Annotated in this window: 107 protein-coding genes and 2 pseudogenes (1 of these 109 only partly in view); 53 read left to right on the forward strand and 56 right to left on the reverse strand. The window is 72.6% G+C overall.

Going from position 1 to position 112,017, the window contains the following annotated elements; genetic code table 11:
* The 4 genes from ADK64_RS14105 to tgmA all read right to left on the reverse strand — a co-directional run.
* The coding region (locus ADK64_RS14105) for a PP2C family protein-serine/threonine phosphatase (RefSeq protein WP_053658957.1) at positions 1-1,086 on the reverse strand (1,086 nt) is incomplete at its 3' end.
* A gap of 450 nt (positions 1,087-1,536) precedes the next feature.
* A complete protein-coding gene (locus tag ADK64_RS14110; RefSeq protein WP_053658740.1) occupies positions 1,537-2,424 on the reverse strand; it encodes a Gfo/Idh/MocA family protein in 888 nt (295 codons plus the stop codon).
* A gap of 35 nt (positions 2,425-2,459) precedes the next feature.
* On the reverse strand, positions 2,460-3,443 hold the full coding sequence (gene tgmB / locus ADK64_RS14115) for an ATP-grasp ribosomal peptide maturase (protein WP_053658742.1): 984 nt from the start codon (positions 3,441-3,443) through the stop codon (positions 2,460-2,462).
* 17 nt (positions 3,444-3,460) lie between these two features.
* Positions 3,461-3,652, reverse strand: coding sequence for a putative ATP-grasp-modified RiPP (gene tgmA, locus ADK64_RS14120; protein ID WP_053658744.1), 192 nt, complete (start codon positions 3,650-3,652; stop codon positions 3,461-3,463).
* Between the two features lie 160 nt (positions 3,653-3,812).
* Here tgmA and ADK64_RS14125 point away from each other — a divergent pair, with 160 nt between their 5' ends.
* Together ADK64_RS14125 and tap are read left to right on the forward strand one after the other, a co-directional pair.
* A complete protein-coding gene (locus ADK64_RS14125; RefSeq protein WP_053658746.1) occupies positions 3,813-4,202 on the forward strand; it encodes a hypothetical protein in 390 nt (129 codons plus the stop codon).
* Positions 4,203-4,218: 16 nt separating this feature from the next.
* Entirely contained in the window at positions 4,219-6,777 is a 2,559-nt protein-coding gene (gene tap, locus ADK64_RS14130; protein ID WP_053658749.1) for a telomere-associated protein Tap, read from the forward strand.
* A 40-nt stretch (positions 6,778-6,817) separates the two neighbouring features.
* Here tap and ADK64_RS14135 read toward each other — a convergent pair whose 3' ends face one another.
* Positions 6,818-7,684, reverse strand: a complete 867-nt coding sequence (locus ADK64_RS14135; protein WP_053658750.1) for a fructosamine kinase family protein — start codon at positions 7,682-7,684, stop codon at positions 6,818-6,820.
* Between the two features lie 199 nt (positions 7,685-7,883).
* Here ADK64_RS14135 and ADK64_RS14140 point away from each other — a divergent pair, with 199 nt between their 5' ends.
* Positions 7,884-8,594, forward strand: coding sequence for a tRNA-dependent cyclodipeptide synthase (locus ADK64_RS14140; protein ID WP_234384559.1), 711 nt, complete (start codon positions 7,884-7,886; stop codon positions 8,592-8,594).
* Complete coding sequence (locus ADK64_RS14145) at positions 8,591-9,802, forward strand: cytochrome P450 (protein ID WP_053658753.1); 1,212 nt, start codon at positions 8,591-8,593, stop codon at positions 9,800-9,802. Before ADK64_RS14140 ends, ADK64_RS14145 begins: the two co-directional genes overlap by 4 nt.
* Before the next feature lie 120 nt (positions 9,803-9,922).
* Here ADK64_RS14145 and ADK64_RS14150 read toward each other — a convergent pair whose 3' ends face one another.
* The 3 genes from ADK64_RS14150 to ADK64_RS14155 all read right to left on the reverse strand — a co-directional run bounded on the left by ADK64_RS14150 (position 9,923) and on the right by ADK64_RS14155 (position 12,697).
* Positions 9,923-10,801, reverse strand: a complete 879-nt coding sequence (locus ADK64_RS14150) for an SCO6745 family protein (RefSeq protein ID WP_053658756.1) — start codon at positions 10,799-10,801, stop codon at positions 9,923-9,925.
* A 64-nt stretch (positions 10,802-10,865) separates the two neighbouring features.
* Positions 10,866-11,420, reverse strand: a complete 555-nt coding sequence (locus tag ADK64_RS48950) for a virginiamycin B lyase family protein (RefSeq protein WP_420712969.1) — start codon at positions 11,418-11,420, stop codon at positions 10,866-10,868.
* A 452-nt stretch (positions 11,421-11,872) separates the two neighbouring features.
* On the reverse strand, positions 11,873-12,697 hold the full coding sequence (locus tag ADK64_RS14155) for a hypothetical protein (protein WP_159046236.1): 825 nt from the start codon (positions 12,695-12,697) through the stop codon (positions 11,873-11,875).
* A 302-nt stretch (positions 12,698-12,999) separates the two neighbouring features.
* Between ADK64_RS14155 and ADK64_RS14160 the strand changes: the two genes are divergently transcribed.
* Positions 13,000-13,737: a class F sortase gene (locus ADK64_RS14160; protein ID WP_053658761.1), complete on the forward strand. Its 738-nt coding sequence runs from the start codon at positions 13,000-13,002 to the stop codon at positions 13,735-13,737.
* A gap of 15 nt (positions 13,738-13,752) precedes the next feature.
* On the opposite strand, the gene ADK64_RS14165 is transcribed toward ADK64_RS14160, so the two are convergent.
* The 4 genes from ADK64_RS14165 to ADK64_RS14180 form a co-directional block, all read right to left on the reverse strand.
* Positions 13,753-14,919: a GDSL-type esterase/lipase family protein gene (locus ADK64_RS14165; RefSeq protein WP_053658763.1), complete on the reverse strand. Its 1,167-nt coding sequence runs from the start codon at positions 14,917-14,919 to the stop codon at positions 13,753-13,755.
* A gap of 58 nt (positions 14,920-14,977) precedes the next feature.
* The gene (locus ADK64_RS14170; RefSeq protein ID WP_053658765.1) at positions 14,978-15,547 is read right to left on the reverse strand and encodes a TetR/AcrR family transcriptional regulator; all 570 of its coding nucleotides are present in this window, start codon (positions 15,545-15,547) and stop codon (positions 14,978-14,980) included.
* Positions 15,548-15,644: 97 nt separating this feature from the next.
* Positions 15,645-15,956, reverse strand: a complete 312-nt coding sequence (locus tag ADK64_RS44925) for a substrate-binding domain-containing protein (protein WP_199829612.1) — start codon at positions 15,954-15,956, stop codon at positions 15,645-15,647.
* The gene (locus ADK64_RS14180) at positions 15,902-17,266 is read right to left on the reverse strand and encodes a glycoside hydrolase family 27 protein (RefSeq protein ID WP_234384560.1); all 1,365 of its coding nucleotides are present in this window, start codon (positions 17,264-17,266) and stop codon (positions 15,902-15,904) included. The genes ADK64_RS44925 and ADK64_RS14180 overlap by 55 nt, the downstream gene beginning before the upstream one ends.
* Positions 17,267-17,595: 329 nt before the next feature.
* Between ADK64_RS14180 and proS the strand changes: the two genes are divergently transcribed.
* Positions 17,596-19,008 carry a proline--tRNA ligase gene (proS, locus tag ADK64_RS14185; protein ID WP_053658769.1) on the forward strand — a complete coding sequence of 471 codons (1,413 nt, stop codon included), beginning with the start codon at positions 17,596-17,598 and terminating at the stop codon, positions 19,006-19,008.
* 209 nt (positions 19,009-19,217) lie between these two features.
* Here proS and ADK64_RS14190 read toward each other — a convergent pair whose 3' ends face one another.
* Positions 19,218-19,598, reverse strand: coding sequence for a winged helix-turn-helix transcriptional regulator (locus ADK64_RS14190; RefSeq protein WP_053658771.1), 381 nt, complete (start codon positions 19,596-19,598; stop codon positions 19,218-19,220).
* A 64-nt stretch (positions 19,599-19,662) separates the two neighbouring features.
* Between ADK64_RS14190 and ADK64_RS14195 the strand changes: the two genes are divergently transcribed.
* From ADK64_RS14195 to ADK64_RS14205, 3 genes are all read left to right on the forward strand, one after another.
* Positions 19,663-20,550 (forward strand): NAD(P)-dependent oxidoreductase, encoded by an 888-nt coding sequence (locus ADK64_RS14195; protein WP_053658773.1) that lies wholly within the window; start codon positions 19,663-19,665, stop codon positions 20,548-20,550.
* A gap of 654 nt (positions 20,551-21,204) precedes the next feature.
* Complete coding sequence (locus ADK64_RS14200) at positions 21,205-22,158, forward strand: LysR family transcriptional regulator (protein WP_053658962.1); 954 nt, start codon at positions 21,205-21,207, stop codon at positions 22,156-22,158.
* Between the two features lie 147 nt (positions 22,159-22,305).
* On the forward strand, positions 22,306-24,264 hold the full coding sequence (locus ADK64_RS14205; protein ID WP_053658775.1) for a collagenase: 1,959 nt from the start codon (positions 22,306-22,308) through the stop codon (positions 24,262-24,264).
* Positions 24,265-24,336: 72 nt separating this feature from the next.
* Here the strand turns inward: ADK64_RS14205 and ADK64_RS14210 are convergent, their stop codons facing one another.
* A complete protein-coding gene (locus tag ADK64_RS14210; RefSeq protein WP_053658777.1) occupies positions 24,337-25,782 on the reverse strand; it encodes a glyceraldehyde-3-phosphate dehydrogenase in 1,446 nt (481 codons plus the stop codon).
* Positions 25,783-25,994: 212 nt separating this feature from the next.
* On the opposite strand from ADK64_RS14210, the gene ADK64_RS14215 reads away from it, so the two are divergent.
* Positions 25,995-27,203 carry a hypothetical protein gene (locus tag ADK64_RS14215; RefSeq protein WP_234384561.1) on the forward strand — a complete coding sequence of 403 codons (1,209 nt, stop codon included), beginning with the start codon at positions 25,995-25,997 and terminating at the stop codon, positions 27,201-27,203.
* A 14-nt stretch (positions 27,204-27,217) separates the two neighbouring features.
* Here ADK64_RS14215 and ADK64_RS14220 read toward each other — a convergent pair whose 3' ends face one another.
* Both ADK64_RS14220 and ADK64_RS14225 read right to left on the reverse strand, forming a co-directional pair.
* Positions 27,218-28,372: a Cmx/CmrA family chloramphenicol efflux MFS transporter gene (locus ADK64_RS14220; RefSeq protein WP_053658782.1), complete on the reverse strand. Its 1,155-nt coding sequence runs from the start codon at positions 28,370-28,372 to the stop codon at positions 27,218-27,220.
* Between the two features lie 327 nt (positions 28,373-28,699).
* Positions 28,700-29,014, reverse strand: coding sequence for a hypothetical protein (locus ADK64_RS14225; protein WP_053658784.1), 315 nt, complete (start codon positions 29,012-29,014; stop codon positions 28,700-28,702).
* Between the two features lie 264 nt (positions 29,015-29,278).
* Here ADK64_RS14225 and ADK64_RS14230 point away from each other — a divergent pair, with 264 nt between their 5' ends.
* From ADK64_RS14230 to ADK64_RS14245, 4 genes are all read left to right on the forward strand, one after another.
* Positions 29,279-30,109 carry a PP2C family protein-serine/threonine phosphatase gene (locus tag ADK64_RS14230; protein ID WP_053658786.1) on the forward strand — a complete coding sequence of 277 codons (831 nt, stop codon included), beginning with the start codon at positions 29,279-29,281 and terminating at the stop codon, positions 30,107-30,109.
* A 159-nt stretch (positions 30,110-30,268) separates the two neighbouring features.
* On the forward strand, positions 30,269-31,288 hold the full coding sequence (locus ADK64_RS14235) for an MASE1 domain-containing protein (protein WP_053658787.1): 1,020 nt from the start codon (positions 30,269-30,271) through the stop codon (positions 31,286-31,288).
* A gap of 88 nt (positions 31,289-31,376) precedes the next feature.
* Positions 31,377-31,799 carry a MarR family winged helix-turn-helix transcriptional regulator gene (locus ADK64_RS14240; protein WP_053658789.1) on the forward strand — a complete coding sequence of 141 codons (423 nt, stop codon included), beginning with the start codon at positions 31,377-31,379 and terminating at the stop codon, positions 31,797-31,799.
* A gap of 152 nt (positions 31,800-31,951) precedes the next feature.
* Entirely contained in the window at positions 31,952-33,607 is a 1,656-nt protein-coding gene (locus ADK64_RS14245; RefSeq protein WP_234384567.1) for an MFS transporter, read from the forward strand.
* On the opposite strand, the gene ADK64_RS14250 is transcribed toward ADK64_RS14245, so the two are convergent.
* The 5 genes from ADK64_RS14250 to mgrA all read right to left on the reverse strand — a co-directional run bounded on the left by ADK64_RS14250 (position 33,604) and on the right by mgrA (position 37,517).
* Entirely contained in the window at positions 33,604-34,230 is a 627-nt protein-coding gene (locus ADK64_RS14250; protein ID WP_053658791.1) for a DedA family protein, read from the reverse strand. The two genes, ADK64_RS14245 and ADK64_RS14250, sit on opposite strands and share 4 nt — an antisense overlap.
* A 50-nt stretch (positions 34,231-34,280) precedes the next feature.
* On the reverse strand, positions 34,281-35,534 hold the full coding sequence (locus ADK64_RS14255; protein ID WP_053658793.1) for a cation:proton antiporter: 1,254 nt from the start codon (positions 35,532-35,534) through the stop codon (positions 34,281-34,283).
* A gap of 4 nt (positions 35,535-35,538) precedes the next feature.
* On the reverse strand, positions 35,539-36,024 hold the full coding sequence (locus ADK64_RS14260) for a cation:proton antiporter regulatory subunit (protein ID WP_053658796.1): 486 nt from the start codon (positions 36,022-36,024) through the stop codon (positions 35,539-35,541).
* A 108-nt stretch (positions 36,025-36,132) separates the two neighbouring features.
* Entirely contained in the window at positions 36,133-36,315 is a 183-nt protein-coding gene (locus tag ADK64_RS14265; protein ID WP_053658798.1) for a hypothetical protein, read from the reverse strand.
* Between the two features lie 158 nt (positions 36,316-36,473).
* Entirely contained in the window at positions 36,474-37,517 is a 1,044-nt protein-coding gene (gene mgrA, locus ADK64_RS14270; protein ID WP_053658800.1) for an L-glyceraldehyde 3-phosphate reductase, read from the reverse strand.
* Positions 37,518-37,801: 284 nt separating this feature from the next.
* On the opposite strand from mgrA, the gene ADK64_RS14275 reads away from it, so the two are divergent.
* Positions 37,802-38,638, forward strand: coding sequence for a chitosanase (locus ADK64_RS14275; RefSeq protein ID WP_053658803.1), 837 nt, complete (start codon positions 37,802-37,804; stop codon positions 38,636-38,638).
* On the opposite strand, the gene ADK64_RS48415 is transcribed toward ADK64_RS14275, so the two are convergent.
* Positions 38,639-38,761 (reverse strand): hypothetical protein, encoded by a 123-nt coding sequence (locus tag ADK64_RS48415; RefSeq protein ID WP_267888546.1) that lies wholly within the window; start codon positions 38,759-38,761, stop codon positions 38,639-38,641.
* 12 nt (positions 38,762-38,773) lie between these two features.
* Positions 38,774-39,268, reverse strand: coding sequence for a DUF4328 domain-containing protein (locus tag ADK64_RS14280; RefSeq protein ID WP_159046237.1), 495 nt, complete (start codon positions 39,266-39,268; stop codon positions 38,774-38,776).
* A 176-nt stretch (positions 39,269-39,444) separates the two neighbouring features.
* Here ADK64_RS14280 and pgm point away from each other — a divergent pair, with 176 nt between their 5' ends.
* Positions 39,445-41,085, forward strand: a complete 1,641-nt coding sequence (gene pgm / locus ADK64_RS14285; RefSeq protein WP_053658805.1) for a phosphoglucomutase (alpha-D-glucose-1,6-bisphosphate-dependent) — start codon at positions 39,445-39,447, stop codon at positions 41,083-41,085.
* Between the two features lie 61 nt (positions 41,086-41,146).
* Here the strand turns inward: pgm and ADK64_RS14290 are convergent, their stop codons facing one another.
* Positions 41,147-42,064, reverse strand: coding sequence for an SGNH/GDSL hydrolase family protein (locus ADK64_RS14290; protein WP_053658807.1), 918 nt, complete (start codon positions 42,062-42,064; stop codon positions 41,147-41,149).
* Between the two features lie 345 nt (positions 42,065-42,409).
* On the opposite strand from ADK64_RS14290, the gene ADK64_RS14295 reads away from it, so the two are divergent.
* From ADK64_RS14295 to ADK64_RS14350, 12 genes are all read left to right on the forward strand, one after another.
* On the forward strand, positions 42,410-42,937 hold the full coding sequence (locus ADK64_RS14295; protein ID WP_053658809.1) for a hypothetical protein: 528 nt from the start codon (positions 42,410-42,412) through the stop codon (positions 42,935-42,937).
* A 399-nt stretch (positions 42,938-43,336) separates the two neighbouring features.
* A complete protein-coding gene (locus ADK64_RS14300) occupies positions 43,337-45,466 on the forward strand; it encodes a hypothetical protein (RefSeq protein ID WP_053658811.1) in 2,130 nt (709 codons plus the stop codon).
* A gap of 106 nt (positions 45,467-45,572) precedes the next feature.
* A complete protein-coding gene (pelF, locus tag ADK64_RS14305; RefSeq protein WP_053658813.1) occupies positions 45,573-47,069 on the forward strand; it encodes a GT4 family glycosyltransferase PelF in 1,497 nt (498 codons plus the stop codon).
* Positions 47,066-48,436, forward strand: coding sequence for a hypothetical protein (locus ADK64_RS14310; RefSeq protein ID WP_053658815.1), 1,371 nt, complete (start codon positions 47,066-47,068; stop codon positions 48,434-48,436). The genes pelF and ADK64_RS14310 overlap by 4 nt, the downstream gene beginning before the upstream one ends.
* 30 nt (positions 48,437-48,466) lie before the next feature.
* Positions 48,467-49,468: a GDP-mannose 4,6-dehydratase gene (locus tag ADK64_RS14315; protein WP_053658817.1), complete on the forward strand. Its 1,002-nt coding sequence runs from the start codon at positions 48,467-48,469 to the stop codon at positions 49,466-49,468.
* A gap of 39 nt (positions 49,469-49,507) precedes the next feature.
* Positions 49,508-50,221, forward strand: a complete 714-nt coding sequence (locus tag ADK64_RS14320; RefSeq protein WP_053658819.1) for a nucleotidyltransferase family protein — start codon at positions 49,508-49,510, stop codon at positions 50,219-50,221.
* 7 nt (positions 50,222-50,228) lie between these two features.
* A complete protein-coding gene (locus tag ADK64_RS14325; protein WP_053658821.1) occupies positions 50,229-51,134 on the forward strand; it encodes an NAD-dependent epimerase/dehydratase family protein in 906 nt (301 codons plus the stop codon).
* Positions 51,131-51,793, forward strand: a complete 663-nt coding sequence (locus ADK64_RS14330; RefSeq protein WP_053658966.1) for a spherulation-specific family 4 protein — start codon at positions 51,131-51,133, stop codon at positions 51,791-51,793. The genes ADK64_RS14325 and ADK64_RS14330 overlap by 4 nt, the downstream gene beginning before the upstream one ends.
* Before the next feature lie 59 nt (positions 51,794-51,852).
* Positions 51,853-52,509: a maltokinase N-terminal cap-like domain-containing protein gene (locus ADK64_RS14335; RefSeq protein ID WP_053658823.1), complete on the forward strand. Its 657-nt coding sequence runs from the start codon at positions 51,853-51,855 to the stop codon at positions 52,507-52,509.
* Between the two features lie 212 nt (positions 52,510-52,721).
* On the forward strand, positions 52,722-54,581 hold the full coding sequence (locus ADK64_RS14340; protein WP_053658825.1) for a M1 family aminopeptidase: 1,860 nt from the start codon (positions 52,722-52,724) through the stop codon (positions 54,579-54,581).
* A 160-nt stretch (positions 54,582-54,741) separates the two neighbouring features.
* Positions 54,742-55,590, forward strand: a complete 849-nt coding sequence (locus ADK64_RS14345) for a lysozyme (protein ID WP_053658826.1) — start codon at positions 54,742-54,744, stop codon at positions 55,588-55,590.
* The gene (locus tag ADK64_RS14350; protein ID WP_053658828.1) at positions 55,587-55,793 is read left to right on the forward strand and encodes a hypothetical protein; all 207 of its coding nucleotides are present in this window, start codon (positions 55,587-55,589) and stop codon (positions 55,791-55,793) included. The genes ADK64_RS14345 and ADK64_RS14350 overlap by 4 nt, the downstream gene beginning before the upstream one ends.
* Positions 55,794-55,835: 42 nt before the next feature.
* Here ADK64_RS14350 and ADK64_RS14355 read toward each other — a convergent pair whose 3' ends face one another.
* The 3 genes from ADK64_RS14355 to ADK64_RS14365 form a co-directional block, all read right to left on the reverse strand.
* Complete coding sequence (locus tag ADK64_RS14355; protein WP_053658830.1) at positions 55,836-56,183, reverse strand: hypothetical protein; 348 nt, start codon at positions 56,181-56,183, stop codon at positions 55,836-55,838.
* 114 nt (positions 56,184-56,297) lie between these two features.
* The gene (locus ADK64_RS14360; RefSeq protein WP_053658968.1) at positions 56,298-56,729 is read right to left on the reverse strand and encodes a DUF6234 family protein; all 432 of its coding nucleotides are present in this window, start codon (positions 56,727-56,729) and stop codon (positions 56,298-56,300) included.
* Between the two features lie 148 nt (positions 56,730-56,877).
* Complete coding sequence (locus ADK64_RS14365) at positions 56,878-58,134, reverse strand: MFS transporter (RefSeq protein ID WP_053658832.1); 1,257 nt, start codon at positions 58,132-58,134, stop codon at positions 56,878-56,880.
* Positions 58,135-58,376: 242 nt separating this feature from the next.
* Between ADK64_RS14365 and ADK64_RS14370 the strand changes: the two genes are divergently transcribed.
* The gene (locus ADK64_RS14370) at positions 58,377-59,381 is read left to right on the forward strand and encodes a LacI family DNA-binding transcriptional regulator (protein WP_053658833.1); all 1,005 of its coding nucleotides are present in this window, start codon (positions 58,377-58,379) and stop codon (positions 59,379-59,381) included.
* Positions 59,382-59,402: 21 nt separating this feature from the next.
* Here the strand turns inward: ADK64_RS14370 and ADK64_RS14375 are convergent, their stop codons facing one another.
* The 3 genes and pseudogenes from ADK64_RS14375 to ADK64_RS14385 form a co-directional block, all read right to left on the reverse strand.
* On the reverse strand, positions 59,403-60,338 hold the full coding sequence (locus tag ADK64_RS14375; protein WP_053658835.1) for an alpha/beta hydrolase: 936 nt from the start codon (positions 60,336-60,338) through the stop codon (positions 59,403-59,405).
* A gap of 237 nt (positions 60,339-60,575) precedes the next feature.
* Positions 60,576-61,837 (reverse strand): annotated as a pseudogene (locus tag ADK64_RS14380) (cytochrome P450).
* Positions 61,838-62,295: 458 nt separating this feature from the next.
* Positions 62,296-63,036 (reverse strand): SDR family NAD(P)-dependent oxidoreductase, encoded by a 741-nt coding sequence (locus ADK64_RS14385; RefSeq protein ID WP_053658837.1) that lies wholly within the window; start codon positions 63,034-63,036, stop codon positions 62,296-62,298.
* Positions 63,037-63,183: 147 nt separating this feature from the next.
* Here ADK64_RS14385 and ADK64_RS14390 point away from each other — a divergent pair, with 147 nt between their 5' ends.
* From ADK64_RS14390 to ADK64_RS14405, 4 genes are all read left to right on the forward strand, one after another.
* Positions 63,184-63,714: a PadR family transcriptional regulator gene (locus tag ADK64_RS14390; protein ID WP_053658839.1), complete on the forward strand. Its 531-nt coding sequence runs from the start codon at positions 63,184-63,186 to the stop codon at positions 63,712-63,714.
* A 95-nt stretch (positions 63,715-63,809) separates the two neighbouring features.
* Positions 63,810-64,985, forward strand: coding sequence for a DUF2306 domain-containing protein (locus ADK64_RS14395; RefSeq protein ID WP_063789902.1), 1,176 nt, complete (start codon positions 63,810-63,812; stop codon positions 64,983-64,985).
* A 160-nt stretch (positions 64,986-65,145) separates the two neighbouring features.
* Positions 65,146-66,111 (forward strand): hypothetical protein, encoded by a 966-nt coding sequence (locus ADK64_RS14400; protein WP_053658841.1) that lies wholly within the window; start codon positions 65,146-65,148, stop codon positions 66,109-66,111.
* Positions 66,112-66,120: 9 nt separating this feature from the next.
* Complete coding sequence (locus ADK64_RS14405) at positions 66,121-66,651, forward strand: molybdenum cofactor biosysynthesis protein (protein WP_234384562.1); 531 nt, start codon at positions 66,121-66,123, stop codon at positions 66,649-66,651.
* Between the two features lie 133 nt (positions 66,652-66,784).
* Here the strand turns inward: ADK64_RS14405 and ADK64_RS14410 are convergent, their stop codons facing one another.
* Both ADK64_RS14410 and ADK64_RS14415 read right to left on the reverse strand, forming a co-directional pair.
* A complete protein-coding gene (locus ADK64_RS14410) occupies positions 66,785-67,996 on the reverse strand; it encodes an AI-2E family transporter (RefSeq protein WP_053658843.1) in 1,212 nt (403 codons plus the stop codon).
* 202 nt (positions 67,997-68,198) lie between these two features.
* A complete protein-coding gene (locus tag ADK64_RS14415) occupies positions 68,199-68,882 on the reverse strand; it encodes a nitroreductase (protein WP_053658845.1) in 684 nt (227 codons plus the stop codon).
* 344 nt (positions 68,883-69,226) lie between these two features.
* Here ADK64_RS14415 and ADK64_RS14420 point away from each other — a divergent pair, with 344 nt between their 5' ends.
* Both ADK64_RS14420 and ADK64_RS14425 read left to right on the forward strand, forming a co-directional pair.
* Positions 69,227-69,898, forward strand: coding sequence for a glycoside hydrolase family 11 protein (locus ADK64_RS14420; RefSeq protein WP_053658847.1), 672 nt, complete (start codon positions 69,227-69,229; stop codon positions 69,896-69,898).
* 377 nt (positions 69,899-70,275) lie between these two features.
* The gene (locus tag ADK64_RS14425; RefSeq protein ID WP_053658849.1) at positions 70,276-70,479 is read left to right on the forward strand and encodes an antitoxin; all 204 of its coding nucleotides are present in this window, start codon (positions 70,276-70,278) and stop codon (positions 70,477-70,479) included.
* A gap of 19 nt (positions 70,480-70,498) precedes the next feature.
* On the opposite strand, the gene ADK64_RS14430 is transcribed toward ADK64_RS14425, so the two are convergent.
* Complete coding sequence (locus tag ADK64_RS14430) at positions 70,499-71,395, reverse strand: LysR family transcriptional regulator (protein WP_053658851.1); 897 nt, start codon at positions 71,393-71,395, stop codon at positions 70,499-70,501.
* Between the two features lie 61 nt (positions 71,396-71,456).
* On the opposite strand from ADK64_RS14430, the gene ADK64_RS14435 reads away from it, so the two are divergent.
* Positions 71,457-71,807 (forward strand): DoxX family protein, encoded by a 351-nt coding sequence (locus ADK64_RS14435; protein WP_053658854.1) that lies wholly within the window; start codon positions 71,457-71,459, stop codon positions 71,805-71,807.
* Positions 71,808-71,816: 9 nt separating this feature from the next.
* Here the strand turns inward: ADK64_RS14435 and ADK64_RS14440 are convergent, their stop codons facing one another.
* Positions 71,817-73,010 (reverse strand): PP2C family protein-serine/threonine phosphatase, encoded by a 1,194-nt coding sequence (locus tag ADK64_RS14440; RefSeq protein ID WP_053658856.1) that lies wholly within the window; start codon positions 73,008-73,010, stop codon positions 71,817-71,819.
* Positions 73,007-74,116, reverse strand: a complete 1,110-nt coding sequence (locus ADK64_RS14445; RefSeq protein WP_053658858.1) for an FUSC family protein — start codon at positions 74,114-74,116, stop codon at positions 73,007-73,009. The genes ADK64_RS14440 and ADK64_RS14445 overlap by 4 nt, the downstream gene beginning before the upstream one ends.
* Positions 74,117-74,980: 864 nt before the next feature.
* On the opposite strand from ADK64_RS14445, the gene ADK64_RS14450 reads away from it, so the two are divergent.
* Positions 74,981-76,786, forward strand: coding sequence for an alkaline phosphatase family protein (locus tag ADK64_RS14450; RefSeq protein ID WP_053658860.1), 1,806 nt, complete (start codon positions 74,981-74,983; stop codon positions 76,784-76,786).
* Positions 76,787-76,865: 79 nt separating this feature from the next.
* Here ADK64_RS14450 and ADK64_RS14455 read toward each other — a convergent pair whose 3' ends face one another.
* The 3 genes from ADK64_RS14455 to ADK64_RS14465 all read right to left on the reverse strand — a co-directional run bounded on the left by ADK64_RS14455 (position 76,866) and on the right by ADK64_RS14465 (position 79,189).
* Entirely contained in the window at positions 76,866-77,114 is a 249-nt protein-coding gene (locus tag ADK64_RS14455) for a response regulator transcription factor (protein ID WP_053658862.1), read from the reverse strand.
* Positions 77,115-77,252: 138 nt separating this feature from the next.
* Positions 77,253-77,969 (reverse strand): response regulator, encoded by a 717-nt coding sequence (locus ADK64_RS14460; RefSeq protein ID WP_053658864.1) that lies wholly within the window; start codon positions 77,967-77,969, stop codon positions 77,253-77,255.
* Positions 77,966-79,189, reverse strand: a complete 1,224-nt coding sequence (locus ADK64_RS14465) for a sensor histidine kinase (protein WP_053658867.1) — start codon at positions 79,187-79,189, stop codon at positions 77,966-77,968. Before ADK64_RS14465 ends, ADK64_RS14460 begins: the two co-directional genes overlap by 4 nt.
* 137 nt (positions 79,190-79,326) lie before the next feature.
* Between ADK64_RS14465 and ADK64_RS14470 the strand changes: the two genes are divergently transcribed.
* Positions 79,327-80,865 (forward strand): nitrilase-related carbon-nitrogen hydrolase, encoded by a 1,539-nt coding sequence (locus ADK64_RS14470; protein WP_078992646.1) that lies wholly within the window; start codon positions 79,327-79,329, stop codon positions 80,863-80,865.
* A 3-nt stretch (positions 80,866-80,868) separates the two neighbouring features.
* Here ADK64_RS14470 and ADK64_RS14475 read toward each other — a convergent pair whose 3' ends face one another.
* The gene (locus ADK64_RS14475) at positions 80,869-81,684 is read right to left on the reverse strand and encodes a serine hydrolase (protein WP_053658869.1); all 816 of its coding nucleotides are present in this window, start codon (positions 81,682-81,684) and stop codon (positions 80,869-80,871) included.
* A 202-nt stretch (positions 81,685-81,886) separates the two neighbouring features.
* On the opposite strand from ADK64_RS14475, the gene ADK64_RS14480 reads away from it, so the two are divergent.
* Positions 81,887-82,924, forward strand: coding sequence for a permease (locus ADK64_RS14480; RefSeq protein ID WP_199829609.1), 1,038 nt, complete (start codon positions 81,887-81,889; stop codon positions 82,922-82,924).
* A complete protein-coding gene (locus tag ADK64_RS14485; RefSeq protein ID WP_053658871.1) occupies positions 82,921-83,673 on the forward strand; it encodes a TIGR03943 family putative permease subunit in 753 nt (250 codons plus the stop codon). The genes ADK64_RS14480 and ADK64_RS14485 overlap by 4 nt, the downstream gene beginning before the upstream one ends.
* Positions 83,674-83,747: 74 nt before the next feature.
* Here ADK64_RS14485 and ADK64_RS14490 read toward each other — a convergent pair whose 3' ends face one another.
* Entirely contained in the window at positions 83,748-84,266 is a 519-nt protein-coding gene (locus ADK64_RS14490) for a pyridoxamine 5'-phosphate oxidase family protein (protein WP_078992647.1), read from the reverse strand.
* A 344-nt stretch (positions 84,267-84,610) separates the two neighbouring features.
* On the opposite strand from ADK64_RS14490, the gene ADK64_RS14495 reads away from it, so the two are divergent.
* Together ADK64_RS14495 and ADK64_RS14500 are read left to right on the forward strand one after the other, a co-directional pair.
* Complete coding sequence (locus ADK64_RS14495; RefSeq protein ID WP_053658873.1) at positions 84,611-85,213, forward strand: hypothetical protein; 603 nt, start codon at positions 84,611-84,613, stop codon at positions 85,211-85,213.
* Between the two features lie 339 nt (positions 85,214-85,552).
* A complete protein-coding gene (locus tag ADK64_RS14500; protein ID WP_053658875.1) occupies positions 85,553-86,257 on the forward strand; it encodes a family 16 glycosylhydrolase in 705 nt (234 codons plus the stop codon).
* A 24-nt stretch (positions 86,258-86,281) separates the two neighbouring features.
* Here the strand turns inward: ADK64_RS14500 and ADK64_RS14505 are convergent, their stop codons facing one another.
* Positions 86,282-87,976, reverse strand: a complete 1,695-nt coding sequence (locus tag ADK64_RS14505) for an FAD-dependent monooxygenase (RefSeq protein ID WP_234384563.1) — start codon at positions 87,974-87,976, stop codon at positions 86,282-86,284.
* Positions 87,977-88,026: 50 nt separating this feature from the next.
* On the opposite strand from ADK64_RS14505, the gene ADK64_RS14510 reads away from it, so the two are divergent.
* On the forward strand, positions 88,027-88,749 hold the full coding sequence (locus ADK64_RS14510) for a TetR/AcrR family transcriptional regulator (protein ID WP_053658877.1): 723 nt from the start codon (positions 88,027-88,029) through the stop codon (positions 88,747-88,749).
* Positions 88,750-88,917: 168 nt separating this feature from the next.
* Here the strand turns inward: ADK64_RS14510 and ADK64_RS14515 are convergent, their stop codons facing one another.
* Together ADK64_RS14515 and ADK64_RS14520 are read right to left on the reverse strand one after the other, a co-directional pair.
* Entirely contained in the window at positions 88,918-89,850 is a 933-nt protein-coding gene (locus ADK64_RS14515) for a M56 family metallopeptidase (RefSeq protein ID WP_053658879.1), read from the reverse strand.
* 19 nt (positions 89,851-89,869) lie between these two features.
* Positions 89,870-90,253: a BlaI/MecI/CopY family transcriptional regulator gene (locus ADK64_RS14520; RefSeq protein ID WP_053658881.1), complete on the reverse strand. Its 384-nt coding sequence runs from the start codon at positions 90,251-90,253 to the stop codon at positions 89,870-89,872.
* A 209-nt stretch (positions 90,254-90,462) separates the two neighbouring features.
* On the opposite strand from ADK64_RS14520, the gene ADK64_RS14525 reads away from it, so the two are divergent.
* Positions 90,463-91,038: a TerD family protein gene (locus ADK64_RS14525; RefSeq protein ID WP_053658883.1), complete on the forward strand. Its 576-nt coding sequence runs from the start codon at positions 90,463-90,465 to the stop codon at positions 91,036-91,038.
* Between the two features lie 69 nt (positions 91,039-91,107).
* Here ADK64_RS14525 and ADK64_RS14530 read toward each other — a convergent pair whose 3' ends face one another.
* Positions 91,108-91,374, reverse strand: a complete 267-nt coding sequence (locus ADK64_RS14530; protein WP_053658885.1) for a GlsB/YeaQ/YmgE family stress response membrane protein — start codon at positions 91,372-91,374, stop codon at positions 91,108-91,110.
* Positions 91,375-91,575: 201 nt separating this feature from the next.
* Here ADK64_RS14530 and ADK64_RS47180 point away from each other — a divergent pair.
* The 3 genes and pseudogenes from ADK64_RS47180 to ADK64_RS14545 all read left to right on the forward strand — a co-directional run.
* Positions 91,576-92,124: pseudogene (locus ADK64_RS47180) on the forward strand (TerD family protein); the annotation flags it as partial.
* Positions 92,125-92,863: 739 nt separating this feature from the next.
* The gene (locus ADK64_RS14540; protein ID WP_053658890.1) at positions 92,864-93,226 is read left to right on the forward strand and encodes an ArsR/SmtB family transcription factor; all 363 of its coding nucleotides are present in this window, start codon (positions 92,864-92,866) and stop codon (positions 93,224-93,226) included.
* A gap of 380 nt (positions 93,227-93,606) precedes the next feature.
* Positions 93,607-95,313 carry an LCP family protein gene (locus ADK64_RS14545; protein ID WP_199829610.1) on the forward strand — a complete coding sequence of 569 codons (1,707 nt, stop codon included), beginning with the start codon at positions 93,607-93,609 and terminating at the stop codon, positions 95,311-95,313.
* Between the two features lie 36 nt (positions 95,314-95,349).
* On the opposite strand, the gene ADK64_RS14550 is transcribed toward ADK64_RS14545, so the two are convergent.
* From ADK64_RS14550 to ADK64_RS14560, 3 genes are all read right to left on the reverse strand, one after another.
* Positions 95,350-95,547 (reverse strand): hypothetical protein, encoded by a 198-nt coding sequence (locus ADK64_RS14550; protein ID WP_053658892.1) that lies wholly within the window; start codon positions 95,545-95,547, stop codon positions 95,350-95,352.
* Positions 95,544-95,759 carry a hypothetical protein gene (locus ADK64_RS14555; RefSeq protein WP_159046238.1) on the reverse strand — a complete coding sequence of 72 codons (216 nt, stop codon included), beginning with the start codon at positions 95,757-95,759 and terminating at the stop codon, positions 95,544-95,546. The genes ADK64_RS14550 and ADK64_RS14555 overlap by 4 nt, the downstream gene beginning before the upstream one ends.
* Positions 95,760-95,934: 175 nt before the next feature.
* The gene (locus ADK64_RS14560; RefSeq protein ID WP_234384564.1) at positions 95,935-96,168 is read right to left on the reverse strand and encodes a hypothetical protein; all 234 of its coding nucleotides are present in this window, start codon (positions 96,166-96,168) and stop codon (positions 95,935-95,937) included.
* An 82-nt stretch (positions 96,169-96,250) separates the two neighbouring features.
* Here ADK64_RS14560 and ADK64_RS14565 point away from each other — a divergent pair, with 82 nt between their 5' ends.
* The gene (locus ADK64_RS14565; RefSeq protein ID WP_053658898.1) at positions 96,251-96,616 is read left to right on the forward strand and encodes a hypothetical protein; all 366 of its coding nucleotides are present in this window, start codon (positions 96,251-96,253) and stop codon (positions 96,614-96,616) included.
* 189 nt (positions 96,617-96,805) lie between these two features.
* Here the strand turns inward: ADK64_RS14565 and ADK64_RS14570 are convergent, their stop codons facing one another.
* From ADK64_RS14570 to ADK64_RS14590, 5 genes are all read right to left on the reverse strand, one after another.
* Complete coding sequence (locus ADK64_RS14570; protein ID WP_053658900.1) at positions 96,806-97,675, reverse strand: class II glutamine amidotransferase; 870 nt, start codon at positions 97,673-97,675, stop codon at positions 96,806-96,808.
* 112 nt (positions 97,676-97,787) lie between these two features.
* Positions 97,788-98,702 (reverse strand): TIGR01777 family oxidoreductase, encoded by a 915-nt coding sequence (locus ADK64_RS14575; RefSeq protein ID WP_053658902.1) that lies wholly within the window; start codon positions 98,700-98,702, stop codon positions 97,788-97,790.
* Between the two features lie 111 nt (positions 98,703-98,813).
* The gene (locus ADK64_RS14580) at positions 98,814-99,548 is read right to left on the reverse strand and encodes a DUF2071 domain-containing protein (protein WP_053658904.1); all 735 of its coding nucleotides are present in this window, start codon (positions 99,546-99,548) and stop codon (positions 98,814-98,816) included.
* Positions 99,549-99,606: 58 nt separating this feature from the next.
* A complete protein-coding gene (locus tag ADK64_RS45885; RefSeq protein ID WP_159046239.1) occupies positions 99,607-99,897 on the reverse strand; it encodes a hypothetical protein in 291 nt (96 codons plus the stop codon).
* A 106-nt stretch (positions 99,898-100,003) separates the two neighbouring features.
* Positions 100,004-100,966, reverse strand: a complete 963-nt coding sequence (locus ADK64_RS14590; protein ID WP_053658908.1) for a TIGR01777 family oxidoreductase — start codon at positions 100,964-100,966, stop codon at positions 100,004-100,006.
* A gap of 156 nt (positions 100,967-101,122) precedes the next feature.
* Between ADK64_RS14590 and tpg the strand changes: the two genes are divergently transcribed.
* The gene (tpg, locus tag ADK64_RS14595; protein WP_053658910.1) at positions 101,123-101,677 is read left to right on the forward strand and encodes a telomere-protecting terminal protein Tpg; all 555 of its coding nucleotides are present in this window, start codon (positions 101,123-101,125) and stop codon (positions 101,675-101,677) included.
* 100 nt (positions 101,678-101,777) lie between these two features.
* The gene (locus ADK64_RS14600) at positions 101,778-102,338 is read left to right on the forward strand and encodes an NADPH-dependent FMN reductase (RefSeq protein WP_053658912.1); all 561 of its coding nucleotides are present in this window, start codon (positions 101,778-101,780) and stop codon (positions 102,336-102,338) included.
* Positions 102,339-103,257: 919 nt separating this feature from the next.
* Here the strand turns inward: ADK64_RS14600 and ADK64_RS14605 are convergent.
* Positions 103,258-105,786, reverse strand: a complete 2,529-nt coding sequence (locus ADK64_RS14605; protein WP_053658914.1) for a beta-L-arabinofuranosidase domain-containing protein — start codon at positions 105,784-105,786, stop codon at positions 103,258-103,260.
* A 209-nt stretch (positions 105,787-105,995) separates the two neighbouring features.
* Here ADK64_RS14605 and ADK64_RS14610 point away from each other — a divergent pair, with 209 nt between their 5' ends.
* Complete coding sequence (locus tag ADK64_RS14610; protein WP_053658916.1) at positions 105,996-106,772, forward strand: class I SAM-dependent methyltransferase; 777 nt, start codon at positions 105,996-105,998, stop codon at positions 106,770-106,772.
* On the opposite strand, the gene ADK64_RS14615 is transcribed toward ADK64_RS14610, so the two are convergent.
* A complete protein-coding gene (locus tag ADK64_RS14615) occupies positions 106,752-107,918 on the reverse strand; it encodes a PucR family transcriptional regulator (RefSeq protein WP_234384565.1) in 1,167 nt (388 codons plus the stop codon). The two genes, ADK64_RS14610 and ADK64_RS14615, sit on opposite strands and share 21 nt — an antisense overlap.
* A 158-nt stretch (positions 107,919-108,076) precedes the next feature.
* On the opposite strand from ADK64_RS14615, the gene ADK64_RS14620 reads away from it, so the two are divergent.
* Entirely contained in the window at positions 108,077-109,570 is a 1,494-nt protein-coding gene (locus ADK64_RS14620; RefSeq protein ID WP_053658920.1) for a long-chain-fatty-acid--CoA ligase, read from the forward strand.
* A 24-nt stretch (positions 109,571-109,594) separates the two neighbouring features.
* Here ADK64_RS14620 and ADK64_RS14625 read toward each other — a convergent pair whose 3' ends face one another.
* On the reverse strand, positions 109,595-110,206 hold the full coding sequence (locus ADK64_RS14625; protein WP_159046240.1) for a hypothetical protein: 612 nt from the start codon (positions 110,204-110,206) through the stop codon (positions 109,595-109,597).
* A 123-nt stretch (positions 110,207-110,329) separates the two neighbouring features.
* Complete coding sequence (locus tag ADK64_RS14630) at positions 110,330-111,688, reverse strand: hypothetical protein (protein ID WP_053658924.1); 1,359 nt, start codon at positions 111,686-111,688, stop codon at positions 110,330-110,332.
* 113 nt (positions 111,689-111,801) lie between these two features.
* On the opposite strand from ADK64_RS14630, the gene ADK64_RS14635 reads away from it, so the two are divergent.
* Positions 111,802-112,017: the 5' end (the start) of a molybdopterin-dependent oxidoreductase gene (locus ADK64_RS14635; protein ID WP_053658925.1), read on the forward strand. The gene runs 1,017 nt beyond the window's last position; 216 of the gene's 1,233 nt are visible here — the first part of the coding sequence; it begins with the start codon at positions 111,802-111,804; its stop codon lies beyond the right edge, outside the window.

Here is a 112,017-nt window from a genome sequence, read left to right on the forward strand (position 1 = left end):
GGCCAGTACCAGCATGGTGACGTCGTCCCGGACCTCGCACCGGAGCCGCACGAGGTCCTTCCAGACCAGCTCGGGCAGCTCGGCGGACGCCGCGTCGGTCAGGGCGGCCAGCCGGGCCGGCAGCGGATAGAAGACGTCGTCGGAGCCCCGCGCCTCCCACACCCCGTCGGAGGCCAGGAACAGGCGGTCGCCCCGCCCGAGCGCCACGGTGACCTCCTTCGGCGGTTCCACGCCGACCAGCCCCAGCCCCAGCGGCGGTCCCGGCGCGACCGTCACCTCCAGGGCGCGCCCCTCGTGCAGCAGAACCGGCGCCGGATGACCGCAGGTCACCACCCGCACCGCACGCCCGTCGGCGGAGAACTCCAGCAGCACCCCGGTGGCGAACAGCTCTCCGTCCCGCACCCCCGCCGAGTCCACCCCCAGCCTGCGGTCCATCCGCGCCGCCACCGACTCCAGCTCCGGCTGGTCCAGCACCGCCTCCCGGAAGGCACCCAGCAGGGACACCACCGTCGCGACCGCGGACAGCCCGTGCCCCCGGACGTCCCCCATCACCGCACGCACCCCGTACGGCCCCTCCCGCACGTCGAAGAAGTCCCCGCCCACCAGCGTGCCGTCCTGCGCGGCCCGGTAGAAACCCGTACAGCCCACGCTGCCGACCCGCGCCGGCAGCGGTGGCATCACGGCTCGCTGCACGGCCTCGCCGATCGCCCGTTCCGCGTTCAGCTGGGCGTCGCGGTGACTGCGCACGTACGACACGAACACGCTCAGCGCCGCCACGAACACGATGGTGAGCAGATCGGTGTTGCCCGGACGGTTCAGATGCGTGGCCGGGACGTTCAGCGCCGCGACCACCCCGACACCGAGGACGGCGGTGGCCAGCGGGCCGTAGGACAGGACGGCCAGCGGCGGGATCGCCCCCAGCAGGAAGCCGAGGTCGCGTGCGTGGGGCGTGACCATGGTGGCGGCGCTGACGGCCACGAGCAGCAGCACGGGCAGCACCCGCACCCACCACGGCGGAGGCGCACCCCGCAACCAGCCGCGATCCTCCCGGTACCCACGCGACGACCAGCCGCGCACCGATCTCACATCCCCAAGCTACGCCGCCGCCCCCGCCCGGGCCTCCCGCCCCGAGGACCCGGGCCGCTCCTGCTCCCGAAGGTACGCGGAGGCTGCACCGACCTGCGGTTCCGCCGCGTGCGTGCGACCGGCGCCCGGCCCCTTCGCCGTGTGGGCGTGAGCGGCCACCGTGGTGCTGGCCCGCAGCGGGGCGCCGCCGCCCTGGTGGCGGAGGTGCCCCGGGGGGCGCCGACCTGCGGTTCCGCCGCGTGCGTGCGACCGGTGCACCGCCCCTTCGTCGTGTGGGCGTGAGCGGCCACCCTCGCGCTGGCCCGCAGCGGGGCGCCGCCGCCCTGGTGGCGGAGGTGCACCGGGGGGCACCGACCTGCGGCTCCGCCGCGTGAGGGCGACCGGCCACCGCCGCGGCGGCCCGGGACCGGGTGACTGCACCCGGGGCCGGGCGCTCACTCCGCGATGCGCTTACCCGGTGGTGCCGGTCAGGCGCGCCTGCGCCGTCGCCAGGATCTCGGTGACCCGGAGGCCGAACGCGGCGTCGCACGCGTGCGGGCGGCCGCTGCGGGCGGCGGTCACCAGGGCGCCGGCGGCCCGGGCGAGCGCGGGGACCGCCCCCTCGGAGCTGCCGGGCAGCAGCGTCGTCCCCGCCTCGCCCCGCAGCTCCACATCCGCCCCCGCCGCCGCCGGAGGCGCCGTCAGGCTCAGCGTGAGGGTGCTCGAAGCACCGGTGGCGTGGTCGAGGACCAGGTGCACGGTGTCCGCCGGACCGTGCCCGGCGGCCACCACCTGCCGTACGTCGCCGAGGACCGGCAGCAGGACCGACAGGGCGTGCGGGCCGACGTCCCACAGCGCCCCCTTCTCGCGCCGCCACGGCGAGGCCGCGAACGGGCTGTCGGACGTGAACACCGCCCCCAGCCACTGCGCCCGCGCCGTGAACCAGCCCGCCACGGCCGCCTGCTCCTCGATCCAGGCCTCCGGCTCCTTCTGGAACCGCGCGGTGAAGAAGACCACCGACGCCACCCCGGCCCGCTCCACCGCCGCCACGACCGCCCGCCCGTCGGCGACCGACAGCGCCAGCGGCTTGTCCAGCAGCAGATGACGACCCGCCCGCGCCGCACGCACCGCCAACTCGGCCTGCACGGACGGCGGCAGGGCCACCGCCACCGCGTCCACGTCGGCCAGCAGCACGTCCACGTCGTCGTACGCGGCGACGTCGTACTCCGCGGCCAGCGCTCTGGCCGCCTCGGGCCGACGGCCCCACACCCCCGTGAACCGAAGGCCGGTGTGCCCGGCGAGCGCGGGGGCGTAGGCCGCCCGGGCCCACGGGCCCGTCCCCAGCAGTCCGATGCGCATGCAGCGTTCCTTCCTCCGAACCGGTCCCCGCACCCTCAAGAGGCTGCGCTCCCGCCGCCCTGCGCACACCTGCGGTCCGGATCCCCTTCCCCCGCGAGCCAGTTGGCGATGGTCGCGGCAATCGGCTGACCTGTGTCCATCTCCACGAACCCGAACTGGCCCGACTGGTTGCACTCGAGGAACCACCAGATCCCGTCCGCGTCCTCGGCGAAGTCGAACGCGCCGTACGCCAGTTCCGCGCCCCTCATGTACCGCCGCACGCCCTCCGTGACGAGCGGCGGCACCTCCGCGGGAAGCCAGGGGGAGACCGACGGGGCGAAGCGGACGTCCACGTCGTCGGGATCCGCGTCCGGGGCGGCGGGCTTGCGTGCGGCCAGCAGGGTGTCGCCGACGACGGTGAGCCGGATGTCGGCGCGCTTGGCGATCCGCCGCTGGAGCAGCGTCGGACCGAAGGCCACCGCCGTGAAGTCCGCGTCCGGGGCGACCCTGCTGGTCGGCACCGCACGCGGCGGCTCCTGCGGGTGCGCTCCGGAGACGGGCTTGACCACCAGGTCCGGGAAGCGCGCCGCGAACTCCCGCGCCGCCTGCGGGAACGTCGTGATCAGGGTGGCCGGCACCGGCAGTCCGCTGCGCTGGGCGAGATGCAGCTGCCAGGGCTTGTGACGGGCGCGCCGGGCCGCTTCCGGAGGGTTCATCCAGCGGGCGTCACCGCACAGCAGCATGCCGTACAGCGCCTGCGCGGACTCCTCCGTCAGCCAGGCCGAGGGATGGGCGGCGCGGGCCGCCGCGGCACCGGGCCTGCGCACCCAGACGGAGCGCAGGCCGCTCATGCTCACCAGGCGCCCGCCGACGGACAGATGTCCGTGGCGGGCGCCGTGCACGTACTCGCCGGACAGCGCCACCCCGTTGGTCAGATCGGCGGGGTCGAGCCGGACGACGGGCACGCCGGCCTCGCTCAGCCGGAGGACCACCATGTCCGCCGTCACGTCCTCTTCACTGGTCAGGATGAGCACGGTCATCTTCTCTGGTCCACGGTTCAGTCGTCGAAGTGTGTCTTGGAACCGGCGGTGGACGTCGTGGTCCCCAGGGCTCTCATCGTGGCGTGGTCGGTGGCGGCGATCCGCCCGTCCGGGAGGACGTTCAACTGCAGTCCGGAGTCGTACGCATACGGAGTGGTGACGTCCAACTGCACAGCTGGGCGCGCGTAGTTGAGCGTGAACGGTTGCATGGTCTCTCCCTGGTTCGGCCTTCACGTCCTTATACGGTTCGAACGGGTGAATGGTTTCCTTACGCTGCGTAACCGCAGGTCGAAGAAGGTACCGCGAGTGAGTCGTCACAAGAACACAACACAACGTTGTTCCGTTGAGTGGCCGGGATAGCATGCCCGCATGGCACATGACGCCGCCGACGCGGCCCGATCGCGGCTATCCGCCCTCGCGGCCCTCGTGGCCGAGGCCGACGGCGCTCCGGCGCACCGGATGGCCCAGGACGCCGCGCTCCTCGGCCGGCTGCTGACGGCGACCGACAGTCGCCGCACGGACGCCGACGCGGCGCCGGACGTCACGGCCGACGACATCGGGGCCGCCCTCAGCCTCGTCGACGGTCTGCGCCGTCAACTCGACCGGCTGGAGAGCCAGGTGGTGATGGAGGCGCGGCGCCGGGGCATGGACTGGCGGCAGATCGCCGGGCACCAGGGGCTGAACTCCTCCCAGGCCGCCTCGCAGCGCCATCAGCGGCTGACGACCCGGCTCGAAGAGATCCGCCAGGGCGTCAGGTAGAAAGACGGATGTGGAAATGACGGACCAGCCCGACGAGCTGTTCTCAGCGGTGGACTCGCTGCTCGCCGCCGTGGACGGCGGCACCGTGCTCCCCGCCCCGGCGGAGCGGACGCGGCTGCGCGAGGCGGCCGGCCTGACCGAGGCCGCGGTCGCGCAGGCCCTCGGCGTCCGCGTGCCCAGCATCCAGGCCTGGGAGGCGGGCCGCGCCGAGCCCAAGGGCGACCGCCTGGAGGCCTACCGCCGCCTCCTGGACGGCCTGTCCCAGCGCTATCCCGCCACCGCACCGAACACGCCTGCGCCTGCCACCCCGCTCCAGCAACTGGCGCAGACGCCACCGTCCACCCCGACACCTCCGGCCGCCGCCTCAGACGGTCCGGCGGCCTTGACGCCTGCGGCCCCGGGCCCCGTTGACCCGGATTCCGGCGGCCCGGCGCATGCCGTCCCGGCTCCCGCGGCCTCCGACGCGCCGGCGTCCCCGCTGCGGCCGCCCGAGGCGGGACACCGCCCCCCTGTCGCCTCCGCGGCCTCTGACGCGGCAGCGTCCCCGGTACGTCCTCCCGAGGCGGGTCGCCAAGCGCCCGCCGCCTCCACGGCCGCTGACGCGTCGGCGTCCCCTATGCCTCCCGAGTCCGGACACCGTGCGTCCACCACACCCCCCGCTTCTGACGCGCCGCCACCCCCTGTCGGCCCCGCGCCCGGGCACGATGCGTCCATCACCTCCGCCACCCCCGACGCGCCGCCACCCCCCGTCCGCCCGCAACCCGGACACCACACGCCCACCTCCGCCACCCCGCAGCCCCTCGAACCGGCGTCCCGCTCCTCGGCCTCCCGGCCGAAGCGCCGTAACCCTGCGAAGAAGCCCTCCGCAACGGTCTCCTCCGCCCCCGAACCCGTCGACCCCCGCTTCGCGCACGGCCCCCTCGCCGTGGTCGACGTCGATGACGACGGACGGGTGAGTGCGTACTGTGTCGGCGGGCTCGTGCTCGACGTGCCCGCCGGGTCGTTGCCCGCGCTCGTCGAGTGGACCCTCGCCGAGGCCCGGCTCGGGCAGGCCCGGCTGCACCGGTCCGGCAAGGACTCCGACCCGCTCCTCGTGCTCACCGAGTCGGCGTGCGTGCGGTTCGGGCTGCCTGCGCGGCTGAGCGACGAGGAGCGGCTCGCCGGGCGGATCCCCGACGCGCACAAGGCGGTCCGGCAGTTGCAGAAGGCCGACTGGCTGCTCACCCGGCGCGGTTTCGGCCCCTGGGCCTGGGTCTACCGCCCCGCCGAGGGCAGCCGGCGCCACAGTGTCCACTTCTGTCTGCCGTCCTGGCATGCGCTGGACAGCCGGTACTGGGGCGACGCGGCCGGTCTGCCCCCCGCGGAACTCGCCCGTGTCCTCGGCGTGTACGCCACCCGCGTCCTTCCCCCGTGCGGCTCCACGGCCGTGACGGGCCTGGAGCTGATGACCGCCCTGCACCCGCCGACCCGCGCGGCGCGCGACGGGGCAGGCCAGTGGGTGTCCGCGCCGAACCCGGGCGCGCTGACCGGGGCCGTCGACTGCGCGCCCTGCGAGGCCCCGGACGGGCACCCGCTCCTCGCCCATCTGCCCCGCTTCCACGAGCGCACCCCGGGCGAGATGCTCCGCGAGGAGGCCTACGACTGGGCCCGGCCGCTGACCGACGAGGAGTGCATGCAGCCGTATCTCGTCGGCATCGACGTCAACATGGCGTTCGCCGCGGCGGCCAACCGCACCGTCGTCGGCCTCGGCGCCCCGGTGCACGTCCAGAACCCGGCCTTCGACCCCGCGCTGCCCGGATCCTGGCTGGTCGACCTCTCCCACGTCCGCCTCGACCCGCGTCTGCCGAGCCCCTTCACACCGGACGGCGAGCCGCCCGAGGGCGCGGCCTGGTACGCGACGCCGACCGTGGCGTACGCGCTCGAACTCGGTTACCAGGTCGCGCCGTTGGAGGCGTACGTCCGCCCCGAGCACGGCCCCTACCTCGACGCCTGGTACACCCGGCTGCGGGACGCGTACATCGCCACGATGGCCGACCTCGGCGTCACCACCGGCCTGTCGCCCGAGGAGTTCCTCTCGGCGATGGACGGCCACAAGGACCGCGACCCGGACCTCGCGCTCGTGCTTTCGGCGATCAAGGCCACGGTCAAGGGCGGCATCGGCAAGCTCCGCGAGCGGGGCCGCAGCGGCTGGCGGCCGGGGGAGCGGTGGGCGGCGCTGGACCGGCCGACGTGGCGCCCGGACATCCGGGCCGCCGTCATCTCCAAGGCGCGGGTCAACATGCACCGCAAGATGCTCGCCACCGCCCGCGCCACCGGCCAGTACCCGGTCGCGGTCCTCTCCGACTGCGCGGTGTACGCCTCCGCCGGCCCGACCCCGCTGGACTTCCTGCCGTACCGGGACGGCAAGCCCCTGCCCGGCGGCTTCCGGATCGGTGTGAGCCCCGGCATGGTCAAGCACGAGGGCACGCAGAGCGTCCTGTGGGCGGAGGGCCTGCGCGAGGAGCACGGCGACCATCTCAACCTCGCCCGCTACATCAAGTCGGGGCTGCTCACCGCCCCCGACGCGGAGGAGTAACAGCCGGCGGCACGCGGGGGGAGCAGCCTCCGCCCCCCGCTCACGCCCCGAGCGCGCTCCGCGCCACCGTCAGCGCCTGCTCCGCGTACCCGCGCCCGAACAGCACGGCGTGCACCAGCAGCGGGAACAGCTGGTGCACGCCCACCCGGTCCCGCCAGCCGCCGGCCAGCGGCGCCGTCTCCTCGTACCCGGCGAACACCTGTTCCAGCTGGGGGCAGCCGAACAGCCGGAGCATCGCCAGGTCGGTCTCCCGGTGTCCACCGTGCGCGGCCGGGTCGATGAGCCGGACCTCGCCGTCGGCACCCCACAACACGTTCCCGTTCCACAGGTCGCCGTGCAGCCGGGCGGGCGGCTCGGCGGGCCCGGCCAGCTCCGGCAGTCGTGCGCAGACCCGCTCGAACACCGCCGCCTCCTGGGGCTGCAGCGTGCCACCGTCGACCGCGGCGCGCACGTACGGCAGCACGCGGTGCTCGGCGTACCAGCGGGGCCAGTCGGTGCCGGGCGCGTTGCGCATGGGGGCGAGGCCGATGAACGCGTCCTCGGGGCCATCGGGCGGCGCGGCCCCGAAGCGAGGTGCGCCGGCCGTGTGGAGGGCGGCCAGGGACTGGCCGAAACGCCGCGCTGCCGAAGGGTCCGGATGCCCGGTCGGCACCCGCTCCGTCACCATCCAACGCTCGTCGTGTCCGAGCACCGCCGGTACCCGGACCGCGTCCGCCGCGGCCAGCCAGCGCAGTCCGGCCACCTCGGCCCGCACCGCCCCGGGGGCGTCGCCGCGCTTGACCATCACCCGGGTGCCGCCGTCCAGCGTGACCTCGGTGGGCGATCCGGCCACCGCCGGTCCGTCGGTGACCGGGCGCCCGGTGAGCCGGGACGCCGCCCGGCCCGGATCCTCGTCTCGGTTGACCACGGCCCCAGGGTACGGCCCGCGTACGGCTCTCAACAGATGCACAGTGCACGGAACTTCGACTATTGCTACGACTGTTTTCGGTCAAACCCCAGCAGTAACTACCCGTGCTGATCCGGTACGGTTAGCGTGAGGGCGCCGCACAGCCACACCAGGGGCACCGGGCCCCGCAGGGACTAGCGCGCGGCGGAGGATTCCCTCTGTGACCACAGCATCCGTGCTGATGGCCGACGTCTTCGAAGTCCAGCCGTACACCTCCCACTGCAAGGTCATTCTGGGCGAGGGCGCGCACGCCGTGATCGGTGTGTCCCCGGGCAACAGTTACTTCTCGGCCCGCCGCCTGCATGACCTCGCCCGCTGGGGACTGGACCACTTCGACCGGGTCGACTTCGTTTACACCGACCTGTACGTCGCCGAGATGTACGAGGCGTCCGGCTATCCACCGGACGAGGCACGGCGCAAGGCGGTGAAGAACCTGCGCGGAGTGCGCGCCAAGGTCCGGGACGCGGTGACGGAGGCCGACCCGGACGGCGTACGGCTGGACTGGCACCCGATGTCGGAGTTCCGGACCAACCCCGCCTACCAGGAGATACACCGGCAACTGAAGGCGCGGTTGTGCTCCGACGGTGCCTTCCGGGCCGTCTGCGACGCCTTGGTGAATCGTTTCCTCACTGCGCGGGGTGAGGAGCCGACCGAAAACCTGCAGGCCGTGTGCCTGGAGTACGTCTGCGCCGAGGCGCCGCTGTTCCTGGACACCCCCGCGATCCTCAAGGTGCCCTCCTCGCTCAACTGCTACCACCAACTGCTTCCGATGGCCGAGCTGTTGTACTCCCGCGGTGCCGGCCTGCGCGCCTCCCGCAACCAGGGCCACGCCGTCGTCACCCCCGCCGCCCTGGAAGGAACCGTGGCATGACCACCGCCCCCGCCCTGCGCACCGACGCCCCGCCCCTGCTCGGCTTCCCGTTCTCCTGGGACGGCACCCGGGTACCAGCCGAGGTCGGGGAACTGCGCGCAGCCACCCCCGTACGGCGGGTACGGACCATCGCCGGCGACGAGGCCTGGCTGGTCTCCTCCTACGAGCTGTGCCACCAGGTGCTCCACGACGACCGGTTCTCCCTCAAGGACACCTCCGCCCCCGGCGTGCCCCGCCAGTACGCGCTCACGATCCCGCCCGAGGTCGTGAACAACATGGGCAACATCACCGGGGCCGGACTGCGCCGGGCGGTGATGAAGGCGGTCAACCCCAAGACGCCCGGCGTCGTGGAGTGGCTGCGCGCGGAGGCGCACCGGCTGGTGGACCTGATGCTGGCCGAGGGGCCCACGGCGGATCTGCGCGGGGTGTTCTGCGAGCCGTACTCGGCGGGCCTGCACTGCCACATCCTCGGCATCCCGCAGACCGAGGCCCCGGCCTTCCTGCGCAGCCTCGACATCGCCTTCATGAACGCGCCCTGCCCGATCGCCGGCGCGCGGATCAACTGGGACCGGGACATCGCCCGGATGACGGCCCTGCTCGACGACCCCGCGACGCACGGCCTGATGGGCGAACTCGCCTCCCTGCGCGAGGACCCCGACTACGCCCACCTCACCGACGAGATGCTGGCCACCGTCGGCGTCACCCTGTTCGGCGCCGGCACCATCTCCACCTCGGGCTTCCTCGCCATGGCCCTGGTCCATCTGCTGACCCACCCGGTCGCCCGCGACCTGCTGCGGGACCGCCCCGACCTGATCGGCCCCGGAGTGGAGGAACTGCTGCGGGTGAACCTCTCCATCGCCGACGCCCTGCCCCGGCTCGCCCTGGACGACGTCCGGCTCGGCGACACCGAGGTGAAGAAGGGCGAACTCGTCCTCGTGCTGGTCGAGGGCGCCAACCTCGACCCGGACAAGTTCCCCGACCCGCACCGCTTCGACGTCCACCGCGACAACACCGCCGACCACCTCTCCTTCGGCGGCGGCGCCCACTACTGCCCCGCCACCGCGCTCGGCCGCGCCCACGCCCGCATCGCCCTGGAGGTCCTCCTCGACCGCCTGCCCGACCTCGCGCTCGCCGTCCCGCCCGGCCAACTGGTGTGGCGCACCGGCTTCATGAAGCGGATCCCCGAGCGCCTGCCGGTGACCTGGTAGCCCCTGACGACCGCCGCCCGTACGGCGTCCGCGGCCCGGCACCCCGGGAGGACGCCGACGGGTCCCCCCGGCCGGACACCCCGGGCGCGGACCCGTCGTACGGGCGCACCCGCAGCGTCGTCAGCGGCCGACGGGGTACGAGCCGCGGGTCAGTCCGACCGGATTGCCCGGCGGCAGCAGCCCCGAGCCCTCGACGGCGCGGGCCAGCGGCTCCAGCAGTGCGGCCAGGCGCGCGCCGCGGTCGGCGCCGAGCGCGGCCCACGGTCCTTCGGCGGCCGCGTCGGTCAGCGCCTCGACCTCCGCGCGCAGAGCGGCGCCGGCCGGGGTGGGCGACCCGTCCGCCGCGAGCAGGCCCCGCTCGCGCAGCCGGGTCCCGGCCGCCTCCCAGTCCGGCTGCTCCCACTTGCGCGTCTCCCGCAGGAACGCCCCGTCCGACTCGCCCGCCGCGGCCTTGAGAACCATCGCCTCGACCGGTCCGAGTCCCTGACCCACCAGCACCGCGACATGCGAGTCGCCCCGGTGCTCGCGCAGGGTCGTCAGGCCCTGCCACAGCCGCGCGGTGGCGCGCTCCGGGCGCTCCAGCGCCTGGTTGGCGGCGGCCAGCACCCGGCCCGTGGTGTCCGCCGCGGCCGCGGCCTCCCAAGCGAGGTCGGCGGCCTCGGCGAACTCCGCGGAGCCGACGGTGTCCGCTCCGAACAGGCTGGTCATCGCCGCGTCCAGGGCGTCCAGGCGGGCGGCCAGCACCTCGCCGGGTGCTGCGTACCCCCAGGCGTCCGGCAGGGCCCGGGCCACCCGCGCGGGATGGAAGACGTAGAAGCAGCTCGTCACCACGGCCGGGGACGCGGCGCCGAGCGGGGCGGCGCGCAGTGCGAAGTACCCCATCCAGTACCCGCGCATCCCGAGCGCGTCCGCCGCTCGGCGCACCTCCGGCGCGAAGTACACGAGGTCGTGCACCGGCTCGTACCGCTCCCAGAGGGCCCGCGCCATCCCGTCCGCCACTGAATTCCTCCCACCGCGTCGGCCTGCCGTGCTGTCTCGGCACCAGCCTGCTTTATGACTGCGGTCATAACAAGGGGTTTCCGCCGGGCTGATCTCGGCGGAGCGGGCCTTGGACGCGTCCGACGGTATTGCCGATCAGGGTCGTGAACCACACGGCCCCGTCGGGACCCGCCGCCGGCCGGATGGGCACCTTGGCGGCGCCGTCCGGCGCCGGGAAGGTGGTCACCTTTCCCTGCGCGTCCACGCTGCCGGTCCGGTCGGACCGGTCGGCGTACCAGATGCCGCCGTCGGGCCTGCGCGTGATGCCGCCCGGGTCGCTGTCCGGATCGGGCGCCGGAAACCGGGTGACGTGGCCGGTGGGGTCGATCCGGTCGACCGCGTTCGCGCCGGGTGAGGGCGGCCCTGTCCCGGTCCGGCGACGACGCCCTCGGGCAGGCCGGTGACGTCGAGCAGCGGATGCTCCGTCACCTGGCCCGGCGTGGCGATCCGGCCGGCCCTCCCGGCGCCCGTCCCGGTGGACCACAGGGCCCCGTCCGGTCCGGCGGTGGCCGTACGCTCCCGCCGCCGCAGACGGAGTACGACGACCACCCCCGGGACCGGCGGGGCGACCGAAGGGCATCTCGAAACGGTGGCGCGAGGACGGCCGTGCAGGCGGCGCAGGACCGGGCCTGCGGGTGAGGTAAGTGATCCATTGGCCCGTTGATCATTACCGGCAAGGGGTGAGCGGCTCGTGGGCCGCAAGCAACTGCGCCGATCGGGTGGTGAGTTGGCACTACGTCCGCCGTGGCTGACGTCCCTGTCGTACGTGCACCCGGTGCGGGGGGAGTGGATCATGAGGGCGACGCGCCGTGTGACGGTGGAGCCACGCCGGTCGATACACCCGGATGGCGGGTCGCGGGAGGCGATCACTGAGGCAGACGGGTGGCTCGTTGACCCGGCTGGGCGGCTCGGATGGTGCGAGCGCGAACCCTCACTGACGGTGGTTCATGTCGAGGCCGGGTCTATCCAGCTGATGAGGTATCCGCTGCCCGGTCCCGTCGGAAGGACACCGCTATGCGATCTGCCCGCCAGCTACTGGCAACGGCGGCCGTGACTGCCGCCCTCGCCTTCGCCATGCCCGGCGCCGCGCTCGCCGCTGCCCACATGGGCGACGACGGAGGCCGCGACGACTCCTCCCACAGCCGGGACAACGACCGTGGCGGCAACGACCACGGTGACAACGACCGAGGTGGTAACGACCGAGGTGGTAACGACCGCGGTGGCAACGACGAGCACGGCCGCGATCACGACAATGATCACGGCAACGACCACGACCACGGCCGAGGACACGGGGCCCGCGGTGGAATTCACACGGGTGGCGGTGCGCTCGCCGTAGTGCGCGGCAACAACGGTGACCGCGGCGGCGACGACAACGGTGACAACGACCGGGGTGGTAACGACCGGGGTGGTAACGACCGGGGCGGTAACGACCGGGGCGGCGACGACCACGGCCGCGGCGGTGGCAACGAGCACGGCGGTGGCAACGACCGCGGCGGTGACGACGACCACGGGCGTGGCGGTGACCGCGGCGGCGACGACCACGGGCCGCGCGGCGGCGTCCACACCGGTGGTGGCGCGCTGGCCGTAGTGCGCGGCAACGACGGTGACCGCGGCGGCGACGACAACGGTGACAACGACCGGGGTGGTAACGACCGCGGTGGCAACGACCGGGGTGGTAACGACCGCGGTGGGAACGACCGGGGTGGTAACGACCGCGGTGGGAACGACCGGGGTGGCGACGACCACGGGCGTGGCGGTGACGACGAGCACGGCGGTGGCAACGAGCACGGCGGCGGCAACGACCGCGGCGGTGACGACGACCACGGGCGTGGCGGTGACCGCGGCGGCGACGAGCACGGGCCGCGCGGCGGTATGCACACGGGTGGCGGCGGGCTCGCCGGTCCGAGTGTGACCGCGGGTGGTCTCGCGGTGCTGGCCGCGGGCACGGCCGGCATCTACGTGATGCGTCGTCGGAAGGCCGGTCAGGAGTCCTGATCCGACAGCTCGATTCCTGAGGCAGCGGCCGCCGCCGACGCGCCCACCGCGTCGGCGGCCCGCCGCCCGGGACGCTCTCCGCGTCCCTCCCGGTCGCCGGGCCCTCGGTACCGGCGCCCTTGTTCTGATCCTTGTGCTGCCGTGCCCGAGTGAGGTGGTGTCCGATGGCAGCAAGTCCCTCCCCGACGCAGACGGACGGGAAGAGTTCCGGCCGCGGCGGGCGGCTGACACTGTGGGTGGTGGCGATCGTCGTCCTCTTCGTCACCGTGTTCGGCACTCACCACAAGTCGGGTGACGCCACGCAGACCTCCCGTGCCACGGGCCCGGGCCCGGGCGCCGCCACGACCGTCATTCCGCCGCGGATCATTCCGCCGCGGGTCATCCCGAAGAAGGCCAACCCGGAGCGGGTCGGCCCCAAACACGTGGTCCCGAAGCAGGTGGGCCCGGCACTGCCCCGGTCCGCACCGATCCGGCTGATCATCCCGAAGATCGACGTCGACGCCCCCTTCACCACCCTGACCACTGGCTCCGGGGACCAGCTCCAGCCCCCGCCGGCCGACGACACCAACCTGGTCGGCTGGTACTCCAAGGGCGCCGCGCCGGGCGAGTCGGGCACGTCGGTCATCGCCGGGCACGTCGACACGACGACCTCCGCGGCCGTCTTCGCCAACCTGGACGAACTGGAGGCCGGCGACGAGTTCACCGTGGAACGCGCCGACGGACGCAACGCGGACTTCGTCGTGGACAGCGCGAAGACCTTCGCCAAGGACGACTTCCCCAGTGACCGTGTGTACGACGACACGCCACGCGCCGAGGCCCGCCTCATCACCTGCGCGGGGACGTACGACAAATCGGTGAAGGACTACACGGACAACCTGGTGGTCTTCGCCCACCTGGTGTGAGCGGGCCCCTACGGATCAGGCCGCGCGGTCCCCGAGGGGGCCGCCCGGCGTGAACGCCCGCGCCGCGAACCGCTCGCCCATCCGGCGGTGCGCGGCGGCGTCCGGGTGGAGGTCGTCGGGCAGCGGCAGCTCGTCGAAGTCGGCCTCGCCGTACAGGTCACGGCCGTCGAGGTAGTGCAGGTTCGGATCCTCGGCAGCCCGCTCGCGCACGATCCGGGCCAGCTCCTCCCGGATGACACTCAGGGTGAGCTTGCCGCTCGCCGTCTCCGCCGGGTCCCCGGTGGCCCGGAACCGCAGTCGTCCCTCACTCAGGGCGGAGAAGTCCGGGGCGCTGGGACCCGGCGTGTCCTCGTGCACGGGGCACAGGATCGGCGAGACGACCAGCAGCGGAGTGTCGGGGTGGCCGTCGCGGACGGTGTCGAGGAAACCGTGGACGGCCGGGCCGAACGCGCGCAGTCGCATCAGATCCGCGTTGACGAGGTTGATGCCGATCTTGACGCTGATCAGGTCGGCGGGCGTGTCGCGCAGTGTGCGCGCGGTGAACGGGTCGAGCAGGGCGCTGCCGCTCAGCCCCAGATTGATCAGTTCCACCCCGGCCAGGGACGCGGCGAGCGCCGGCCAGGTGGTGGTCGGGCTCGCGGCGTCGGAACCGTGGCTGATCGAGCTGCCGTGGTGCAGCCACACCTTGCGGCCCCGGTCCGGGACCGGCTCGACCGGCGCGTCGGTCCGCAGCGCGACGAGTTCGGTCGTCTCGTTGTGCGGCAGCCAGATCTCCACGTCCTTCGCGCGGTCGGGCAGTCCGGTGAAGCGGAGTGTGCCGACCTCGCCGGGCCGGTGCTCGACGCTGCCGGTCGTCATGTCGATCGTGAGCGTGTTGCCGCCCTCGACCCGGCCGCTGTCGGCGAGCCGCCCGTCGACGAGCAGGTCGTACACCCCGTCCGGGCGGGGCGGCGCACCGACGTAGACCCGCTTGGTCGGCAGGGTGTCCAGCTCGACGACGGTCGCGCGGGTGCGGAAGACCAGCCTTACGCCGGCGGGTTGCGACTCCACCATGGCCAGCTGCGGGTCGGCGCACTGCGCGCGGGCGCGGGCGGGCAACCGGTGCGGGAGCAGTCCGTGGACGGTGGCCTCCAGGTCGAGCGCGCCGCGCAGGAGATCGGGGGTGAGGGGGGTGGTGCGCATGCTGTGGCCTGCGTTTCGAAGAGGTCGGGAAGATTCCGAAGAGGTCGGGAAGGAGCGGTCAGGGGGTGGGCCAGTGGCGCAACAGGGAGTCGAGGGCGTCCAGGATCCGGGTCCAGGACTCCTGCGAGTCGGGCGCGCTGTGGCTGAATCCGCCGGCGTTCTCCAGGCTGACGTAGCCGTGGAAGACGCTGCCGAGGAGGCGGACCGCGTGGGTCTGGTCGGGCTCGGCCAGGTCGTAGCCGCGCAGGATCGCCCGGGTCATCTGCGCGTGCCGGCGGCCCGCGCTCGCCGCCGCCGCTGCGGGGTCGAGCGGATGGCGGGTCGCCGCGTAGCGGCCGGGGTGGGCGCGGGCGTAGTCGCGGTACACGTCGGCGAACGCGGTGAGGGCGTCCTTGCCGGCCCGGCCGGCGAGCGCGTCGGTGGCGCGGTCGGCCAGCTCCTCCAGGGCCAGGAGCGCGATCCGCGTCTTGAGGTCCTGGGAGTTCTTCAGATGCGAGTAGAGGCTCGCGACCTTGACGTCGAACCGCCGGGCCAGTGCGGACACGGTCACCTGGTCGAAGCCGACCTCGTCGGCCAGCTCGGCGCCCGCACGGGCCAGCCGTTCGGCGTTCAGACCTACGCGAACCATAAGCTCGCTCCTCTCTGCCATAAATGATTATGGGTCTGCCTAAACCTTTTAGGCAAATGGGAGTGGACTGTAGTCGCAGAGTGGATCAAGGATTCGGTCAGCGGGCCATGGTCAGCGCCGGCACGCTCCGCACCTGGGCCAGGTGGTCGGCGGGCGGACCGGCGGCCCGCAGTGCCTGCCGGTAGCCGGTGTGACGCAGGCTCGACACGTCGACCTCGTCGCGCGGCCGACCGCACACGACGGCCACGCGCCGGCAGCCCCGCTCGATCAGATGCCGGGTGGCGGCCGCCGACGCCTCGACAGTGGGCATGGCGACATGGCCCACGGACCCGCCGAAGATCCGCTCGCCGAGGATCACCACCGGGTGGTCCACCCCGGCCGCCTTCGCCACGTCCTGGATCGTCGCCACGCCCACTCCCGCCCGGTGTCCGCCGCCCCGGTGTCCTGCGCGAGACGATAGAGGGCGGCGCCGTGGGCGGGCACCTCGACGGTCAGCCGCCGGCCGTCGTGCGCGACCGGCGTACGGCTCCACAGCTCCCGGACCCGGTCGGCCGGCCGGGCACCGAGCGAGCCGAGCGGCACCTCGTACCGGCGGGGCCCGTCGGCGAGGGAGAACACGGCGGCGTAGCGGGTACGGCCATCGGTGTCGCGGGCCGTCCACAACACCAGGTCGCCCTCGCGCAGCACCTCGCGGTTTCCGGTGCTGTGCCACAGGACGGCCAACGCCTCGTCGTTGGTGAGGAGTTCGATGGTCTCGGGCGGGCTGGTCGGCAGGTCGCCGCCCATCATCAGCGGCGAACGGGCGATCAGCCACAGGGTGAGCAGGCTGATCTGCTCGGGCCGGGTGAGCCGGGACAGCCGGTCCTCGCCGCGTTCGGCACGGATGCCGATACGGCCGAGCGGCAGCATGTCGGCGTCGGCCCAGCCGCCCGCGCCCTGCCAGGGCGCCCACCGGGCCATCCGGGCGAACTGGGCCTCGACATCCGCCCAGCGGTCCCACAGGTCGTCGCAGACCCGCCACATCGTGGCGTGCTCCCGCAGATGGTCCAGTCGGGCGAGGGAGACATCGGTGCCGGGGGACAGGCTCAGCCCGATCGGCCGGCCAGAGCGCTCGATGGCCCGCGCGTAGGCGGCGACCTCCCGCTCGTGGTACGGGAAGAGCATGTCGTCGGCCTTGACGAAGTCCACGCCCCAGTCGGCGAATTGGGCGACCTGGGAGTCGTAGTAGGCCTGCGCGCCCGGATGGTCGTGGTTCAGGCCGTAGTTGTCGGAGTTCCAGGGGCAGACCGAATCCGTTTCGGCGACCTCGTCGGCGGTGAACTCCGTGCCGTGTACGGGGAGTCGGGCCGCGACAGCACGACGCGGGATGCCGCGCATGATGTGCAGGGCGAAGCGCAGTCCGAGGCCGTGCACCCGCCGGGCCAGCGGCGCGAAGCCCGCCCCGCTGGCGGCGGAGGGGAACCGGTTCGGTGCCGGGAGCTGGCGGCCGTAGGCGTCGAGGACCAGCGGCGCGTCCGTGTTGTAGCCGTGCGCGCGGGCCGTCGGCTCGTACCACTGGATGTCCACCACCACCGTGTCCCAGCCGTGGGGCAGCAGATGATCGCGCAGGAACACCGCGTTGGCGAGCACCTCGTCCTCAGTGACCGTCGGGCCGTAGCAGTCCCAGCTGTTCCAGCCCATCGGAGGACGCAGCCGGCGCTCGGGCAGAGGCCGTTCCACGGTCGTCACCTCTCAACTCGCCGGGGGGAGGGCCGGGAGCACCGGGGCCCGGACGGTCACGAAGGAGTGCGGGGGCAGGGTCAGCCCCGGACGGTGCCACTGCCCACGTCGGCGCTGATGTACGGCTGCGCGCACAGCAGCCCGCACAGCGCCACGACGTCGAGGCGGACACCGCCCTCGGGTCGGGACCGGTGAGTCCTCGCCGCCCCGGAATCCCGTTCCCTTGCCGTTCCCTTTGTGTCGATGAAAAGTGGCAGTGCTCCACCGCCGGGTCAAGGGGGCGGGAATTGGTTCGCGTACCGGCGGCCGCTCGTCCTAGCCTGCCCGGCATGGCAAAAGCACCCGTGCTCACCCCCCGGGCGGACGACTTCCCGCGCTGGTACCAGGACCTGGTCAACAAGGCGGAGCTGGCCGACAACGGCCCGGTGCGCGGCACCATGGTCATCCGACCGTACGGTTACGGCCTGTGGGAGCGGATGCAGCAGGAGATGGACGCCCGCATCAAGGCGACCGGCACCCAGAACGCGTACTTCCCGCTGCTCATCCCGGAGTCGTTCCTGACGCGGGAGGCCGAGCACGTCGAGGGGTTCGCGCCCGAACTCGCGGTCGTCACCCATGCGGGTGGCAAGGAGCTGGAGGAACCCGTCGTGGTCCGGCCCACCTCCGAGACGATCGTCAACGAGTACTTCGCCAAGTGGGTGCAGAGCTACCGCGATCTGCCCCTGCTGATCAACCAGTGGGCGAACGTGGTGCGTTGGGAACTGCGCCCGCGTCTGTTCCTGCGCACGACGGAGTTCCTGTGGCAGGAGGGCCACACCGCGCACGCCACGTACGAGGAGGCGCGCGCCTTCGCGGCACGCGTCCAGAACGAGGTCTACGGCGACTTCCTGCGCGGCGTCCTGGCCATGGACTTCGTCTCCGGACGCAAGACGGCCAGGGAGCGGTTCGCCGGTGCGATCAACACCCTCACGCTGGAGAGCATGATGGGCGACGGCAAGGCCCTCCAGATGGTCACCAGCCATGAGCTGGGCCAGAACTTCGCCAAGGCCTTCCACACGGAGTACGTGTCGAGGGACGGCCGGCAGGAGCATGTCTGGCAGACCTCCTGGGGCTCCACCACCCGGATGATCGGCGCGCTGGTGATGACACACGGCGACGACGACGGGCTGCGCGTGCCGCCCCGTCTGGCTCCGGTCCAGGTGGTGGTCCTCGCGGTCAAGGGCGACGCGGCGGTACTGGCCGCCGTACGCGCGATCGGCGACCGGCTGACCTCGGCGGGCGTGCGCGTCCACGTCGACGACCGCACGGACGTGCCGTTCGGCCGGCGCGCTGTCGACTGGGAGCTGAAGGGCGTGCCCGTACGGATCGAGGTGGGCCCGCGCGACCTGGAGAACGGCACGGCCGTGCTGGTCCGCCGCATCCCCGGCACCAAGGAGCCGGTCACCGCCGCCGCACTGCCCGCGCTGCTGCCCGGGGCGCTGGAGGACGACCAGGCGCTGCTGCTGGCGCAGTCCCGCCGGCGCCGCGAGGACCGTACGGTCGAGGTGACCACCGTCGAGGAGGCCGTCGAGGCCGCGAGCACCGGCTGGGCCCGCATCCCGTGGGCGACACTGGGCCCCGACGGCGAGGCCCGGCTGGGCGAGCGGGGCGTGTCGGTACGGTGCCTGGTCGCGGCGGACGGCTCGGTGCCCGGGAGCGACGACGAGCCGGGGACGGTCGCGGTCGTGGGACGGGCTTACTGAGAACGGCCTTGCCGAGGGCCCGCCGACAACGGCCTGACCGCAAGCGGCCCCACTGAGGGGCGGCCCGCGCTTCCGCCGGGGGCCGCCCCTCTCGCATACCCACTTTTTTGTGCGTACTTGGCAGCCGCCACCAGGCCGGGAGAGGCTCGTTCCACGAGGTCAGAGGCGCTCGGCGGCACGGACGAAGGGGAGGTGGGGACGACAGCGCGTCACGAAGCCGCCTCGTGCTCGTGCTCGTGCTCGTGTTCGTGATCGTGCTCGCGGAGCTGATCCAGGCGGCGGTGTCCCCAGTCGGCCACCGGCCCCAGCGCCTCGGACAGGTCGCGGCCGAAACCGGTCAGCGAGTAGACGGTCTTCGGCGGCACCACGTCGTGCACCTCCCGGTGCACCAGACCGTCCTCCTCCATCTCGCGCAGCGCCTGCGTCAGCACCTTCTCGCTCAGCCCCGGCAGCCGGCGCCGCAGGGCGGCGGGACGGTGCGGGCCGGACTCCAGCAGCCACAGCAAGGACGTCTTCCATTTGCCGTCGATCACGGCGATCGCGGCGGTCACCCCGCAGACGTTCGGGTCCTGCGCGCGGCTGCGTGTCATCGGCGTCCTCGATTCCTCACCAGGCCGTACGGCCACTTTCCTTTACACGTACAGGAGTTGGAACATGTCCTCGTCCCTTGATCTTCCCGCCGTCACCGTGCTCGGTCTCGGCCCCATGGGCCGATCGCTGGCCACCGCGTTCCTGACGGCGGGGCTGCGTACGACGGTCTGGAACCGCACGCCGGGCAAGGACCGGGAGCTGGTCGAGCGCGGCGCCACCGGTGCCGGCTCGGCCGAGGAGGCCGTCGCCGCCTCCGCCTTGACCGTGGTCTGCGTGGTGAACTACGACGCGGCCGACGCCGTACTGCGGTCCGAGCCGGTCACCCGGGCGCTGAAGGGCCGTACCGTCGTGAACCTGACCGCCGACACCCCGGAGCGCGCCCGGGACACGGCGGACTGGGCGGCCGCCCACGGCATCCGCTACCTGGACGGTGCGATCATGACGCCGGCACCCAGCATCGGAACACCAGAAGCCGTCTTCCTGCACAGCGGTCCGCAGGCCCTCTACGAGGAGCACCTTCCCGTGCTGGAGACGCTGGGCGGGACGCACACCCGTCTCGGCGAGGAGATCGGGCGCGCGGCCACCTTCGACATCGCGCTGCTCGACATCTTCTGGACCGCGATGGCGGGCTACGCGCACGCCGTGGCGATCGCCCGGGCGGAGGGCGTCACCGCCGGGGAACTGGCGCCCTTCGCCCAGGGCATCGGCGCGATCCTGCCACCGCTGTTCGCCGAGTTCGCCCAGGACGCCGACGAGGGCACCTATTCCGGGTCGATCAACCCCCTCACCTCGGCCCTCTCGACCATGGCCCATGTCATCGACGTCTCCGAGTCCCACGGCATCGACGCGGGCGCGATGCGCGCGACGGAGGCCATGGCCCGCCGTGCCGTCGACCTCGGCCATGGGACGGACGGGTTCATCCGGGTCGCGGAGGTACTGAGCCGGCCCTGAGCCGGGGGCGGGGGGTCTCACGGGAGGTCCTGGGCCGGCGCTGAGTGGGCAGCGGCGCGCGGGGACGGGGCGTCTGTCCCCGGACTGTGGTGAGCCCGTGCCGAAAGAGGCCAGGCCGCTCCGGGGCAGGGCGGGTGGGGCGGTGCGGCGTGGTGCGGGGAGGTCCGCCTCCGACGCGAGACGTACCGGGCCGCTCGGGCCGGGTCCCGAGGCGAGGTGGCTCTACGGGCCGGCTCCGGAGCCGGGCCGGTCCGGGTGTCGAGCTCTTGTTCCGAGGCGGGGTGGTCCGTGTGTGTGGTTGGTGCTGAGGTGGGTGATTCCGTAGGGCCGGTCCCTGTCCCAGGTGGGCCGGTCCGGGCGCCCGGCCGGTGGCGGGGGAGGCCGTTCTGTACGCCTGAGTCCGCCCGGAGGCGGGGCGGGCCGGGTGTCGAGCCCTTGTTCCGAGGCGGGGTGGTCCGCGCGCGGCCGGTCCTGAGGTGGGCCAATCCGTTCGCCCGACCCTGTCCCAAGGTCGGCGGACCTGTGCCTTGTGTCGGATGCGGCACAATGGAACGCTTCGGTCCGCCGGCCGCGGCCATCCGCGGCGGCGGGCGTGAGCACCAGGTTTCCCGAGAGGCGGTCGAGCCCCTGCGGGACGAGGCGGGGAGTGGAGCGATGGAGTTGGAGCTGCGGCACCTGCGGGTGCTGTGCGCGATCGCCGACGCCGGCAGCGTGGGGCGCGCGGCGGCACAGCTCGGTTACTCGCAGCCCGCCGTGAGCACCCAGCTGCGCCGCATAGAGCGCCACTTCGGCGAGCCGCTCTTCGAGCGCGGCACGAGCGGAGCGCGGCCGACCTCCTACGGTGCCGAGGTGGTCGCCCAGGCCCGCGACGTGCTGGCCCGCGCCGACGCCATAGGCCACCGCCCCGCCGCCGCACCGCCCCGCCGTACACTGCGCGTGGCCGCGACCAACTCGCCCATGCTGTCCGGCACGGTCTCCCGGGTCCGCACCCGGCTGCCGAACCTGTCCCTCGCGGTCAACAGCGTCTACGCCTCCTCACGGATCGTGGAACTGCTGGAGGAGGGCGCGGTGGATGCCGCGATCGCCGCCGACTACCCGGGCATGGAGCTGCGCCACTCGGCCGCGGTGCGACACCGCGGGATCGTCACCGAGCCGACGTTCGTCGCCCTGCCCTCCCGGCACCGGCTGCGCCAGAGCGCCCAGGTGCAGCTCGCGGACCTGGCCGAGGACGCGTGGTTCGTGACCCCGGACGACGGCGCCGGCTGGCCCGGGGTGTTCTACGAGGCCTGCGCGGCGGCCGGCTTCACCCCGGTCACGGTCCACGAGTTCCTCGGCGACCAGAGCCAGCTGCAGAGCATGATCGCCGACGGTCTCGGCGTGTCCCTGGTGCAGCCGACGCTGCGGCCCATCCCGCACGTCGTGGTCAAGCCGCTGGTCGGCTCACCGCTGTGGTGCCGCTATGTGCTGGCCTGGCGGCCCGACACCGTCGGCGAAGAGGTCCTGGAGGCACTGTCCCAGTCCGCCATGGCCGCGTACCGCGATCTCGTCGCCCAGGCACCGCATCTGCGGGCCTGGGCCTCACGCACCTGGAGCGTCACCGGCGCGTAGGAGCATGTCAAAAGCGTGCCGCGATGTTATGAGTGGTCAGTGCCATGTGCTATGTCACACGGCATTGTTGGGCGAGCGGCCCGCTGAGACAGTGCCTCACACGCCTCAACACCCCACAGAGGCGCATCCCTTCATGGAGGAACCCAGATGCGCTATCGCTTCGCGCTGCCCAGACGCGGACCCGGGCGTACGACCGCCCGCCTGGCCGGTGCCGCCGCCGTCTGTGTCACCGTGGCCGGCCTGCTGTCCGCGCCGGCGCTGGCCGCACCCCAGCCGCACCCCGGTCCCGCCGCACCGTCCCGCCCGCACACCTCGGTACCGTCTCCGGCCGGCGCCGCCGCCGCCGTCACGGAACGCCCCGCGAGCCAGACCCACCGGCTCAGCCCAGCCCAGCTCCCGCCCCAGAAGCCCCTGTTCGGCCAGTCCGCCCGCAGGGCGGCCAAGGCCGCATCCTGTACGCCGGCCGACTTCGGCAGCCGTACCGGCTCCGCTCTCGTCGCCTTCGTGAAGGCCTCGACCACGGACTGTGTGAACACCCTGTTCTCGGTCACCGGCCAGGACGCGCACGCCGTCTTCCGTGAGTCCCAGATGCGCACCGTGGCGGCCGCGTTCACCGGTACGGCCCGGCAGTACCGCGGCGACAACTCCGCCAGCCTGGAGCAACTGGTCCTGTTCCTGCGGGCCGGGTACTACGTGCAGTTCAACGACCCCGCGGACGTGGGCTCGTACACCTCCCGTCTCACCACCGCCGTCACCGGCGGCCTGGACGCCTTCTTCGCCCGCTCGCACGCGTACGACGTGACGGCGGCCAACGGCGACATCCTCGGCGAAACCGTCATCCTCACCGACAGCGCCGATCAGCAGGGTCGTTATCTTCCCGTCTACCAGCGGCTGCTGACCGACTACGACAGCTCGTACGACTCCGTGGCCAGCATGGTCAGCGCGGTCAACGACGTCTACACCCCGCTGTGGCGCGGCAACTGGAATCCGGACTACGTCACGGCGGTCACCGCGGACCCGTCGATCACCGGCACCCTGCACGACTTCGCGCTGGACCACACCGGTCTGCTCGGCACCGATCTGGCCTTCCTGGACTCCAACGCCGGTATGAACCTGGCCCGTTACGTAGAGCATCCCGAACTTCAGGCGACGGTACGGCCGCTGGCCAAGGATCTGCTGGACGAGTCCGGGATCACCGGCCCCACGGCAGCCCTCTGGGTCGCCGTCGCCACCCAGGCAGGCGCGTACGACGGCGGCGACTGCGCGTACTACGACGTCTGCGACCTGCCCGCCAAGCTCACCGCCGCCGCCCTGCCGATCACCCACCAGTGCGACGCGACCCACACGATCCGCGCCGAGTCCCTGACGGCCGACGACCTCGCCGCCGTATGCGCCAGTGTGCTGAACCAGGACGCCTACTTCCGCAACCTGGTCAAGGCCGACGGTCCGATACCCGGCCAGTACGTCTCCAGCATCCAGCTCGTGGTCTTCGCCAGCCGCGCCGACTACCAGACCTACGCGGGCGCGATCTACGGCGTCAGCACCGACAACGGCGGCATCACGCTGGACGGCGACCCGTCCGACCCGGCCAACCAGCCCACGTCGATCATGTACCAGAAGGACTCCGACGACGGTTTCACGGCCCGGATCTGGAACCTCAACCACGAGTACACGCACTTCCTCGACGCCCGCGACGACATGAAGGGCGACTTCGCGCAGCAGACCTCCGTGGCGGACGTGTGGTGGATCGAGGGCCTCGCCGAGTACGTCTCCTACGGCTACCGGGGGATCGCCGACGACCAGGCGATCCAGGAGGCCGGCAAGCACACGTACAGGCTGAGCACGCTCTTCGAGAACACCTACGCCAACAGCGACACGACCCGCACCTACCCGTGGGGCTATCTCGCCGTGCGTTACATGGCGGAGCGGCACCCCGACGACGTCCAGAGCATGCTCGCCCGCTTCCGCGCCGGTGACTACGCGGGCGGATACGCCGTCTACCACGACGGCATCGGCACCCGCTACGACACCGACTTCGACCAGTGGCTCACGGCGTGTGCCACGGGGGCCTGCGCCCCTGCCGCGAAGGCCGGGGGCAAGGCCTGAGCGTACGTACCACAGCACGTCGGCCGCCGACCGGACCTCCGGTCGGCGGCCGAGGCCGTGGGCGGTCAGCCGTCAGACGGCCGTCGCCGGGAACGTCGGGTACTCGACGCCCGAGACGTGCTGGACGACGCGGACCACCTGGCAGGAGTAACCGAACTCGTTGTCGTACCAGAGGTACAGGATCGCGTTGTCGCCGTCGACCTTGAGCGCGCCGGCGTCCACGATCGAGGCGTGGCGCGAGCCGATGAAGTCGCTGGAGACCGCGTCGGGCGCCGTGGTGAAGTCGATCTGGCGGCGCAGCGGCGAGGTCAGCGAGACCTCGCGCAGGTAGTCGTGGACCTCCTCGCGGGTGGTCTCGCGGGCCAGCTGGAGGTTGAGGATCGCGATCGAGACGTCCGGCACGGGGACCCGGATCGAGCTGCCGCTGATCTTCGCCTTGAGGTCGGGCAGCGCCTTGGCGACGGCGGAGGCGGCGCCGGTCTCGGTGATCACCATGTTGAGCGGCGCGGAGCGGCCACGACGCTCGGACTTGTGGTAGTTGTCCAGCAGGTTCTGGTCGTTCGTGAACGAGTGGACGGTCTCCACGTGGCCGCGCAGCACGCCGTACTCGTCGTCCATCGCCTTCAGCGGCGGCACGATCGCGTTGGTGGTGCAGGAGGCGCAGGACAGGATCTGCTCGTCCGGCTTGACGGTGTCGTGGTTGACGCCGTGCACGATGTTCGGGACGTCGCCCTTGCCCGGCGCGGTCAGCACGACCTTCTCGATGCCGGGACGCAGGTGCTTCGACAGTCCCTCGCGGTCGCGCCACTTGCCGGTGTTGTCGATGAGGATGGCGTCCCGGATGCCGTACTCGGTGTAGTCGACGGCCGTCGGGTCGTCGGCGTAGATCACCTTGATGGCGTTGCCGTTGGCGACGATCGTGCTGTTCGCCTCGTCCACCGTGATCGTGCCGTGGAACTGGCCGTGGATGGAGTCCCGGCGCAGCAGCGAGGCACGCTTGACGATGTCCTGATCGCCGCCCCCGCGTACGACGATGGCGCGCAGCCTCAGGCCGTTGCCGGAGCCGGCCTTCTCGATCAGCAGCCGGGCGACGAGCCGGCCGATGCGGCCGAAGCCGTACAGGACGACGTCGCGCGACTCCCGGCGCTCGATCTTGTTGGCGCCGGTCGCGCCGGCGACGGCCTCGGCGGTGAACTCCGCCACGCTCAGGCCGCGCTCGTCGGCCTTGTGCGCGGTGGCCAGCATGCCGAGGTCGATCTGCGAGGGCCCGAGGTCGAGAGCGGTCAGGGCCTGCAGGAACGGCATGGTCTCGGTGACCGACAGCTCGGCGCCGGCGATCTGCCGGGCGAAGCGGTGCGTCTTCAGGATGCTGACCACCGACTTGTTCACCAGGGAGCGGCTGTGCAGCAGGACGGTCACGTCCCGCTCGCGGTGCAGCTTCCCGATGAGCGGGATCATCGACTCCGCGATCTCCTCGCGGATCTTCCAGTTGGTGAACGAGTCGTCGTTGACAGTCACAGATTTATCTTTCGAGCTAGGCAGCGCTCATATGCTAACCGCACCCTACGTTGATCTTTCTGGGGGGCGTCGGCGGGGTGCCTCTCGGGGCGGTTTGCCCGGATTACGCCTGATTCCGAAAGAAGGGGTAATTTCCTGAATCAGGGTGGAAGTGTGTAAGAAACCCGGGTCGTGGATTGCACGTCTTACCAGGCGTGTTCAAGGTCAAGAGAGTGAGTACCTCTTCTGTGCCCCGACCCGAGGCTGCCGCCCCGTCCGGGCCCCTCCGACGCACGGCCCTACCCAGGATCGCCCGCCGCGGGACCCCCGAGGGTGCGCTGGCGGCCCTCGCCCTGTTCGTGGCGGTCCGGTTCGTCGGGGTTCTGGCGATGATCCTCGCCAACGCCCTGCGGGGGCATCCGCTCCTCAAGAGCCTCGCCCACTCCTGGGACTCCCGCTGGTACCTGCACATCGCCGCCCAGGGCTACGGCCACAAGATCTGGATCACCCCGCAAGGCGCCCCCCAGGCCGACTGGGCGTTCTTCCCGCTGTACCCCGGCCTCATCAGGACACTGACCACGGTCCTGCCGCTGACCCCCGGCCAGGCCGCCCTCCTCATCTCCTGGATCGCCGCGGGCGTGGCGGCGTACGGCGTCTACGCCATCGGACACCTGCTCTACGGACGCGGCGTCGCCACCGCACTGGTCGCCCTGTGGGCCGTGATGCCGCACGCCGCCGAACTGACCATCGCGTACACCGAGTCGCTGTTCGCCGCGCTGGCCATCTGGTCCCTGTACCACGTGCTCAAGGGCCGCTGGCTGTGGGCCGGCTCGCTCGCCGCGCTGGCCGGCCTGGCCCGGCCCAGCGGTTTCGCGATCGCGATCGCCGTCTCCCTCGCCGCCGGCTACGAGGCGCTGCGGCAGCGCGGCCGGGTCCCGGTGAGCCTGTGGGCCGGTGCCGTACTCGCCCCCCTCGGCTGGCTCGGCTATGTGCTGTGGGTGGGCCAGCAGACGGGAGACCTGCTCGGCGGCTACTTCAAGGTGCAGAGCGCCTGGGACTCCAAATTCGACTTCGGCATCGGCTCGGCCCGGTTCGTGAAGGGGCTGCTGCTGCACGGCGGAGGCGTCGTGTACCCGATGGCCCTGGTGATCGTCGCCGTGGGCTGCCTGCTCTTCGCGCTGCTGTGCCTGGAGCGCGCCCCGCTGGCGCTGGTGGTCTTCTCGGGGATCCTGATCCTGCTCGTGGTCGGCGGCTCCGGCTCCTTCTCCTCCAAACCGCGCTTCCTGCTGCCGGCCTTCCCGCTGCTCATCCCCATGGCCCGCGCGCTCATGCGCACCTGGCGGGCCCGCCCGGCCCAGGCGGTCCTCGTCTACGGCGCCCTGACCCTGGTCTCCCTGCTGTTCGGCGCCTATGTGACGACGGTGGCCCGCTCCCCGCTGTGAGCCACCGCCGGCTGTCACGCGGGCCGCTGCTCGCGCCGGACCAGGCCCAGGGCGGCGAGCGCCGGTGTCATCAGCAGGGCGCTGACCCAGACCGGTGAGCGGTAGCCCAGGCCGCCCTCGATCGCGGCGGCGCCGAGGACCGGGCCGAGGGCGGCGCCGACGTTCAGCGCCGAGGTCGCGAAGGCGCCCCCGAGCAAGGGGGCGTCAGCCGCCTCGTACAGGACCCGCGTGATCAGCGTCGAACCGACGCCGAACGACAGCATCCCGAGGACCGGAACCAGCAGGACGGCCGCCGCCGGGTGCCCGGCCGACAGAGCCAGCAGTGCCCACCCGGCGAGCAGCGCGGCCCCGCCCGCCCACAGGACCGGCAGGTGCCGCCGGTCCGCCAGCCGCCCCGCCGACGTCACCCCGGCGAACGCGCCGGCACCGAACAGCGCCAGCACACCCGGCACCCACCCCGCGCCGAGCCCGGTCACGTCCGTGGCCAGCGGGGCCAGGTAGGTGAAGGTGCAGAAGGTGGCGCCGTTGACGAGCGCGCCGAGGCCCAGCGTCACCAGCAGCCGGGGCCGGCGCAGTAGCCGTAGCTCCGCGCGTGCCCCGGTGCCGGGCCCGTCCGGCCCGGTCCGCCCGGTCGGCACCGACCGGGCGATCGCGGCCAGCGCGGGCGCGGACAGCAGGGCCACCGCCCAGAACGCCGAGCGCCAGCCCAGCAGTTGACCCAGGGCGGCGCCGACGGGCACGCCCACCACACAGGCGAGCGTGGTGCCGCCGAGCAGGATCGAGGCGGCCCGGCCCTTGGCGTCGGGCGCGACCATGCCGGTCGCCGTCGCCAGCGCCACGGCCAGGAAGCCGGCGTTGGCCAGGGCCGCGAGGACCCGGGTGGCCAGCAGGACACCGAAGTCGGAGGTGAGCGCGCCGACGACATGGGCGAGCAGGAACACGCCCAGGAACACCAGCAGGGCTTGCCGCCTCGGCCGGCGCCGGCCGAGCAGCGCCGTCAGCGGGGCCCCCGCGATCATGCCGACGGCGAAGGCGGACGTGAGCGTGCCCGCGGTGGGGACGGAGACCCCGAGGTCGCGGGCGATGTCCGGCACCAGGCCGGACAGCATGAACTCGGAGGTGCTCTGGGCGAAGACGGCCAGCCCGAGCAGATAGAGGGCGAAAGGCATGAAGACTCCACACACCGGGTCGCGGACGGGTAGCGAGCACGCGGACCCGCGCCGGTCACGACAGGTGGGTGCCGTCGTTCACGACGAGTGAGTGCGGTCGGGATCGGACATCCAGCCGAGCGCGCGGGCGATCGCGTGCGGAACGGCGGTCCGGTGGTGGGGTACGCCTCGTGGCGCTACGGCCTCGAAGGAGGAACTTCAAGGAGAAAGGGAGGCGACGCCACCGGACGGCCGGTGGCTAGCGCCTGGATGCCTCGGGAGTGGACATGGGCGGCACGCTAGCGCCCGGGCGCGGACGCGTGCCACCCGTTTTCCTCGCGGTGCCGGTCAGCGCGGGTTGAACACGATGCTGGCGAAACGCGCGCCACTGGGCGCCGACTTGCCGGGGGCGAGCCGGGTCGCCGCCCCATGGCACTTCTTCTGCGTGAAGGTGACCAGGGGCTTCTTCGTGGCGTTGTGCGCTCCGCGAGCCTCCTGCGCCATGTCGAGGCACTTGTACTGCGGCGGGCTGTCGATGGCGTACGGCTCGCCCTTGGGGCCGACCCACGTGAAGGTGCCGTCCGCGGCGAGCGCGGAGCCGGTGGTGGTCAGGGCGAGGGCGAGTCCGCCGAGAACGGCGACGAGCGGACGGCACAGGCGCATGGTGGTGTCCCTCCGAGGGCGGTGACAGGGGATGGCTGACGAAGCGGCCCGAAGCCGCAGCCGTAATCTCGCATCGCGGCCCGGTGCGGCCTCGGCCCCGACACGGGCATGTCCACCGTCCGGGGGACGGACGGATCAAGGTGCTGACCTCGCACCCGGGCGCCGCCCCGAAGGCGAGATCATCAGATTTCGGTAAAATCTAGACGTTTGCCGAAAGTTCAGGCGCCCGGCCTCCGTGGGCCACCGCCCCGCCGGAAGTGATCGATGCCCCGCAAGCGCTCCATGGACGAAGGCGACGAGCTGCTGGCCCGACTCGGCTCGCTCACCGCCCAGGCACGCGAGCGCGCGGAGGTGCAGCGCAGCCAGGTCGAGCTGGCCATCGCCCTCCAGCGCGGCATGCTGCCGCGGGACCTGCCCACCGCCCCCGGACTGCACCTCGCCGTGCGCTACACCCCGGCCAACCTCGGGCTCAACGTGGGCGGCGACTGGTACGACGCCTTCGACCTGCCCGACGGCCGGGTCGGGCTGTCCATCGGTGACGTCCAGGGACACAACATCGAGGCCGCCGCCTTCATGGGCCAGGTACGGGCCGGACTGCGCGCCCTCGCGTCGGTCACCAGCGACCCCGGCGAACTCCTGGCCCGCACCAACGAACTGCTGCTCTCCCTGGGCACCGACCTGTTCGCGACCTGCACCTTCATGCGCCTCGACCTGGCCACCGGGGTGCTGGAGAGCGCCCGGGCCGGCCACATCCCCTTCGTCTGGGCCACGGCGGACGGCAGGTCCGGCGTCGTCGACGACGAGGGCGGACCACCGCTCGGCATCGAGACGGGCATGGAGTACCCGGTGACCCGGCACCGGCTGACCACGGGCGGGGTGTTCGTCCTGGTCACCGACGGAGTGGTGGAGGGACCGTCACTGACCGTCGAGGACGGCCTCGACCAGGTGGTCCGCCTCGCCGGCATCGCGGCCGTAGCGAGCCTGGAGGCCCACGCGCTGGCCGCGGCCGTGATCAAGGGGGCCGAGAGCGTCGGCCACGAGGACGACGCGGCCGTCCTGGTCGTCGGCCTGGACGGTCCTTGCCTCCGACCGTGAAGACTCGGTTCGCGTGTGCCTTCGCCCGCGTCCGCCCCCGACCGCAACCGCCTCGACCACGCCCCCACCCCCTCGCACCCCCACCGCATTACGCCATAGGGCTGGACGGCAGCCGCTCTCGCCTCGCCGACCCGTCGGCGCCCGTGTGAGATTGCTGCTGTGGTGGGTAACGAGGTTCAGCGCCGGCCGGTCGGCCATGTCGTCCAGGTGCTGGCCGTCGCGGTCTGCTACTTCGCCGCGGGGCGGCTCGGGCTCGTGCGGGAGCTGGTCGTCGAGGGCGCGGTCGTCACGCCCATCTATCCCGCCAGCGGTGTCGCCCTCGCCGCCCTGCTGATCCTCGGCCTGCGCTGCTGGCCCGGTGTCACGATCGGTGCGTTCCTCGTGGTGGCGTCCATCGTCACCCCCCGTCTCGACGTGCTCGGCACCCTCGCCGGCCAGACCGGCGCACCGGTGTGCGCGGCGCTGCTGCTGCGCCGGGCCGGTTTCCGCACCGACCTCCGGCGGTTACGCGACGGCGTCGCCCTGGTGTTCCTGGGAGCGCTCGGCGCCATGCTGATCAGCGCGACCGTGGGTGTCGGCCTCCTCGTGGTCACGGACAAGCTGGCCGCGCACAAATTCTGGCCGGTCTGGCTGGCCTGGTGGGTGGGCGATGCGATGGGCGTCCTGATCGTCACCCCGCTGCTGCTGTTGCTGCACGGCGCCCGCTGGCCGCCGCCCCTGGCCCGCTGGAAGGAGGCGACCGCGCTCACCGTCGTCGCCTGCTTCCTCGTGCCGGTCGCCGTCTACAGCTCGCTCAGCGTGCTCTACCTCGTCTACCCGCTGCTCATCTGGGCCGCTCTGCGCTTCGAGCTGGTGGGCAGCGTGCTGTGCGCGCTGCTGACCTCTGTGCTGGCCACCGACGCCGCGACGGACGGCGTCGGCGCCTTCGCGGGGCTGAGCCGGATCGAGGTCATGGCGAAACTCCAGGCGTTCAACGGATCGATGGCCCTGACCGCACTGCTGCTGTCCGCCGTGATCACCGAGCAGCGCAACACCCGCCGCTCGGTGGAGAAGGCCTGCCAGGAACTGGTCGAGGTCCTGGAACACCTCACCGCGGGGGAGGCCCCACCACCCCTCCCGCCTCCGGACACCGAGGGCCCTGACGACCCCCGTACCCGCCGCCCGAGCCCGTTCTCCTGACCTTCGCCGGGGCGTGCTCGCGGCGGGTCCGTACGATTGCTTACGCTTGGTTGAACAGTTCAGACTGATAAACCTATCGTTAGTAAACATGGACACGAATGGACTCGCCGCCGGGCTCCGGCTGGCCATGGGCCGGATCGTCCGGCGACTGCGACAGGCGCACGCGGTCGGGGACGTGTCGCTCTCCGGCGTCTCGGTGCTGGCCCGGCTCGCCCGGAGCGGTCCGGACTCGCCGGGCTCGCTCGCCGAACTGGAACGGGTCCGGCCGCAGGCGATGGCCAGCACCCTCGCCGGGCTCGAACAGCGCGGGCTGGTGAGCCGTACGCCCGACACGTCCGACGGACGCCGGTTCATCGTCTCCATCACCGCCGAAGGACAGGCCATGCTGGAGCAGCGCCGCTCCGAGTCCATGGGGCGGCTCGCCCTCGCCCTGGACGAGTTCACCCCGCAGGAGCGGCAGGCCCTTCAGGACGTCCTGCCCCTGCTCGACCGACTGGCGGAACGGCTGTGAGCGGCACCCGTCCGGCACCGTCCGGTTCCTCCGCCGGAGGCATACGCGCCCGTATCCTCGCCCGCTCCGCCCGCACGCGCGAGACGCCGCCGGGGCCCGGCTACAAGTGGGTCGCCCTCTCCAACACCACCCTCGGCGTGCTGATCGCCACGATGGACGCCTCCATCGTGATCATCTCGCTGCCGGCGATCTTCCGCGGGATCGGCCTCGACCCGCTCGCGGCCGGGAACATCGGCTACCTGCTGTGGATGATCCTGGGCTACCTGCTGGTCTCGGCCGTCCTGGTGGTCGTCCTCGGCCGGCTCGGCGACATGTTCGGCCGCGTCCGGATCTACAACCTGGGCTTCCTGGTCTTCGCGTGTGCCTCCGTCGCGCTGTCCCTGGACCCGTTCCGGGCCGGCGCCGGCGCCCTGTGGCTGATCCTGTGGCGCATCGTGCAGGCCTTCGGCGGGTCCATGCTGACCGCCAACTCGGCCGCCATCCTCACCGACGCCTTCCCGGCCCGCCAGCGCGGCATGGCCCTCGGCATCAACCAGATCACCGCCCTCGCCGGGCAGTTCCTCGGCCTGCTCGCCGGTGGTCTGCTGGCCGCCGTCGACTGGCGGGCGGTGTTCTGGGTGAGCGTCCCGGTCAGCATCACCGGCACCGTCTGGTCGTACCTGAGCCTGCGTGAGACCGCGGTCGGCGGACGCGGCCGGGTGGACTGGCTCGGCAACCTCACCTTCGCCTCCGGAGCCGGCATCCTGCTCGCCGGCATCACCTACGGCATCCAGCCCTACGGCGGCCACTCCACCGGCTGGACCAACCCCTGGGTCCTCACCGGGCTCTTCGGCGGCCTCTTCCTGCTGCTGGTGTTCTGCGTCGTCGAGACCCGGGTCGCCGAGCCCATGTTCCGGCTGTCGCTGTTCAAGGTGCGGGCGTTCGCCGCGGGCAATCTCGCCGCCCTGCTGACCGCGATCGCCCGGGGCGGGCTGCAGTTCATGCTCATCATCTGGCTCCAGGGCATCTGGCTGCCGCTGCACGGCTACGACTTCGAGGACACCCCGCTGTGGGCCGGCATCTTCATGCTGCCGCTCACCCTCGGATTCCTGATCGCCGGCCCCCTCTCGGGCTATCTGTCCGACCGGTTCGGCGCCCGGCTCTTCTCCACCACCGGGCTGCTGGTCGTCGCCGCGTCCTTCTTCGGCCTGCTCGCCCTGCCGGTGGACTTCGACTACGGCGTCTTCGCGGCACTCCTGCTGCTCAACGGCCTGGGCCAGGGCATGTTCTCCGCGCCCAACACCTCCTCCATCATGGGCAGCGTGCCCGCCCGCTACCGGGGCGTGGCCTCCGGGATGCGCTCCACCTTCCAGAACTCCGGCACGGCCCTGTCCATCGGTGTCTTCTTCTCGCTGATGGTGTCCGGCCTGGCCGGCACCCTGCCGAAGACCCTCGCCCAGGGCCTCCAGGCACACGGCGTAGCCGCCGGCACCGCCCACCAGGTGGCCTCGCTGCCACCGGTCAGCACCCTGTTCGCCACGTTCCTCGGCAACAACCCCATCGGCCATCTGCTCGGCTCTGGCGGCACCCTGGACCAGGTGAGCGCGGCCCAGCGCGCCACGCTGACCGGCCACACCTTCTTCCCCGAACTGGTCTCCGGCCCCTTCCACCACGGCCTGACGATCGTCTTCAGCGTCGCCGCGGGCATGGCCCTGGTCTCCGCGCTCGCCTCCGCCCTGCGCGGCGGCCACGAGCGTGCCGCCGACGACACCCCGCGGGGCGGCCCGGACCAGGCACCGAAGGCCCGGCCGACCCGCACCTCGTCCTAGCCCTGCTCGCGTCGCCGCCTTCGTACGACGTGGCGTACGACGAGGGCGGCGACGAGTGCGCCGGCGGTGATGAGGACGTAGAGCTGGTAGCGCGTGACCTCGTCGTAGACGGTGGTGATGTGGTCGCCCACCAGATAGGACAGGGTGGTCCACAGACCGACCCACAGGGCCGCGCCGAGCGCGTTGAACGCGAGGAAGCGGAGCCAGTGCATCCCCGTGGTGCCGGCGATGATGCCGTTGGCCTGGCGCAGACCCTCGATGAACCGGGCCACGGTGACGATCTTGCCGCCGTGCCGGCCGAAGAACTCCTCGGCGGCCGCGAACCGCTCCGGCGTCAGGAACACGTACCGCCCCCAGCGGTGCACGAAGGCCCGCCCGCCGACCCGGCCGATGAGATAGCCGATGTTGTCCCCCAGGACGGCCGCGGCGAACGCGATGGCGGCGACGGCGACGATGTTGAGCCGCCCCGCGCCCGCGTACACCCCAGCGGCGAGCAGGATCGTCTCGCCGGGCGCGGGCACCCCGAAGTCCTCCACGAGGACCACGGCCCCCACGGCCCAGTAGCCGTAGTGAGCGAGCAGCGGCGCCAGATGGGCCAGCGGACCCGGCAGCGGAGGGGCCATGCCCCCACGGTACGGCGCCGGGGTCAAGGGCCCGGCACGGGGCCGCGCGGCTACGGCCGGCCGACCGTGTCCTGGTCCCGCACCACGTCGCCCGCCTCGTCGTCCGACAGGATGTCGCCCGTGGCCCGCGGTGCCGTGCGTCCGGACCGCAGGCCGGTCAGGCGCCGGGCGAGCGGCTCGGTGTAACGGGCGGTCAGCGGGCCCACGACGACGAGGATCAGTACGTAGGCCGTAGCCAGCGGCCCGAGGTCGGAGTCCATCCCAGAGGTGACCGCGAGTCCGGCGATGACGATGGAGAACTCGCCGCGGGCGACCAGGGTGCCGCCCGCCCGCCAGCGGCCCTTGGCCGAGACGCCCGCGCGCCGGGCCGCCCAGTATCCCGTCGCGATCTTGGTCAGGGCGGTCACGACGGCCAGCGCGAGCGCGGGCAGCAGGACCGGCGGGATGCTCGCCGGGTCGGTGTGCAGCCCGAAGAAGACGAAGAACACCGCCGCGAACAGGTCCCGCAGCGGCGCCAGCAGGTTGTGGGCACCCTCGGCGACCTCGCCGGACAGGGCGATGCCGACGAGGAACGCGCCGACGGCCGCGGAGACCTGGAGCTGTTGCGCGAGCCCGGCGACCAGCAGTGTCAGGCCGAGCACGACCAGCAGCAGCTTCTCCGGGTCGTCGTTGGAGACGAAGCGGGAGATGTGCCGGCCGTAGCGCACCGCCAGCAGCAGGACCAGGCCCGCCACCCCGAGCGCGATGGCCAGGGTGAGGCTGCCGGCGGCGAGGCCGGTGCCGGCCAGCAGGGCCGTGACGACCGGCAGGTAGACCGCCATGGACAGGTCCTCCAGCACCAGGATGCTGAGGATCACCGGTGTCTCCCGGTTGCCGATCCGGCCCAGGTCGCCGAGGACCTTGGCGATGACGCCGGAGGAGGAGATCCAGGTGATGCCGGCCAGGACGACGGCGGCGATCGGGCCCCAGCCCAGCAGCAGGGCCATCGCGGCGCCGGGCAGGGCGTTGAGGGTCATGTCGACGAGGCCGGCCGGGTACTGGGTCTTGAGGTTGGAGACCAGATCGCTGGCCGTGTACTCCAGGCCCAGCATGAGCAGCAGCAGGATGACGCCGATCTCGGCGCCGATCGCCACGAACTCCTCGCTCGCGCCGAGGGGGAGCAGCCCGCCCTCGCCGAAGGCCAGCCCGGCCAGCAGATACAGCGGGATCGGCGAGAACCGCAGGCGCGCGGCGAGCCGGCCCAGCAGGCCGAGGCCGAGGATGATGGCGCCGAACTCGATCAGGAAGACCGCGGAGGAGTGCACGCGCTCACTCCCGGCCGAGTATCGCGGCGGCCGCGTCGGCGCCCTCACGGGTGCCGATCACGATCAACGTGTCCCCGCCGGCGAGCCGGAAGTCGGGGCCGGGGGAGGGGATCGCGTCGGCGCGGCGCAGTACGGCCACGATCGACACGCCGGTCTCGGTGCGCATCCGGGTGTCGCCGAGCAGCCGTCCGTTCCAGTACGAGGCCGAGGACAGCGCGATCCGCTCGGCCACCAGACCGAGTTCCGTCGTGGACAGCAGGTTCGGGCTGTGGTGGGTCGGCTGCAGTGTGTCGGCCAGCGCCTGCGCCTCCGGGCCGGTGAGCCGGACCGACAGCGCGCAGGCGTCGGGATCGTCACCCCGGTAGGTGCTCAGCGTTCTCGACCCGTCCCGGTGGGCCACCACCGACAGTCCGCGCTGCTCGCGGGTCATCAGGTCGTACCGGACGCCGATGCCCGGCAACGGCGTGCTCCGCGTGCGTGCGGCGCCCATGGCTGCCCCCTGCCCGATTTGAAGGTTTCTTGGTGAAACCATTACCCGAAGCGTATCTCGGCGGCGGGAGGCCGCCGGGAGGGCTCCGGTCGGGCGAGGGGGGAGGGGTTATGTGCCGGGGCGCGCGGCGCTTTCGTCGTCGACGGGGTCGGGCTGGCACGCGCGGCACAGCTCGTGGTCACCCTCGCGCGTGACGACCGTTCCCCAGCCCAGGCACACCTCGCAGTCGTGCGCGAGGCCCAGATCGGGACGAGGGGGCAGGAGGGGGCTGCGGTGGGCTCCGTGTGCCATGCGGGGTGCGGCTCCTCGGAAGTCACGGGGCGGATGTGGCGGCGTTGTCGTGAGCGCTGACAACGCTGTCAGGTGACTTCCATTATGTCTGACATACCTCATATGTCTGTGACGGATATCACTCAGCCCCGTCCGCCGCCCCTGGCCGTGCGCCCCGGTCACCCGAGATTGCCCAGCCGGGCCTCCCGCCACAGGTCCACGCCGCCGTCGGTCGCGTACTTGTCGATCTCGGCCAGTTCCTCCGCGCTGAAGTCGAGGTTCTCCAGCGCCGCGACGTTCTGCTCCAGCTGCTCGGTGCGCGAGGCGCCGATGACGAGCGACGTCACCCGCTCGTCGCGCAGCGCCCAGGCCAGCGCCAGCTGCGCCAGGGTCTGCCCGCGCCGGGCCGCGATGTCGTTCAGGGAGCGCAGCCGGTGCAGCATGTCGTCCGTCAGCCAGGAGGCGTCGAGCGACGTGCCCTGCGCGGCCCGCGAGTCCCGCGGCACGCCGTCGAGGTAACGGCCGGTGAGCATGCCCTGGGCGAGCGCCGTGAAGCCGATGACCCCGAAGCCCTCCTCCTCGGCCGCGTCCAGCAGTCCGTCGCTCTCGATCCAGCGGTTGAGCATGCTGTACGACGGCTGGTGGATCAGCAGCGGGGTGCCCAGCTCGCGCAGGATCGCGGCCGCCTGCCGGGTGCGCTCGGCGTCGTAGGAGGAGATGCCGACGTAGAGGGCCTTGCCCTGGCGGACGGCGGTGTCGAGCGCCCCCATCGTCTCCTCCAGCGGCGTGCTCGCGTCGAGCCGGTGGGAGTAGAAGATGTCCACGTAGTCCACGCCCATGCGGCGCAGCGACTGGTCCAGCGAGGCCAGCACGTACTTGCGCGAGCCGCCGCCCTGTCCGTAGGGGCCGGGCCACATGTCCCAGCCCGCCTTGGTGGAGATCACCAGCTCGTCCCGGTACGGCGCGAGGTCCCGCTTCAGCAGCCGGCCGAAGTTCAGCTCGGCCGCGCCGTAGGGCGGGCCGTAGTTGTTGGCCAGGTCGTGGTGGGTGATCCCGAGGTCGAAGGCGCGCAGCGCGATCTCGCGCTGGGTCTCGAAGGGGCGGTCGTCGCCGAAGTTGTGCCAGTAGCCGAGCGACAGGACCGGCAGGTCCAGTCCCGAGCGGCCGGTGCGCCGGTAGCGCATGGTGCCGTCGTAGCGAGCGGGGTCCGCGACGTGGGTCATCGGGTCTTCTCCGGGTGGTGCCGTAGGGGTCGCCCCTCCGTGTGCGGACGGGCCCGTCCACCCTGCGCCCGCGCGCCGCGCAAGTCCAACCGCCGTACCGGATGGGATTGAGCGCTTCCGTTTCTGAATCGGGTGCGGCCGACCCGCCCCACCGGATGCGGTTGTTCGATCCTACGAACTTCACGCAGGACGGGTTACCGGCCCGTCCTAGTTTTGATAGGAAACTTTCCTACCAGTGTCGGTACGGACCAACTCCCCACCCCCCGCCTTGACTTGGAGTCCCTGTGGTGCACGCAGACCGCGACACATCCCCCGCCACCGTCTCCCGCCGCACCGTCGTCGCCGTGCTCGGCGCCGTCGCCGCCGGCGCCCTCGTCGGAACCCAGCGCGCCGTCGCCGCACCGGCGGCCGCGACGGGTCTCGACGACCCGGCGAAGAAGGAGATCGCCATGGAACTCGTGTCTAGCGCGGAGAACTCCTCGCTCGACTGGAAGGCCCAGTACAAGTACATCGAGGACATCGGCGACGGCCGGGGCTACACCGCCGGCATCATCGGCTTCTGCTCCGGCACCGGCGACATGCTCGACGTCGTCCAGCTCTACGCCGACCGCAAGCCCGGCAACGTCCTCGCCAAGTACCTGCCCGCCCTGCGCAAGGTCAACGGCAGCGACTCGCACGCCGGCCTCGACCCGAACTACCCCAAGGACTGGCGCACGGCGGCCAAGGACACCGCCTTCCAGCAGTGCCAGAACGACGAACGCGACCGCGTCTACTTCAACCCCGCGGTCGCCCAGGGCAAGACGGACGGCCTGCGCACCCTCGGCCAGTTCTGCTACTACGACGCCATCGTCATGCACGGCGACGGCGACGACCCCACCAGTTTCAGCAACATCCGCAAGCGCGCCCTGCGCAGCGCCAAGCCGCCGGCGCAGGGCGGCAACGAGACGACGTACCTCAACGCCTTCCTCGACGCCCGGGTGTGGGCCATGAAGCAGGAGGAGGCCCACAGCGACACCACCCGCGTCGACACCGAACAGCGGGTGTTCCTGCGCAAGGGCAACCTGGACCTGAACACACCGCTCGACTGGAAGGTGTACGGGGACAGCTACCACATCGGCTGATCAGCGCGGCTGCGGAGCGTGCGGCAGGCCGTCGGGTGCGGGCACCGGGACACCGGTGCGCGGCGCGGCGGCCTGCCGTGCCGTGATGCGCTGGACCAGGACGACCGCCAGGGCGGCGGCCACGAGGTCGAGGGCCTACGCCGCCACGAGCGGCGGCAACGAGGTCCCGTCGCCCGGATGCGGGCCCGTCGGGTTCAGCCCCGTGTGGGCGGCCCAGGCCGCCCACCACACCTTCACCAGCAGGTCGGCGCGGCCCTGGTCCGCGCCGACGGGGCCGCTCGCCCACTGCACGTCCAGCAGAAGCCCGCGCGGAGCCCGGAAGCTGACCCCCGGGATCAGCCGGGCGAGCACGGCCCGCGCGGCCGAGCCGCGCACCGCACCGGGGGAGAGGAGTTCGGCGGTGCGCCGGCTGCGGGCGAACCACAGGAGGAACAGAGCGACCGTCACTGTTCTCGTGTACACGAATACCGTCGGCATCCGGGCGGAGTCGGCGGCCGGTGTGGCCGTCGGATCCAGCCGATGGGCGCGGACCTTGAGCGCCCAGGCCACCTCGGTACCGGCCGCCGCGACCACGGCGAGCCGCGCGCAACGTGCGAGGAACCAAACGGGACTTGGCGGGTGGCCGGGCACGGTGGAGACCTGTCCGTGGGCGGACTGCCGCGCGGGCGGCAGTGCGGCGGGACGATCGGAGCACCGGATCACAAGGCGGGGGCGCACTCGCGTGTCAGGGCCCTGACGAGGAAAGATGTGCGGTGAGCGATCGATCACCCCCGATATCGATCACACCGACGCGGAGGAACGGACTCATGCCGCACGAGCGAGCGGGCCGCCCGGCCGGTCCCGAGGACCTTGTCGACGTGGCCCGGCTGGTCACGGCGTACTACGCGCTGCACCCGGATCCGGCCGACCCGGAACAGCGGGTCGCGTTCGGCACGTCCGGGCACCGGGGTTCCTCCCTGGCGCGCGCCTTCAACGAGGACCACATCGCGGCCACGAGCCAGGCCATCTGCGAGTACCGCGCGGCCCAGGGCACCGACGGCCCCCTCTTCCTGGGCGCCGACACCCACGCCCTGTCGGAGCCCGCGAAGGTCACCGCGCTGGAGGTGTTCGCCGCCAACGGCGTCACCGTGCTCATCGACGGCGCCGACGGCTACACGCCCACCCCCGCCGTCTCGCACGCGATCCTCACCCACAACCGCGGCCGCGCCGCCGGACTCGCCGACGGAGTGGTCGTCACCCCGTCGCACAACCCGCCCGCCGACGGAGGCTTCAAGTACAACCCGCCGAGCGGCGGCCCGGCCGCCTCCGACGCCACCTCCTGGATCCAGGACCGGGCCAACCTGATCATCTCCGGCGGTCTGAAGGACGTACGCCGGGTGTCGTACGCCCGGGCACTCGCCGCCGACACGACCGGGCGGTACGACTTCCTCGGCGCCTACGTCGGCGATCTGCCGAGCGTGCTGGACCTGGACGCCGTCCGCGCGGCCGGCGTGCGGATCGGGGCCGACCCGCTCGGCGGCGCCTCCGTCGCCTACTGGGGCCGCATCGCCGAACAGCACCGCATCGACCTCACCGTGGTCAACCCGCACACCGACCCCACCTGGCGGTTCATGACGCTGGACTGGGACGGCCAGATCCGTATGGACTGCTCCTCGCCGTATGCGATGGCCTCCCTGATCGAGCAGCGCGACCGCTTCCGGATCGCCACCGGCAACGACGCCGACGCCGACCGGCACGGCATCGTCACCCCGGACGCGGGCCTCATGAACCCCAACCACTACCTCGCGGTCGCCATCTCCTACCTCTACCGGCATCGCGAGCAGTGGCCCGCCGGCGTGGGCATCGGCAAGACGCTGGTCTCCTCCACGATGATCGACCGTGTCGCCGCCGACCTCGGCCGCCGGCTGGTCGAGGTCCCGGTCGGGTTCAAGTGGTTCGTGGACGGACTGGCCGACGGGACCCTCGGGTTCGGCGGCGAGGAGTCGGCCGGCGCTTCCTTCCTGCGCCGGGACGGCTCGGCGTGGACCACCGACAAGGACGGCATCCTCCTTGCCCTGCTCGCCTCCGAGATCACGGCCGTCACGGACAAGACCCCCTCGGAGCACTACGCCGACCTGACCGCCCGCTTCGGCGAACCCGCCTACGCGCGCGTCGACGCCCCCGCGACCCGTGAGCAGAAGGCCCTGCTCGGCACGTTGTCACCGGCCCAGGTCGGCGCCGACACGCTCGCCGGAGAGCCCGTCACGGCCGTCCTCACCGCGGCGCCCGGCAACGGCGCCGCGATCGGCGGGATCAAGGTCACCACGGACAACGCCTGGTTCGCGGCCCGCCCTTCGGGTACCGAGGACGTCTACAAGGTCTACGCCGAGTCCTTCCTCGGCCCCGGCCATCTCGCCCGGGTGCAGGAGGAGGCCAAGGCCGTGGTGCTGGGCGCGCTCGGCGGCTGAGCGTCCCGACGGCGGCCCGCCGCGGCTTCGGTCGCGGCCGGCCGCCGCCGACAGGAAGGCCTCAGTGCTGGCCGCGTCCCCGGTCCAGCCGGTCCAGGACGGCCCGGGCCATGGCCTGTTCCCCCCGGGCGTTGGGATGCGCCGGGGCCGCCGGCGAGGCGGGCTGGAGCGGCTCGATCCAGCGGTCCGCGGGCGACTTGCACATGTCGTGGCCGACCGTGGGGCCGTAGGTGTCGACGTACTCGGCCCGGTTGACGGCGGCCACCAGCCGCAGCATCAGGTTCAGCCGCTTCTCGGTGTCCCGCAGATACGGGAAGTCCCCCTGCGCGAACGGGACTTGGGGGAAGCAGCCGGTCCCGTCGTCGGGCAGCAGGTCCGGGTAGCCGACGACGACCACCCGGGCGTGCGGAGCCCGGGCACGCACGGCCCGCAGCACGCGGTCGACCTTCGGTGCGGTCCGGGCGACGGCGAGGGCCAACTGGTCGTGGCCGGCGGTCTGGTAGGAACGTTCGCACGGGTTGCCCGTCGGATCCTGGGCGGCGAGCCGTGCGCAGGTGCCGATGATCGGGCCGAACCCGACGTCGTTGCCGCCGATCTGGACCGTCACGAGGTCCGTGTCCCGTCCGACCGCGTCGAGTTGGGGCTTGTTGGTGCCCTGCGCCTGCCACATCTCGGCGGTCGTCGCTCCGGCGCAGCTGACGTCCGTGAAGGCCCTCGGCTCCTGCCGGGCGGCCACCAGCGAAGGGTAGTTGTGGTCGGAACGCGCACAGTTGGCGTCCACCTGGGCCGGGATGCCGGGCCCCGAGGTGTAGGAGTCGCCGAGCGCCACATAGCCGCCATCGCGGCCGTGTCCGGCGGGGTGCGCGGCGGCCGGGGTCGTCGAGGCGGCTACGAGCGCGCAGCCGCCCAGTGCCACCCCGAGTGCGGTGGCCCGCCGCCGGCCTCTCGTCCCGTCCGCCGGACGCGTGTCCTTCGCCATGGGTCCTCCCCCTCGGTTCGACTCGGTCTGTATACCGTCCGGTAGGTGTCGCCGACCAGAAGCGGGACGCGATGAGTTCCGAGCAGAGAAACGGCCCGACGTGCAAGCGACGGGCCGCTTCTCTGTCGCCGGAAGGCGGCATGTCCCCGCCAATATCGCCCGGCGCGCCGCCCGCCCGGCAGGGGGTGGCCGCACCTCCCGCCGCCCGCCCCCGGCGTGCGCGAATGCGGCCCACGGCTCGCCTTCACATATCCCCCATGACTTCTTCACATTGCTATTGCTTTCGGCCGATCCAGGCGAGCGGCCATGGTGTTGGGGCGGGTGCCGTGCCTAGCCTCCCGGGCCATGCGATCACCTCTGATGAGACGCCTCGGTCTCACCGCCGTCCTCGCCGTCGTCCTCGCCGTCTTCGGGTTCGCCCCCGGCGCCAGCGCCGCCGACCCCGCGCCGGCCGCCCTCACCTTCACCACCGACAGCGCCACCACCACACCCGGTGGCACGGTCAAGCTGTCGATGACGATCACGAACAACAAGACCTACGACGTCCTGTTCGTGTACCAGACCATCGACCCGACCTGGCTGACCACCCAGCGCCCCGACCTGAAGTACAGCTTCACCGGGTGCAGCCTGGCCGGCGCCGCCGGTGACACCTCCTGCTCCGGCACCGGACCCAGCAACCTCGGCGCCAACTACGGCGCCACCATCCCGCCCGGCCAGAGCCGCACCGTCACGCTGACCCTCCAGATCGCCCCCGACTCCGGCTGCAACGGCAACATCGGCTTCTACTCGTACTACTACGCCGAGTTCAGCGACAGCACCAACACCAGCGGCGGCCCTGTCTACACCCCCGAGACCCGCGTGCTCTGCGCCTGACGGACTCCCCGGTTCCGCGTCCCGGGTGACCGGAATCTGCCTCAGGGGCGGGCACCCCCCGCGACAACGAACACCGGTACCCCGCCCGGCGGACCGTCATGGTCCGCCGGTGCGCCGTCCAGCGGCCGGACCAGCGGGCCGGAGCCGTTCGCCCGCCGCCGCCCCCTCGCCGCGAGGACGGGAAAACAGGCTCGCGGGTTGCCTCCAAGTGCCCCTGGACACCTGCGCTTTTCCGTCAGGTTTCGTAACTCGACCACAAAAGCTACACATGTCCATCACGATGTCACGCGACGGATGCGGCGACGACCGGCTTCTGAGGGGGACGCAGGCGTCACGCAAGGGGGTGGGTCCGCTCTGCGGAGCCGTGCTCACCCCTGCCCGGGGAGGGGACTTCACCGCATGAAGCGGACCATCCGTACCACCGCGCTGACGGTGGGCGCACTGATCGCCGCGCTCGGCCTCCAGGCCGGCCCGGCCCAGGCCGACGCCACCGCACCGCGCATCGATCTCAGAGTCCTGGTGGTGAGCGACGGTGGTCCGGCCACTGACGCCATCGCCGCCGAACTCGACGCCGCCGGAACGCCGTACACCGAGGTCGACCTCACCAGTTCCGCACGGCCGACCATCGACGCGGGCTTCCTCGCCGACACCGTCGACGGCCGGCCCCGGGCCAAGTTCCAGGCCGTGGTCCTGCCCAACGACAACCCGTTCGCCGCCGGCAGCACCGAAATGGCCGCGCTGGCCTCCTACGAGCAGACCTACGCGATCCCGCAGGTCGACGCCTACACCTACGCCCGGCCCCAGGCGGGCCTTCAGGTCCCCTCCTCCGGCGGCTACTCCGGCAGCATCGACGGAGTGCAGGCCCAGGTCACCGCCGCCGGCCGGTCCGGACCCTTCGGCTACCTCAAGGGCGCGGTGCCGTTCGAGGACAACTCACCCTCCGTGGCGGAGAGTTACGCCTATCTGTCGACGCCCGCACCCGGCGCCGACTTCACCCCGTACGTCCAGGCCACCATCCCCGGCACCAGCACCCAGGGCTCGCTGGTGGGCGAGTACCGGCACGACGGACGGCGCGAGCTGGTCGTCACGTTCGTCTACAACCAGTACCAGCAGCAGTTCCGGCTGCTGTCCCGGGGCATCGTCGAGTGGATGACCGGCGGGGTGCACCTGGGCGCCTCCCGCAACTACTTCGCCGTGCACGTGGACGACGTGTTCCTCTCCGACGACCGCTGGGACACCCAGCTCAACTGCACCCCCGGGGACATCGACTGCACCAACAGCTCGGCCACGCCCAACCCGATCCGGATGACCGCGGCCGACGTCGACTACGCCACCGCCTGGGAGCAGAGCCACCGCTTCACCCTCGACCTGGTCTTCAACGGCTCCGGCAGCGTGGACCAGCGCGAGGACAACAACGGCGTCGACCAGCTCGCCGACAAGCTCATCGCCGACCGGAACCAGTTCCGCTGGGTCAACCACACCTACACGCACGCGTTCCTCGGCTGCGGACAGGACACCACCGTCGTGCCCTGGAAGTGCGAGACCAACCCCGACGGCAGCACCCAGTGGGTCAGCCGCCAGACGATCGACGACGAGATCGCCAACAACCGCGCCTGGGGTCAGGCCAACGGACTCCCGCTCGACAACAGCGAGTTGGTCACCGGCGAGCACTCCGGCCTGTACATCCTGCCGCAGCAGCCCGACGACAACCCCAACCTGGCACCCGCGCTCGCCGACAACGGCGTGCGGTGGCTCGCCGCGGACGCCTCCCGCCAGCCCGGGCAGCGCCAGGTCGGACCGGCCGCCACCGTCCCCCGCCACCCGATGAACGTCTTCTACAACGCGGGACACGCCTCCGAAGAGGTCGACGAGTACAACTGGCTCTACACCAGCCGCGCCCAGGGCGGCAGCGGGATCTGCGAGGACGACCCGGCCACCACCACCTGCCTGCCGGCCCCACTGGACACGAACACCGGCTACCAGGACTACATCGTGCCGCTGGAGACCCGCATCGACCTCGGACACGTGCTGTCCAACGACCCCGAGCCGCACTACATCCACCAGTCCAACCTCGCCGAGGACCGCATCGCCTACCCGGTCCTCAACGGCGTACTGAACGGCTACGACGCCCTGTTCGCGGACAACACCCCGCTGGTGAACCTGCGGATGAAGGACATCGGCACCGAACTCCAGCGCCGGGCCGCCTGGCAGGGCGCACTCGACGCCGGCCACGTCACCGCCTACCGCATCGGCGACGCCGTCACCGTGCAGGCGCCCAGCGGCACCGACGTCACCGCGACCCTGCCCACCGGCACCACCCTCGGCGGCAGCGCCTTCGGCACCGCCTACGCGGGCCGGGTGTCCGGCTGGACGCCCTCCTCCGGCGCCGCGCTCACCTTCGCCCTGCCCCCGTCCGCCGCCGCACCGGCCGGCACCGGGCACACCCACGCGACGGCCACCGCCCCGGCGCCGCGCACCAAGGTCCCGGCAGGCGTCGCCCAGCAGGTCCCGTCCGCCCCGGAGCACTGAACGGCGCACCGAAACGAGGTCCGGTCCGACACCTCCCGGTTGCCCGGGAGGCCCGGCGGCCGGACCCCGCACGACCACCCCACACCTCGGCCGTGGAGCACAGTCGATGCACGTTCAAAGCGGCGCGCGCCGCCCCGGCGCGGCGCGCGTCACCCTGCTCACCGAAGGCACCTACCCGCACAGCCACGGCGGCGTCAGCGTCTGGTGCGACCAGCTCGTCCAGGGCATGCCCGACCTCGACTTCGAGGTCATCGCCGTCACCGGCACCGGACGCGAACCCGTCGTATGGGACCTGCCCGCCCATGTCCGCCAGGTGCTCTCCGTCCCCATGTGGGGAGCCCCGCCCGAAGGCCGCCTGCCCCGGGGCCGGGCGCGGAACCGGCTCGCCGCCGCCTACGAACGCTTCCTGACCGCGCTGCTCGACCCGCACACCGAGGACCAGTTCGCGCCCGCGCTGTACACCCTGGCCCGGGCCGCCGCCGAGGGTGCGCTGAGCCCGTTCCTGCGCGGCGACCGCGCCGTCACCATCCTCGCCGCGGTGTGGAACCGCCCCGGGCTGGCCGTCCGCGAGGCCCGGCCCACCCTGCACGACGCGGTCACCGCCACCGCCCTGCTCGAACACGCCCTGCGCCCGCTCGCCGCGCCCCCGCCCCGGCACGGCGTGGCCCACGCGGTCAGCGGCGGCGTCGCCGTACTGCCCGGCCTCGCCGGCCTGGAACGCCACGACGTCCCGCTGCTGCTCACCGAGCACGGCGTCTATCTGCGCGAGCGCTACCTCGGCTACCGCACCGCCCCCTACCGCTGGCCGGTCAAGGCCGTCGTCCTCGGCTTCTTCCGGCTGCTCGCCGAGGAGAGCTACCGCCGGGCCGCGCTGATCACCCCGGGCAACCGCTACAACCGTCTGTGGGAGGAGCGGGGCGGCGCCGATCCGCAGGCCATCCGCACCGTCTACAACGGGGTGGACCCCACCGCGTTCCCGTCGGCCGGGCCCGAGCCCGCCGTCCCGACCCTCAGCTGGGCCGGCCGCGTGGACCCCATCAAGGACCTGGAGACCCTGATCCGCGCCTTCGCCCTGGTCCGGGCGGAGATACCGGAGGCCCGGCTGCGGCTGTTCGGCGGCACACCGCGCGGCGGAGAGGCGTACCGGGAGCGCTGCGAGGCGCTCGCCGCCGAGCTGGGGCACGCGGACGCCGTCACCTTCGAGGGCCGGGTCGACGACATCAAGGACGCGTACGCGGCCGGGAACGTCGTGATGCTCTCCAGCATCAGCGAGGGTTTCCCGTTCACCCTCATCGAGGCCATGTCCTGCGGCCGGGCGACCGTCTCCACCGATGTCGGCGGCGTACGCGAGGCCGTCGGTGACACCGGGCTCGTCGTCCCGCCGCGCGACCCCGCCCGGATGGCCGCGGCGGCGCTGCGGCTGCTGGGCGACCCCGAGCGCCGAAGGACGATGGGGGAGGCGGCCCGGCTGCGCGTCATCGAGCAGTTCACGCTGCGCCGGACCATCGACACCTTCCGCTCCATATACCTCGAACTGCCCACCATGGAGCGGCCGTTGACCGTGGAGCCGACAGCGGCCGGGGCGGGGAGCCTGACCGGATGAGCGGACCGATGGCCCTCGAACCGGACGGCACCGGCCAGGAGACCCTCGTCCTCCGGCTGGCCGGCACACCCGCCCGCGCCCACGACGCACACCCGCCCGCGCCGCAGGCCGTCAGCCGGCTCGCGGCCGGACTCGCCGACCGCATAGGCCCCGCCGTCCACCCCTACGAGGTCGCCGCCCTGCTCGAGGCCGAGGGGCTGACCGCGGATCGGATCAGGGAACAGTACGGCCATCCTGACCTGTTCTCCCTCGCCGCCGCCCTCTACGACCAGGTGCCCCGCACCTTCCCGGAGCCCGCGCGGCCCGCCGACCCCTGGCGCCCCGACCACCTGCGCTGCCTGCTGCGCGGCGTGCTGTTCGCCCTGCCGGGACTGGCCTATCTGCTCACCGCACCCCTGTGGCACCCCGGCCGGCACGCCGCCGCGCTCGTCGTCGCGGGCCTCGTCTCCTGGGCGTGGGGCCAGGCGCTCGGCCACCGGGCGTACGTCCGGATGACCAGCGGCCGCCGGGAGGCCGCCCGCACCCTCCTGACCGGCGCGCCCCTGGGCGCGGCGCTCGCCACGGCCGCCGCCGTCCCGTTCGCCGGCGGCGCCCCGCCGGTCCTCGCGGCGGCCGCCCAGTCGCTGTACCTCGCCGCGGCGGGCGTCCTGCTGGTGCTGGCCCGGGAACGGCTGCTGTTCGCCGCACTCACCCCGCTGATCGCGGGCGCCGCCGTCCTGCCCTGGCGGGAGCCCGGCAACGTGCTGCGCACCGGACTGCCCCTGCTCGCCCTGCTGGCCACGCTCGCCGTGACCGCCCACACCCTGCGCGGCACGCTCGCCGCCCCCGCTGCGGCCGACGGCGCCCGGCCACGACTGTCGGCGTCCCTGCCGTACGGCCTGTTCGGGCTGGCCGCCGGCCTGCTCGTACTGCTGGAGGGCCGGCGGGAGCCGTACGCCGTGATGCTGCTCACCGTGAGCATGGGCCCCGCCGAATGGCTGCTCTACCGCTACCGCGGCCTCGTCGTCGCCGCCCTGCGCGCCACCGCCACGCCCGCCGGATTCCGTCTGCGCTCCGCCGGAGTCCTCGGCCTGTGCCTGCTCGGCTATCTCCTGCCGCTGCTGCCCGCGGCCCGTTTCACCGGCGCCGCACCGGCCGGCCTGCTCCTGCTCGCGGCCACGCTGTGGACCGCGCTGCTCCTCCAGGCGTTCGGGGCCGCCTGGCCGCCGGCCGCCGTCTGTCTGGCCGCCGCGGCCGGCGCCGGCACGGTCACGGTGCTGCGCCTGCCACCCGGGCCGGCCGCGCTCCCCCTGTGCTGCGGCGCCGCCGCCCTGTGTCTCGTCGCGTACGCGCTGCGGCTGCTCGGCCGCCCGGCCCGGCACGCCTGACGTCCCCAACTCATCGGAAGGAAAACCCAGTTGACCTCCGCACCGCTCGCCGCCGTCACCGGAGCCGAGGGCTTCATCGGCTCCCATCTCACCGAAGCCCTCGTCGCCTCGGGGCACCGGGTCAGGGCCATGGCCCAGTACAACTCCTTCTCCTCCTACGGCTGGCTGGAGGACCTCGCCCCGGACGTCCTCGACCAGGTGGAGATCGTCCTCGGCGACGTCCGCGACCCCGGCTCGGTCCGCGCCCTGCTCGAAGGGGCCGACACCGCCTACCATCTGGCCGCCCTGATCGCGATCCCGTACTCCTACCAGGCCCCGCACAGCTACGTGGAGACCAATGTCACGGGCACGCTCAACGTGCTGGAGGCCGCACGCGCGCTCGGCACCCCCCGGCTCGTGCACACCTCCACCAGTGAGACCTACGGCACTGCGCAGACCGTGCCGATCACCGAGGACCACCCCGTCAACACCCAGTCCCCGTACGCCGCTTCGAAGGCCGGCGGGGACCGGCTGGCCGACAGCTACCACGCGAGCTTCGGCACCCCGGTCGTGACCCTGCGGCCGTTCAACACCTTCGGGCCGCGCCAGTCGATGCGCGCCGTCATCCCCACCGTCATCGGGCAGGTCGCGGCGGGGGAGCGCACCCTCACCCTCGGAGATCTGCGCCCCACCCGCGACTTCACCTTCGTCAAGGACACCGCGCAGGCCTTCCTCGCGGTGGGCACCGCGCCCGCCGAGCGGGTCGTCGGCCGTACCTTCAACGCCGGTACGGGCGGTGAGATCTCGGTCGGCGACCTCGTCGCACTCATCGGCAAGGTCATGGACGCCGCCCTCGACGTGCGCGCGGACCCGGCCCGCATCCGGCCCGCGAACTCCGAGGTGATGCGGCTCGTCGCCGACGCGACCCGGCTCACCGGGGCGACCGGCTGGCAGCCCGCGCACACCCTGGAGCAAGGCCTCGCGCACACCGTGGAGTTCTTCCGCGACCCGGCCAACCTGGCCCGCTACAAGACCGGCATCTACAACATCTGACCCGTCCGGCCCGTCACGTCCTCTTCGAAGGAGAAGCCCATGCACGCAGTGATCCTGGCGGGAGGCAAGGGCGTCCGGCTGCGGCCCTACACCACCGCGCTGCCCAAACCGCTCGTCCCCATCGGCGACCAGCACGCCATCCTGGAGATCGTGCTGCGCCAGCTCTCGTCGGCCGGCTTCACCCGCTGCACCCTCGCGATAGGCCACCTCGGCGAGATCATCCGGGCGTACGTCGGCGACGGCTCCCAGTGGGGCATGGCGGTCGACTACGCCACCGAGGAGAGCCCGCTCGGCACCCTCGGCCCGCTGCTCAACCTGAGAGACCGGCTGCCCGACACGTTCCTCGTGATGAACGGCGACGTCCTGACCGACCTCGACTACGCCGACGTGCTGGACCGGCACCGGCGGTCGGGCGCACCGCTGACCATCGCCACCTACGCCCGCAAGGTCCACATCGACTTCGGCGTCCTCACCACCGACGCCAGCAAGGTCGTCGCGTTCACCGAGAAGCCCAGCATGGACTACCGCGTCTCCATGGGTGTCTACGGCCTCAGCCGCGCGACCCTCGACGGCTACACGGCGGGACTGCCGCTCGGCTTCGACGAACTCGTCCTCGACCTCCTGCGCGGCCAGAACCCGCCGCACGCCTACGAGTTCGACGGCTACTGGCTGGACATCGGCCGCCCCGACGACTACGACCGGGCCAACGCCGAGTTCACCAGCCGCAAGTCCCTGCTGCTCAAGGGAGCCTGAGTACCGCATGCGCATTCTCGTCCTGGGCGGCACCGGATACCTGGGCCGCCACGTGGCCGCGCGGCTGCGCGCCCTGCCGGGCGCGCACGTCCTCGCCGCCGGCCGCTTTGCCGGCGCCGAGTTCGGCATCGACCTCGCCGCCGACCGGCCTGAGCGGTTCGCGAAGACCCTGGCCGCGGCCGCGCCCGACACCGTCGTCAACTGCGCGGGCGCCACCGGCGGCGACCCGGTGACCCTCGCCGAGGTCAACGCCCGCGGCCCCGCCGCGCTGTGCGCCGCGCTGCGGGAGGCGGCGCCCACGGCCCGGCTGGTCCAGCTGGGGTCGGCCGCCGAGTACGGCCCGGGCGTCCCCGGCACCCCGGTGCCGGAGTCGGCACCGGCCTGCCCGGTCACCCTGTACGGCGCCACCAAGCTCGCGGGCACCCTCGCGGTCACCGCCTCCGCCCTGGACGGGGTGGTGCTGCGGGTCGGCAACCCGGTGGGCCCCGGCGCGCCGGCGGCGAGTCTGCCGGGGCGGATGGCCGAGCTGCTCCGGACGGCCGGGCCGCACCCCAAGGGGGTGCTGCGGATGGGCGACCTGTCCGCGTACCGCGACTTCGTCGACGTACGCGACGTCGCCCGGGCGGTCGCCCTCGCCGTCACCACGCCCGGCCCCCTCCCGCCCGTCCTCAACATCGGTGGCGGAACGGCCGTGCCCGTAAGGGAGTTGGTGCGGGGACTGGTCCAGCGGTCGGGGATCGCCGTGCGGCTGGAGGAGAGCGCGAGCGGATCCGCCCGGTCCGCCCCGGTGTCCTGGCAGTGCTCCGACATCACCGCCGCCGACCGTGCTCTCGGCTGGCGTCCCGTGCACGACCTCGGCGACGCGCTGGACACGTTGTGGGCGGCGACGGCGGAGAGCGGGCACGTGCCGTGAGCCTGCTCGTCCCGTTGTACGTGCACCCGGCCGAGGACCCCGGGGCCTGGCACCGGCTGATCACCGCGGCCGCCCGCACCCACGCGGTCGTCCTCAATCCGGCGAGCGGACCCGGCACCGCCCCGGACCCCGCGTTCACGGCGGTCGCCCGGGCGCTGCGCACGGCCGGAGCCCGGCTGCTCGGGTACGTCGACACCGACTACGGGGTCCGGGACCGGGCCGAGATCGCCGAGGACATGCGCCGGCACCAGGCCTGGTACACGGTGGACGGCTGCTTCCTCGACCGGGTCACGGCCGGCCGGGAGGGCCTGCCCGTCTGCCGCCGTCTGGTCCGCGAGCTGCGCCGGCTCGGCGCGGCCACCGTCGTCCTCAACCCGGGGGTGCACCCGGCCCCCGGCTACGCCCGCCTCGCCGACCTCACCGTCACCTTCGAGGGCCACTGGTCCACTTACGTCGGGGCGTTCGCCCGGCCGGCCTGGACGGGCCGCCATCCTCCCGGCCGGCTCTGCCATCTCGTCTACGGCGTCCCCGAGGCCCTCGTCCCGCTCGCCGTGCGCACCGCGCACGAGCGCGGGGCGGCGGTGTGCGGGCCGGTGACGGGCGAACCGCCCAACCCCTGGGCCGAGTTGACCCCGGCGCTGGCCGGGGTAGGGGAGTGACCAGCGGAAACGGTGTGCGAAGCTGCGGGAGTCGGCGACCGCACTACGAAGGGGCCCGCATGGCCGTCATCCACCACACCACGCTCAAGCCCACGAAGCTGGAGCTGCTCACCGACTGGCTGCCCTCCCGCCCCTGGTACCGCGGCGGCCCGGGCGTCCCGGTGCTGACCAAGTCCGGCGGCTTCCGGCTGGACGATCCCAAGGGCGAGGTCGGCATCGAGTTCATGGTGGCCACGGACACCTCCACCCCCGAACACACGGCCTACCTGGTCCCGTTGACCTACCGGGCCGCCCCGCTGGACGGGGCCGAGCACGCGCTCCTCGGCACCATGGAACACGGTGTGCTGGGCAGGCGCTGGGCCTACGACGGCTGCCACGACCCGGTGCTCGTCGCCGAGCTGCTCTCCCTGATCGAGGGCCGGTCCCAGGCGCAGGCCCAGAGCATCGACGACACCCCCGACCACGAGGTGGTCCGCTCGTACACCGGCGCTCCCCTCACCCTGGACGGCTTCACCCCCGAGCCCGTCGACGACGAGCGGGGCACCCGCCTCGCCGCGCCGCACGGCACGGTGCTCCAGGTGCACCGCGTCCTGCGGCACGTCCCCGAGCGGCCGCCGCGGTGTCCTGAGGGCGCGATCGGCCATGTGGCGCGCGGCTGGCAGGCGCCGGACGGCAGCCGGCCGGCGGCGTCGTTCATGACGTTGCGCAGCGCCTGACCGGATCCGTCCGCACCCGACCCGTCACGCCTTCTGGCATGGCCCCATCAAATCTGTCAGTCTTTCCGAAGTCCGGCAGCCCTCGCCCCGACCCCGTGAGGGCGCGGCGCAGCAATCGCGCAAGCCCCGTCCGCGGCCGGCCCGGCGCACCCCGGCCGGTGCCGCCCGCCATCGAGCAGGCCGGGATCCCGGCCGCCGCAAAGGAGTAGCGTGTGAGACCGACCCCCCACAAGGCCCTCGGCGCCGGTGCGCTCACCGTCGCCGCGCTGGCCGCCTTCGTACTCCCCGCAACCCCCGCCGCCGCCCGCCCGGCCCGGGACCGCGTGGCCGCCGCCTGCACTCCGGCACAGGTCGTCGGCAACGGCGGCTTCGAGAACGGGACGTCTTCCTGGTCCGCCTCCTCGTCCGGCGTGATCACCAACCGCGCGGGACAGACCGCCCACGGCGGCAGCTCCTACGCCTGGCTGGACGGCACCGGCAGCACCCATACCGACACCCTGTCCCAGAGCGTCGCCATCCCGGCCGGGTGCGACAGCGCCACCCTCACCTTCTGGCTGCACATCGACACCGCCGAGACGACGTCGTCCACCGCGTACGACAAGCTCACGGCGAAGATCGGCGGCACGACGCTCGCGACGTACTCGAACCTCGACAAGAACACCGGGTACGTCAAGAAGTCCCTCGACGTGTCGGCGTACGCGGGGCGGACCGTCAGCCTCTCCTTCACCGGGACCGAGGACTCCAGTCTCCGGACGAGCTTCGTGCTCGACGACGTCGCGCTCGACACCTCCGGCGGCACCACACCGCCGGGCGACGCCACCCGCACGCCGGCCGCGCCGTCGTACACCGTGAACCTCAGCAGCGACACGACCGGCACCGAGTGGACCGGGCACGAGAGCGTGACCTTCACCAACGCCTCGGCCACCGCGCTGAACGAGGTCTATCTGCGGCTGTGGGACAACTACCACGGCACCTGCGACGCCATGCCGATCCGGGTCACGAACGTCACCGGCGGCACCGCGGAAGCGCCCAGCGTGGCCTGCACCGCGCTCAAGGTCGACCTGCCGGCCCCGCTCGCCCAGGGACAGAGCGCCACCATCGGCTTCGACCTCGGCATCACCGTGCCCAGCGGCGCCGACCGCTTCGGCCACGACGGCGCCTACAGCTTCATCGGCAACGCACTGCCGGTCCTCGCCGTCCGCGACAGCTCCGGCTGGCACCTGGACCCGTACACCAACAACGGCGAGTCGTTCTACTCCCTGGCCGCCGACTTCAAGGTGACCCTCGACCACCCCAGCAGCCTGCTGGTCCCGGCCACCGGCACCTCCACCGACACCCCCGGCGCCGACGGCCGTACGGTCACCACGGCCAGCGCCGCCAAGGTCCGTGACTTCGCCTGGGCCGCCGGCCCCTTCAGCAAGATCTCCGGCACCTCCTCCTCCGGTGTCGCCGTGAACGTCTACTCCGTCGCGGACATCAGCTCCTCCAGCGCCCAGTCGATGCTCGGCACCGCGAAGAGTGCCGTGGACGCCCACGCGGGCCGCTTCGGCGCCTATCCCTACGGCGAGCTGGACGCCGTCCTCGACAACAACTACTGGTTCGGCGGCATGGAGTACCCCGGGTTCGTCCTGGACCTGGTCAGCAGCACCGCCCTCACCCATGAGATCGGCCACCAGTGGTGGTACGGCATCGTCGGCGACGACGAGTACAACAGCCCGTGGCTGGACGAGGCGTTCGCCGACTACGCCACCGACCTCGCCCTCGGCAAGACCGGCGCCAACTGCTGGAACAGCGTCTCCTGGGCCTCCGGCGACGAGAAGATCACCAACTCCATGGCCTACTGGGACGCGCACTCCTCGCGCTACTCCACCGTCGTCTACGGCTACGGCAAGTGCGCCCTGCACGACCTGCGCCGCGTCCTCGGTGACACCGCCATGGCCAAGCTGTTGAAGGACTACGCGGCCGCGCACTGGTACGGCGTGTCGACGACGGCCGAGTTCAAGGCCGCCGCCCAGGCCGCTACGAGCACCGACCTCACCTCCTTCTGGACCCAGCACCGCATCGACGGCTGACCCGGGCAGGGCCGGTCACGGACGGCGCCCCGGGTGGCCTCCGTGACCGGCCCGTACGCAACCGGAGGGGGCACCCCCGCCACCCATACGGACCAAGAAGGGCCCGGGATGGCCGCGTTGGGCGGTACCCGGAGTGCGGTACGGCCCGGGCGCGGGTCAGATGGTAACCGTGAGAAGCCCCATATCCCTTCAGCGCGGCCGGTCCCACGTGGTCGTCACAGGCGCCCTGACCGGCCTCCTGCTCTCCGTGTGCACCCCCGCGGCCCTGGCCGCGTCGGTCCCGGACGTACCCCCGCGCGGCAGCGCGTACATGGGCATGGGCGTCGTCGCCCACGACGGCAGAGGTGGCGACGACGACGCCACGGACACCGTGAACCGCACGACCCAGACCGAGGGCGTGGACGTCTCCAGCTATCAGCGCGACGTCGGCTGGTCGGGCCTGTGGCGTGACGGCGTCAGATGGGCGTACACGAAGGCCACCGAGGGGACGAGCTACAAGAACCCCTACTTCACCCAGCAGTACAACGGCCCGTACGGCATCGGCATGGTCCGCGGCGCGTACCACTTCGCGACCCCCGACACATCGGGCGGCACCGCTCAGGCCGACTACTTCGTCGATCACGGCGGCGGCTGGTCCAAGGACGGCAAGACGCTGCCCGGTGCCCTCGACATCGAGTGGAATCCGTACGGCGGCTCCTGCTACGGCAAGTCCAAGAGCGCGATGACCGGCTGGATCCGTGACTTCCTGAACCGCTACCGGTCCCGCACCGGGCGCGCCGCGGTCATCTACACGGCGACCAGCTGGTGGACCGAGTGCACCGGGAACTACTCGGGCTTCGGCGCGAGCAACCCGCTGTGGATCGCCCGCTATGCGTCGAGCGCCGGGACGCTGCCGTCGGGCTGGTCGACGTACACGATGTGGCAGTACACCTCGGCCGGGAAGACCGTCGGGGACCACGACCGGTTCAACGGCGCCGAGGACCGGCTGAAGGCCCTCGCGAAGGGGTGAGCGGCGCCGTCGCAGAGGGCGTGCGTCGCGCGGACGGACGGCTCGCCAACGCGTCCGGTCCCCACCGGGACGCCACCGACCTCGCCATGCTGCTGCGCGCCCTGGGTGCCCCGGACCACCTTGCCATGGCCGCGCGGCTGACGGACCTCGTCCCGGCGCCGAACTGTCCGCGTTCCTGGAGCGGTTGCCGTGGCAGGGGCTAGCCGGGCCCACCCCTGCGGTCGGCCGGACGCCTCAGCCGGCGATCAGGAGAACACGACCGAGCGGAGCTTGAGGCGGTCGCCCAGGACCTTGCCCGGGGCCATCACGTAGTAGGTGTCGCCTTCGCACTCGGGACCCAGGAAGACGGTGGCGGTGGAGGCCGTCCGGTTCTTCGGCGCGTAGGCGGGCTCCTGCAGGACCGGGGCCGCGGCCTCCGGAAGGGTGAGGCACACGCCGCTCGGCGGGTCGGCCAGCGTCGCGACGTGCGGAGCGCCGTCCAGGCCGAGGTACGAGTACTGGAAGTGACCGGTCGCCGCGGAGGCCGACGCCGGGACGGCGATGATCAGGGCCAGAGAGCCGAAAGCGGAGGCCAGAGCGGTACGGAGGCGCATTTGCGCGGTCCTTTCGGGGGGTGGTGATGACACGACGTGGCTGTCATTGCCCCTTGGTGTCCCGGTGCATGCGCCCCTCATCCGGATGAGGGAATCCGGCATCGTGTACCTGCCTCAGCCGCGGCATCCCGGTGTGGCGGGCGTGGTCCGGCAGGTGTGCTCGTGGGTGCGGACCGTGGCGTCGTCATGTGCCTGGGCCTTCGCACCGGCGAAGACGACGGCGGAGATCAGCAGGGCCATGACGCCCTGACCGGCGACGGTCACGACGGCTCGGGCACGGGCCGCGGCCAGGGCCGCCACGAGCGCGCACGCGCCGACTGCGCCCGCGGCGGTCAGACAGCCCCACAGCGGATCGGCCTTGACGGTCTTGGCGGTGTCCAGGGTGACCCCGGACAGGAACCAGAGCCCGAAGATGACGGCAAGTGCCGTCAGTTCGAGGAAGGCCAGGCCGCAGCCGACCGCGATGTCGACACCGGCGTCGGCGCGGTCGCGGTGCCGGGGGCCGTCGGTTGCGTCGAACGCCGGTGGGGCGACGGGGAGATCCATGACCGCCACGGTGCCGGGCCGGAAGGACGGGCGCATGAGTACGCGTACTCAGCCCGCGGCCGCTCGACGTGGGCCGTCACGAAGGCGTCGGTCGGGCGCGGGGCGTCGAGGCCGTTGCGCAGCATGACGGAGCCCGTACGAGGGTGCGTCAACGCACCCCGCGGATGGGGAGGATGGCGAGTGCGCCGAGCAGGGACAGGGCGCCGCCGAAGAGGAACAGCGGGGTGTAGCCGCCCAGCGCGGTGACCACGGCCGAGGCGACGAACGGGGCCACGACCTGCGGTCCGGCGTTGGCGATGTTCAGCACGCCCAGGTCTCGTGCGGCGTCTTCCGCGCGGGGCAGGACGAGGGTGACGACGGCGGTGTCCACGGCCATGAAGCAGCCGAACGCGAGCCCGTTGAGCGCGCTGAAGACGAGCATGCCCGGCCAGGTCGGAGCGATCACGGGCACCACCATCACGGCACCGGCGAGCGCGGCCGAGACGCCGACGAACACCTTGCGCCGGTTCCAGCGGTCCGACAGCAGACCGCCGACCACGGTGGAGAGCGCCATCGCCGCGCTCGACACCGGAGTGAGCACGGCCATCGCGTCCGCCGCGCTCAGCCCCTTCGGCAGCGAGGTGTGGTCGTCGAGGATGTAGAGCTGGTAGCCGACGACGGAGAAGTACCCCAGCACCATCAGGGCCCGGCCGATGAACGCCCAACGGAAGTCACGGCTGTGCAGCGCGGACAGGGCGGCGACCGCCCGTCTGCGCCAGGACGCCGTGGGCACGGGCGCGGCGGCCTGTCCGCGTGGTACGTCCCGGGACAGGGCGGTCAGCAGCACCGCGGCCGCGGCGGCGACGAGCCCCAACGCCAGGTATCCGGCGGGCAGATGACCGGTCGCGCGGGAGGCGATGAGCACGCCGAGCGTGCCGCCCACCGGCAGAGCGAGCCCGACCAGCGCGGAGGCCGTGCCGCGGCGGGCCGGCGGGATCCGGTCGGGCACGATGGCGGTGACGGCGGCCTGGTAGACGTTCATGGTCGCCTGGACCAGACACCAGGCGATCCCGACCAGGAGGGCCGTACGCACGCTGCCCAGGAGGGCGAGACCGGCCAGCGAGGCCAGCGCCCCGCCGAGGACCCACGGGCTGCGCCGCCCCGAGCGGTCCGAGAGCGCGCCCGCGACCGGATTGCAGGCGGTCGCGAACACCGAGCTGACGCCGCCGATCAGCCCCAGCACCGCCACCTTGTGGTGCGGGTCGATCGCCTCCACCTGGGTGGGAAGCAGGACGGACCCGACCCCCATGTACACCGCGTACATCGAGGCATTGGCGACCAGGAGCAGCGTCATCAGCCCCCGCTGCCGGGACTCGGGTGCGGCCGTCGGGGCGGCGGGCCGGAGGTCTTCGGTGGGCACGGGCATGGCGACTCCTGGCAGAAGGGAGGAAGAGGGGAGGAGAAGCGAGCCGGCTCGGAGGAGGGGGCGGCTCGGGGAGGGGGTCCGTGGATCCGGGGCCATCGGTTCGGCTCCTGGATTACACGAGTAACCAGCGCGGTGGTCCTTGTGTAGCACCCGCCTTCCGGCCTGAACAGAGGTCGGGCCGAGGAATTTGGCACGTGTAACCTTGACCTGCGCGCAACGTGCCCGGTGAGTGGAAGGGAACCATGGCGAGGAATGCGGCCGCGGCCGTCACCAGTGCCGATGTCGCACGGCTGGCGGGTGTCTCCCGGGCCACCGTCTCGTTCGTGCTGAACAACACCCAGGCGCACCGGGTGAGCGAGGCGACCCGTGCGAAGGTCCTCGCCGCGGCGGACACCCTCGGCTACGTGCCGCACGCCGCCGCCCGCTCCCTGCGCGCGGGCCGCAACAACCTGGTGCTGATCCCGGCCGCCGTGTCCGCGATCGGCCGACTGGTGAGCGGCTGGATCGACGACCTGCACTCGGAGCTGGAGCGGTACGGCTACACCGCCGTCCTGCACGCCGGGCGGTTCACCGACCCCGCGGTCGCGGCCCGCGCCTGGGCCGAGCTGCGCCCCGGTGCGGTCCTGGCGCTGGACGGCGCGAGCCTCACGCCGGTGAGCGCGGACGTGCTGCGGCGCGCCGGCGTGCGGGCCCTGATGGCACTCGCGCCGCGGCCGGTCGAGGGCGTGTACACGGTCGTCTTCGACGACGCGCGGGTGGGCGTGCTCGCCACCGAACACCTCGTCGCACAGGGGCGGCGCCGGATCGGGGTCGTCATGCCCCGCGAACGCGGCCTGTCCGCGTTCGCCGAGCCGCGCCTGGCCGGCGCCCGGAGCGTGGCCGCACGGACGACGGCGACCGTGACTCCCCTCGCGATGCAGTACACGCACGCGTGCGCCGTGGAGCTGGCGAACAGCGGCTGGGGTGTACGCGGCCTGGACGGCGTCTTCGCCTACAACGACGAGTACGCGGCGCTGCTGCTGCACGCCCTGCGGAACGCCGGCGTCGACGTACCCGGCGAGGTCGCCGTCGTCGGCTGCGACGACCTCGTGACCGCGGCCCTGCAGCGCCCGTCCCTCACGACGGTCCGCCTCGACGTGCCCTGCGCCGCGCGGGTCGCCGCGGCGCTGCACGACCTGATCGAGACCGGCACCGCCGCACCGCTGGCGGCGGTCGAGCCGGTGCTCGTACGCCGCGAGTCCGCCTGACGGGCGACGCGGCCCGCCCGGTCAGGCGGTCAGGTGGCTCCGCAGGAAGTCCACGCTGTGCGCCACGATGTCGGGCACCTCTGCCGAGCCGAGGAAGATGTGGTCGGCCCCTTCGACGGGCCGCAGCGTCACCTCACCGCCCGCGTCCGTGAGCGCCCGGGCCAGTGCCTCGCTCTGGCCGTAGGGGACGACCCGGTCCTCCCGGCCGTGGATCAACAGGAACGGGGGCGGGGTGGCGCCCGTCGCATAGGTGACCGGGGCGGCCACGCGCGCGCGTTCCCGGCGTTCGTCCTCCGGCCCGCCGAGCAGGGTGTCGACCGGGTTCGGGTACGACGGCTCGCCGGGCAGGGGCGGCAGCGGGTGCGCGAGGACCGCCTCGATGTCGGACACGCCGTACCAGTCGACGACGGCCCGTACCCCGCTGTCCTCGCCCCGGACGCCCTCGCGCCCCTCGATGTCCGTGCCGTGCGCGTCGGCGCGGACCAGCCCGGCCAGCGCGGCGAGGTGGCCGCCTGCCGACTCTCCCCAGACGCCGATCCGGTCACCGTCGATGCCAAGGGTTTCGGCGTGGTGCCGTACGTACCGGATGGCGGCCTTGACGTCGTGCAACTGGGCGGGGAAGGGCGCTTCGAGGCTGTGCCGGTAGTCGACGCAGACCAGGGCCAGGCCGGCGCCGAGGACGGCTCCGTGCAGCAGCTCCACGGGCACCGTCGGCGGGGGATAGCGCCGGTCGCCCTCCAGCCAGCCGCCGCCGTGGATCCACACGACGGCCGGCACGGGGCCTTCGGCGGGCGGTACGTGTACGTCCAGCAGGCGCGGCCGGTAGCCGGGCGAGGTGGCGTAGGACAGCCCGTCGAAGCGGCGCACCCCGTCGGTGCCGGTGGTGGCAGGGGTGGGGGCGCGGAACGGGGGCGGCGGCCAGCCCGTGTCGAACTGGGCGGGGGCTGCTGAGGTCATGGCGGGGCCTTCCGTCGTCGGCCGGGGTGCTGCGCCGACGGCCGGGAGCTGTCGGCGCAGCCAGATGTTACACGTGTAACCTATGACTGGCGAGGGTCCTGAGCGCCTTGTCGGGTGCAGGTGCGGCAGGGTGCGCGCCCCCGCGTGCCGGGACGGCATGCCCTCGCGGACCGGGGTGGTGTGTCTCCTCGTGGGCCGGGGCCGGTGTGCCGTATCAGCCGTGCCGGGGCGCGGCGCTCACCAGCGGGCCGGCAACGTCTCGAGCGGGCTCGTCAACAGGTCTTCCACCTTGCGGAGTTCGACGGCGTTCACGGCCAGTTCGAGGGTGGGCAGCCGGCGCAGCAGGACTTCCAGCGCGGTCTACATCTCGGTGCGGGCCAGGGCCTGGCCGAGGCAGGAGTGCGGGCCGGCGCCGAAGGTCAGATGGGGGTTGGGGCTGCGAGTGACGTCGAGTTCGGTGGGGTGGTCGAAGGCGTTCTCGTCCCGGTTGGCGGCCTGCATGCTGCACACGCCACGGTGGCACCCCGGGGCACGATCGTGCCGCCGAGTTCGACGTCCTCGTGCACGTACCGGACCATGCCGAAGCCGTTGCTCGGGTCGAACCGCAGCACCTCCTCCACGGCCTGCCGGACGAGGGTGCGGTCGTCGAGCAGGCGCTGCCAGCGGCGCCGGTCGGACAGCAGATGGGCCGCCATCATCGCGATGAAGCCGGTGGTGGTCTCGTGGCCGGCCAGCAGTAGTGCCTGACCGGTGGTGGTCAGTGCCTCGTCGGACAGTGGCCTGCCCTCGGTGTCGGTGTCGGTGTCGGCGTCGGTGTCGGTGGCGGAGAGGAGCAGTGTGAGCAGATCCTCCTCGCCCTCGGTCACCGCGCCGGCCGCCAGGGCGCCCCGCTTCCCGGCCACCAGGGCGCTCATGTACTCCCCGAACTCCCGGTGTGCGGCGGCGACTTCCTCCTTGCTGTACCTGGTCACACTGAGGAACGCGTCCGACCAGCCCTTGAAGGACTCCCGGTCGGCCTCGGGCACGCCGAGCATGGTGCAGATGACGAACACCGGCAGCGGGAAGGCGAAGCGGGAGACGAGGTCCGCCGGACGGCCGTGCTCCAGCATGCCGTCCACCAGACGGTCCGCCGCGCGCTCCATGCCCGGCCGCAGTGCGGTGACGCGTTTGGCGGTGAACCAGCGGCTCAGCATCCGGCGCCACCGCTCGTGGCCCACGGCGTTGAGGGTGCGGGCCATCGGGCTGTTGAAGATGTCGTCGGCCGTGTCCGTGATGCGTGCCGCGTCGGAGCCCGTCGCGCCCTCCCGGCTGAGCCGTGGATCGCTCAGTGCGCGCCGGACGTCGTCGTACCTGGTCAGCAGGTGCGCCTCGGCGCCGCTCGGCAGGGTCACGGGTGCGACGGGACACTCCTGACGCAGGCGTGCCCAGTCGGCGGGCGGCTCCAGTGCGGTGGGCGGGGTCAACGGATAGCGCAGTGCGGCGCCGCTGTCGTCGTACATGTCGGTCATGTGCCTGCCTCCGGGTGCGTCGGTACAAGCGGACGAGCGACCTCCACCCAGCTTTAAAGCAGTTGACTTAATCAAGGGCTGCGGGAGTCGTGTCCGGGAAACGGCTGAAACGATGCCCGGCAGGAGGTCTCGGCCTGGTGTCCGGGTCACGGGGAGGTCATCGCGCACCAGGTCCCCGCCGGCCCAGCCGTGTACAGCAGTGCCCCCGCCGTGAGCCCGCACCACACCAGGCCCCGTGCCACCAGGCCGCGGCGGCGAGTCCCAGCCACGGCAGGCCCGGGCGAGGGGCCACCGGCCCGCTCCGCCCGCGCTCGCGTCGTACACGCCGGCATCCATGGGCAGTTCCCCCTTGGCCGCGCCGGTCCTGGCGCTGCAGGCGCTACGGGCGCCGGGCGGCGGCGCCTGAGTGCGCGTACCCGGCCGGGTGCGCACGGGCTGCTCGGCCGGTGTCAGACCACGTGCCGTCCGCCGTCCACCGTCAGGACGTCTCCCGTCGTGTACGCCGCCCGGGTCAGATAGGCCACGGCCTCGGCGACGTCCGCCGGTGAACCGACGCTGCGCAGCGGTGTGTTGGCGGTGATCCAGGAGCGGGAGTTCTCCCACACCTCTTCGGCGTCGTCGTACCAGGGCGTCTCGATGAGGCCCGGCGCGACCGCGTTGACCCGGATCCGCGGGCCGAGTTGGGTGGCGAGCAGACGCGTGAGGTGGTTGAGGGCTGCCTTGCTCACGGCGTAGGGAATCGAGCTGCCCAGGGCGCGGATGGCCGAGACCGAGGAGACGTTGACGATCGCGGCGGCCTCGGACTTCCTGAGGTACGGGACGGCGGCCGCGGTCAGCTGCCAGACGCCGAAGACGTTGACGTCGAAGATCTCCCGCCATGCGGTCGCGTCGGCCGCCGCCAGGTCGTCGAGCGGGATGAAACGGGTGGTACCGGCGTTGTTGACCAGGATGTCGAGCCGGCCGTACGCGTCGATCGCGGCCTGCACGATCCGCCCGGCGTCCGCCGGGTCGGCGACATCTCCCTGGACGTAGACCGCGTCGGGCAGTTCGGCCGCGAGATCCTCCCCCGCGGTGGTGCTCCGTGCCGAGTTGACGACGATCCGCACACCGTCCGCCGCCAGCCGTCTGGCCACGGCCGCGCCGATCCCGGACGACGATCCGGTGATCAGTGCTACGCGACTCCCGCTCATGTCCACCCCGTTGTTGTCGGTTGCTGTGTCGGGGCGGGAGCCTAGTATATCGCAATGCGGAATGTATATTCCATGATTCGGAATTAATCGAAAAGGGTCGCGTGTGGGACCGGATTCGTCGTGCCCGGCGCACGGTACGGTCGGCCCATGGCTGACGCTCGGCTGACCACCTCCTCCTTCCTCGTTCTCGGCATCATCGACAAGCTCGGTGAAGCCAGCGCCTACGACGTGAAGGTGGAGGCGGGCCGCACCGTCGCCCCGTTCTGGTCGGTGCCGCACGCGCAGGTGTACGCCCAGTGCGAGAGGCTGCTCGCCGCCGGTCTGCTGTCCCAGGTGCGGCAGGAGAGCGGGCGGGGCCGCCGGGTGCTGAGCCTGACCGACCGGGGCCGGCGAACCCTGGGCGACTGGCTCGCCGACCCCGCCTTCGTCCCGGTCGAGGCACGCGAGCGCGGCATCCTGAAGCTCTGGTTCGGGGCCCGGCCGGACGTGATCGCCCCCACCCAACTCGCCGAGCACCACAAGACGTTGGGGGAGTACCAGGAACTGGCCGACAGCGTCGGCGAGTTGCTGACCCCGGGGCAGCGGGAGGCGCTGGAGTTCGGCATCCGGTACGAGCGGATGATGACCGAGTTCTGGGAGTGGGTGTCCGGCCGGGGTGAACGCGCACCGGACCGTTGACCTCCCGGGCGGCCCGCTCTACCGTCGGTAACCCCACGATAGTCCAGAAGAGACTATGCCGGGGTGGCCGAGCCGGTGACGAACAGGGGGACGCCGTGCGTCCGTGGACGAGCAGCACCTGGCGGCGTGCCGCCGCGGTGGGCGTGACAGCCGTGTGCCTGTGGTACGCGCCCATCGCGATGACCGAACTGTGGTCCTACGCACGGCCCGGCGCCCCCGCACCGGGCGAGTGGCTGCTGGCGCACACGGTCTCGCCCCGGTACGTCCACGACGCGCTCGCCACCCGCGTCGCTCCGTACCGGCACAGCCTCGTCCCGATGATCGTGCACTCCGTCCTCGGCGGACTGCTCATGCTGCTCGGACCGGCACAACTGCTGACGGCCGCGCGCCGCCGCGCCCGCCTGCACCGCACCCTGGGCATCCTGTTCGCCGTCACGGTCTACGCCTCCATGGCGGGCGCCGGCCTCTACCTCGCCCGCACCGCGCCCAGGGACGCCTTCAGCGGCCCGGCCTTCTGGATCGTCCTGGCCACGATCCTCGTGGGCACCGTCCTGAGCGTCACCTTCGGCATCCTCGCGGCCGTCGGCCACCTCCCCGACCTGCACCAGCGCTGGATGCTGCTGTGCTACGGCTTCCTGCTGACCGCGCCCCTGCTGCGTCTGGAGTGGGGCGCCCTGCCGGCGGTGCTGCCCGGGCTGTCGATGGCGGAGATCAACAGGGTGGCGATCATGCACCTCGGCTCCCTCGTCGTGTTCGGCGCGCTGCTCGCCTCGCGCGCCCGGGATCACCGGGACGGCATCGAGGGCCTCGGCCGGTCCTGGGCCCCGCTGCCGGTCACCGTACTGGCCCACCTGGCCGGGGCGGCCGCCCTGGTCTGGGTCGCGCGCGCCCTCGCCGCCCACGGCACGGCCGGAAACCGGCTGCTGGTCGCCTACTTGGTGCCGTACGCCGTCGCCTACGGGGTGATGGCCACCGTTGCCCGGCGTGCCGCCCGTGCGGGCCGGGTCTGGGCCCGCGAGGAGTGGCGGATCCATCTCACCGGCCTCTGTCTGGCCCCCGTGTTCTCCGCCGGCGCGGTCGCCGTCCTCCAGCACAGCCTGGGGATCGGCCGGTTCACCGCGCTGACCGCGGGTGTCGCCATCGGCTGCGGGATCACGGCCTTCGGCGCCACGCTCGTGGTGAGCCTGCGGCTGCTGTACGCCCGCGAGGTCCGCCGGCGCGCTGTGCCGACGACGCGGGCGGTGCCCCGGGTGACGACCGCCGTGCCGTAGCCCGGTACTTCGCCCCGGTTCCCCGGAAGGCCCGAGAAGTCTTTCGCGCAGCCGCAGCCGCAGCCGCAGCCGCAGCCGCAGCCGCAGCCGCCCCGCTACTGCTGCCGCAGCCCGTCCCCTCCCGACCCGAGCGCCACCTCCCCGGAAACGGAACCCTGTCATGGCCGAACCGACCGACTCCGCCACACCGGCGGCGACCCCCGGGGTCCCGCTCCCGCACGCTCTTCCCGAGGCCCCGTCCGGGCGGCCGTTGTCGGCCGGGACGGCGATCCTGGCCGTCGCCGTCGCGGTGATCAACCTGCTCGTCGGCGGAGTCCTCACGGTCGTCGCCCTCACCGGGCACGTCCTCGGGGCCTGGCCGTCACCGGATCCGCTCAGTCCCGGACTGCTCGGCGCCGCCATGCTGGGCACCGCACCGGCGCTGTTCACCCTCGGCCGCGCGACGACGTGGCAGCAGGCGCGCACCCTCGTCCTGCCGCTGGTCGTGGTCCTGGCCGGCCTGTTCACGGTCAGCCTGCTCAACGCGCACCGGCTGTACATCGCCCACGGCGGCCCGGTCATCTCCGTGCTCTTCAGCCTCGGCTGGCTGTTCACGCTCGGCCTGCTGTGCGTGGCGGCGGTGATCTGCCTCGCCGGACAGGCCGTCACCCGGTCCGGACCGGCCGCCCCGCGCACGGCGCCCCTGCCGGGCTGGGCCAAGCCGTCCCTCGCCGTGCTCGGCTCCTCCTGGCTGGGCATCGGCGCCGGACTGCTCGTACGGCCCGGCTTCTGGGCCGACTTCGTGCCCTGGCAGACCAACCGCGTGGACGCGCAGGCGCTCGGTGTCTGGGCCCTCGCCCTCGGTGCGGGCGTGCTCGGCTCCCTCGCCGAGGACGACCTCGACCGCACCCGGCCCGCCCTGCTGTCGCTGCCCGGCACGGCCCTCGCCATGACGCTCGTCCTGGCCGTCCGCGCCGCCCACGTCCACTGGTCCTCCGGGCCCGGGCTGAGCCTGATCGTCATGGTGGCCGGCCTGCTCGCGGCCGGGGCGAGCGGCCGGCTTCTGCTCAGGGGCACCGCAGCGCCGGGCGAGGTGACGCGGGGCACCGGGCGACCGCGGTCGGAAGCGGCGGGCGGCGGATCGTAGGCTCGATGTGTGCCCCGGATCGAAATCCTTCAGCTGCTGGTCTCCCCGGTGCACCGGCTCGCGGGCCGGCCCGGTGACGGGATACCCGAGCTGCCGCCCGCCGACCTGGTCAGGAGGGCCGAGGTGCGCGCGGGACGGGGTCTCGTCGGCGACCGGTACTTCAACCACCCCGCGCATCGCAACGCCTCCCTCACGCTCATGGCCGTCGAACGGCTTCCGCGACCGGGGCCGGGCGAGCCGGACCTGCTGCCCACCCGGCGCAACGTCCTGCTGCGCGGGGTCGACATCGACGCCTACCTCGGCGCGACCGTCTTCCTCGACTGCGGCACCGGGCCCGTGGAGCTGGCGGTGCGCAGCGCGGCCCGGCCCTGCGCCTGGGTACGACGACGGCGGCGCCGCCTCCTTGGGACGAGGAGACGGCGCCGCGCTTCTTCACACGCCTCGCGGCGTCAGACCAGCCACCCGATGAAGTGGACGAGTCCGGCGAGGATGTCGGTGAGAACGTTCATGGTCGTGCTGCTCCTTGCGGTGTCACTGTGAGTGGGACCAGTGCGTCAGCTACGGTCTGCAGCCCGTCGCTCGCACACCGTAAGTATGGTCGTCCCACTGCCGCCCCGACGGTCTCCTGATCGACGATCACCTGTTCCAGGGAACAACTGATCCCTTGTTCGGATCATCGGTCACCGCTGTGGATCACGGGCTGGTCGGGCCGGGGGGGGGGCGGCACCGTGCGCAGCGCCCGCAGCACCGCCCAGGCGACCGAGACCAGCGGGACCGCCACGACGGCGCCGATCACCCCCGCGACGATGCTCCCGGCGATGACCGACACGGCGACGACCAGCGGATGCAGCCGTACCGCCCAGCTCATCACCAGCGGATGCAGCACGTGCCCCTCCAACTGGCCGATCACCACGATCAGCGCCAGTACGGCCACGGCCGTGAGCGGTCCGCGCCCGGCCAGGGCGACGATCGTGGCGACGCCGAGCGCCACCGGCGAGCCCACCAGCGGCACGAACGCGGCGAAGAACTCCAGCAGGGTCAGCGGCAGTGCCAGCGGCACCCGCAGGACGAGCAGCGCGATGCCGACGAGCACGGCGTTGGTCGCGGCCACGATGATGATGCCGCGCGTGTATCCGGCGAAGGCCCGCCAGGCGGCCCGCCCCACCCGGTCCCAGGCCGGGCCGGCGCCGCTCGGCAGCAGCTCGTCGCGCATCCAGCCCCACAGGTGCTCGCCGGAGTGGATGAAGAACACCGAGGCGAACAGCGCGAGCGCGCCCCCGGTGACCACCTCGACCGCCCGGCTCAGCCCGCTGACGGCATTGCTGAGCAGGCTCGACCGGTGCGCGGAGATGTAGTGCGTCACCTGGCTCTGCAGGTCGGAGAGCCGGCCGGGACTCAGCCGGAACGGCGGCCTTCGCAACCACTCCTCGATACGGTGCACACCGCCCCGGAACTCGCCCGCCAGCCGGGACGACTCGCCCGCCACCGCGTTGCCCACCAGGGCGAGCAGCGCCAGCAGGAGCAGCAGACTGCCCACCAGGGCGATGGCGACGCACAGCGGGCGCGGCAGCACCCGGTCGAGCAGATCGGTCAGCGGGCGCAGGACGGCCGTCACGATCAGTGCGAGGAAGAGGGCCACGGCGATGAGCTCGAAGCTGCCGAGGATGCTGAAGACGCCGTAGACGACGATGCCGACGAGGATGAGCCGCCAGGCGTAGGCCGCCGCGACCCGCAGCCACGGCACCGTCCGCTCGGCCGCCGACACCGGGTCGGGGCGCGTGGTGGACGGAAGCCGTACAGAGTACGCCGGCCGGCTGCCCGGGGCACTTCCCGTCCGGCGCCGCCCGCCCGCTCCCGCCGCCCGCCGACGCGCATCGCCCACCACCGCTCACGGCTCCTCTCCGGCACACCGGCTGACGGTCGGTCACATCTAGAGAACCGTAAGCGCACGGTGCGGTAGGGCCCGGACAACGCGCCCGCGCGTGCCCAGGGGCGGTGCTGGCCGGCCGTGAGTTCCGTCGACGTCGGTCCTCCGGAGTGTCGCGAGGGCGACGGGCCCCACAACTCGGCACCAGCTCTTTGCCCATTCATCTTTTGACGTCATCGAGAGATTCCAGGAACGTCACCGTCTCCCCGAGTGGCGCCCGGCCGATGCGGGCGTACGGCGCCGACGGGTCCTCGTGCCCGATCGACAGGCCCGCGAACAGGACCAGGTTCTCCGGGGGCGACACGATCTGCGCGACCGTACGGTGGTACACGGACCACGCCGTCTGCGCGCAGCTGTGCAGCCCTTCGGCGCGCAGCAGCAGCATCACCGTCTGCAGATACATCCCGAGGTCGGCCCATTGCGCCGATCCCATGTCGCGGTCGATGTAGCAGAGCAGGAGGCAGGGGGCGCCGAAGCAGTGCCAGTTCGCGGTGACGGCCGTCCGGCGGGCCTCCGTGTCCTCGCGCCGGATCCCGAGCGCACCGAAGCGCTGGGCGGCCGCCGCCGACCGGCGCTCCCGGTAGGGGGACTTGGGCTCCGGCGGATACATCCGGTACGCGCGCTCGTCGCCCGGATCACCGGTCGCGGCCCGCTCGGCGGTGAGCTTCTTCAGCTCGGCCAGCGGGGCGCCGGTCAGCACATGGACGCGCCAGGGCTGGAGGTTGCCGCCGGAGGGAGAGCGCGCCGCACCGGCCAGGACCCGGTGCAGCACCGCGCGCGGGACCGGCACGTCCGTGAAGGCGCGCACCGCCCGCCGGCTCGCCACCGCCTCGTACACATCCACCCGTATGACCTCCTGGCCCACTGCGTCCACTGCCTTCCCCGCGCTGACGGACGCCGGGCGACGGATGTGACCGGCAGCCCGGGCTGGCGGCCAGCCGGTCCATCCGGGCGAAACATTCGGAGCTTGGATGGATGAATTCGATCAATCCGTTGCGACTTTTGAATCACGCCTGGAGAGGCTTACCTACTCATAGGGATCCACCAGTGAATATGAGGATTGGCGAGCGAAATTCCGAATCCGAATGTTTCGAAATATCTACCGAAACTATTGACAGTGAGCAGAAGTGGCCCAACACTCCCCACCAAGTCACACCCGCACCAGGCCATACGAGGAGGAGCCACGACATGAACGCGTTCGACCACGTGCTGAGCCGCCGGAACGCGGGCGCCCTGCTGCTGGGCGCCGCAGCCGGGCTGGCGCTGCCCGGCACCGCGCGCGCCGCCACGGTCATCACCACGAACCAGACCGGCACCGACAACGGCTACTACTACTCGTTCTGGACCGACGCCCAGGGCACGGTCTCCATGACCCTGGGCTCCGGCGGCAACTACAGCACCAGCTGGAGCAACACCGGCAACTTCGTCGCCGGCAAGGGCTGGAGCACCGGCGCCCGCAGGAACGTGACCTACTCGGGCAGCTTCAACCCGTCCGGCAACGGCTATCTGTCGCTGTACGGCTGGACGTCCGACCCGCTCGTCGAGTACTACATCGTCGACAACTGGGGCACCTACCGGCCCACGGGCACGTACAAGGGCAGTGTCACCAGCGACGGCGGCACCTACGACATCTACGAGACGACGCGGTACAACGCCCCGTCCGTCGAGGGCACCAAGACCTTCAACCAGTACTGGAGCGTACGGCAGTCGAAGCGGACGGGCGGCACCATCACCACCGGCAACCACTTCGACGCCTGGGCCCGCGCCGGGCTGAACCTCGGCAGCTTCAGCTACTACATGATCCTCGCCACCGAGGGCTACCAGAGCAGCGGCAACTCCACCATCACGGTGACGTCGTGAGGGCCGCGCGGCGCTCGCCGCCGGCGCGCTCACCGTCGGCGCCGCCCCGTCCCACGCTGCCACCCGCACCGGCTACGCCGCGGCCCACCCCGCCCCAGGTCCGGGCCGAGGCCACCCGGGCACTGGCGAGCCGCGGTCTGTGCGCGGGCGTGATCTCTGCGCAGACGGGCCACGCCGTCGCCCCCACGGGCTGAACCGGCCCGTGCTCCCGTCGGTAGGGCTGTTCGCCCGCCGTGCCGACGGGTTTCCCGCGCTCCCGTCACCTCCGGTGCTTCGCGCGCGCCGTCCCCAGTGCTTCGACCGCCGCCTTCCCCGCCCCCGTCCACATGGGATGGTGGTCCAGGTCCGCCCAGGCATCCGCACGAGAGGAACCGCACATGTTCGACGCCCTGAAGAACCTCAAGGAGCAGGCCGAGGACATCGCCGAGGCGCACGGCGACAAGATCGCCGACGGGCTGGAGAGGGTCGGTGACTTCGTCGACGACCGGACCGGGGGCAAGCACAGCGACACGATCGACACGGCCGTCGACAAGGCGCAGGACCTCGTCGAGAAGCTCGGCGAGAACGGCCACGAGCACTGACGCCCGGTCCCTGACCCGCTCACGCGGAGCGCGCGAGGTCCAGGCAGCAGCGCACGAAGTCCCGTACGACCGGATTGCGGTCGTCGGCCGGTGCCCAGGCCACACCCACCCGCGTCGGACTCACTCCCGTCACCGGCCGGTAGACCACGCCGGGGCGGGCGTAGAAGCGCGCGGCGGACTCGGGCGCGAGGGCGATGCCGTAGCCGCTGGCGATGGCGCTCAGCCAGTCGTCGGGCTGCTCGGTGACCGCGCCGACGCGGACCGGGTGGCCCTCTCGCTCGTCGGCGGCCAGCCAGTGGTCACGCCACGCCCCGGTCTCCTGCGGCGCGGCGACGAACGGCTCGTCCCACAGCTCGTGGAAGGCGATCTCGGCACGCCCCGCGAGCGGATGCCCGCTCGGTAGCGCCACCCAACGCGCCTCGCTGAACAGCACCTCCACCCGCAGATCGGCCTGGCCCGGGAACGGCAGCCGGAGCAGCGCCGCGTCCGCCTCGCCGTCGGCCAGACCCGCGCTCGGGTTCGTCCAGGCCGCCTGCCGGAGCTCGGCGCGCCAGCCGGGCCGCCGCCGGGCGAACTCGGCCACGATGTCCTGCGTCGCCTCGTTGGCCGCGCTCGCCACGAAGCCCACGCGCAGCACCCGCGCGGCCCGTCGGCCGGTGGCCTTCGTGGCCCGCAGGGCGTCGTCCCAGGAGGCGAGCAACTGCGGGGTCCGGCGCGCGAGTTCACGGCCTGCCTCGGTCAGTGCCATCCCGGTGCGCGAGCGGTCGAAGAGCCGTACCCCGAGCTGCTTCTCCAGCTGACGGATCTGCTTGGTCAGGGCCGGCTGGGACACGAACACGCGCTCGGCGGCACGGGTGAGACTGCCGTCCTCGGCGACGGCGAGGAACGAACGCAGCAGACGCGTGTCGACATCCATTCCTTCAGGTTATAGACGCCGGTATTGGACGGCACCGCGGCCTTCCGTCGAGGCTGGAGCCATGGAAATCGCCTATCTGACCGTCACCTGCGCGGCCGTCATGGCCAACGCGGGCATCGCGGCGGCCGACTTCGCGAAGGCGCCGTTCGTGCTCGCCAACTCGGCCGAGGTCGGCGTACCGCGCACCTGGATCCCGCTGCTGGCGCTGCTCAAGGCGGCCGGAGCGGCCGGGCTGGTCCTCGGACTGCTCGGCGTACGCCCGCTGGGGATCGCGGCCGGTCTCGGACTGGTGCTGTTCTACGTCGGCGCGGTGACCGCCCACGTACGGGCGCGGGCGCTGCGCAACCTCGTCTTCCCCGTTCTCTTCCTCGCGCTGGCGGCGGGCGCGCTGGCCCTGGCGGTGGCCCGCTGACCAGCGAGGTCACGGCAGCCGCTCCAGGGCCACCAGGGCCGCGTCGTCACCGAGGTCGTCGCGGACGTGGTGCAGGAGGTCACGGCGCAGGCCGGCCACCATCGCCTCCAGCGGCCGGCCCGTGTGGGCGCGTACCTGGGTGGCCAGATCGTGGAAGCGGCCGCGGCGGTCGCGGGCCTCGATGAAGCCGTCGGTGTACAGCACGAGACGGTCGCCGGGGCCGAACGGCACGGTCTGGGCGGCGGGCTGTGCCGCCAGCAGATCGCCGAGCCCGAGCGGCGCGCCGGGATGCTCGGGCTCGCAGGGGCGCACCTCGCCCGCGTGGACGAGGTACGGCTCGGGGTGGCCGCAGTGCACGATCCGGGCCACGGGCTCCTCGGGCGGAAACTCCACCAGCAGCGCCGTCGCGAACCGCTCCGTGAACAGGTGGCCCGTATCCCGGCCGACGGGCTCTTCCGGGTCGGGTGCGCCGTCCAGTGCGGCGATGTGCCGGCGGGCGCGGGCGTCCAGCTGCTCCGCCGCCTTCGTCAACGACGGCTCCCGGTAGGCCAGTTCACGAAACGCGCTGAGCAGGGTAGCGGTGGCGCCGACGGCCGGCAGTCCCTTGCCCCGTACGTCACCGATCAGGACCCGGGTGCCGTACGGCGTGCGCAGCGCCTCGTAGAAGTCGCCGCCGATCCGTGCCTCCGACTCGGCCGGCAGGTACACACCGGACAGGGCGAGCGAGTCGATCCGGCGCGGGAGCGGATGCATGAGGGCGCGCTGCGCGGTCTCGGCGACGCAGCGGATCTGGCGGAGCTGCCGCTCCCGGCGCTGCCACAGGGAGCACGCGGCCAGCGAGGTGAGTCCGACCACGAACAGGCCGGCGAGCGTGACGTTCGCGTCCGGCTGCCCATAGCTCCCGGCCTCCCACTGGAGCAGCAGCGTGCTCACGAGCACGGCGCAGGCCAGCACCGCCGTGCCCCACCAGGGGAGCAGGACGGCGGCCAGCACCGGGACGGCGGCCAGGACGGGCGCGACGTGCAGCCAGTCCGGGGTGAGCAGATCGGTGCCGACGACCACCGCCGTCAGCAGTACGGGAGCCGAGGCGAGGAACGCGCGCGAGCGGATCCGGCGGCGCCACGGTGCCGCGGGTTCCCGGTGCCGGCGCGGTACGGCGGACGAGGCGGACGTGTCCTGGAGGTCGGTGGGGTGCGAGGTCATCGTCTCGGGGTGGGCCGTAGCGGGTCGAGGATCCGGTGGGATCGGGCGGACGGGGCGGGCGTCGGCTCCGACAGGCAGGTCAGGGCCGATTCCAGGGGCCGCAGGAGACGCTGGTCCGTGGCGGCGCCGGGCGGCGGTTCACAGCCGGGGGCGCCGAGCCGGGCGACGGCGTGCCGGGCGGCGGGCAGCGCGGGGTGCGGCCGGCCGCCCCGGCAGGAGTAGGCGCACAGGGCCGTCGTACGCAGCAGACGCGCGTACGGCCGTGCGAAGGCGGGGCCGGAGTCGTCGGCCGCGCCCGAGTCCGCCTCGAGGAGGCGGCCCGTCGCCGTCACCTGCCCGGCGACACCGGTCAGTGTGCGCAACACCCGGTGATCCAGGTGCCCGCGCCGGCGTCGGCGCCGGGCGGTCGGTCTGGGGTTCCAGCGCGTGCTCTCGTTCGCCTCGTCCACGGCGGTGCGGGCCCGGGCGAGAGCCGTGTCGAGGTCGTCCTCCCAGGCCGGTCCGAGTACGTTCCGTGGCCGCTCGTGCCGGACGACCGCGTCGGCCAGGCCGTCGAGGTGCCGGGCGACCAGCAGCCGCAGGTCCTCCAGCGCCCGCTCGGCGGGCCGCGCGCGTACGGCGGGGAAGAGCAGCGCGCTGCACGCCAGGCCGAAGGCGATGCCCAGCACGATCTCCGCGAGGTGGGTGCCCAGCTCGCTGGGGTGGCGGCCCCGGACCAGGGCGAACGTGATCAGGGCGGTGGTCGGGACGTGCAGTCCGTGGTGGCCGAGGAATCCGTGCCGGGCCAGCAGCACGGAGACGAAGACGACGAGCGCCAGTCCGGCCATGCCGGGCTCGGTGTACAGCGCGCCGGGTATGGCGACGAGGACGCCGAGCAGGCATCCGGCGGCGTAACGCGTGGCGGCGCCGATCGTCGCCACCACCGTCGACTCGACGACCAGAAGGGCCGCGATGGCGCCCGCGTAGGGGTCGGAGACGTGCAGGAGCAGTACGCAGGTCTGCCAGGTCAGCCCGGCCGCCACGGTCGCCCGCGCGGCCTCGGCGCAGCCGGCCCGGCGGAGCCGGGACAGGAGAGCGGAGCGCTGAGCGCTGTGCACGCTGTGCATGTCGGGTCCGTGTCCTTTCCGCTGCGGTCGGGCCGCCCAGGATAATCGGACAAACGGGGCATGTGGCAAATAAGGATTGTGTAGGCGCGGCCGTTCAAGTCTCAACAGAACGGCCGCTGTTCGTACCCCTGTCAGGTCGCTGTCAAGGCCCGTGAACTGCCGGTCCGCAGCCGTGGGGGCGCTGCCGGTGGGGGACGGTCATGTCCGAGGTTCCGTACGGTTCGTATGGTCCGGGTGGGTAGAGCGCGTCGAGCGGGTCGAGCCAGGGGTTCGGAATGCCGCCACTGCCGCCCGTGCCGTCGACGGAGAAGGCCGTGCGCGGCGGCGGTCCCTGCGCCGCCGTGGAGCGGCTGCGCGGCCTGGGCACCCGCATCGGCGGCCTGTCGAAGTCGTCGGGCGACGCGGACGGCAGCCTGGCCAGGACCGCCGGTCGCGCCGGGCGCAGCGGGAACGCGGGGGAGTACGCCTGCGGAGCCGCCCCCTATAAGGACGGGGACTCCAACGATGCCCAGAAGAGCCGTGCGACGACAGCGGCAGGAGCCACCCGCGGCGCACCCTCGGCCTCCCGGTGGGCACCACATACTTCGTGCACAGCCCCAACGGCGCCGGTACCGCCACCCTTGCCTCGGACATGGCCGAGCTCCGGTCCGGCTGCCTCTGCACGGAGTGCGCCCACACCAGGCAGGCCCTGGGCTCCCGTTACCGACAGCAGCCCATACGCCGCAGACTTGTCTGGTCAAGTTTGGTCGTGGTTCTTCCGCCCGACAGCACGGACCACTACTCATGTCCCGTTCGTTGCGCACACTCAGGCCGTGAGGCCTTCGCTCTTCACGGCACCCTCACCAACGGGACGAGGTACCACTCATGCGATTGCGCTGGAGATCCCTCGGCGGGCTGCTCGCCCTCCTCGGCGCACTGCTCGTCTCCGCGCCCGCGCCTGCCCAGGCGGCCGGGAGCAGCGGCAACCTCATCGTCAACGGCGATGCGGAGAGCGGAGGTTACTGCACCGGTGACTGGTCGGCCGCCACCACGGTGCCCGGCTGGACCACCGAGGCCGGCGGTCCGAACGTCATGTGCCACAGCGTCGCCTCCATCGGCCTGCCCGGCGACGGCCAGGCGCCCGGAAAGGCCTTCTTCGGGCCGGGCAACTTCGGCGACGGGGCGATGACCCAGACCGTCGGCGTCTCCTCGGCCGCATCGGCCATCGACGCGGGCGCGGTGCACTACAACCTCGCGGGCTGGCTCGGCGGCTGGACCACCTACGGCGGCTACGTCGCGGTCAGCCTGCACTTCCACGACGGCAGCGGCCACCCGGTCGGCGCCACCGCCAAGCTGCCGGCCGTCTCCGCCTCCGACCGGGGCCTCGCCACCAAGTTCCTGGCGCGCACGGCCACTGGCGCGGTCCCCGCCGGCACCCGGTCCATCCAGGTCGAGGTGCAGTTCCTGTCCACGTCCAACGAGACCGGCTACCTCGACAACCTCTCCCTCACCCTGGACACCCCGGTCGCGGCACCGGCGCCGCTCGCGCCGCCGGTCTCCAAGGTCCCCGGCTACGACCACGTGTTCATGGTCATGATGGAGAACACGGACTACTCCGAGGTCATGAACGACCCGGCGGACACCCCGTACATGCACAGCCTCATGGCCCAGGGCGCCACCCTCACCGACCACCACGCCGTCTACCACCCGAGCGACGAGAACTACCTCGCCATCGCCGGCGGCGACACCTACGCCAAGGGCGCCACCTACTTCCCGAACATCAACTCGCCCGAGCGCAACCTCGGCGACACCATCGAGGCGGCCGGCAAGAGCTGGAAGGCCTATGAGCAGGGCATGGGCACGCCCTGCAACACCAAGAACAACAACGACAGTTACTACGAGCCCGACGACGCGCCCTTCATCAACTACACCGACATCAGCGGCAACGCGTCGCGCTGTGCGGCCCACCTGTTCGACACCACGCAGCTGACCACCGACCTGAAGTCCGCGGCCACCACGCCGGACTTCTCCTGGATCGCCGCCGACGACTACTACGACGGCGAGGCCTCCGGCAACGGCAGCGCCACCAGCCTGAAGACCCAGGACGGCTGGCTGAAGCAGACCCTCGCCCCGGTCCTGTCCTCCCCGGCCTGGACGCAACAGCGCTCCTTGCTCATCCTGACCTGGGACGAGAGCCAGAACGAGGCCTACGACCACGTGGCCACCACGGTCGTCGGCTCCCAGGGCACCGTCCCGGCCGGCACCAGCAGCCCCGCCCACTACGACCACTACGGCATCGGCCGCACCGTCGAGGTCGCCCTCGGCCTGCCCGGCCTCACGGCCAACGACACCTACGCCACCCCGCTCAACGCCGCTTTCGCACCGTCCACCGCCGCGACGCCGACGCTCACCGGCGGCCTGAACGCGGTCGCGAACGGCGGCAACGTCACCTTCCGCTACGCGCTGCCGTCCGCCGACCAGGCGAACGCCAAGAACTGGATCGGCATCTACCCGGCGGGCGTCACCCCGGGCAAGCAGTCCTCGCTCACCTGGGCCTACGCCCCGAACGCCAGCGGCGCCCTGACGTTCTCGACCGGCAAACTGGGCGGTGCGGGGACGTACGACGTCTACTACCTCGCCGACGACGGCTACACGGCCCTGGCCGGGCCGTTCACCCTGACCGTCGGCTGACCGAGAACGGTGGCCACCGCCCGTGCGCAGCTCGCGGGCGGTGGCCACCGTTGTGTCGCCGGGGCGGTGGCCGGGTGGTTCACAGTCCCAGGGAGATGGCCACGCGGGTCAGCTCGGCCGTGTTGGTGATGTTGAACTTGGCCCGGATACGGCGCAGATAGGCGTCGACGGTGTGCGTGGACAGCCCCATGTGGCGTGCGGTCTGGAGGTAGGTCCGGCCGGCGGCGATGTGCCGCAGCGTCTCCCTCTCGCGCGGCGCCAGCGCGGGCGAGGAAGCGGGAGCGGGCACGTGAGCTTCGGAGTGCGGTACGGCGAGAATGGCACTCATGAGGCTGTCCTCCGGCGAGGTGTCTGACCGATTAGGGCGATTTGCCCCTGTTCCTCCACGCTGCGCGTCGTACGTCATGGTCCTGTCCGCCGCATGTCACAGGCGCGTCACGGGAACGGCGAGGCGGTTTGGACGGCGTCATGCGCGGGGCCCCTCGGCAGGAGGTTCCAGTGCCTCTGCGGCGAGACCGGCCCGGTGTGCGAAGAGGGCCGCCTGGACCCTGTTCTCCAGGCCCAGCCGGGTCAGGATCCGGTTGACCCGGCTCTTCACCGTCGCCTCGCTGAGGCCCAGGTCCGCCGCGATCCGCGCGTTCGACAGGCCGCGGGCGACCAGGACGAGCACCTGGATCTCACGCTCGGTGAGCATCCCGACGGCCGGTGCCGACGGGGGCGCGGCGGCCGTCGGCAGGAGCGCGGGCGGCAGCGCCGTGACGGCGTCGATGAGGCGCCGGGTGACGGTCGGGGCGAGGACGGGCTCGCCGTCGGCCGCGGCGCGGATGGCCTCGGCGAGCTGCTCGGGCCTGCTGTTCTTCAGCAGGAAGCCGACGGCCCCGGCGCGCAGGGCCGCGTGCACGTACTCGTCCAGGTCGAAGGTCGTCAGCACCAGCACACGCGGTACCGGCCCCGGACCCGGCCACTCCCGGACGATCCGCCGGGTCGCCTCGACGCCGGTCGTACCGGGCATCCGCACGTCCATCAGCACCACGTCCGGGCAGAGGGCCACGGCCCGGTCGACGGCCTGCTCGCCGTCGGCGGCCTCCCCGACGACCGACAGACCCTCACGGCGGTCGATGACGAGACGCAGGGCGGTCCGCACGATCTCCTGGTCGTCCACCACCAGCACACGTACGGTCATCGGTTCACCCGCGCAGGACGAGGTGCCGCCGACAGGACGGCGTACAGCCGCCAGCCGCCGTCCGGACGCGGCCCGGCGGACAGTTCGCCGTCGAAGGCCGCCACGCGCTCCCGCATCCCGACGAGCCCGCGTCCGGCGCCGGACACCGGCCGGTGGCCCGGGCCCGGCGGGTCGTTCTCGACCTCGATCGTGAGCCGGGCCTCGTCACCGCGCACGGCGACCCGCACGGCCACCGGACCGGCGTGCTTGACCGCGTTCGTCAGCGCCTCCTGTACGACCCGGTAGGCCGAGACCTGCATCCCGGCGGACGGCGCCGTCCGCCCCGCCACCTCGACGGCACAGGTGACCCGGCACCCGGCCGAGGTCGCGACGGCGACGAGCAGATCGAGACGGTCGAGCGACGGCTCGGGCGCGAGCTCGCGTTCGTCGAAGGACAGCAGCCCGAGCAGCCGCCGCATCTCGGTGAGCGCCGTGTCGGCGGTCCGAGCGATCACCCCGACGCCCTGCGCCGCCTCGTCCGGCCGCAGCGGGCCGCAGGTGAGCACGTCCTCGGCGGCCCGCGCCTGCAGGGCGATGGCGCTGACGTGGTGGGCCACGACGTCGTGCAGATCGCGGGCGATACGGGCACGCTCGGTGAGCACGGCCTGGCGTGCGTTGAGCTCCCGTTCGGCCGCGAGCCGCCGGTTGAGCTCGCGCAGCCGGGCCGCGTCGGCGTCGATCCGTCGCCGCCCGTACCCCAGCAGCCAGGCCAGGGCGAAGAAGAACACGAACGTCGTGACGCTGATCGGCTCCAGGGAACCGAGCCGAGGCGGTTCCCAGTGCCCGGTCAGCGCGTCCGTGACGGCGGTAGCGACGAGGGTGAGCAGGGTGAGTGCCCCACTCACCGCGGCGGGGGCGCGGCGGGCCAGCGCATAGACGCCGAGCATCAGCAGGAACGGCCCCGGCACCTTCGTCGGAATCGGGCCGAGCGCCTGGAAGAGGGCGTACAGGCCGGTCATCGTGACGAGCACGGCACGGGGCGCGGTCCGCCGCCACAGCAGCGGCACGGTCTGCGTGCCCCACAAAGCCACCCCCCAGGCGGGCGGCGCGGGCGTTCGGTCCAGCACGGTGGCCATGTCGAACAGGGTGAGTGCGCCGACCCACACGGCGTCCGTCAGACGCGGTCGGTCGGCGAGCCACCGCTGTGCGGCTCGGGGCAGGGCGTTCACCTGGGTGCTCATCTCGGTCGGTCAGGCTAGACGACGCGCGGACGGCGCGGATCCTCCGCCGGGCGGGCATCGAAAGGTGCGTCACCGCTCCCCGGGATCGGCACCGGGCCCGAGGCGCTGCCGGGGTGTGCCGCCCTAGCGTCCCGGACATGACGAACACAGCCGTACAGCCCCCGCCCCAGCCGACGACCGGCCGGCCCCCGCTGCGGACGCGCTCCCGCGCCCACGCCTGGCCGCTCCTGCCGCTCGGCACCGCCACGATGCTCTTCGCGGTCGGCGGCCGGTGGGACATCGCGGCCGCCGCCTGGATCTTCCCTGTCCTGCTGCTGCGCTTCACCCGGCTGAGCCGCGTCTGGTCCGGAGCGCTGTGGATCTGGGCCGCGCACCTCGCGGCGGCCGTCTTCTGGGTCCAGGAGTCGGCGATCGGCTTCAACCCCGTGGTGTTCGCCGGAGCCCTCGCCCTGGCCGCCCTGCAGACGCTGCCGTTCCTCGCGGACCGACTGCTGACGGCCCGTCTGCGCCCGGCACCGGCGGCCCTGGTCTTCCCGGCCGCCGTCGCCGCCGTCGAGTTCCTGATCACCCTGGTCTCCCCGTTCGGCACGGCGTACGGCTCCCTGGCCGTGACCCAGCACGCGGACCTGCCGCTCCTCCAGGTCATCGCGGTCACCGGCCCCTGGGGCATCGGTTTCCTCATCGCCTACGCGGCGAGCACGGTCAACGGCCTCTGGGAACGTGCGTCCTGGCGCGGCGCCCTCGTCTGTACGGCCGTCCTGCTGAGCGTCCTGCTCGCCGGCGGCGCCCGGCTGGCCTTCTTCCCGCCCCAGAGCACCACGGTACGGATCGCCGGAGTCACTCCCGCCCGCACCGTCACCGACACGCTCAAGACCACGCTCGCCCGGTTCGCCGACGGCCCCGCAGGCGTCGCCGCCGCCCCCGCCGCCGAAGTGCGGCCCGCGATGACGGCCGTCGAGGACGATCTGCTCGCGGCCACCCGCCGCGAGGCCGCCGCCGGCGCCAAGATCGTGATCTGGCCCGAGGAAGCCGTCCGGACCCGCGAGCCCGACGAGGCCGCCGCCATCGCGGCGGCGCGGCAGGAGGCCCGCCGCTCGCACGTCTACCTGGAGATCGGCGTCCGCGTCTACAGCGCCGCCCCGCCCGCCTACGGCCGCGACGAGGCACTCCTCATCGACCCGCGCGGCACAGTGCTGTGGACCTACCAGAAGGCCCACCCCATCCCCGGATCCGAGCGCTTCACACCGGGCGACGGCCACGTGCCCGTCGTCCGCACCCCGTACGGCCGCCTGGCCAACGTCATCTGCTACGACGCCGACTTCCCGGCCCTCATGCGCACCCGGGCCGACATCATGCTCGTCCCCTCACACGACTGGAAGGAGTACGGCGCCGCCCACACCGACAAGGCGGGCCTGCGCGCCATCGAGGGCGGCTACGCCCTGATCCGCCAGGACGCGGAGGGAGTCTCGGCCGCCTACGACGACGAGGGGCACGTCCTCGCCACCTCGGACTACTTCACGACCGACCGGCAGACCATGGTGGCCGATGTCCCCGTGCACGGCGTCACGACGGTCTACGACCGCATCGGGGACACCTTCGCCTGGCTCTGTCTGGCCGCGCTCGCGGCGCTCACCGGCACGGCCGTCGTCCGGCCCAGGCGCCCGGCGGGGCGCTGAGGGCTATGCGACGGCCTGGCGTGCCGTCTCCTCCACCAGGGAGACGCCCTCGCTCATGGAGGCGCTGCCGTTCGACAGGACCACGACGAGGTACCGGTGCCCCTTCACGGTGACCTGTCCGACGCTGTTGACGTCCCAGAGGCCGGAGGTGGTGCGCTGGAGCCAGCCGTTCTTCAGCGCCTTCGCGGAGCCGGAGCCGTCGGCCGCCGAGACGCCCCAGCTCTGCTCGGGTACGACCTGGCCCATGAGCGTGCCGATGTAGGCCCGCGACTGTGCGTTCAAAGGCGTGGCGCCGGCCGTCGTACCGCTGTCGAACACGGCTCGGAGCAGCCGGATCTGGTCGCTCGCGGTCGTCCGCGTCAGGCCCCACCGGGAGCCGGGTCCGCCGGTCGTGGAGGTCAGGCCCAGCCGCTTGTTGGCCGCGGCCAGCCCGTCGGACTGCCCGATCTCCCGCCACAGCGCGTCGGCCGCCGCGTTGTCGCTGCGCTGGATCATCGGCTCGGCATGGCCGCGCTCCGCCGCGGTGAGCTGCCGTCCCGCGTCCTGCGCCTGGAGCAGCAGCGTCGCGAGGATGTCGACCTTGACGATGCTGGCGGTGTCGTACGCGGCGTCCTCGCCGTGCACCACGGGAGTGCGGCCGGCACCGTCCAGGTCGAGCACGGCGGCCGTGACGTGCGAGGACGTGCCGGTGGACGGGGTGGCCGCGGCCGCCGGGGCCGGATGCAGGGTGCCGGCGGTCAGCAGCGCCGCGGCGCAGGCCAGGAGGAGACCGGTCCGGGTGCGGGCGGTGGGGGAGGGGAGCGCGGTGAGGGACAGCATGGCGTCGAACGTAGGCAAAACGGGCGTGAGGCGACATGGTGGTCGTCACTTTTGCTCCGTTTGACGGCGGATTGTGAGAAGAGCCACCGAAGCCCCCAAGGGGCGGAATGCGCCGTACGGGTTGGCCGCGCGACGGCGTGTACGCGCGGTCGGGCGGCGCCTCTCACCTATCGTCGGCCGGACACCGACATCCGGAGTGATAATGGAAAAAACGGATGAATTGGTTGGTGTGGCCGAAGGTGTGGCGGTCGTCCCCGCCGTTCCGCCCGCGCGCCGCATCCGGCCGTGGCCGCACGGCGCGGCCCTCGCGGTCGCGGCCGCAGCCGCGGCCGTGCTCGTCCTCGCCGGCACCGCGTGGCTGAACCAGCCTGCCGTCCAGGCCTGGCGCACCGTCTGCCTCGCCATCACCGTCCAGGCACTCCCCTTCCTGCTCCTCGGCACCACCCTGTCCGGCGCCATCAACGCCTTCGTGCCGGCCGAACTGTTCACCAGGATCCTGCCGAAGCGGCCCGCCCTCGCCGTGCCGGTGGCGGGTGTCGCGGGCGCGGTGCTGCCGGGCTGCGAGTGCGCCTCCGTCCCTGTCGCCAACAGCCTGATCCGCCGGGGTGTCACCCCGGCCGCCGCCTTCGCCTTCCTGCTCTCCGCGCCGGCCATCAACCCCGTCGTGCTGACCGCCACCGCCGTCGCCTTCCCCGGCAACCCCGCGATGGTCGCCGCCCGGCTGGTCGCGTCGCTCGCCACCGCCGCCGTCATGGGCTGGCTGTGGCTCTGGCTGGGCAGGGAGAAGTGGCTGCGGCCCATGCTGCGGCACGGGCACACCGGTCACCGGCACGGCCACGGCCGCTGGAACGAGTTCCGGCTCGGCTTCCAGCACGACTTCCTGCACGCGGGCGGTTTCCTGGTGCTCGGCGCCATGGCCGCCGCCACCTTCAACGTCGCGATGCCGCGCTCCGTCCTCGACACCTTCGCCGGCTCGCCCTGGCTGTCGGTGCTCTTCCTGGCCGGGCTCGCCGTACTGCTGGCGGTCTGTTCGGAGGCGGACGCGTTCGTCGCCGCCTCGCTGGCCGGGTTCTCGCCGACCGCCCGGCTCGCGTTCATGGTGGTCGGCCCGATGGTCGACCTGAAGCTGATCGCCCTGCAGGCGGGTACCTTCGGCCGCGCCTTCGCCTGGCGGTTCTGCACGGCCACCACCGCCGTGGCGGTCGCCGCGAGCGCCCTGATCGGGGGCGCGCTGCTGTGAGACGCCCGGTACAGACCCTGCTCCTGACCCTGACCGGCATCGGCCTGCTCCACACGGCCCTGTTCACGGACATCTACCTGCGCTACGTCAAGGCCGGCCTGCGCCCGCCGCTGATCGTCTCCGGGGCGGTCCTGCTGCTGCTCGGCCTGGCGTCGGCGGCCATGCGGGACGCACGGCACCACACGCGCGACGGCGACCACGTCCCTGATCCCGGCCACGACCACGGCCATGACCACTCCGGCGCCCCGCGCATCGCCTGGCTGCTGTTCCTCCCGGCGCTCAGCCTGCTCTGGTACGCCCCGCCCGCCCTCGGCGCGTACACCGCGGCACGCTCGAACACCGAGGCGGTGACCGTGCAGGAAGGATTCGCTCCGCTGCCTGCGACCTCACCCCTGCCGCTGACCCTCACGGACTTCACCAAGCGCGTCCAGCAGGACCGCAGCCTGGCCGTCAAAGGCCGCACCGTCCGGCTCACGGGCTTCGTCACCCCGGACGAGAACGACGACGGCTGGTACCTGACCCGCATCATCTTCACGTGCTGCGCCGCCGACTCACAGACCGTCAAGGTCCATGTGTACGGACCCGAGGCGCCCCCCGCCGACACCTGGCTCGCGGTGACCGGCACCTGGCACCCTCAGGGCACCCTCGGCACGAGAACCGCGCAGGCGGCGCTCGACGTCAAGGACGCCCGCCCCATGGCGCAGCCGGTGAACGCCTACACCGACGACCTGCCGCTCACGCCGTCCTAGCCGGGCGGCCTGCGTTCGTGCCGGCCCGGTCCGGCGAGCCGCCGCTCGTGCTGTCCGGGTCCGACGGCTTGCGTTCATGCGGTTCTGGTCCGACGACGTGCGCCCGCGCCCTGCGAGTCCGCCCCGCCGCCCTCCGCCGGCCCGTCGCCGGGAGTGCCGGCCGTGTCGCTGAGCAGCACGCCCGTGACCAGGTCGGGGCGGATGCGCACGGCGTGGTCCATGTCCTCGTGCGCCGCCCAGGGCTCCCACAGGGCGCGGACGCGGTCCAGTTCGCCGGGGTCGGTGGCGAGGTGGGCGCGACCGGTGACGACCACGCTCCAGCCGAGGTGTGTGTCCGGGTCGATCACGTCGGCTTCGTAGGCGACCACGACGCCCTTGTCGGCGCCCTGCCGCGCGTGCGAGGTGAGCGCCGCGCCCTCGTGGGTGCGGATGACGATGTCGCCGTCGTCGAGGACGTGGTTGACCGGGCGGACGGTGGGCAGGGCCTGGCGGGTGAAGACGATCCTCCCCAGGGACACGCTGCCCAGCAGCCGCAACGCCTCGACCCGGTCGAGGTCGATGCGCCGGTGGACGGGGACGGCATGGCAGACCATGGCCGGCCTCCTCGCGGGCTCCGGCGCCCCGTACGCGCGTCGGCACTTCGTGCGGAGCGGCACTCCTGACCCCACTGTGGCCCGTCCCCCAGGGCCCCTCCAGTGCCCTTCGGTCCTGCGCCGGGGGGCCGGACGTCCCGACCTGTGCGGACCGATCGCTGCCCCGCCCGCTCCGAGCTGCCGAGACGGTTTCCGCCCGGAGGACGCGGGCCCCCGAGGGGGTCCGGCACGAGAGACCGTCGCGGACCTCTTCGGCCCTCATGCCGCCGCGATCCGGATTGAGGTGCACGATGGAGTGGTGGCACTCGACGCCCGCCAGGCGCGGTGGAGAGGAGGCGGTGACGATGACCCGGACACCTCCCACGACAGTCCCCCGGGTACGCCTGTGGCGGTGGCGGCGCAATCCGCTGCGGCGGCACAGTGACGTGGTCGAGGCCTGGATCGTCCTCGCGACCTGGGTGCTCGCCGTCCTCTGCGGGGCCGTGGCCGGCCTCGCGGCCGCACACAACGCCGACTCCGCGTTCTCCGCCCGACGGGCCCATGTGCAGGCGGTGCACGCCGTGCTCACCGACGACGCGGCGCGGACCCCCACCTCCGGCACCGGCTACGACGACGGACGGGTCTGGGCCTCCGTGCGCTGGACGGACGCGCACGGCGTGGTGCACACCGACCGGGCGAAGATCGCCCCCGGCGCGGCCGCCGGCTCCCAGGTTACGGTCTGGACGAACAGCGCGGGCCGCATCGTGTCCCCGCCGGTGACCGGCGCCGCGGCGGACCTCCAGGCCGCCCTCACCGGCGCCCTCGTCGCCCCGTCGGCCGGCGCGGCGGTCTGGGTCGTGGGCTGGGGCATCCGTGCCCGGCTCATCCGGCGGCGCATGGCCGAGTGGGACGAGGAGTGGAAGCAGATCGGGCCCCGGTGGGGGAACTTCAGCGGCGGACGAGGCTGAACGCACGGCATCCTGCCTGCCCGGATATCGGCCCGCCCCGAGATCACCTGGCCCGGATGTCACCTGCCCGGTGACCGGCCTCGGCTGTCCGGGAAACGGGAGGGCGGGAAGGGCCACCCGCTTCTCGCGGATCCGGATTGCGCGGTGCACGGCTCCCAGCCGCTTCTCCGCGTCTGTCTCGGTCCTTCCCGCCACTACCAGCACACCACGGAATCCGTCCGCCCACCAGGGGCGGGCAAGGCCACCCGGAGGTCACCCGGGGATCACCCGAAAGGGTCGTTCCGCCGTCGCGCGGGCGCCCGGGCGCATGACCGGACCCGGGCCGGTGAGAACTCGGTCATGGAGAAACCGGCTCCGGGACACCCGCTCCCGTCCCCGCACACCCCGTCCGCACCCGACACCGTGTTCACAGCGGACTTCACCTCCGCCCGGCAATGGGTGACGGGCCGCTCCTGGGCGTATCCCGACGGCGGCCCGGTGAACCCGGGCGACGACAAACTGGACCACCTGGTGTCCGACGCCTCCTACTCCCGCTCCGGCGTCTTCAAGGCCACCCGGCGGCCGGACGGCGACTGGGACACGGGGCTGCTGACGACCGAGGGCAGCGAGGAGGCCTTCATGGTCCGGTGCGGGGATGTGCTGGAGGCCCGGGTACGGCTGCCCCGCGAGGTCGGGGCGTGGCCGGCGATCTGGACCTGGCGGGACGGTGATCAGGAGATCGACGTGTTCGAGTACCACCCGGACCATCCGGATCTCCTGGAGTTCGGCAACCACGTACGCGGCACCGGCGGCTACTTCCGCGACGACGCCATCGGTCCCGGAGCCTGGGTCCACCTGCGCACCGAGTTCGGCGCCCGCTCCGTCGTCTGGTCGGTGAACGGCACCCGGGCCTTCGCCGACGGCCGAGGCGTGGGACGCGACTGGCACGCCTGCCTCATCGTCAACCTCTCCGTGTCCGCGGGCCGTTACCACCCCGCCCCCGCTGCCGGGACAACGGAGATGACCTTCGAGGTGAGCGGCCTCGTCGTACGACGCCCACGGTGAGCCGGCCGGCCCCGCGCCGATTGATCACCGTTCATTGATCACCGCACCCCTCGGGTGAACCGCAGGCCCGGGCCCGGCCCCGACAGCGGGAGAGCGGCCGAGGAGTTCAGCCACCTCGTGCCCGGGTGCGGACGACGGCGTGCCGGCCCATCGGTGCAGGGCGGTCTCGAGGCCGGTGACGGCGGTGGTGCCGGTGGTGTCGCAGGCCCAGGCGACCACTCCGTCCGGGCGTACCAAAACCCCGGTCGGCGTCGCGTGGCCGTCGGTCACGCTGCTCACGCGCCCGGCCCAGGACGCGGCGAGGCGGGCGAACGCGCCGTGCGCGGTGCGGTCGAGCAGCAGGAACCCGCCGCCGTGACCGTGGTCGACCAGCCGGGAGCCGTCCGTCAGCCACAGGTCCGGGACGAAGCGGCCGACCAGCGGATGGTCACCGGGCAGGTCGACGCGCTGCGTGACGCCGGAGATCTTCTTGACCGCGTAGGTCGTGCCCGCCCCGGTGCTCAGCAGCTCGGCGACGACCTCCCGGAGCGCGGCCGACTTGGCGTCCCCGCGCATCACCCCGATCTGGGCCCGCGTCCAGTCCAGCACCCAGGCGCCAAGAGGCCGGCGCTCGGCGTCGTAGGTGTCGAGCAGCCCTTCCGAGGCCCACCCGGCGATGACGGCACCGAGCTTCCAGCCGAGGTTCATCGCGTCGCCGACCCCGAGATTGAGCCCCTGACCGCCGAACGGCGAGTGCACGTGCGCGGCGTCGCCGGCCAGCAGCACCCGCCCCGCCCGGTACGTCGCGGCCTGGCGGGCGTTGTCGGTCCAGCGGGTGGCGGCGCCGCGCAGCGCGGTCAGCGTGACGTCGGTGCCCGACACCCGGCGCAGACTGGTCTGCACTTCCTCAAGGGTGACCGGTGCCATGGGGGTCCCCCCGCGCGAGCGAAGCCGAGCGTGGGGGAGGTCGGCACGAACGCCGTCGAACTCCACGGTGACCACCCGCCCGGGCTGTGGCCCGTAGCGGTACGCCCCCCGGGTCGACCACGTCCATCCGTGTCCGAGCTTCTCCGGGTCGGCGATGTCGGCGACCGCCAGGTGTCCGGTGAGTTCGGGGTCGGTGCCGGGGAAGTCGATGCCCGCGAGGCGGCGTACGGTGCTGCGCCCGCCGTCGCACCCGACCAGCCACCCGGTGCGCAACGTGCCGGCGGTGGTGTCCACGAGCACGCCGTCGCCGGTCTCTTCGAGCGCGGTGACCTCCACCCCGCGACGCACCGGTACGCCGAGTCGAGCGACATGGCCGGCCAGCAGCTCCTCCAGCTCACGCTGCGGCACCATCCTCGCTCCGGCGACCGCGGTGCGCGCGGCGAGGTCGGCATCGGACCAGTCCACGAGGTCGGCGTCGAGGACCATTCCGGCGAAGTGCCCGGTGAACCGCGCATCGCGCGCTCGCCGGCCGTCACCCGGCGCTCGGTCGTCGGCCTCGCGAGCGAACGACCCCACCCGCTCGAGCAGCGCTCGCTGCACCTGTTCGGCGGCGGGCAGCAGGCCGCGGCGGTCGAGCGCCTCGGCCGTCGGGACGTTGATCGCTCCCGCCTTCATCGCCTCGTCCGGCTCGGCCCGGCGTTCGAGTACCTGCGCCGTCGCCCCGGAGAGCGCCAGCTCCGCGGCGAGCACGAGGCCCACCGGACCGGCTCCGACCACGGTCACGTCCACGTCCTGCTTCACATCCACTGTCACGAACAGTGTTCTATGTACGAACAGTGTTCGTGTCAAGCTATGATGGCGGCGTGAACCCGAGAGAGCGACGCGCGGCGCGCCACCAGCCGCCGAATCCCGACGCCGAAGCCGACCCCAGGCCGCGGCGCCGTACGGCCCCGATCACCGTGGAGCAGGTCATCGACACCGCGCTGGGCGTCATCGCCACGGAGGGCTACGAGGCGCTGACCATGCGCCGGCTGGCCGGCGCGCTCGACACCGGACCCGCCTCGCTCTACGCCCACGTGGTCAACAAGGCCGACCTCGACGAGCTCCTCATCGGGCGGCTGTGCGCCGAGCTGGTGCTCCCCGAGCCCGACCCCGCGGCCTGGCGGGAGCAGATCCGCGGCGTGTGCACCCGGATACGCGACCAGTACCTGAGATACCCCGGTATCTCCCGCGCCGCGCTCGCTATGGCCCCCACCGACCTCGAGACCTTGCGCGTCAGCGAAGGAATGCTGGCGATCCTGCTCACCGGCGGCGTCGCCCCGCAGGCCGCCGCCTGGGCCATCGACGCCCTCTTGCTGTACGTGGCCGGCTACTGCCTGGAGGCGTCGATCGTGCGCCGGCGATCGGCACAGGACGGCGCCGTCTGGGTCGTCGACCGCGACGAACTGCTGCGCCGCTTCACCGCTCTGCCCGCCGAGACCTTCCCGCACACCACCCGCCACGCCGCCGAGCTCACCGCCGGCGAGGGGCACGACCGCTTCGACTTCACCGTCGCCCTGATGATCGACGGCCTCGCAGACCGCTAGGTCCTTCCCTGCGGAGCGCCGCTCGTGTCCGCCGCCGCGGTGCGCGCGACCGCGACCGGCGGCCGCCGCCGATGGTCGTACACCGCCGGTCCTCCGGCGGATCAGTACCCGGCGGTCCCGGCTCCGGCTTCCCGGCTGTCACCGACCGTGCGGCCGGTGACCGTCCGCTCAGAGCGGGGTCGCCGTGCGCAGCAGGAGCAGGAGCGTCAGGGCCGAGTTGGCCGAGAACATCGCGGACAGGGCGGCTCCGGTGGCCGCGGTCCACAGGGCCAGGCCCGCGGTCGTGAAGACCGACGGCCAGGTGCGTGTGCTCGGTGCCGGGGCCAGCAGGGCGGCGACGCGGCGGGGGAGCGGGCCGGGGGCGGCCAGCGCGGCGAGGGTCGGCGCGGGGGTGGGGCGGGAGACGAGAGCCGCGGTGCCGATCGCGCGGGCGACGGCCTTGCGGCTGCCGACGGCCTGGGCCGCCGCCTCGTCCGCCCAGCGCTCCGCCGTATAGGCGACCGCCGTCCGCAGTGGGCGCAGGAACGGGTTGGCGCGGGCGGCGAGTTGGACGAGCAGCAGGTACCGGTGGTGCCGGCCGGCGAGGTGGGCGCGCTCATGGGCGAACAGCGCGCGCCGCTCCCGCGACGCGAGGCAGCCGAGCATGGCGGTGGACACCACGATCCGGTCGCGCGGCCCGCCCGGCAGCGCGTAGGCGTACGGCTGGGTGTCGGGCAACACCGCGACCTGTGTGGACGGCAGCCCCCGCAGCGCCGCGTGGGCCCGCCGCCGTACCCGGCGATGGCGCAGCAGGGCCCGGCCGCAGCCGGCGACGACCGCGAGCAGCGCGGGGATCGCCGCCTTCCCCGCGACCTCGTGCCGGGGCACGCTCTCGCGCACCTCGGGATCCGACCAGCCGTCCGGCAGGGGGTTGCCGGGCAGTTGGGCCGTGCCGACCACCATCAACAGGGCCAGACACACCGTGCTGCACAGCGCCATGACCGTGCACACCCAGGTCAGCAGGACGGTCGCGGTGCGCGGATGGAGTCGCTGCTCGGCCAGGCGGGCCACCGGCCAGGCCGTCAACGGCAGGACCAGGGGGAGGAAGACGAAGATCCCCATGCGTGCTCAGTCCTCGTCCTCAGTCCTCGTCGGCGGCCTGGTCCAGCAGTTCGCGCAGGGTCTGTTCGTCGCCCTCCGGCAGCGCGGTGATGAAACTGGCCAGCACCGCGCGGCGGTCCTGCTCGCCGTCGAGGACCTTGCGCATCTTCAGCGCGGCCAGCCCGGCCTCGTCCGCGGTGGGCATCCACACGAACGACCGGCCCTCGCGCCGGCGCGTCACGGCGTTCTTCGCCAGCAGGCGGGCCAGGACCGTCATCACGGTCGTGTAGGCGAGGTCGGCGGCCAGACGCTCCTGCACCCAGCCGGCGGTCACCGGGCCCCCGGCCTCGTGCAGTGCCGCGAGCACCTGAGTCTCCAGCGCACCCTGCGCCCTGCGCCGACGGCGCGGATCGGGGTCCGTCACCCGCTGTCTCCCTTCTGCTGCGCCTCTCACCTCGACTCCTGGTGCCGGAGGAACATCACATCGTACCGATCCGACGGCCGTGGCCGGTTTCCGTTCCTCGTCGGCGACGCCCCTCGTGCCGCACGACCTCGCTGCTTCTACAGTGTTGTAGATTTTGAGCGGATCCGGGACGCGGATCCGAACCGATCGTGTGCGCGGAAGGAAGAACCATGGGTGTTTCCCTGTCCAAGGGTGGCAACGTGTCGCTGAGCAAGGAGGCACCGGGACTGAGCGCGGTGGTCGTGGGTCTGGGCTGGGACGTACGGACCACCACGGGCGCCGACTTCGACCTCGACGCCTCCGCCCTGCTGCTCAACGGCGCGGGCAAGGTCGTGTCCGACCGTCACTTCGTCTTCTACAACAACCTGACCAGCCCGGACGGTTCGGTGGAACACACCGGCGACAACCTCACCGGTGAGGGCGAGGGCGACGACGAGAGCATCAAGGTGAACCTCGCCGCCGTACCGGCGGAGGTCGACCGGATCGTCTTCCCCGTCTCGATCCACGACGCGGACGCGCGCGGCCAGAGCTTCGGCCAGGTGCGCAACGCCTTCATCCGTGTCGTCAACCAGGCCGGCGGTGCCGAACTCGCCCGCTACGACCTGTCGGAGGACGCCTCGACCGAGACCGCGATGGTCTTCGGCGAGCTGTACCGGGGTGGTGCCGAGTGGAAGTTCCGCGCGGTGGGCCAGGGCTACGCCTCCGGGCTCGCGGGCATCGCGGGCGACTTCGGCGTCGGCGTCTGACGCGGCCCGTCCGGGAACCGCTGCCCGCGGGAGCCGTCCGGCGGCGGGCGGCGGACTCCGACGGCCGGATCAGTCGCGGGAGTTGCCGAACAGGATGCGGTAACCGATGAGCAGCACCAGGGAACCACCGATCGCGGCGCCCCAGGTGTAGAGGTCGAAGAAGTGCTTCTCCACCGGGCGGTCGAGGAAGCGGGCGGAGAGCCAGCCGCCGATGAACGCGCCCGCGATGCCGATGACGGTGGTGCCGATGAAACCGCCCGGGTCGCGGCCCGGCAGCAGTAGCTTGGCTATGGCTCCTGCTGCCAGGCCAAGGATGATCCAGCCGATGATGCCCACGGTGTGTCCTTCAGTCGGTTTGCGTGTTTGCGCAAGCCTAGGGGTGGTTGAAGTGATCGCACAGCAATCGTTGACCCCTGGTGATGTCCCGTCGAGGTTCTGCTACATGATTAAGACATTGCGCAACTGGGGAACCGGAAGCGGTCCGGTTGCGTTGATCGTTATGGACGCGGAAAGCGCGAGCGGCTGCGGAGGACGTGGATGAGTGTGTCCCTGACCAAGGGCGGCAATGTGTCGCTGAGCAAGCAGGCCCCCGGTCTGACTGCCGTGACGGTCGGGCTGGGCTGGCAGGCGAACGCGGGGCACGAGTTGGATGCCAGCGCGTTGCTCTGCGGCCAGTCGGGGCAGGTGCTGTCCGACGAGCACTTCGTCTTCTTCAACAACCTGAGCAGCCCCGACGGTTCGGTCCGCCACGGCGGCGCGGGCGGCGGTGACGAGCAGCGGCTCCAGGTCGACCTGACCCGGGTCCCGGTCCAGGTGGAGAAGATCGTCTTCCTCGTGTCCCTCTACGAGGCCGAGGGCCGGGGCCGGACCTTCGGGCAGGTGCGCGGCGCGCACATCCGCGTCCTCGACCAGGACGGCGGCACCGAACTCGCCCGCTACGACCTCGCGGCCGGCGCCCTGTCGGCCGAGACCGCGCTGGTCTTCGGCGAGCTGTACCGCCACGGCGCGGAATGGAAGTTCCGCGCGGTCGGCCAGGGTTACGCCTCGGGACTCGCCGGCATCGCCACGGACTACGGCGTGACGGTGCTCCGGGAGACGCCCCCGAGCCCGGCGCCCGGCCCGAACCGGCTCCCCGCTCCGGGCCCGGCAGCGAGCCCTGCGGCCCAGGTCGCCGCACCGCAGCCGGGCGCAGGCGCACCCGTGCCGCCCGTCCCCCAGAAGCCGCTGGTCGCCGCCCCGCCGGCACCGGCGTTCCCCGCATCCCCGCAACCCACCGGGAGTTCCACCGTGACCTGTTTCTTCGACCCCAACCACGGCCCGGGCATGACGACCGTGACCTGGTCCCCGCAGTGGGGCGTGCCCCGGCCCGTCCAGACCTGCGGCGGCTGCGCACAGCGCGTGCAGACGACGGTCCCGCCGTTCTACACCCCGCCCCAGCAGGGATACCCGCAGCCCGTGCCGCAGGGCTATCCCCAGCAGGGCTATCCGCAGCAGGGTTACCCACAGCAGGGCTATCCGCAGCAGGGTTACGGCGAGCCGTACGCCGACCACCACGACCATCACCAGCAGGGTGGCGGCCGTCGCTTCGGCACCGGTGCGCTCATCGGCGCCGGTGCGGCCGGTCTCATCGGCGGCGCGCTGCTCAACGAGGCGTTCGACGACGACGAACCGGACGTCGAGGTCAACAACTTCTACGAGGACTGACCCGACCCCGGCCGGCCTGCGCCGACCCACTGCACGCCCGTGCGCCCGCCGATCCCCGGTGGCGCACGCCTACACTGGGTGGGCGCATGTGCGTCGGCTGTGACGGGGACGGGAGAGGGCTGTGACGGAGAACGCCGGTGGCTTCGAGGATCCTCCCGCCGAGGTGCTGGCGGAGGCCGCGGAGGCGTTCGGGCTGCTCGCCTCCTCGGCACGGCTGCATCTGATGTGGGCCCTGTCGCAGGGCGAGAGCGACGTCACGCACCTCGCCGACCGGGTGGGCGGCGCGCTGCCCGCGGTCAGCCAGCACCTGGCGAAGCTGAAGCTCGCCGGACTGGTCCGCTCCCGCCGCGAGGGTCGCCGGCAGGTCTACTACATCGACGACCCCGATGTGGTGACCCTGGTCCGGGTGATGATCGGTCAGCTCACGGCGCGCTCGCAGCATGCCCCGGCCCCTGTCCACCGCCTGCGCGGTGTCGGCGGCTGACCGCAGCACCCCGGCGGGCAGCCCGCGGCATGTCCGTGAAGTGGGCTTGTAAGAGGTGGGTTTGAAAAACCTGGTGGGCGTTGTGTCCTCATTGGCCCAGGTATGAACCCCGTTCGAGAACACATCTGACTCGGTTCTTATCGAGGGGGCGTACACTCCGCTTCCCGTACTGGCTCAGTTCCGCACGGCGGTTCCATGAGGTGCCTCATCTGTGAATTGAGTGTGTATCTGCGCTGCTCGGGCCATAGATTTGTTAGATTGCGCAACTGTGCAAGCAAGGTGGAGCGGCAGTGCTTCACCCGCCCGGACACCGGCGCGCGGGCTCGGCCGTACACCCCATGGCCGGGACTGACGGGCCCGACCGTTCATGGGAGTGGGAGATGAGCGACCCGTGGGACGGGCCCGCCGGTCAGGCCACGCGGAGCCGTAGCGCGCGGGTACCCGGACAGCGAGCCTCCGAGCCCGACGGGGCGCGTCCGCAGGGCGGCAGGGCCGCGGCCCGGGCGGCCGCCCGCTCGCACGCCGCCAAACGCGGGCGGCGCGCGCGTCCGGCGGGGCGCGGCAAGCGGGCGCTGAAGATCGTCGGCATAGGCATGTCGGCCGTCATCGTGGTCACGGCCGGCGCGGGCTGGTGGTTCTACGAGCACCTGAACGGCAACATCCACAGCGTCGCGCTCGACGGCAAGGGCGGCACCGAGAAGGCCGACGCCTTCGGCCGGACCCCGATCAACATTCTGGTGATGGGCTCGGACGGCCGCACCAGCGCCGAGGACTGCAAGCTCGGCGGCGGCTGTGGGAAGACCGGCGTGCAGACCGGCAGCAACGCGGACGTCGAGATGGTGCTGCACATATCCGCCGACCGCTCCAACGCCACGGTGATGAGCATCCCGCGCGACACCATGACCAAGGTGCCCGCCTGCACGGACAGCGAGAGCCACCAGTCCACGAACGGCTACTACGGCCAGATCAACAGCGCGCTGCAGTACGGCCCCGCCTGCCAGGTGGCCACCGTCCACCAGCTCACCGGCATCCCGATCGACCACTTCGTCAAGCTCGACTTCTCCGGCGTCGTGAAGATGTCCGACGCGGTCGGCGGTGTCTCGGTGTGTGTCAGCGACAACGTCTACGACACGTACTCGCACCTGAAGCTCTCCAAGGGCTCGCACACCCTCAAGGGCGACGCGGCGCTGGAGTTCGTCCGTTCCCGGCACGGTTTCGGCGACGGCAGCGACCTGGGCCGTACGACGACCCAGCACATCTTCCTCAGCTCGATGATCCGCAAGTTCAAGAGCGCGGGCACGCTCACCGACCCCACCGCGGTCTACGGCCTGGCCGACGCCGCCACCAAGGCGCTGACCGTGGACGACGGCCTGGGCAGCGTGAAGAAGCTCATCTCGCTCGCGTCGGACGTGAACAAGGTGCCCACGAAGCGGATGACGTTCACGACGATGCAGACGGCCCCCGACCCGACCGACACCAACCGCCTGGTCGTGGGTGCGGACGCCAAGACCCTGTTCTCCACGATCGCCAACGACCAGTCGCTGACCACCGGTTCGGGCAAGAAGTCCGCTGCGGCCTCGGCCACCGCCAAGCCCACCGCCTCGGCTGTGCCCGCGGCCCAGATCGCCGTGACGGTGGAGAACGGCACCACGGTCACCGGCCGCGCCTCGGACATCGCGACGGCGCTGACCGACCAGGGCTTCAGCTCCGCCACGACCACGGCCAACGCGCCGAGTCCCGCGACGACGACCACGCTGACCTACGGCACCGGTCAGAAGGCGGAGGCCCAGACGGCCGCCAAGGCGCTCGGCCTGTCCTCCGCACATCTGAAGCAGGGCACCGGCACGGGCCTGACCCTGGTGATCGGCGCCGACTGGCCGAGCGGCACCAGTTTTCCGGGCGGCTCCTCCTCGCCCGCGCCGGCCGACACCCAGGCGGCCGTCTCCAACGCCCACGCCTCGACCGCCGACCAGGCCAAGACCTGCGCCAAGGTCAGCCCCTACAAGACGGTCAGCGTCAACGGCGTCTCCATGACACCGGCCGAGGCCTATGCGGCGGCACGCGGCAAGCCCGACTCCGATTCCTGAGGGTGCCCTCTCGCAGAAAGACGGAATTAGGAGGCGCTAGCCCACCCACCCGCGCAACAACGCCTCCCGCTCCGCCGCCCGGTGCGACCCACCCTCCCGGACACCCCACTGCGACATCGCCGCCGGTGTCGTGGCCATCGTCGCGGCGCCCTGCGCGAAGTGGGACACGAGGGCGCGGGAGAGGCCGACCTCTGTCGGGGAGCAGCCGACCGCCGCGGCGACGTGGGTTCTCAACTCGTGCTCCCCACCTGTCGCTTCAGGGACTTCACGGGGACGTCCGCCACCGTCAGGGCCCGCACCTCCTCCCATGGATGGAGGCCGGACTGCCTGTCGCCGAGGGCCTCCACGCCCTCGGGGGTCAGACGTACCCCAGGAGCCGGACCGGACGACTTCGCGCCCACGTGCACATCGCCCTCGGCGATCCAGGACAGGCCCACCACGGCCATGGCTTGCCTGCTGCCTCCGACGATGGCGCCGCCGTCGTGGCGCACATCAAATGATCAGGTCAGCCTCCGCAACGCACGAAAGAGCCGGGAAGCTCCCACTTCCCGGCTCCGCATACGGTCCGGACTGCCGAGGTGCGATGCCATGGCGCCGGTGCCGGGGCGGCCGCCGCGCCGCTCAGGGACTGGCGATGTCGAAGCCGTACCGCAGGGGCTCGGTGGTGACGCCGTAGTCGCGGCGGTACAGGTGCACGGCTTCCGCGCGTATCCCGCCGGGTGAGGCGGCCTCCAGCTCGCAGGGACATGTCACCTGGATCACACGCGGCCGGCCGGAGACTTTCATGCGCACACCGTCCGCCGGCCCGCCCACGAGCACCGCGGTCTGCCACCCCGTCACTTCGGTAGTCTCCACGGCAGACAGTTTAAGGGTTGCGCAAGTTTTGAGCCGGTGAACCGGGTCACTATGTGTACGACACACAGGGGGAATGAGACGGATGAACTGGTTGTGGTGGGTGCTGATCCTCTTCTGGACGGGCGGCTTCGCCTGGCTCGGCGACACCGTGCGCACCGCGCTGCGGAACCGGCACGAACGGAAGCTGGAGGTGATGGAGGCGGCCAGGCAGGAGCGCCTTGCCGTCGAAGCGGCGGATCGGGCGCCGGAACCCGTCTGCGGGTGCACGCACCATCTGGCCAAGCACGACCAGCAGGGCCGCTGCCACGAGCGCGTCGAGGTCCCGACGGCGTGGGACGAGAACAAGAAGCCGCTGCGCTACGAGGCCGGCACGTGCAACTGTCAGCGGTACGTCGGTCCGCAGCCGCTGTCGCAGGTGTACGCGGAGGACCTGACCGACCGGATCTGAGAGCGGGTCCGTGCGGCGGACCGTCTCTTCACCGACCACCACGACTCACCGACCACCACGACTCACCGACCACCACAACTCACCGACCACCACAACTCATCGACCACCACAACTCATCGACCGCTACGACTCATCGACCGCTACGACGTCGACGTCGAGGCGCTTGCGTGCACGCCCGCCCCCGGAGCGCTAGGCGGGGCGTTGTGAGGCGGCTGCGGTGGGCTGGAGGTCGGACAGGGTGAGGGGGTGGGCCGGCGGGTCGGGCAGGGCGAGGTGCGACGTGGGGTGCAGGTCGGGGCCGACGTGGAGGAGTTCGCCGGGGTCCATCAGCCGCCAGAGCGGGTTGTCGTCCATGGGCTCGCTGGCCACCACGACGGAGGGCAGTGCGCTCAGCCGTGCCGAGCGGACGCGCAGATGGCCGTCCCGGCCGGCGTGGTCCAGGTGGCGCGAGCCGTGGTGGCCGCCTGCCGGGCGCCGCAGGACGTACAGCTCGTGGGTGGCGGGGTAGCGCAGGGCCCACAGTTCGCCGGCGGTGATGAGGATGATGTTGAGGGCGTACAGCGGGAGGTGCTCGGCGACCCAGCGTGCCGCGGCGACGAGGCCGGCGGACACGTCACCGCCGTGCGCCGCCGTCTCCCGTGTGACCAGGGCGAAGAAGCGCTCGGAGTCGGTGTCGCCGTGCACCAGGGACCGGTCCTCGCCCAGGTGACGGTCGAGTTCCTGAAGCCCTTCGATGACACCGTTGTGCGCGAACAACCGCCCCTGCTGCTCGAAGGGGTGCGTGTTGCGTACGTCCAGGCCGCCGGTCGAGGCGTACCGGATGTGGGCGAGGAAGGTGGCCGACTCGACCTCCCGGGCCTCCTCGGCGAAGGCGCGGTCCGCGTAGGCGGCGATCGGTGCCTTGTGCACTTCCGGGGTCCCGTCCGCGTCGAAGTACCCCAGCCCTGTGCCGTCGGGTTCGCGGTGGCTCTGCGCGCTGAGGCTGTCGGGGGCGTCCAGCAGCCAGAACGTGGCGTGTGTGCGGTGGGGAGAGCTGGTCAGTCCGAACAGTCGGCACACGACGTCCTCCTTGTCGCGCCTCGGCGCCGGTCCTCCGCAGGGACCCGTCACCGTACGGCTGGACGACCATGGTCCCGCGCGAGGGCCGTTCCCGCACTCGCCGCCCGCAACCTCAATCGTCCGCACGGAGTACCGAGTCGAGCGCCTTGCCGATCGTCGGGTGGGCGAAGGCGAAGCCGGCCCTCTCCAGGGCCGAGGGGACGACGCGGGCGCTGCAGGTGATGCTTCCCGCGAACTCGCCCAGCACCGCGCGCAGGGCGAGAGCGGGGACGGCCGCGAGCGCCGGGCGGTGCAGGGCGCGGCTCAGTGCCCGGGTGACCTCGCGGTTCGTCGTCGGCTCGGGAGCGGTGAAGTTGACGGGGCCCGCGAGGTCCTCGGTGTCGAGGGCGAAGCGGAGCGCCGCGACGTGGTCCGTCAGCGAGATGAACGGCCAGTACTGGTCGCCGGAGCCGAGCCGGCCGCCCAGGCCGAGACGGAAGAGCGGGAGGAGACGGCCGAAGGCGCCGCCCCCGGCCGAGACCACGAGACCGGTGCGCGGGTGCACCACGCGGACGCCGGACTGCCGCGCCGGATCGGCGGCCGCCTCCCACTCGACGCAGACGCAGGACAGGAAGTCGTTCCCGGCCGGGTCGCTCTCGTCGATGATCCGCTCGCCGGTGTCGCCGTAGTAGCCGGTCGCGGACGCGGACACCAGAACGCGGGGTGGGACGGCGGATTCGGCACAAGCCCGGGCGATGGTCGCGGTGCCACGGATCCGGCTGTCGCGGATCGCCCGCTTGTAGGCCGCCGTCCACCGTCTGTCCCCGACTCCCGCGCCGGCGAGGTGGACGACGGCCTCGACACCGTCCAGCGCGCCGGGCTGGACCCGCCCCGCGACCGGGTCCCAGCGGGCGGACTCGCTGCCGTCAGAAGGCGCGGCGGCGGACCGGTCGCGGACGAGCCGGACGACCTGGTGGCCGTCCGCGAGCAGCGACCGGACGAGAGCGGAGCCGATGAGTCCGGTGGACCCGGTGATCGCGACGCGCATGGCGTCCTCCTGAGGAGGCGTGGGCGGTTCTCGTGATCCACAGGTGAATCACGACGGACGATACACCGAGTGCTTGTAAGTTCAAGTAAAGCTGGCTGGGCCGCCGGGCGGTCAGCCGGCGATGCGGGCGCCCGGGGCGGGCAGCGGGCGCCAACTCGCGGGGACGTCGCGCATGATCAGGGCGCAGTCCAGGGTCGCGGTCCCGGGTGGGAAGCGGTCCGGGTCGTCGAAGAAGGACGACGTGGCCGAGCGCACCCGGCCGGCCGCCACGTGCCAGGCGTCGGTGTGGAGTTCCATGCCGTCCAGGCGAGGGCCGGAACTGGCCGGGGAGAAGCCCTTCGAGCCGTCCTGGAAGAAGCGGGAGGCCTCGGCGAGACCGGCGAACAACTCGCTGTCCCGCAGCTCGTCGGCCGGCTCGACGGTGACGTCCACCCGGGTGCCGCCGTCCCGGGCCGCGAGCGCGACCCGCACCGCGTCGGGGGTCTCGTGCACCTCGAAGTCGGCGCGGCCGTGTTCCCCGGGGAAGACCCGGCCGCCGGCCCAGGCGTTGACCCGAGAACCGGTGTCACGGCGTGGGATGTAGACACCGGTCCTGACCCCGTCCGGTCCGTCCCACTCGACGGCGATCCGATGCGCCGCGTTCTCGCTGCGCAGCCCGAACGCCCGGGGCGCCCAGACCGGCCGGACCTGCCCCAGGCGCAGCAGGCAGATACCGGCGACCGCGTGGCCGCGTACCACCTGGGGGCGCAGCGGCGCCGGGAGCAGCCGGGCGGCGGCATCCGGGTCGACCCGGTAGTTCACCAGAAGCCGCCGTTCGACGACGCTGGACAGGCGCGGCTGCCGCATGATTCCCCTCTCGTGCCTCCGGATCCCGCTGGACCGGGGGCGCTCGCAAGCCCTGCTGTCACTCCGGCGGAGCCTGGGCCAAGGCTCGGCCCGCCGGGTCCCGCGCGACCTCGATGATCGCGTTCTCCCGGCCGCTGATGACGCCCCGCCGACCGGCCCCCACCAGGTTGGTGCGGTGTCCGGGCCGTACCGGGCGACGGCCGCCTCCGCGTGGCGCGGGAAGCCGGAGTACGCGCCCGCGTACCCGGGGCTCGGCGTGCACCGGCGTGGGCGAGGCCCGCCGGCCCTCTGCGTCGGACCGGCCGAGCTGGTGCTCCGGGGCGGCCCGCTGCCCCGTCTCACGCCGCATCCGAGCACCGGTCCGGCGCGGCCGCGGACGGCCCTGGAGAAGATCCAGGGGTCGGGCCTCGCCCGCGAGGAGCAGGAGGCGCCCGCCGCCGTCGGGGCGCGCGAACTCACCGGGGACCGCCGCGAGACGTCCCGCCCCGGCGCCGCCGGACGAGATCCGCGGCGGCCGACTCCCACGTGGGACGGGTGAACTCGAACCCCGCCTCCCGCAGCCGCCCCGGAACCACCCGGCGGCTCTTGAGCAGCAGTTCGGTGTCCGAGCGGAGCGCGAACGCGCCCAGTTCCGCCATCCACCGCGTCGCCGGCAGCCCGAACGGAACGCCCGAGGCCGTGCGCAGGGTCCGCATGAGGTCCCGCTGGGGGAGCGGGCCGGGAGAGGCCAGGTTCACCGGACCGTCGATGTCGTCCCGGTCGACCAGGAACTCCACCGCGCGGACGAAGTCCTCGTCATGGATCCAGGAGACGTACTGCGCACCGCCCGCGACGGGGCCGCCCAGCCCCAGCCGGGCCAGGCCCAGCAGCACGTCGAAGACGCCACCGCGGTCCGGGCTCATCACCATCGCCGCGCGCAGCGCCACCTTCCGCGTGGCCGGCGTCGGCGCCTCGCGCTGCGCGCGCTCCCAGTTCTTCGCGATCTCGACGCTGTAGCCCCAGTAGCCCGGCACGTCGGCCTCCGAGCCGCCGATCACCCCCGTGCCCTCGTCGTGTGCCGCGTCGAAGCGGTGGGCGTAGATCGTCGCGGTGCTCATCTGCAGCCAGACCCGCGGGGGCCGTTCGGCCGCGGCGATCGCCTCGCCGACCACCCGCGCGGAGTCCACCCGGGAGTCCATCATGGCCCGCAGGTTCTCCGGGGTGTAGCGGCAGGAGACGCTGCGACCGGCCAGGTTGACGACGACGTCGCAGCCGTCGACCGCCTCGGTCCACGGGCCCAGGGTGACACCGTCCCACTGGACGTGGCGCTCGCGCTCCGGGTGCCTGGTCAGCACCGTGACCTCATGACCGGCCGCCGTCAGCGCACGGTCGAGTACCGTGCCCACCTGTCCGGTTCCCCCGGGCAGAACCACCTTCATCGTGCCCCCTCTGTGTGCGTCGGGCACAGCGTAACCCTCTTTTGAACGCGTTCAAAAGAGAGTGCGGCGTGCGCGGCCTCGGGAGGTGGTTCCGTCGCATAGGCTGACCCGCGAGACGACCGGCACCGGGTCGTCCCGAGGTCGAGAGGAGCGGTCGTGGACACCGTCGGGGAGAGCTTGGACCGGGCGCTGGAAGCGGCGTTCACCCGTTCCGTCCCCAAGTCCGCGCAGGCCCAGATGAGGTATCTGGTCAAGCAGCTCAAGGGCACACGGCCGGCCGCCGAGCTGCTGGGTGTCTCGCAGCGCACCGTGGAGCGGTACGTGGTCGGGACGCTCAAGCACCCGCGCAAGGATCTCGCCGCGCGGCTGGAGCGCGAGGTCAGACAGCGCTGGCAGCCCCAGGTGCGGGCGCGGGCCAAGGACCGGGCGGCCACGGCGGAGGGCATCGTCGTCTCGGCGCGCGCCCGGTTCGGCTTCACCGCGGCGCCGGGAACCACGGACGACGCCCGGCTCCGCCACATCACCCAGGCCCTGCCGCCCCGCTGGGCCGAGCGTCTGTTCGCCGCCCGGGACCGGGGCGCCACCGAGGCCCAGTTGCAGGAGATCGCGGCCCAGGGACTGGGGGAGATGTACTTCCGCGACGCCGGCCGGCGCGCGCAGGGCCTGCTGGTGGAGTTCACCGACGTCGAGGACATCGACATCTCCCTCTGAGCGCCGTACTCGGCTGACGGGCGGGCGGCGCCGGTCCTTCGGAGTGCTGAGCGGGTTGGACGGCTCCTCGGCTTCGGCCCGGTGCCCCTAGGCTGAGCGGATGACGTCGATGCCGATCATCCTCTTGCTGTCCGGGAGTCTGCGCAAGGGCTCCTCCAACGAGGTCGTGCTGCGGACCGCCCAGGTCGTGGCGCCTTCCGTCGGGGTGGACACCGTCCTGTACGAGGACCTGGCCCGGCTTCCGCACTTCAACCCCGATGACGACACCGACCCGTTGCCGGCCCCGGTCGCCGGGCTGCGGGCCGCCCTCGACCGTGCGGACGGCATCCTGATCTGCACCCCCGAGTACGCCGGCACGCTGCCGGGTGCCTTCAAGAACCTGCTGGACTGGACGGTCGGGGGCACCGAGATCTGTGACACGCCGTCGGCCTGGGTCAACGCGGCCGCGCCCGGGCGTGGCCAGGGCGCCGAGGCCACGCTGCGTACCGTGCTCGGCTACACCGGTGCCGACATCGTGGAGCCCGCCTGCGTGCGGATTCCGGTGAGCCGGGATCTGATCGGCGACGACGGACTCCTCGCCGACTCCGCGGCGCGACGCCAACTCGGCGGCGTTCTGCGGCAGTTGGCGGAACGTGTCGGGCCTTCGTCACCGGCGGCGTGAGCGTGGTCGGGCGCAGGCCCGGGGTGCTCGCGGAGAGGGTGAGGCGGCGCGGTCCCTTCGCGTCGCACCCGTCACGTCGAAGGCCACCGGGGCCCTCGCGTCGGGTACGACCCGGCCCCGGTGGTCCGTGACCTTCGCGTACGCGTGGGCCAGGTCGTCGCGGCTTCGGCTCGTGGCGAGGGCATGGGCGTCCGGGGCGGGGCGCAGGGCGGCCGGGGCGCCCACCGCGGTGAGTGGGGTGCGGCCGGTCTCCCCGGCCGTCGCGGTGGGCCACCGCCGTCAACCCCGCCCGGTGGGCGGGGCGCGGTGCAGATGGCCATGGCCCGTTCGGGAGAGGTCGGCGCGAACTCCTTTCCGCCGAGAATGAGTTGGCACGGACCTCCCGGTGTGCGGACGTGCACGGTCATGGGGCGGCCGGTCCCGGCGCCCCAGGTCCGCCGGTCGGTTCGTCGAAGTGGCACCACCAGAAGCTCCACAGCCCGGCACGACGCCCTGGTGGTCGCTGCCCGCGGCCGTGTCCTCGGGCGCCGTCGGTGTCTTGCCGGTGCCGGACTCGCCCAGGCAGTCCCAGGTGGCAGCGCCCGTCGTCGGCATCGACGCAACTCCACGACGCCGCGGGGCGCACGGGCCGATCCCCCGCGGAGCCGCGGGCGCGTTCGGGTCCGGGTCCGGGTCCCTGAGCACCAGCAGGAGGGATCGCTCGTGGCGCCGCCCGGAGCCGTGGTCGTACCCGGGCGACTCGGCGCCGTCGGCGTCGCCGCGCAGGAACAGCCGGCCCTCGTCGAAGGACCGCTCGCCCGCCGGGCCGCCGCCGGGCCGGGCGCGAGCGCCTGCCGCCGGGTCGCCCTCCGGCCGTCTCTGCGTACCGTCACCATCTCTCCCGCCGGGCAGGGGAACCCGGGTAGCCGTCGCGCGTCCGCTAGGAGGCGGCCAGGGCCGCGACCTCGGCCGCGGTCAGTGTCCTGCCGTGGACGCGGAAGTCGTCGACCGTCGCCTTCAGATACGGGTCCGGGTACTGCGACCTGCCGATGTACGCGGCCCGGATGTGGTTGCCGAAGTCGCGGGGCTCGACGTCGACCGCCGTGTTCCGGCCCGCTTCACGGCCGTCGACGTACAGCACGGCCGTGCCGGACCCGTAGGTGACGGCCACATGGACCCAGCGGTCGGTCGGCAGCGGGCCGGCGTCGATGCGCTGCTCCGCTCCTCCGCCGCTCGTGGTGATGGCGTAGCGCAGCGTCCCGGCGTCGCTCAGCGGGGTGAGGAACATGTTGACGCTGACGCCGGTGCCGAAGTCGAAGATCCGGCTCCAGGCGGCCGGTTGGCCGGTGAGGTTCACCCAGGTGGCGACCGAATAGGCGGACGCGCCTGCCAACAGGTCGTCCGCGACGACGACATGCCCGTCCGTGCCGTCCAGGGCCACGGCGCCGGAGAGATGTCCCCGGGCCCAGGAGGCGCCGCCGGTGAGGGTCGCCGTCCTCCCGTTCCCGGTGGCGTCCGCGGCCGTCGTGCCGGAGGTCTCGTCGAAGCGGTACCAGGCGGCGAACTCCGGTGGCGGGGAGGGCGGTTGGCCGGTCAGCCAGTAGACGTTGTAGTACTGGTGATGGACGCGTGCGATGGGCAGCAGCGTCACCGTCTCCTTGTCGGCCGTCGCCGTGAACCGCAGGGGGTCGGCCGAGGTCTGCCGGATCGTGCCCGTGTCGAGCCGGGGCATCGAGCGGCTCTGCGTCGTGCCGTACGCCCCGGCCAGCACCACCGGACCGTGCAGCACCGCCTGGACGTCGGGGTCGTCCGCAGTCGCCTCGACACGCGTCCGCATCGGCAGGGCGATCTCGACCTGGTCGCCGGTCTTCCAGGCGCGGTCGAGGCTCAGCCACCTGCCGACGACCGAGCGGTCCGTGAGCGTACGGCCGTTCAGCTTGACGCGTGTCCCGGCGGCCCAGGCCGGGACGCGGACCAGCAGCTCGTGCCGCGCCTGCCCGGCGGTGACCGTGAGGACCGTCGAGGCGGTGTCGGGCAGCCGGGTGGTCTGCCGCCAGGTGATCCCCTGCTCCTGCCAGTGCACCTGGGACGGGACGAACAGGTTGACCAGCAGCCGCTGTCCGTCGTGCGTGTAGATGGTGTCCGCGAACTTCGCCTGCGTCTCCATGCCGGTGCCGTGGTCGCAGGAGAAGTTGTCGTAGTCGGTGGAGTAGGCGTTCGGGTCCGTGCCCATGAAGGACGGCTGCTGTTTGAAGGAGCCGGGGCCGAGCCCGGTGTAGTAGATGTCGAAGCCGTGTGCCGCGTCCGGGTCCTGTTCGCCGAGCATCTGGTTGAACAGGGTGCGCTCGTAGTAGTCGAGGAGGTCGGTGCGGTCCGGGTCCTCGAAGTGCAGCAGTCGGGTCAGCTTGAGCATGTTGTAGCTGTTGCAGTTCTCGCACGTGCCGTTGGACAACTGGCCCGCGATGACGTCGGGTTCGTGGAAGGCCTCGCCGTTGCTGTTGCCGCCGATGACGTACGAGTGGTGACCGGTGACGATCTGCCAGAAGTTCTGGGCGATGGTGCGGTAGCGGTCGGGCAGGCCCTCCTGCCACAGGCGCAGCGCGCCGACCATCTTCGGGATCTGGGTGTTGGCGTGCAGCCCGGCGAGCCGGTCCTCGCCGGCGGCCAGGGGGTCGAAGACCCGGGCGTGGGTGAAGCGTTCGGCGACCTCCAGCCAGACGGCGTCCCCGGTGAGCGCGTGCAGATCGGCGAGGACGTCGTTCATCCCGCCGAACTCGGTCTCCAGTACCCGCTGCATCTGTGCGTGACTCAGTTTGCCCGTACGGCCGTTGACCCACTCGCCCAGCTGGAGCACCACATCGAGGGCCTGGTCGTTCCCGGCCAGCCGGTACTGGTCGACCAGCCCCGCCATGATCTTGTGCAGGGTGTAGTACGGCGCCCACACACCGGTCCCGGCCTCCAGCCGGTCGAAGAAGCTCTCCGGGAACGCCGACAGGTAGCCCTTGCCGTATCCGGCCGACGGTGACGCGGCCTGGCAGGCGGCCAGGGCGGGGACGAGGGCGCGGCCCTTGTCGCGCAGCGCCGTGTCGCCCGTGTTGGCGTAGGTGAGGGCGAGCCCGGAGAGCAGATGTCCGGTGGAGTGCCCGCGCAGCTCGACGGTCGGCGCCTCCCAGCCGCCGCAGGGCTGGGCGGTGCTGGACAGTCCCACGTTCAGCCGGAAGGTGTGCAGCAGCCGGTCGATGTCGACGAAGCGCAGATAGGCGGTGTTGCGGCGCTGGTTGTCCTGGAAGGGCCCGGCCAGCAGGGTCACCGCGCCGAGCGGGAACGGCGCTACGCGGGTGGCCCGCAGGTGCGGTGATCCGGTGCGGCGCGGTGCCGCCTGGGCGGCACCGGCGTCCGTCACCGTCAGGGCGGCTGCGGTCGCGCCGGCGGCGGTCAGGAAGAACCGTCTGCCGAGGGGTGGGGTCACGAAGTCCTCCGCATGTCGATGGCATGAGGCGGGGACTCCCGGCCCCTGCCCCGCTGACTGCTCGTTCGAGATATCGAAAGCTGTGCGACATGCTGTGCGGAGATCCACCGTAGAGGACTGGCTCCTGGTGTCAATGGCACGGGGGAGGCGGCAGCGAGGAGGCCGATAAGAGGTCGACAACTCCTGTGTCAGCGGCCAGAGTTGACGCCATGGAACAGGAGGGGGTCTGGGACGCCGCCGTCGCGCGGAGCTACGACACGCCCGGTACCGGTATGTTCGCGCCCGACGTCCTGGCGCCCACGGTGACGCGTCTGGCCGAGCTGGCGGACGGGGGAGCGGCGCTGGAGTTCGCGATCGGGACCGGACGGGTCGCCGTCCCGCTCGCCGGGCACGGAGTCCCCGTTACCGGCATCGAGCTGTCCGAGCCGATGGTGGAGCGGCTGCGGACCAAGGCCGGCGAAGCGGCGATCCCCGTGGTCATCGGCGACATGGCGACGACCACGGCCCCGGGGACGTACAGCCTCGTCTACCTCGTGTACAACACGATCTCCAATCTGCTCACCCAGGCCGAGCAGGTCGAGTGCTTCCGCAACGCCGCCCGCCATCTCACCCCCGGCGGCCGGTTCGTGGTCGAGCTGTGGGTGCCCGAGCTGCGTACGCTTCCGCCGGGCAGGGCGGCCACCGTCTGGCAGGTCGACGCCGGCTACGTCGGGCTGGACACCTACGACGTCCTCAACCAGCGTGTCGTATCGCACCACTTCCACTTCGGCGCCACCGAGCAGGCCCGGCTCCGGCGCAGCCCGCACCGCTACATCTGGCCCGCAGAACTCGACCTCATGGCCCAACTGGCCGGATTCGAGCGTGAGTCGCGGCACGCGGACTGGGACGGCGCGGAATTCACCGCCGACTCCCGCTCCCATGTGTCCGTCTACCGGATCCCGGTGAAGCAGTGGCCCGGCGCGTCCTCAGCGCGGCAGCAGCCGTAGCGCGTACAGGGCCGCGCCCAGGTCGGCCAGCGCGGCCGGGTCCGAGAGCGGGCGGCCCGTCAACTCCTCGATGCGGCGCAGCCGGTAGCGCACGGTGTTCGGGTGGACGAAGAGACGCTCCGCCGCCTCGGTGGCCGCGCCGCCCGCGGTGAACCAGTGCCCGAGCGTGCGCAGCAGCCGCGCCCGCTCCGCCTCCGGCAGGGCGAGGACCGGCCCCAGGGCGACCTCGACCAGCCGGCTCGCCTCCGCCGGGGCCGCGGCGACCAGCATGGCCAGCGGGCTGTCGTCGAAGAGCGTGACCCCCGGACCGTCGCCGGGCAGCCCGGCCAGGGCCAGCCGGGCGAACCGCAGCGCCTGCGGTGTGTCCCGCAGTGAGTCGAACCGGGGGCTGACCCCGACCCGGGCGCGGCGCCTGCGCAGCGCCCGCAGGCTCTCCGGCTCGGCGTCCCGGTGCGCGAGCGAGACCAGCCCGATCTGCTGGTCGGGCAGCAGCCGCCAGACCGACGACACCCCGAAGCGGCGCAGTGCCGCCTCGATGCCGGGCAGTGGCTCCTGACCGGGATCCGGCACGTCGGCGGCCACGACCGCGTACGGGCCCCGCTCCGGCAGACCGAGCTGCCGGGCCGCCTCCCACGGCGTCGTACGATCCGCGAGCGCGCCCGTGAACAGCGCCTCGGCCAACGCCGAACGGCGCGCCTCGCGTTGCAGCGCCAGCTCCGCGCTGGTCTCGCGGTAGGCGGCCGCCACCGCCTCCGCGTACCGGCCGAACAGGGCCCAGACCTCCGACGAACCGACCACCAGCTCGGCGTCCGTGACCTCCGGGTGCCGACGCGCCTCGTCGACCACCTCCGACCAGAACAGCTCGAAACCGACCCGATAGGCGTGCAGTGTGTCCGCGAGGGGTACGCCCTGCTCCGCGCGCAGACGCCCGGTCTGCAGCGCGGCCCCCACGTCCGGTTCGGTGCCGAAGGCGAAACGGCACAGGAGCAGATCGGCGTTGTCCGCGCAGGACTCCCGAAGCGACGCGAAGGGGATGAGCGCGTCGTCCGCGTACGACTCGACCTCCGTCCGGATGCGCTCGGTCATCCGCTCGCCCAGCTCCGGAAGGCGCGCACGCAACGCCGCGCCCACATTCTGCAGACTCATGTGCGCAGCGTACGGTGGCCCGTTTGTTCTGCGGAACAACACCGGACGGCATGGACTGTGGGCGTGGCCATGGACGCGCGCGAGCGTGCACGCGAGCATGCCGTGAGCGCTCGCGGCGGGACCCGTGAGTGCCGGGAGCAGGGGTGCGAGGAGGCATCATGGCCAATCTGGCGGACTTTCTGGTGGACACGGCGCGGCGCCTGCCCGACCGCCCGGCGCTGCGGCTGGGGACGGCGACCACCACCTACGCCGAGCTGGACCGGCTGAGCGCCCAGGCCGCCGCCCTGCTGCGCACCGAGGGCCTGCGCACCGGCGACCGGGTCGCGCTGATGCTGCCCAACGTGCCCGAGTTCGTCGTCCTGTACTACGCCGTCCTGCGCGCCGGCGGCATCGTGGTGCCGATGAACCCGCTGCTCAAGGAGCGCGAGACCGCCTATCACCTGCGCGACTCCGGCGCCGTGCTGCTCTTGGAGTGGCATCGGGCGCCGGGCGAGGGCGCCGCGGGCGCGGCCGCCGCGGGCGTGCGCCACCTGTCGGTCGAACCCGCCGCCCTCGCCACCGAACTGGCCCGCCTGGAGCCGCAGTTCGAGGTCACGCCCGCCGCCGGCGACGACGTCGCCGTACTGCTCTACACCTCCGGCACCACCGGCCACCCCAAGGGCGCCGCGCTCACCCACGCCGGGCTGCGCCACAACACCGAGGTCAACGTCACCGAGGTCCAGCGGCTGACCTCCGAGGACGTGATCGTCGGCTGTCTGCCGCTGTTCCACATCTTCGGGCAGACCTGCACGATGAACGTCGCCGTCCGCAGCGGCGCCTCGCTCACCCTCGTCCCCCGCTTCGAGCCGGGCACGGTGCTCGACGCCATCGCCCGCGACCGGGCCACCGTCTTCGAGGGCGTGCCCACCATGTACGCGGCGCTGCTCCAGCACCCGGGCGCCACCGGGGCCGACATGTCCAGCCTGCGTATGTGTGTCTCGGGCGGCGCCTCGCTGCCGGTGGAGGTCCTGCACGGGTTCGAGCGGCGCTTCGGCTGCATGGTGCTGGAGGGCTTCGGCATGTCCGAGACCAGCCCGGTCGTCTCGTTCAACCACCCCGACCGCCCCCGCAAGCCCGGTTCCGTCGGCACGCCCATCCGCGATGTGGAGGTCCGGCTGCTCGACGCCACCGGCCGGGACGTCGCGACGGGCGAGGTCGGTGAACTGGCCGTGCGCGGGCCCAACGTGATGAAGGGGTACTGGAACCGCCCCGAGGACACGGCCGCCACGATCCCCGACGGCTGGCTGCGCACCGGCGACCTGGCCCGCCGGGACGAGGACGGCTTCCTCTACATCGTCGACCGCAAGAAGGACCTGATCATCCGCGGCGGCTACAACGTCTACCCGCGCGAGATCGAGGAGGTCCTGCACGAGCACCCCGCCGTCGCCCTCGCCGCGGTCCTCGGTGTGCCCGACGAGCGGCTCGGCGAGGAGGTGGCGGCCGCGGTGGTGCTGCGCCCGGGAGCCCGGGCGGACACCGCGGAGTTGCAGCAGTTCGTCCGGGACCGGGTCGCCGCCTACAAGTACCCGCGCCGCCTCTGGCTGACGGACGCGCTGCCGATGGGCCCCAGCGGCAAGATCCTCAAGCGCGAGATCACCGCGCCGGCGTCCTGAGCCGGAACCCCGGCCGGCCCGGCGTCAGGAGAACTGTGACGGGCCGGCCGGGACCCGCCTGCGGGCGGCGAACGCCGTGGCGGCGAGCAGGAGGACGACGGCGCCCACGCCAGGCTTCCACGGTGTGTTCGGCTCTCCCGCGATCGGCGCCACCCGGTGCCTGGGGTCGTAGGCGACGTGGACCCGCCTGCCCTCGGACGCGATGCGCCGGTCGCTGTTGATCTCGGTGGGGTATCCGCCGGGACAGTCCAGCGCGAGGCGGTAGACGGTCTTCGCGATGCCGTCCTCGCCGAAGGCCGCGATCTTCCTGTCGTGCACCGCCCGTACGACACAGGTCGCCGACGCGGTGCGCTGCACCAACTGGTCCGCCGTGGCTGCCACCATGAGCGGGCCGATGGCCAGGAAGAGCGCGCCGAACAGTCCGCCGCTCCCGCTGACCAGCGCGAAGTACACCGCACAGGCACAGCCGACCAGCACCGCGCCGGCCACCACCGCGACCCCGGTCGACGGCGCCGAGGCGCTCACGAGACACCAGTGGGCCCAGGCGTACAGGGCCGCGGCCGCCGCGCCGGGCAGCGCCGCGGCGAGCCATCGCGGCCGGGTCCCGATGTCTTCCCCGTCTGCGTCCTCTGTCATGAACACCCCTGGCAGAGGACGTGAGAGCGGGCTGTCCGGTTGCGGCGCGCCCGGCTGGACAAGCTGCCTCGACCGGGGGCGTCGAAGGCCGAGGCCGATGGGACGGACCGGTGCCCCCGCCTCTCACCAGCCCGTCAGGAGCAGGTGGTTGACGAGAAGGGCGAGTACGGCCTGTGCGGACAGCCAGGCGCGGGGGTGGGTCAGGAGGGAGCAGGCCGGGAGCAGCCACAGGGCGAAGGGCAGCCAGATGCGTTCCGTCTCCGCCTTGCTCATGCCGGACAGGTCGGCGATCAGCAGGGTGAGCAGGGCCGCTGTCACGAGCAGCGCGAGGCGGATCCGCGCGGAACCGGGCCGGGTGGTCCCAGGGCCGCGGCTCGTGAGCAGTACGGCGCTCGTGCGGCGCAGGCCCGCCGACGTGGCCAGGCCGGTGATGACCACGGTGCAGGCGAGGTTGGCCCACACCCAGTAGCCGTAGGGGCGGGTGCCGCCCACGCCCTGGTAGTAGCGCGTGATGAGCAGGTGATAGGCCTCCCACCAGTTGAACCCGGCCAGCGTGAACACCACGGGGAACACGGCCAGTCCGGCGAGCAGGGGCAGCAGCAGGACGGGGCGTTCGCGCAGTCCGGCCCGGCCGAGCACGAGCACCGCCACGCCGATCAGGGCGAACAGCGTGAGGCCGTAGGAGAGATAGCAGGTCAGGCCGAACAGCAGGCCCGAGGCCGCCGCGCACCACAGGGACCGTCGGGTCACGGCGAGGGCGAGCAGGGCCACGGACCAGGCGGCGACGGCGGCGAAATAGCCGTCGGCGGAGACGCCCTGCCACACCGCGGCCGGGGCCAGGACGAGGAACGGCGCGGCCCGCCGCGCGAGCGTCTCGTCGGTCAGCGCGCGCAGGGCGATCAGCACGGCCGCACACCCCGTCGCCCCGACCACGATGACCCACATCCCCGCCCAGCCGCCCCCGTGCAGCCCGATGCGGTCCAGCAGGACGAAGGTGAGCGTGGCGGCCGGCGGGTGGCCGGCGATGTGCGCGGGCCAGGGGTCGGGGGTGCCGCTGACGATGTGGTGGGTGAAGTCGCGCAAGGTGGCGGGGATGTCGTGGAAGCGGCCGATGACCCGGAGGTACTCGTTGGTCGTGGTCAGCCTGCCCGCGATGCCCCGCTGCCAGCCGTCGACCAGGGCGAGGGAGAGGATCCAGGCCAGCGCGGCCGCCCAGGCCGCCGCGAGCAGCGCCCGCCAGGGCAGGCGCGCGGCGAGCGCCGGGCCGTACGCCACGGTGGCCGCCGCCACCGCCAGCGCCGCCGGGGTGCCGGGCCCGACGTGCGGGTCCCAGTCGGCGAAGATCGGCGGCCAGTGCACGAACAGGGTGCGGCGGGTGTCCTGGATGTGCCGGCCGACCAGGACGGCCGTCGTCACGAGCAGGGCGGCGGCGATGACGGCGTACAGGTCGCGGCGCAGGTCGCGGTGGAGGAAGCGGATCACACCCGAACGCTAGGCCGGGAGAGCGGTGCCGGGCCGCCGTCCGGGCCGGATGTCAGCGTTTCGTCATGGGTCGCGCACCCGATTCCGGGTGCTGCCCGGCCTACGGTCGGGACATGCGCGACCATTCCCGGCTTCCCACTTCCCCAGGTTTCTGGCGCAGCCCGCTGCGCGGCTCCTGGTTCACCTCCGTGCTCGGCCTCGTCCTGCTCGTCGGCATCACCGTGATGTTCGTGACCGGCCTGGTGTCGTACGCCGCCTACAACCCGGACCTGTCCCGGGTGAACGACACGACACCGGACAAGGGCATCCTGGGCTTCTACCTCTTCGCC

Origin of the sequence: Streptomyces sp. MMG1121 (assembly GCF_001280015.1) — a bacterium.
Lineage (GTDB): Bacteria > Actinomycetota > Actinomycetes > Streptomycetales > Streptomycetaceae > Streptomyces.

Coding starts and splice junctions, on each gene's coding strand:
- ADK64_RS14110 (WP_053658740.1), bottom strand. CDS start 2,424: ATGCGCATCGGACTGCTGGGGACGGGCCCGTGGGCCCGGGCGGCCTAC.
- tgmB (WP_053658742.1), bottom strand. CDS start 3,443: ATGACCGTGCTCATCCTGACCAGTGAAGAGGACGTGACGGCGGACATG.
- tgmA (WP_053658744.1), bottom strand. CDS start 3,652: ATGCAACCGTTCACGCTCAACTACGCGCGCCCAGCTGTGCAGTTGGAC.
- ADK64_RS14125 (WP_053658746.1), top strand. CDS start 3,813: ATGGCACATGACGCCGCCGACGCGGCCCGATCGCGGCTATCCGCCCTC.
- tap (WP_053658749.1), top strand. CDS start 4,219: ATGACGGACCAGCCCGACGAGCTGTTCTCAGCGGTGGACTCGCTGCTC.
- ADK64_RS14145 (WP_053658753.1), top strand. CDS start 8,591: ATGACCACCGCCCCCGCCCTGCGCACCGACGCCCCGCCCCTGCTCGGC.
- ADK64_RS48950 (WP_420712969.1), bottom strand. CDS start 11,420: ATGCCCTTCGGTCGCCCCGCCGGTCCCGGGGGTGGTCGTCGTACTCCG.
- ADK64_RS14160 (WP_053658761.1), top strand. CDS start 13,000: ATGGCAGCAAGTCCCTCCCCGACGCAGACGGACGGGAAGAGTTCCGGC.
- ADK64_RS14165 (WP_053658763.1), bottom strand. CDS start 14,919: ATGCGCACCACCCCCCTCACCCCCGATCTCCTGCGCGGCGCGCTCGAC.
- ADK64_RS14170 (WP_053658765.1), bottom strand. CDS start 15,547: ATGGTTCGCGTAGGTCTGAACGCCGAACGGCTGGCCCGTGCGGGCGCC.
- proS (WP_053658769.1), top strand. CDS start 17,596: ATGGCAAAAGCACCCGTGCTCACCCCCCGGGCGGACGACTTCCCGCGC.
- ADK64_RS14190 (WP_053658771.1), bottom strand. CDS start 19,598: ATGACACGCAGCCGCGCGCAGGACCCGAACGTCTGCGGGGTGACCGCC.
- ADK64_RS14195 (WP_053658773.1), top strand. CDS start 19,663: ATGTCCTCGTCCCTTGATCTTCCCGCCGTCACCGTGCTCGGTCTCGGC.
- ADK64_RS14200 (WP_053658962.1), top strand. CDS start 21,205: ATGGAGTTGGAGCTGCGGCACCTGCGGGTGCTGTGCGCGATCGCCGAC.
- ADK64_RS14205 (WP_053658775.1), top strand. CDS start 22,306: ATGCGCTATCGCTTCGCGCTGCCCAGACGCGGACCCGGGCGTACGACC.
- ADK64_RS14220 (WP_053658782.1), bottom strand. CDS start 28,372: ATGCCTTTCGCCCTCTATCTGCTCGGGCTGGCCGTCTTCGCCCAGAGC.
- ADK64_RS14225 (WP_053658784.1), bottom strand. CDS start 29,014: ATGCGCCTGTGCCGTCCGCTCGTCGCCGTTCTCGGCGGACTCGCCCTC.
- ADK64_RS14230 (WP_053658786.1), top strand. CDS start 29,279: ATGCCCCGCAAGCGCTCCATGGACGAAGGCGACGAGCTGCTGGCCCGA.
- ADK64_RS14240 (WP_053658789.1), top strand. CDS start 31,377: ATGGACACGAATGGACTCGCCGCCGGGCTCCGGCTGGCCATGGGCCGG.
- ADK64_RS14245 (WP_234384567.1), top strand. CDS start 31,952: ATGGACGCCTCCATCGTGATCATCTCGCTGCCGGCGATCTTCCGCGGG.
- ADK64_RS14250 (WP_053658791.1), bottom strand. CDS start 34,230: ATGGCCCCTCCGCTGCCGGGTCCGCTGGCCCATCTGGCGCCGCTGCTC.
- ADK64_RS14260 (WP_053658796.1), bottom strand. CDS start 36,024: ATGGGCGCCGCACGCACGCGGAGCACGCCGTTGCCGGGCATCGGCGTC.
- ADK64_RS14265 (WP_053658798.1), bottom strand. CDS start 36,315: ATGGCACACGGAGCCCACCGCAGCCCCCTCCTGCCCCCTCGTCCCGAT.
- mgrA (WP_053658800.1), bottom strand. CDS start 37,517: ATGACCCACGTCGCGGACCCCGCTCGCTACGACGGCACCATGCGCTAC.
- pgm (WP_053658805.1), top strand. CDS start 39,445: ATGCCGCACGAGCGAGCGGGCCGCCCGGCCGGTCCCGAGGACCTTGTC.
- ADK64_RS14290 (WP_053658807.1), bottom strand. CDS start 42,064: ATGGCGAAGGACACGCGTCCGGCGGACGGGACGAGAGGCCGGCGGCGG.
- ADK64_RS14295 (WP_053658809.1), top strand. CDS start 42,410: ATGCGATCACCTCTGATGAGACGCCTCGGTCTCACCGCCGTCCTCGCC.
- ADK64_RS14300 (WP_053658811.1), top strand. CDS start 43,337: ATGAAGCGGACCATCCGTACCACCGCGCTGACGGTGGGCGCACTGATC.
- pelF (WP_053658813.1), top strand. CDS start 45,573: ATGCACGTTCAAAGCGGCGCGCGCCGCCCCGGCGCGGCGCGCGTCACC.
- ADK64_RS14310 (WP_053658815.1), top strand. CDS start 47,066: ATGAGCGGACCGATGGCCCTCGAACCGGACGGCACCGGCCAGGAGACC.
- ADK64_RS14320 (WP_053658819.1), top strand. CDS start 49,508: ATGCACGCAGTGATCCTGGCGGGAGGCAAGGGCGTCCGGCTGCGGCCC.
- ADK64_RS14325 (WP_053658821.1), top strand. CDS start 50,229: ATGCGCATTCTCGTCCTGGGCGGCACCGGATACCTGGGCCGCCACGTG.
- ADK64_RS14335 (WP_053658823.1), top strand. CDS start 51,853: ATGGCCGTCATCCACCACACCACGCTCAAGCCCACGAAGCTGGAGCTG.
- ADK64_RS14345 (WP_053658826.1), top strand. CDS start 54,742: ATGGTAACCGTGAGAAGCCCCATATCCCTTCAGCGCGGCCGGTCCCAC.
- ADK64_RS14355 (WP_053658830.1), bottom strand. CDS start 56,183: ATGCGCCTCCGTACCGCTCTGGCCTCCGCTTTCGGCTCTCTGGCCCTG.
- ADK64_RS14360 (WP_053658968.1), bottom strand. CDS start 56,729: ATGGATCTCCCCGTCGCCCCACCGGCGTTCGACGCAACCGACGGCCCC.
- ADK64_RS14365 (WP_053658832.1), bottom strand. CDS start 58,134: ATGCCCGTGCCCACCGAAGACCTCCGGCCCGCCGCCCCGACGGCCGCA.
- ADK64_RS14370 (WP_053658833.1), top strand. CDS start 58,377: ATGGCGAGGAATGCGGCCGCGGCCGTCACCAGTGCCGATGTCGCACGG.
- ADK64_RS14375 (WP_053658835.1), bottom strand. CDS start 60,338: ATGACCTCAGCAGCCCCCGCCCAGTTCGACACGGGCTGGCCGCCGCCC.
- ADK64_RS14385 (WP_053658837.1), bottom strand. CDS start 63,036: ATGAGCGGGAGTCGCGTAGCACTGATCACCGGATCGTCGTCCGGGATC.
- ADK64_RS14390 (WP_053658839.1), top strand. CDS start 63,184: ATGGCTGACGCTCGGCTGACCACCTCCTCCTTCCTCGTTCTCGGCATC.
- ADK64_RS14400 (WP_053658841.1), top strand. CDS start 65,146: ATGGCCGAACCGACCGACTCCGCCACACCGGCGGCGACCCCCGGGGTC.
- ADK64_RS14420 (WP_053658847.1), top strand. CDS start 69,227: ATGAACGCGTTCGACCACGTGCTGAGCCGCCGGAACGCGGGCGCCCTG.
- ADK64_RS14425 (WP_053658849.1), top strand. CDS start 70,276: ATGTTCGACGCCCTGAAGAACCTCAAGGAGCAGGCCGAGGACATCGCC.
- ADK64_RS14430 (WP_053658851.1), bottom strand. CDS start 71,395: ATGGATGTCGACACGCGTCTGCTGCGTTCGTTCCTCGCCGTCGCCGAG.
- ADK64_RS14435 (WP_053658854.1), top strand. CDS start 71,457: ATGGAAATCGCCTATCTGACCGTCACCTGCGCGGCCGTCATGGCCAAC.
- ADK64_RS14440 (WP_053658856.1), bottom strand. CDS start 73,010: ATGACCTCGCACCCCACCGACCTCCAGGACACGTCCGCCTCGTCCGCC.
- ADK64_RS14445 (WP_053658858.1), bottom strand. CDS start 74,116: ATGCACAGCGTGCACAGCGCTCAGCGCTCCGCTCTCCTGTCCCGGCTC.
- ADK64_RS14450 (WP_053658860.1), top strand. CDS start 74,981: ATGCGATTGCGCTGGAGATCCCTCGGCGGGCTGCTCGCCCTCCTCGGC.
- ADK64_RS14455 (WP_053658862.1), bottom strand. CDS start 77,114: ATGAGTGCCATTCTCGCCGTACCGCACTCCGAAGCTCACGTGCCCGCT.
- ADK64_RS14460 (WP_053658864.1), bottom strand. CDS start 77,969: ATGACCGTACGTGTGCTGGTGGTGGACGACCAGGAGATCGTGCGGACC.
- ADK64_RS14465 (WP_053658867.1), bottom strand. CDS start 79,189: ATGAGCACCCAGGTGAACGCCCTGCCCCGAGCCGCACAGCGGTGGCTC.
- ADK64_RS14470 (WP_078992646.1), top strand. CDS start 79,327: ATGACGAACACAGCCGTACAGCCCCCGCCCCAGCCGACGACCGGCCGG.
- ADK64_RS14475 (WP_053658869.1), bottom strand. CDS start 81,684: ATGCTGTCCCTCACCGCGCTCCCCTCCCCCACCGCCCGCACCCGGACC.
- ADK64_RS14480 (WP_199829609.1), top strand. CDS start 81,887: ATGGAAAAAACGGATGAATTGGTTGGTGTGGCCGAAGGTGTGGCGGTC.
- ADK64_RS14490 (WP_078992647.1), bottom strand. CDS start 84,266: ATGGTCTGCCATGCCGTCCCCGTCCACCGGCGCATCGACCTCGACCGG.
- ADK64_RS14495 (WP_053658873.1), top strand. CDS start 84,611: ATGACCCGGACACCTCCCACGACAGTCCCCCGGGTACGCCTGTGGCGG.
- ADK64_RS14500 (WP_053658875.1), top strand. CDS start 85,553: ATGGAGAAACCGGCTCCGGGACACCCGCTCCCGTCCCCGCACACCCCG.
- ADK64_RS14515 (WP_053658879.1), bottom strand. CDS start 89,850: ATGGGGATCTTCGTCTTCCTCCCCCTGGTCCTGCCGTTGACGGCCTGG.
- ADK64_RS14525 (WP_053658883.1), top strand. CDS start 90,463: ATGGGTGTTTCCCTGTCCAAGGGTGGCAACGTGTCGCTGAGCAAGGAG.
- ADK64_RS14545 (WP_199829610.1), top strand. CDS start 93,607: ATGAGCGACCCGTGGGACGGGCCCGCCGGTCAGGCCACGCGGAGCCGT.
- ADK64_RS14555 (WP_159046238.1), bottom strand. CDS start 95,759: ATGGCCGTGGTGGGCCTGTCCTGGATCGCCGAGGGCGATGTGCACGTG.
- ADK64_RS14565 (WP_053658898.1), top strand. CDS start 96,251: ATGAACTGGTTGTGGTGGGTGCTGATCCTCTTCTGGACGGGCGGCTTC.
- ADK64_RS14575 (WP_053658902.1), bottom strand. CDS start 98,702: ATGCGCGTCGCGATCACCGGGTCCACCGGACTCATCGGCTCCGCTCTC.
- ADK64_RS14580 (WP_053658904.1), bottom strand. CDS start 99,548: ATGCGGCAGCCGCGCCTGTCCAGCGTCGTCGAACGGCGGCTTCTGGTG.
- ADK64_RS45885 (WP_159046239.1), bottom strand. CDS start 99,897: ATGCGGCGTGAGACGGGGCAGCGGGCCGCCCCGGAGCACCAGCTCGGC.
- ADK64_RS14590 (WP_053658908.1), bottom strand. CDS start 100,966: ATGAAGGTGGTTCTGCCCGGGGGAACCGGACAGGTGGGCACGGTACTC.
- ADK64_RS14600 (WP_053658912.1), top strand. CDS start 101,778: ATGACGTCGATGCCGATCATCCTCTTGCTGTCCGGGAGTCTGCGCAAG.
- ADK64_RS14610 (WP_053658916.1), top strand. CDS start 105,996: ATGGAACAGGAGGGGGTCTGGGACGCCGCCGTCGCGCGGAGCTACGAC.
- ADK64_RS14615 (WP_234384565.1), bottom strand. CDS start 107,918: ATGAGTCTGCAGAATGTGGGCGCGGCGTTGCGTGCGCGCCTTCCGGAG.
- ADK64_RS14620 (WP_053658920.1), top strand. CDS start 108,077: ATGGCCAATCTGGCGGACTTTCTGGTGGACACGGCGCGGCGCCTGCCC.
- ADK64_RS14625 (WP_159046240.1), bottom strand. CDS start 110,206: ATGACAGAGGACGCAGACGGGGAAGACATCGGGACCCGGCCGCGATGG.